Origin of the sequence: Brevibacillus parabrevis (assembly GCF_022701015.1) — a bacterium.
Taxonomy (GTDB): Bacteria; Bacillota; Bacilli; order Brevibacillales; family Brevibacillaceae; genus Brevibacillus; species Brevibacillus parabrevis.
The window spans coordinates 4,625,237-4,739,864 of the sequence record NZ_CP064090.1 but is presented as its reverse complement, the minus strand read 5'-3'; the positions used below and the strand labels follow the sequence as shown (position 1 = coordinate 4,739,864).

The window sequence follows — 114,628 nt, the reverse complement described above, 5'->3', positions numbered from 1 at the left end:
CCGCGCCGCTTCTGTGATGTCGCGGGAATGGGCGACGATCAGCTCCGGATTGCCAGCTTCATCAGGGATGATATGCCCCGTCACGAGAAATTTTCCTCTGCTGTTCACCAGCTGGATTGTCGTCGTCGGTTTGCCGGATTCGAGGACGAGACGTGTCACAGACGGGCTGAAAATGCCCATCTCCTCCAGATCTGCCACGTTTTGTCCGATCAATTCTGCTTTGGGCATGCCGCACAAGTTTTCGCTCGCTTTATTCAACCAGAGAGTCGTGCCTTGCGCATCCGAGATGAAAATGCCGTCCGCCAGCGAGTTCAATATGTCGATGAAGCGATCGACAGACGACAGGGCCAAAATCTCCGCATCTTTTTCCATTGGCGATTCGCTCCCCCCATTTTTGAACTGATTGTACAAGATGAAACCGTCCGTTGTATAGTGAGTCGGATTTGAAAAAATGTGAGTCGATATCAATTCGGCGTAAACAAGCCTGTTTTTCTTGATTTCGATTCAAAAGTGAGTCTGATTCGATTCGTCAGAAAAAACATAGTTTCGGCAATTTTCGCTACGATTCAGCATTTGCGGCATTGGCACGAGACTTGCTACAACGAAGAAGACGAAAGCGACTTTGCCCAATAATCAAGAGAGATAAGGAATGGCCATGCTATGCTATCAAAACTGGTGACGCGCGACCAAGCAATGGAATGTGTGCAAGACGGGGCACGGCTGATGTACGGCGGCTTTGGGACGATCGGTTCTCCGGCCTTGCTGATTGATGCGCTTCTGCAAAAGGGAGTGCGCGACCTGACCTTGATCGGGATTGACGCCGGATACCCCGATGTGGGGATTGGCAAGCTGATCAGCCACGGACGGGTCAAAAAGCTGCTGACGACCCATATCGGCTCCAATCCCGAAGCAGGTCAGCAGATGATGGACGGACGTCTTGCGGTAACATTTTGCCCCCAAGGCATTTTTGCCGAAAAAATTCGCGCCGGGGGCGTGGGCATACCCGGGATTCTCGTCGATGCGCGCATGTGGGGAGAAGCGACAGACGGCAGGGAAGCGGTGCTGTTCGAGGGAAAGCCCTGTTGGATGGAGCCGGCGCTGACGGCGGATGTGGGCATCGTCTACGCGAAACAGGCGGACACGTACGGCAATCTCATCTACGACAAGTCGGCGAGAAATTTGAACCCGCTGGTGGCGATGGCGGCGGAAATCACGATCGCTGAAGTGGAAGAAATCGTTCCGGCAGGCGAGCTGGACCCGGAAAAAATCGTGACGCCAGGCATTTTTGTCGATTACATGGTGAATCGCAGCGGGGGGAACAGCTGATGCGACTGACAATGGATCAACGCAACATGATTGCGCGCCGGGCCGCAAAGGAAATCGTGCCGGGAATGGCCGTGAATCTGGGGATCGGGATTCCCGAGCTGGTCGCTGATTTTATCCCGAACGAGTGGCACGTCATGTTCCATTCTGTGAACGGCATTCTCGGAGTCGGGCCTACGCCGATCCAGGGCGAAGAGGATCAGCATATTTCCAACGCGGGGGGAGCGCCAGTCACAATCGTTCCGGGGGCTTCCTACTTTGACAGCACCGTCGCCTACGGCATGATCCGGCGCCGAAAGCTGGATGTGGCTTTTATCGGGGCGCTGCAAGTAAATCGCCGCGGAGATTTGGCGAACTGGATCGTTCCCGGGACGAGGGTTCACGGGATCGGCGGTGGTGCCGAGCTGGCGTTTTACGCCAAAAAAGTGATTGTGCTGATGAGCCATGTGACGCTTTCCGGGGAGCCGAAAATTCGCAGGGAATGCACGTTTCCGCTGACAGCCAAGGGCTGTGTCGACCTGATTGTCACGGAGCGGGCGGTCATTGAGGTAACGCCAGAAGGGTTGATGCTGACGGAGGTGATGTATCCGTATTCATTGCAGGATGTCATTTACCATACCGGAGCGCCGCTTTTGATTTCCGAACATTTGCAAATGGTGGAGTAATGAAACAGTTTGACAGACATCATAAGGGGGCTAATTACTATGAAAAAATCACTCAAAGCCGTTGCAGGAGTATTGTTTTCCTTGTCACTTCTCGTAGCAGGATGTGGACAAGAAGCGTCGACTGGCAATACCGGAGGACAAGGTAGCGCAGCTGCGGGTTCCTCGATGACAAAAGAAGCGGGCGTGTTCACTTTCGCGGCTTCCGGTGAATACCAGCCGTTCAGCTATTTCAAAGACGGGCAGTTGACCGGATTCGATATCGAGATCGGCAACGAAATCGCCAAGCGGCTGAACCTTACACCGAAAGCGGTTACATCGCCTTTTTCCGGCATCATTGCCGGGGTAAAAGAAGGGCGTTACGACGCAGCGATTGCCAGTCATGCCATTACAGAAGAACGCAAACAGCAAATTGATTTTGCTGATCCATATTATTTGTCCGGTGGTCAACTGTTCACTCGTCCGGACGGCACAACTTCCACACTGGAAGAGCTGAAAGGCAAGGAAGTTGCGGTTGCCCTGGGCACTACGCACGAAAAAATGGCGCGCGAGTACACCGACAACATCAAGACGTACGACAGCGACGTGACTGCGCTGCGTGCCCTGGAGCAAGGAAAGCACGATGTGGTCATTACTGATAGCGTGGTCGGGGAAATCGCGATTGGCCAAGGCTTGAAGATCAAGAAAAGCGGAGCGCCGCTGTCAGAGGTTCAGCATGGAATTGCCGTGCGCAAAGGAAACACAGAACTCTTGAACAAAATCAACGAGGTGCTGAAGCAAATGCATGAAGACGGCACTTACAAACAGTTGAGCGAAAAGTATTTCCAACGCGATATCAGCAAAAACGAGTAGTTTGACGCATCGGTTCGACTGCCTGTCATCTGCGGGCGCAAAGCTGCGGGTGACAGGAACATTTTATCAGCGAGGGGTGGCATCGAGTGCCCAGTATTTCACATTTGACCGAAGAGTTTTTTCGCACACTGCCGTTTTTTTGGAAGCCGCTGCTGCTGACGTTTGAGCTGACGGTTGCTTCCGTCATCGTAGGTTCGATTATCGGGCTGTTCGTCGCCCTGTTGAAAGTGTCCAAGTTCAAGCTTGGTCAAATCATCGCCAACGTGTATATCATGGTCATTCGCGGCACGCCGCTGATTGTGCAAATTTTTGTCCTCTATTTCGGTTTTTACAAGATGATCGATCTCGGTCAATTTTGGTCAGCGGCTTTGGCTCTGGCGATTCACAGCGGGGCGTACATCGCAGAAATTTTCCGCGGCTCCATCCAGTCGATTGACAAGGGCCAGATGGAAGCAGGCTTGTCGCTCGGGATGTCCTCGTCTCAAACGATGCGTAGAATCATTTTGCCACAAGCGATGAAGCGTTCGATTCCGCCGCTCGGCAACCAGTTTATTTTGTCGCTGAAGGAATCGTCGCTGGCGGCATTTATCGCGATGGATGAGCTGTTTTCGCTGGCTCGCCGTCTGTCAGCAGAAACCTTTGACGAGATGACGTACTTTTTGATCGTCGCCTTGTACTATTTGGTGATTGTCATGATTTTCACGTATGTCGTCCATCGGATGGAAAAGCGGTTGGCCAAAGGTGACGTGTAGAGCAAAGGGGCGAAAACAATGGAAGACAAGCAAGTCATGATTCGCGTGCAAAACTTGAAGAAGAGCTTTGGACAGGTAGAAGTGTTGAAAGACGTCACATTAGAGGTGGCAAAAGGCGAGGTCGTCGTCTTGATCGGGGCGAGCGGCTCCGGCAAGAGCACATTGATTCGCTGCATCAACTTTTTGGAAATCAAGAATGGCGGAGATATCTTGATTGAAGGAAAGAGCATCGATCCGAAAAAGGACGATTTGACCAAAGTGCGGCAAAAAGTCGGCATGGTCTTCCAGCACTTCAATCTGTTCCCGCACAAAACCGTGTTGGAAAACGTCATGGAAGCGCCGCTGATCGCGAAAAAAGCGGACAAGGAGCAAACGAAGCAGGAAGCGTTGCAGCTTTTGCAGAAGGTAGGATTGTCAGAAAAAGCAGACGTCTATCCATCCTCGCTGTCAGGCGGTCAGAAGCAGCGGGTGGCGATCGCCCGTTCGCTGGCGATGAAGCCGGAGATCATGCTGTTTGACGAGCCGACATCCGCGCTCGATCCGGAGCTGGTCGGCGAAGTGCTGGAAACGATGAAGCAGCTCGCCCAGGACGGGATGACGATGATTATTGTGACGCATGAAATGGGATTCGCCAAAGAAGTAGCGGACTGGGTCGCTTTTATGAACCAGGGGAAAATCGTGGAGATGGCGCGCCCGGAAGAAATTTTCAACAATCCGAAAGAAGAGCGGACACGCGAGTTTTTGAATCGGGTTTTGTAAGGTAACGAGGCAACAGCGAAAGGGAGCGTAGCGATGAGAGAAGTAGTCATTGTCGCCGGGGCGCGCAGCGCAGTTGGCGCTTTCGGCAAAAGCTTGCGCGACGTGCCGGCAACGGAGCTGGGACGGCAAGTATTGGAAGGCTTGATGGAAAAGTCCGGCTTTTCCAAGCAGGAAGTCAATGAAGTGATTTTTGGCAACGGTTACGTGCACGGCGGCGGTCTGAACGCGGCCAGGATCAGCTCGCAGCTCGCCGGATTTCCGCGCCAGGTGTACGGGCATGTCGTGATCAAGGCGTGCGGATCGGGCTTGAAGGCGATCACAAGCGGCGCACTCGCGATCATGGCCGGGCAGGAAGATGTCGTCGTTGCCGGCGGCGTGGAAAACATGAGCAATGTCCCGTACTTGGTGAAAAACCGTTGGGGCAGCAAATTCGGCAATTTGACGATGGAAGACGCTCTCTTGGCGGACGGCTTGATCTGTTCTCTGGAAGGCGAGCACATGGGGATCACAGCGGAGCGGCTCGCGCTCCAGTACGGGATTTCCCGCGAAGAGCAGGATCAGTTCGCTTTTGACAGCCATAAAAAAGCCGCAGCCGCCATCGCCGCAGGCAAATTTGCCAGCGAGATCGTGCCGATTGCAATCAAGGAGCGCAAAGGGACGCGCGTCTTTGACCAGGATGAGTCGGTGCGTGCGGATATTAATCTGGACGATTTGGCGAAGCTGAAAAGCGTCTTCCAAAAAGACGGCACGGTTACGGCGGGCAACGCATGTCCGATGAACGACGGAGCAGCAGCCGTCTTGATGATGTCGCGGGAAAAAGCGGAGGAAGCGGGTCTTAAGCCGCTGGTCAAAATCAAGACGTTTGCCAGCGCAGGAGTGGAGCCGGGCGTAATGGGAATCGGGCCTGTCCCGGCGACGCAAAAAGCGTTGGAAAAAGCAGGTCTGACACTGGATGACATCGGGCTGATCGAGCTGAACGAGGCGTTCGCCGCACAAGCGCTGTCCGTCATCAAAGGGCTGGAGCTGGACCCGGCGAAGGTCAATGTCAACGGAGGCGCGATCGCACTCGGTCACCCGGTCGGAGCGACAGGCGCCAAGCTGACCGTGACGCTGATGAACGAAATGGTGCGCAGCCGCGTCAAATACGGCATGGTCACGCTCTGCATGGCAGGCGGAATGGGTCTGTCCGTCATCTATGAAAACATGACGCTGTCTTCGTAAGGCCAAGCATGTAAGCGAAACAAGCACAGCACATAAAAAAGCCCCGTCAGAGAGCCGCTTCGATTTAGCGGCATTCTGGCGGGGCTTTTGTGGTGGTCGGGATCAGCGCTTTGCAGTCTACTCATGTGTGCACATGCGACTGACGTAGAGTCAGGTAGATCAAGCATTCAACTGCTCGCTCGGACGCTGTCACTCTGCGAGCATGACAGAAGGCGTCGCCGTCCGCACGAACACCAGCGCATCAAACGCTTTTGCCGGAACCATTTGCAGCGTGCACATTTTCTCGATGCTGCCATACCAACTGGCAAACATGTCGCCGATGGCGCTGATCGGCTGGGCGCGATTCACGTAGGCGGAAAAGGCTGTGTCCTGGCGGGTCTTGGCAAAATCCAAAAAGCCATCCGCCATTCCGGTCTTCGCGAACAGAACGGCTAGTCGCTGCTCCCCGCTGTTTTTGACATGGAACAGCTTGCGTTCATTGGTTGACGCGTCTTTGGCCAGAAACGAGCTTTCGTAAAATTCGCTGCCGATCGCGTAATACTGGTCGCCCCACGTTTTCGCCAGATGGGCGCCCATGGAGGCGATGATGCCTGCCGTTGTCGACGTTTTTTCGATGTGTCCGTTATGTCCGGCGATAAACAGTTGCTGGCGTCCGTAAAATTTCTTTTCAAACGCGAGAATCCAGTTGACCCGGTCGGCCATGAAGCGGTCGCGCGTGCTGCCGTAAGGGACGTTCGTTCCGTGCAAAGTGGCATTTTGCATGATCGATTCGGCATAGGCGACAGCCAGCTCGTAGTCTTTTTCCGAGCTTTTGGCGATGTAGGCGGTTTTGTTTTGCTTGATTCGTTCGAGCATGTGGCGAGTCGAAGCAAGGCTCTCCTTTGCGAGCTTTTCGTCGGACACGGTTTGATCGGTCAGCTTGGCGAGTGCCTTTGCCGATTCAGAAGCAAGCGCAGGGTCGACTTTTTGCAAGTAGGCGAAAAGCCTTGTCTTGTTGTGATCGTAGCGCTGCATGTCAAATCCGTAAAAATGGATTTTTTGGTCGGCAGGCTGCTTTTCATTGTAAGTGCGCATCCAGGACAGCAGATCGGCCATTTCTTGCGTGTTGTAGATGGCGAAGCCGATCGCCTTTGCCGCATCGTTTGCGGTTACATGTCCACCCAAAAGGAAGTCGTTGACCTTCTGGGCGCCGCCAAAATCACCTTCGATGGCAAACACGCGATAGCCTTGCTTCTCGACTACATGCCGGAATACGTCCAGCTTGAGCGTAGTGAACTGCTTGTTTCCGTGCGTAGCTTCGCCAAAGCCGATAATCGTCTTCGCGGGCAGCTCCATTTTCGCTACAGGAACGGCATATTTTTGCAAAGAGCTTTGCAGGGAGCTTGCAGCAGGGGCAGGGGTGTCAAAGCCAGTCAGGACGCTGAGCATGAGCAGCAAGCTTGCGGCGATCAAAACAATTTTTTTCATAACAATCTCACTTTCTGTAGGGCGTTTTTCAAAAAGAATCTGCTTCACAACGGTTGTCTGTCTTCATTCGTGTTGAGCGAGCAGATGTTGTTGCAGCGTAACGGCGATCTCGGTGGGGTTCTCCACCTGTACGACAATTTTCCGGTATTTCGCATGTCCTTCCAAATCGAGCAAAAGCAGATGATTCGTCCGCTCGAAGGAAAGGAAGTACCAATCGTTTCCGTAGAGGAATCTGCCCGCATATGTGCTGGAAAAAGGAATCTCCGTTCCCGGCATGCGCAGCGTTCCCGGCTCGGGAGTAAAAGAATCGACTTGAACATGCTTGATGAATCGATACGGCATGGTAATGCGGTTCTCGAATGCGATCACCGCGCGCCAGCCGCTGAGCGCCAACGTGCACTCCGACGGGCCAAACTGTATCGTTCTGCTCACATCCACTCACCACCAATGACGTTTTTCTTTTTATTATCGCAAAGCATGACAAAAAATGGAACGATTTAGGTGGTGAGATATCGGCAAGCGAGCCGTGGCTGCTGTTTTCCAAAAAGGAAAGCCGGCGTTTCCTGAGAGCAGGAGGCAGCCGGCTTTCGTGATCTTGCGACAGTTACATTTCCTCTGGAGCAGCCAGTCCGAGCAGGCGCAATCCTTCTTTCAGGACAGCGACTACCGCAGCTACGAGCTGGAGGCGGGACGCTTTGACGTCTTCTTCCTCGGCCAAAATGCGCACGTTGGCGTAGAACTTGTTGAACGATTGGGCAAGGTCGATGACGTACTTGCCGATTTGCGACGGATCGAAATTGTCGCTGGCCCGTTCAATCACTTCCGGGAAGCTGTTCAGCAAAGTGATGACTGCCCACGCTTCCTTGCTGTCCAATGCATCTGGTACGAGGCTGGCAGCCGTTTGCGGCTTGTACTCTCCTTTGCGCAGAAGCGAGCAAGCGCGCGCGTGCGTGTATTGCACGTACGGCCCTGTCTCGCCTTCAAAGGTGAGCATTTCTTCCCAGGAGAAGTTGATGTCGTTCAGACGGTAGTTTTTCAGGTCGTGGAAAATGACGGCACCGACCCCGACTTGGCGGGAAACTTCGTCCTTGTTCGCGAGGGAAGGATTTTTCTCCTCAATCACTTTTTGCACATCGGCAATCGCCTGCGCCAAAACTTCTTCGAGCAGGACGACTTTTCCTTTACGCGTGGACATTTTCTTGCCGTCTTTGAGCATCATGCCGAACGGGATGTGATGCATGTCGGCGGACCAGGCGTAGCCCATTTTCTCCAATACTTTGTAGAGCTGCTGGAAGTGGAGGCGCTGCTCGTTTCCTACGACGTAGAGCGCTTTTGCGAAGTCGTACGTCTCATGACGGTACAGGGCGGCTGCCAGATCGCGCGTGGCGTACAAAGTAGCGCCGTCCGACTTTTTGATCAGGCATGGCGGCATGTTGTACTCATCGAGACTGACAACCATGGCGCCGTCCGATTCGGTCAGCAAGCCTTTTTCTTCGAGCAGGGTGACGACGCGATCCATTTTGTCGTTGTAGAAAGCTTCCCCGTGCGTGGAGTCGAAGGAGACGTTCATCAGCTCGTAAATTTTCATGAACTCCTTGAGCGATTCGTCGCGGAACCATTTCCACAGATGCTGCGCCTCGGCGTCGCCATCTTCCAGCTTTTTGAACCATTCGCGGCCCTGGTCTTCCAAGGTAGAGTCGTTTTCAACTTCTTCGTGGAAACGCACGTACAGGCTGAGCAGTTCTTTGATCGGCTCCGCTTTGACTTTCTCCTCGTCACCCCACAGGCGATAGGCGACGATCAGCTTGCCGAACTGTGTGCCCCAGTCACCCAAGTGGTTGATGCGCACAGGCTGGTAGCCGCGTTTTTCCATGATGTTCGCAATCGCGTTTCCGATGACGGTCGAACGCAAGTGCCCCATGGAAAACGGCTTGGCGATGTTAGGGGAGGAGAGGTCGATCGGCACTTTGCGGCCTTGGCCTGCTTCGCTGCTGCCGTAAGCGCTGCCTTGTGCCAGGATGGTGCCAATGACTTGCTCCGCCACGTTTTGCTGATCGAGAAACAAGTTGACGTATGGGCCGACCGCTTGTGCCGAGCGCAGCGGCGCACCTTCTATTTTTTCCGCAAGCTCTGTCGCGATCATCGGCGGAGCTTTGCGTAGTGCTTTTGCCAATTGGAAACATGGGAAAGCGATATCTCCCATAGCCGGGTTTGGCGGTGTTTCCAGCATATTGTACACCGTTTCTTGCGAGAAATCGTTCACACCGAGTCCGGTGAGGGCCGCGGCGATTTTTTCCGCCACTTGATGTTTGTAACTCATGGTAATTCTCCTTTCAGATGGGAAAAGCTTTGGAACGGAACGTTTGAAAAATAAAAAAACCTCTACGTCTCCTGTAAAAAGAGACGAGAGGTTGTGCTCCCGCGGTGCCACTCTTGTTGTTTTTGCCTGCATGATTTGGTTGAGGCAAAAACCGCTTTGCGCTGCTGTAACGGGCAGACCCGGCAAAACCCTACACAATCCAGACGCTTACATCTATAGCGTCAGATGTTCAGGCCGCATCTCCGAGGGGCGCTTCCGCACTTGGTCAGGCATCGGGCTTCCACCATCCCCGATTCGCTACAGCCGTAAGTCCAAGGGTACTGTCCTCATCAACGATTCGCTTGTTTACCTAGCATTATAGCCGTTTTTGGTGCTTTTGTGCAACTTACTCTTCCGGTTTTTTCAAAATCTTGTCGAGTGCCGCGAAATACTCCTGCGTCAGCTTTTCTCTTTCTTCCGCCGTCAAGTTTTCGGCATGCATCCATTGCGCCTTGTACTGCTCCAGTTTTTCCACCATGGCCAGCTCGGCAGCCGCTTCTTCTTCCAGATCGTAATTCTCGGATGGATCAAAAGGGATCAGCCGATTGTCGTTGCCGCTGCGCAGGTAGGAAGAGCGCCAGTTTTCCGGGAAGTGGTAATCCTGATCGCCAAACATCAGACCGAGAACGTCGTCGGAGTCGAGTGGCAAAAAGTGATCGTAATTGTCCCTTCTGCCGCCTTCGGACAGGTTGATATGCGACAAAAAGTAGCGCAAATAGTGTTCACCTGTTTCGGTATGCTTTACGATGGAATATGTTTCAAACTCGGATGTTTCCAGTTCCTTTACCGTCTCTATACAGGACAAAAACTCGTCTTTTTCACAAGCGAGCAAAGTGTTCATCGTCAATCGTTCCTTTCTAGGGGTTAGGTAAGCCTCATGATAGCAAAAGCGTTCCGCTCTGACAACGAACGCAGTGCGCGCAGGTGTCGTCTTTTCCGCTGAAAACAGAGGCCAGGAAAAATAAATCGCGATTTCTGTCACAAAAAGCAGGCTGCTGGATCAAATGGATATCGTTTGCAAGAGGAGGTGAAGCAAAGTGAATGTCAATCTGAATGCCAGTGCAAAGGCTAACGCGGCAGAGCGGTCTTTGCAGCCGACCAAGGATGCGCTGCTGTCGACTTTGATGAATGACTACGGTGACAAAATCGTCCAGCTCGCCTACATGATCGTCAAAGATCGCGGAATCGCGGAAGACATCACACAGGAAGTGTTCCTGAAAGCCTATCGGTCGCTGGATCAGTTTCGCCATGAGAGCAGTTTGAAAACATGGCTGTACCGGATTGCCATCAATGAATCGCGCAAGTATTTGCGATCGTGGTCGTTCCGGCAAATCTTTTCTACGTTTGTCTCCCCGAAAGAAACCGTGCCGGAACAAGTGGCGGAAGGGAACGTGGAATCGTCCGTTTTCAAGCAACTGGACCAGGTACATATCGCCGAGAAAGTCATGATGCTGTCGCCTTTGTATCGAAAGGTCATGGTACTTCATTACTATGAAGATTTGTCAATTAAGGAAGTAGCACAAGTGCTGGATATTTCCGAGGATGCGGTACGGACGCAGCTGCATCGGGCGCGCAAACATTTTCGGGCATTGTGTGAAAAGGAGGGATTGGAATGGAACTAGATCAGGGGCTGCGTGAAGCTGTACGCGAAGCAGGGAAAGCGGCAGCTTCGGAAGTGAAGTTTACCCGGGAAATGGAAGAGAGGATTCGGATGGAGGTCGGGAAGAAAAAGCAGAAAAATCACAAGCAGTTAGTCATGGCGGGATCGCTTGCGGCTTGTCTGGCATTGACCGTGCTAGGGGTGCGAGAGGGCTTTCTGCCGTCCATGTCGCCGCAAAAAAATGGAACGAGCGCAGCGGCGGCGCATCAAACGGACAAAACCGCGGAGCAGGCCGTTTCACCGGAACAAGCGCTGGCTCCGCTGCAAAAGGCAGTCCCTGAGCTTGGCGGTGTCACACTGCGCAAAGGCGAGACGCTGGATGGGATTGCGCTTGTGACCTTGCTGCAAAAGGACAGGGCAATCGGACAAGTCGCGTATGACACCCGGACGGGGCGGATCGAAAGCTACTTGCTGGACGCAAGCAGTGACGGCGAGAAAACAACGATTGCGCCCGCGCAAGCAGAGAAAGTCGCGCAAGCATTTTTGCAGACCGCGCTCGGTGAAGAAGCGAAGGTTTACGCGCATCAGGCGACAGAAGTTTATGCGGATGAGGATTGGCGCAACGGAACGTGGATGAACGTCAGCTATCAGCGGTTGGAAAACGGCAAGCCTGTCCCGTACGATGTCTTGACTGTCCAGGTGGACAAAAAGGAGCGCGTCGCCTTTTTCGGCAGGTTGAACGAGCAGGAGCAGAAGCTGTTTGCCAAATTCGCCGCCTCCGTGACTGAACTGAATCCGTTCCCGGTTGTCTACAACAAACAGCTGACTCGAGATGGCTGGGCGCTGGTTTTGGGCAAAGTGAACGACGAAGGCCAGACAGCGATGGTGAGCGAAATCGGCAACGGGCAAGACATCGATCTGTACCGGATTCAGCGGGACCGCAACGAAGAAGCGCAAAAGCCAAATGAAGCAGAGGCGTTAAAGCAAGCGAAGCAGCTTCTCGGCCGATTGCTTGGAGCTGACAGCGCGAACTATCGCCATGTGGAATCGAATAGCGCGGAAAAATTCATGCGTTATCATAACGGGTTACCTGTCATGGAAGATGTGCTGGATATTGAACTGGGCAGCTCCGGACGTCTTCTGATGTTCAGCAAACCGACGAGAGCGTATTCCCCGTCTTCGTTCCCGGATGCTGCGGAAGCTGTGGCGAAAAGCGCCGCCGAAAACGAGCTGGCCGCAAATATGAAGCTTGTATACGTGCAGCACATGTCCGAAGGGAAGGCGCTGAAACAGCCGACACTGGAATACAGGGCAGCGGTTTCCTTTTTCCAACAAGGAAGGCCGGTTTTCCTTGATTGGTACATTGATGCGCATAGCGGCAAGATCAACTACGGTACGGGAAACAACGGCTTTGCCTACGATCAGCTGCAGCGGGAGCAGCCGCAGGCAGATGCGTTCGAGACACACGAACAGCCTGTCATCGTGCGTACGAAGGAAGAGGCGAAGGCGCTTTTGCAAACGGAATTTGGCGTCAACGTCGAAGGCATGTCCTATCGGGAATCCGTAGATGATCACCAAAAGAACAAATCATTCAACTGGGCAGATAGCAAAGACCGCTGGCATGAAGTGACGATCGACGCGAAGACGAGCCAGGTAGTTGGGTTGCGCGTTCCCCGCACAAATACGCAAGTGACCGTGAAGCGCGAACAGGCCGAGCAGGCAGCCGTGTTCTTTTTGGCCAAATACGCCGATCCGGGCGTAAAAGAAGTGCAGCTTGCACAAGTGATGGAACCTGGCGCAGCCAATCCGGTTTCGTCAGGCAACTGGGTATTCCGCTATGTCATGAGCAAGGATGGGATTCCGGTGTTGGACAAGGGGCCAGATGCCGCTTACGAGGTGTCGGTAGACCCTTCGACCGGGAAGGTAAACAGCTTCCGGAATTGGCGAGAGACTCACAAGTTGATAGAGCTTCCTTCGTCAGCCGAGGTCGTTTCCAAACAAAAGGCTGCCGAGTCGTTTTTGCGCGTCATGCCACTCAGGCTTGTTTACCTGTTAAAAGATCAGGAAAACGATTGGCTGGATCGTCCGAGACTCGCGTACATTCCGTGGAGCGAGGAAGAGCTGGCAAGCAGTTTCATTACCATCGATGCCAAAAGCGGCGAGGCTGTAATCGAGCCGTAAGGACAAGAAAAAGAGGCTATCCCGCAAGCCAGCTGGAAGGCGGGGGGATAGCCTCTTCTTGTCATTTACCTAGCAGTCGTCACACGAACACCCAACAATGACCAGCAGGATAAACAGTACGAGCACCAGTGCGAAGCAGTCTCCAAAGATGCCATTTCCGCAGTAAGATGTACTCACGTTTGTTCCCCCTCCTTTCCGTTATGCTACAGTCTATACACGATCGCACAGATTGGCGTGGGCGGATGCCCGGTAAGCACAAAAATGGGCGCAGTCGGGGAGAAAAGCAGTAAATAATAGACAAATTCTCAATTGACGTAGACAGGACGCGGTGTTAAGATACTGTCAAACATGAAACCTGAAAGTCAAAAATGAATACCATGGTACAACTCTTATCAAGAGAGGCAGAGGGACTGGCCTGATGAAGCCTCGGCAACCGGTTAAAATCCGGTGCCAATTCCAGCAAAGCTACGGCTTTGAAAGATGAGAGGATGGTTCAGGCGCAATTGTATCCGCGGACAAATCCTCTTCTTTCAAAGAAGAGGATTTTTTTGTGCAAAAAAACTGCCGAGAATAAACGCCGCAAGGGAGAAAAGGAGTACGTCAATGAAACCCACTTTTCGCGAACAGCTTTCCCGGAAAATTCTGATTCTGGACGGTGCGATGGGCACGATGCTGCAACAGGCGAACTTGACCGCCGATGATTTTGGCGGCGAAGCCTACGATGGTTGCAACGAGCTTTTGAACTTGACGCGACCAGACGTCATTCGATCCATCCACGAAAAATATTTGGAGGCGGGAGCGGACATCGTCGAGACGAATACATTCGGAGCCACCTCCGTCGTGTTGGCCGAGTACGATGTCGCCGACAAGGATTTGGAGTTAAACATCGCTGCGGCCCGTCTGGCGAAGGAAGCCGTAGATGCCTATAGCACAACCGAGTGGCCGCGATACGTGGCAGGGGCAATGGGACCGACGACGAAAACGCTCGCTTTGACAGGCGGCGTCACCTTCGAGGAGCTGGTGGAGTCCTACTATCGTCAGGCAAAAGGACTGATCATTGGCGGAGCCGACGTGCTGCTGCTGGAAACATCGCAGGATACGCTGAACGTCAAGGCGGGGGGAATCGGCATCCGCAAAGCGTTCGCAGAGCTGGATGTGGAGTTGCCCGTCATGCTGTCCGGGACGATTGAACCGATGGGCACGACTCTTGCCGGTCAAAACATCGAGGCGTTTTATATCTCGCTTGAGCATTTGAAGCCCGTGTCCGTTGGGCTGAACTGTGCGACCGGTCCCGAGTTCATGCGCGACCATCTGCGCACGCTGTCCGGACTGGCTCAATGCGGAGTGAGCTGTTACCCCAATGCGGGCTTGCCGGATGAAAACGGACATTACCATGAGACGCCGCAAGGGCTTGCGACAAAAATGCGCGCTTTTGCGGAACAAGGCTGGCTGAACGTGGCGGGCGGCTGCTGCGGAACGACGCCCGACCATATCAGGGCGATGGCAGAAGCATTGAAAGACTGCAAGCCACGTCAGGCTGTCGATCAGGCTGTCAGCGCGGTATCCGGCATCGAAGTCGTGTACGTGGAAGATGACAGTCGCCCGCTGTTGGTAGGGGAGCGCACAAACGTCATCGGTTCGAAAAAATTCCGCGACTTGATCGCCGCAGGCCAATACGAGGAAGCGTCAGATATCGCCCGGGCACAAGTAAAACGCGGCGCTCACGTCATCGATATTTGTTTGGCTGACCCGGATCGGGATGAATACGCCGATATGGAAAAATTCCTGCAATTCGTCGTGAAAAAGGTCAAGGCTCCGCTGATGATCGACTCGACGGATGCAAAAGTAATGGAGCTGGGCCTGCGCTATTCCCAGGGAAAAGCGATTCTCAACTCGATCAACCTGGAAGACGGCCTGGAGCGCTTTGAAGAAGTAGCGCCGCTGATCAAAAAGTTCGGAGCGGCTGTAGTCGTCGGAACGATCGAGGAAGCGGGCATGGCTGTCACGCGCGAGAAGAAGCTGGAAGTGGCGAAGCGCTCGTACGATATTTTGGTCAACCAGTACGGAATTGCCCCGCAAGACATCATTTTCGACCCGCTGGTGTTCCCGGTCGGTACAGGGGATGAGCAGTACATCGGTTCCGCCAAGGAGACGGTTGAGGGGATTCGCCTCATTAAAGAAGCGATGCCGCTGTGCAAAACGATTCTCGGGGTCAGCAACGTGTCTTTCGGGCTGCCAGCAGCGGGCCGCGAAGTGCTCAACGCCGTGTTTTTGTACCACACGACGGTTGCCGGACTCGATTTTGCCATCGTCAATACAGAAAAGCTGGAGCGCTACGCGTCGATTCCCGAGGATGAGCGCAAGCTGGCGGAAGCGCTGCTGTTCGAGACAAACGACGAAACACTGGCTGCATTCACCGAATTTTACCGCCAGAAGAAAAAAGAAGTGCGGGTGGAAGCTTCCACGCTGACTTTGGAAGAGCGCCTCGCCCGATATGTCGTCGAAGGCTCCAAGGATGGCTTGACTGACGATTTGAAGCTGGCTCTGGAAAAGTATGCGCCGCTTGAAATTATTAACGGCCCGTTGATGTCAGGAATGGAAGAGGTCGGCCGCCTGTTTAACGGAAACCAGCTGATCGTAGCGGAAGTGCTGCAAAGCGCAGAAGTCATGAAAGCGTCTGTCTCGTTTTTGGAGCCGTTTATGGAAAAGAGCGATGCGGCGGCCAAAGGCAAGATTTTGCTGGCGACAGTCAAAGGCGACGTGCACGACATCGGCAAAAATCTGGTGGAAATCATTTTGGCAAACAACGGCTACAACGTAGTGAACCTGGGGATCAAGGTGCCGCCTGAGCAACTGATTGCCGCTTGCCGGGAAGAGAAGCCGGATGCGATCGGGTTGTCCGGTCTTTTGGTCAAATCGGCCCAGCAAATGGTCATTACCGCGCAAGACTTGAAAGCAGCGGGAATCGATGTGCCGATGATGGTCGGAGGTGCGGCTTTGACGCGCAAATTCACTTCCAACCGGATCGCGCCGGAATACCACGGAATCGTGTTGTACGCCAAGGATGCGATGGACGGACTCGACCTCGTCAACCGTTTGCAAAACCCGAACGAGCGGGAGCGTCTGGTCGCTGAGCAGCAAGAACTCGCTGAAGCGGCGGCAACGGCGCAACCCGTGGTGGTACAAGAGAAAAAAGCTCCGCTGCCTGCCCGTTCGGCGATTAGCAGAACCGTTCCGATTCAGTTGCCGCCAGACTGCGAGCGACACGTGCTGCGCCAGTACCCGATCAGCCATTTGCAACCGTACCTGAATTTGCGCATGCTGCTCGGCAAGCATCTCGGTGTGCGTGGAAACGTGGAAAAATTGCTGGAAGCGGGCGACGAAAAGGCGTTGGAACTGTACGGGATAGTCGAGGAGCTGTTGAATGAAGCGAAGCAGCAGGGAACGATCAAGGCGCACGGTGCCTATCAGTTTTTCCCGGCGCAAGCGGACGGCAACGATATTATCGTCTACGATCCAAACGACCACAGCAAAGTGCTGGAACGATTCTCGTTCCCGCGTCAGCCGGAAGAGCCGCATCTGTGCCTGTCCGATTTCTTGCGTCCGGTCGAGAGCAAGGAGATGGATTACGTCGGATTTTTGACGGTGACAGCAGGCGGCGGCATTCGCGAGCGCTCGACTGAACTGAAGGAACGCGGCGACTACTTGCGCTCGCACGTTTTGCAAGCATTGGCTCTGGAGCTGGCGGAAGCTTTTGCGGAGCGGATTCACCACGTAATGCGCGATGTATGGGGGATTCCTGATCCGGCGGAAATGACCATGCTGGAGCGCTTCGGTGCCCGCTATCGAGGCATTCGCGTGTCGTTCGGCTATCCGGCTTGCCCGAACTTGGAAGACCAGGCGCAACTGTTCCGCCTGCTGCGGCCGGAAGACATCGGCATCCAGTTGACAGAAGGCTTCATGATGGAGCCGGAAGCTTCTGTATCCGCGATGGTATTTGCCCACCCGGAAGCGCGTTACTTTAACGCAGGTCCGTCGGTGTTTGAAGTATAGATCGTCTAATGAAAATGGGAGAGAAGGGATTGAGTTGACGACGAGCAAGCAAGACTTACGGGAGTATTTGCAGGAGCACCTGCTGGTCGGAGACGGAGCCATGGCGACCCAGCTGCATGCGCTGGGCGCCCCGGTTGGCGTCAGCTTTGAAGAGTTGTGTTTGTCCAATCCGCGAGTGGTGCACGAAGTTCATGCGTCGTACTATCAGGCAGGAGCGCGCCTTTTGGAGACAAATACATTTTCCGCGAACCGGGATGCGCTCAGCCGCTACGGTTTGGAGCACAAAGTGGCGCGGATCAACCGTCTTGCCGTGGCGATTGCCCGCGAAGCCGCTCAGGACGATGCGTACGTGGCAGGCAGCATCGGCTCGATTTTGGCTGGACGGGTGAAGAAAAAGGTACTGGATGAGTATCGGGACCAGTACGAGGAACAGGCGATCGCGCTGTTGCACGCAGGCGTAGACGCGCTGATTTTGGAAACGTTCCTCGATCTGGAGGAACTGCTGCTCGCCATCGAGGTCATTCGTCCGCTGACAGATGTGCCCGTCATTGCGCAACTGGCGACATTGGAAGTCGGACGCACGCGCGACGGCTACTCGCTGACGGATGCTTTTCCGCAACTGAAACAGGCAGGAGCAGACGTCATCGGTCTGAACTGCCGCTTGGGTCCGGCTGAAATTTTGCGCTCTTTTGAAAGCACGATCTTCCCGGATGATTCGCTTCTGTCAGCGTTCCCCAATGCGGGACGGCTGGGAATGACGGACGGGGAGTACGCCTTCAAGTCGTCTCCCGACTATTTTGCCGAAAGCGCCCTGCGCCTGCGCGACCAGGGAGTGCGCCTGATCGGCGGCTGCTGCGGAACGACCCCTGCACACGTGAAGGCGATAGCAGATGCGCTCGCAGGGCAAAAGCCGCAAGCACGCGTGAATCCAACGATTGCGTTGGCGGAGCGTCCGCACATAACGGTACAAAGCATTCACGAGCGCGAGAAGCCAAGCATCGTGGAACGGGTGAAAACAGCTACAACGATCATCGTCGAATTTGATCCGCCGCGCGATCTCGACGCCGAACAGTTTCTGGACGGCTGCTGCGAGCTGCACAAAGCAGGGGCAGACGCGATCACGCTGGCAGACAATTCGCTTGCGACGGTGCGGATGAGCAACATGGCGCTCGGAGCGCTGATGAAAACGAGACACGGGATCGATCCGCTTTTGCATATTGCCTGCCGTGACCGCAACTTGATCGGGCAGCAATCCCATCTGATGGGGCTGCACGCGCTTGGCATCGACCAAATTCTCGTCATCACGGGCGACCCGTCCCGCTTCGGCGATTTGCCGGGGGCAAGCTCGGTGTTTGATGTCACTTCGTTCGATTTGATCCGCATGGTGAAGCAGTTGAACGAAGGCGTCTCGTTCTCGGGACGACCGCTCAAGCAAAAAGCCCAGTTCATCGTGGGCGCAGCCTTCAACCCGAACGTGCGCAACATGGCAGCGGCTGTCGCCCGGCTGGAAAAGAAAGTCGAGGCAGGGGCTGATTACATCATGACCCAACCTGTGTATGACGTCGAATCGATTCGCCTTGTACACGAGGCGACCAAGCACATCGGCATCCCGGTTTTTATCGGCATCATGCCGCTGACCAGTTCAAGAAATGCCGAGTTCCTGCACAATGAAGTGCCTGGCATCAAGCTTTCGGCGGAAGCCTTGGAACGGATGAAAAAAGTACAGGGACCAGCGGCCAGGCAGGAAGGCATCGCCATCGCCAAAGAACTGCTCGACACGGCTGTCCGCTATTTCAACGGGATTTACCTGATTACGCCTTTCAACTATTACGATATGGCTGCTGACCTGATTGCGTACGTGCGGCAGCAAAGCGCCCTGGTCAAAACGGCGCAACCGTAGAAGACCAGACCAGCCCAAACAGGAAAAAAGCCCAATAGGCCCTCGCGCAAGACAGGCAGCTGCCTTTCGTCTTTACGCGAGGGCTTTTAGTTCATCCAGCATATAGGCGGTCTTGATCGCCTCACGCGTGCAAAACTTCTGAATCTCGGCCACTTCCATCTCCTCATACTGCTTCATGCGCAAAAACCGTTCCATGATATGTGGGAAGGTCAGATCGACAAACAGCAAATGCAGCTGCTCGGCAGACAGCGGATTTTCCTGCAAGTAGGCCCGCAACAAAGACGTAAACAACGGCTCGTTCCAGCTTCCTGCCTTGCGCATGGCGAGCGAGAGGACGCGACTGATGTCTTTGGAAGGAAAATCGTAGCGGACGTCTTCCCAGTCGATAATCGCGATTTGCTGGTTGCGCGTGAGCAAATTGCCGTTGTTGAAATCTCCGTGGCAGAGGAAATGCTTGCGCAGGGCAAGCTTTTTCCAGCTGGAAAAGTAGGCGGATGATTTCAACTGTTCTCGCGCCGCAAGCCCTGCCTGGCGAAAATAAGGCAAGTATTCCACAATCGTCGTCGATTTCGGATTCTTTTTGCTCATGTGGCGCTGCTCCCATTTTTCCAGTGCAGCCAGATCCGTCTTGTATTCCTCCGACCATTTTTTCGCCCCGTTGTACAGCTCGCCATGCTTGGAAGTAAAACCGAGCGATTGCAGATGGAAGCGCCCTAGTGCGGCTCCGACCTGCTCCAGCTTTTTCGGTGAGCTGTAGGCGATTTTCGGCCAGGAAAACCATTGGTGCAGCACAAACAAGTTGTCTTTGTACACAATCGAGCGCTGGTTGCTTTTCGTGCGCTGGATGCCGGGGATGAGAATGCCTTTTTTGCGCAAATGCGCTTCGGCGTTCAAAATGAAGTGCTGGCGTTCTTTCGGTAAGTACGAAATTTTGCCGATAAACTTGCCGATCGAGGTATCGAGAAAGACGACGAGCGACTTGGGCGTCTCGCGAAGTGTTTCCTGCTGCAATACTTTCAGCGCGTACTTTTGCTCGATTTTGCCGATGAGGTCGTCCATCCGTTTTGCGCCTCCCTTGCAAAAGAAACGTACGATTATCATACGCGGCGGCCCAAGCGGATGACACTCACGGCGCTTCAGTTGGGCGGCAAGGGAAGCGGATGCCAGTCTTTTTGGCGCAAAAAGTCGCTCAGCTCGGCGAATTTGGCGATGCGTTCCGCCCGTGTGAATGAGGCGTTGGCTCCACTCGTGGACGGGATGACGAACAAGTAGCTGCCTGCCCAATCGTCGGTAGCGAATGCCTTCTCTGGTTGCAGACCCAGCGCGACAGCGGCTTTTTTCTGGCCTGTTGCATGGCGAAAAGCTGTAATTCCGTTAAAGCAGATGACGCGCGGGCGGTACGTTTGGATCATGTGCACGAACTGCTCTGCGCCTGTGTCAAAATCTTCGCGCGTGAGATCAGAAGAGGAGCGGGTAGGGCGCGTGACGAGATCGGTAATGCCGTAGTTGTAATCCAACAGCAGCGAGGTTTCTTCCGGCAGCAGTTGTCTTGCGGTAAGCCCGCCCTCGAACAAGCCGCGCCAAAACAAATTCGCCGGGTTCGCGTAGTGGAATCCGGCTGTGGCCGATACGCGCCCGGGATTGATGCCGCAAAACAACACTGTCAAATCGCGGCGGATGTAAGTAGGCAGCCATTTTTCCGTAAATTCCACCAAGATGATCCCTCCGATTGTTTTCCTTGATTTGATTGTAGCACAGAGGAGAGCGCTTACAGAAACAGGCAAAAAAAGCTGCCAAACGCTGGCAGCTTATCGGTAAAAGTGTGATTAGGTTCGATCTTACAGCTGAGCGTACGGCAGCATGTGCTCCGGCTCATTCGTGATGAATTGTTCCATTTCATTGCGGACGTATTTTTTTGTCTCGAAAGGAACGGCTTCGTGTTCTTCTTTGCCCCACAACCAGCGCGACAATTGTTGAATCATAAGGATTACCCCTCACTTGGTGGAAATGTTTTACACGCTTATCATACTCCTCTTTTGTGAGTTTGTGGCTGGGCAGGTGTGAATAAGGCGTGAAGAAATCGTGGATAGAAGGTGAACAAAAAGGAAGCGATTTCAAGCGATCCGTGAAAAAAGCGCTCCCGGATTGGGAACGCTGTGGGTACAACCATCTACACATTACAGCTTGTAGATGTCGGTATATTTTTTCTCCAAGTATTCCATCAGGTAGGTCGCGTTGGTGCCTTCGCCCGTGATCGCTTGCACGAGTTCACGCGGGCTTTTCATTTTTCCGTACTGGTGAATTTTTTCTTTCAACCAAGCGCGGATCGGAGCGAAGTCGCCGTTTGCCAGCAAGTCTTCGAAGCCGCTGATTTCCTGCTTCATGACGTGGGCAAATTGGGCCGCGTACACGTTGCCGAGCGAGTAAGTCGGGAAGTAGCCGAAGCTGCCGCCGGACCAGTGCACGTCCTGCAGAACGCCGAGTGTGTCGGTAGGCGGTTCCACGCCCAAGTATTCCTGCATTTTTTCGTTCCAGATTTTCGGCAGATCGGCAACCTGGATCGTTTGGTTGATCAAGCCTTTTTCGATCTCGTAGCGAATCATGACGTGCAAGTTGTACGTCAGCTCGTCAGCCTCTGTACGGATGAAGGACGGAGTGACAGAGTTGATCGCCCGGTACAAGTCTTCCACGGATACGCCTTCGAATTGGGCCGGGAATGCTTTTTGCAAATCAGCGAAAAAGTGGTTCCAGAACGGCAGGCTGCGTCCGATCATGTTTTCCCAGAAGCGGGACTGGGACTCGTGAATGCCCATCGAAGTACCGTCGCAGAGCGGCGTGAACAAAAGCTCAGGATTGATGTTTTGTTCGTACATGGCGTGACCCGCTTCGTGGATGCAGCTGAACAGCGCCGAGTTGAAGTCGTTTTCGTCGTAGCGAGTCGTAATGCGCACGTCGCCCGGATTGAAGGTGGTGCAGAATGGATGGGCGCTCTTGTCCATGCGGCCCGCCTTGAAGTCGTAGCCGATTTTTTCCAAAATGAAGCGGCTGAACGCCTCCTGCTCGGCAATCGGGAAGTTTTTGTTCAAGAAAGCGGTGTCCGGCTTGTTCGGCGATTCCGCGATTGCTTTGACCAGCTTGACGGTTTTCTCGCGCAGGGTAGCGAAGATCGGATCGAGCTGATCGACTGTCATGCCCGGCTCGTACAGGTCGAGCAAGGTGTTGTACTTGTTTTTGCCGTCGTGTCCCCAATATTCGATAAACTCCAGCTGGAAGTTCACGATTTTTTCCAGGTACGGCTGGAACATCGAGAAGTCGTTGTTGGCGCGGGCTTCTTCCCATACCGTTTCCGCCTGGGAGGTCAAAACGACAAATTCCTGGTATTTCTCAGCCGGAATCTGCTTGTTGCGGTCAAATTCTTTTTTGCATTCGAGCACGCTGTGACGCGTGATCTCATCGAGCGCTTCCAGTGCGGAAGGTTCGCCGAGCTCGGTTAAAAACGCTTCCATTTCTTTGGATGTCGCCAGCTTGAACTGTTCGCCAGCGAGCACGCCGATAATCTCGGAGCGGGCATCCATCCCTTTGCGTGGCGCTTGCGTTGCTTTGTCCCATTGCAGAACTGCGAGTGCCTGGTTGTAGCTGGTCATTTTTTTCACATAGGCGCGAAAATCAGCCGCGCGTGTTTCCAGATTGGTCGTCATGGAGTCCCTCCTGTGTAAGTATGAAAACGTTAATTGGTCAAGTATGTACATCATGCAGTCAAAAAATTTTTACTACTAAATATTATAACGGTTTGAAGAAAAATTACTAGGTGGATGCAGCACGCATTTGTCGGTATAATCGTATAGGAAAACAATCTGGCTACTTATTCGCGATGACAGGAGAATGATTGATGAGTCAAACCAATCCCCAATGGGAAAATGAGATAGCAAAACGACGCACCTTTGCCATCATCTCCCACCCGGATGCGGGTAAAACGACGATGACGGAAAAGCTGCTTTACTACGGCGGAGCCATTCGCGAAGCAGGGGTGGTCAAAGGCCGGAAAAACTCCAAGCACGCTACCTCCGACTGGATGGAGATCGAGAAAAAGCGCGGAATCTCCGTTACGTCCAGTGCGATGGACTTTGAATACAACGGGCACCACATCAATATTTTGGACACTCCTGGTCACCAGGACTTCAGTGAAGACACGTACCGCACCCTGACTGCTGCCGACGCTGCCGTCATGATCATCGACGTGGCAAAAGGGGTGGAGGCGCAGACGATCAAGCTGTTCAAGGTCTGTCGGATGCGCGGCATTCCGATTTTTACATTCGTCAACAAGCTGGACCGTCACGGGAAAGACCCGTTTGAGCTGTTGGAAGAAATCGAGCGCGTACTGGGCATCCGTTCGTACCCGATGAACTGGCCGATCGGCATGGGAAGCTACTTCAGCGGAGTGTACGACCGCATGAAATCCCGCGTCGAGCTGTATCAGACCAACACGCAGCATGAAGATATCTCGTTTTTCCCGGTAGAGGGAGCCGAAGACCCGCTGATCGGCGACCGCGTCGGTCAGGAGCTGTGGCAGCAACTGCAGGACGAAATTTCTCTGCTCGACGTAGCAGGGGATGAGTTCGATCCGGAACTGATTGCCCAAGGACAGCTGACACCTGTGTTCTTCGGAAGCGCGATCAACAACTTCGGCGTGCAGACTTTCCTGGACAACTTCCTGCAAATGGCGCCAGCGCCTTCCGCGAAAAAGAGCAATGCCGGCATGATCGATCCGTACACCAATCCGTTCTCCGGCTTTATTTTCAAAATCCAGGCCAACATGAACCCGGCTCACCGCGACCGTATCGCTTTCTTGCGCATTTGCTCCGGAAAGTTCGAGCGCGGCATGGCCGTGAAGCACGTGCGTCTGGGCAAAGACATCAAGCTGGCGCAGCCTGTGCAGTTCATGGCGCAAGACCGCGAGATCGTCGAGGAGTCGTTCGCAGGCGATGTCATCGGCTTGTTCGATCCGGGCATTTTCCAGATCGGAGACACGCTCTGTGTCGGCCAGTCGTTCGAGTACGAGGAAATGCCGCACTTCTCGCCTGAGTTTTTCTCCAAAGTCATGGTGAAAGACGCGATGAAGCACAAGCAGTTCCAAAAAGGCATCATGCAGCTGACAGAGGAAGGGACGGTACAATTATTCCGCACCTATCCAATGGAAGAACTGATTCTCGGCGTAGTCGGCGTCTTGCAGTTTGAGGTGCTGGAATACCGACTCAAAGCAGAGTATGGCGTCGATATTATGCTGACGAGAATGCCGTATCAGATTGCCCGCTGGCTCGAAGGCGACAAAGCGGCGCTCGATGCCGTGAAGAACAAAACCGTGACAGACCGCTACGGACGTCCGGTCATGCTGTTCGAAAGCGAGTACCAGCTTCGGGTAGCGATGGATAAGCATTCGTCCATCAAATTCCATGAAAGCTCGCTCGGGTTGAAAGCTGTTCAATCGTAAGTGGCAGGAGAGTAGAACAGGACTTCGCAGGAATTGCGGGGTCCTGTTTTTCGTGTTCCGGCGCGCTTGACTGAAAGATTTGCTCGCTTAAAGACGGGCTTGCTAACGGCTTTTTTGCCTAAAGTCTTAGGAGGGGAAATCAATGGAGAAGAACTTCAGCTCTTCCTGATCGGGCTGCTTGCGAACGTAGCCTTCCCAGCGCAAGCCCAGCTTCTCCAGCAATTTGCCGGATGCATCATTCGCCTTGTCCGTGATCGCGACGATCCGTTTCAGCCCGAACGCCTCGCGCCCGTAGTCCAAAACAGCGGAGGCCGCTTCGAAGGCGTACCCTTTTCCCCAATAGGGAGGACAGAGAGCATAGCCGATATCGACATCCTCCAGAAAATCTCTTTTTATGAGGCCACACAAGCCTACCGGAGTGCCTGTTGCTTTTTCTGCGACGACAAACAAGCCAAAGCCGTAGCTTTCGTAGCTTGCCTGCAAGCTGTTGACGATGTACTGCTGCGCATCTGCCAACGTGCGGACGCCGCGATCACCGATGTACTGCAACCAGGATGGCTCGTTCAAAAGCCCGAAAATAAAGGCCGCATCATCTTCCGCGTGCGCGCGCCGCAGAACAAGACGCTCTGTTTGCAAAACGATCATAGCTTGACTCACCAGCCTTTTCATTTTTTTCCATCATACAGGATGCAAGCGAGAAAAGCTGCTTGTTTTTGGCAATTCAGAAAGCTTTTCCTATCCTACTTGGACGACTCCCCTCATATACTGGGACAAAGACTGGCGGGATGAGAGGATGGGAATGCTTTGAGGGTTCTGCTGTTGGTCGTGTTGTTTCTCGTTGCCTTTGACATGCACGCGCAAACGCCGCTGCTGGCGCCGTACTTGAATATATTGGGCGTATCCGCTGCGATGATCGGCTTCGTGCTGGGTGGTTATGCCATCAGCAATCTGAGCGGCAATCTCATCGCAGGCCCTTTTCTCGACCGTTTTCCGAAGAAATGGTTTATTGCCGGAGGCCTGATCCTGGCTGGGGTAATGCTGATTGGACAAGGACTCGTGACGCATGCCGGGGCATTTTTTTCGTTTCGCCTGATGCTTGGCTTCGTCATGGCGTTCGTCTCGCCCGCCTGTTCCGCCATGTTGGGGGAGACAGGCAAAACCGCGCTGGAACAGGGCGAAATCATGGGCAAAAAAGGACTTGTGCTCACGACAGCCGGGATCGTCTCGCCAGCGGTCGGGAGCTTTTTTGCGGTACAGTTCGGCTACGGCCAGTCGTTCGTCATTTTGGGTTACATCATGATCGTGGCAGGCGTTTTTTCCTGGCTCGTCCTTCCTTCCAGAGTAGTGGACAGCGGCAGCGACCAGGCAGCGCCCTCCAAGCCGAACATATCGGGCAAACAGAGTCTGCTCGCGATCATGGAAAATCGGATGCTGTATCCGGCTTTTCTCGGCGGGTTTGCCATCATCTACGCGCAAGGGACGATCATTTACGAAGTGCCGCTGCTCGTGCAAAAGCAAGGGATGTCGCCAGCCGTTACGGGAATTTTGTTCAGCCTGAAAGGATTGGGAGCGCTCGCGATCCTCAGCCAGTTTTGGCTGCACAAGGTAGCGATCGAAACGCGGTCATTTGCGGGGCTTGGCATCCTCAGCCTCTTGATGTACATGCTGGCGATGGGTCTGGCGATTCCGATTCAGGTGATGATGTTCTGCCTCGGCGCATGCTTCGGAATGCTGTTCCCGGCTTTTGCCACGACCTTGACGATCCACACTCCGCGCGAAATGTACGGCAGCGTGTTCAGCATTTACTCTGCCGTGTTGTCGGTCGGGGCTGTCCTCAGTCCCGTGGTGGCAGGTCTTTTGGGCAACTGGCATCACTCGTACTTCATCGCCTTTTTTGTCACGGCGGGGGTGTGCCTGATCAGCGGGTTGCATCGGCTGTTGTTGAGCGGGGTGACAAGGTAGGGAGCGGAGAGTTTTCCTGGAGGGGGTCAGGGAGACTCTTTTTTTGTGCAGGGGGAAGTGGGGTGGAAAACCGTGAGAAGGTTAAGATTGCCAAGCATGTGCTCTTGTACAAAGGCTTCATGAAAATATATCTAGAAAAGTGTGAAGGTGATTTGATATGAAAATTGTTCTAAACATCATTATTTTAATTAAATTTAGGAAAAAATACCGAATAGAGAATGAATTTATAGGTCAAAAGTCTTCATGAATGTAAGATTGAATGGTAAACTGAAAATAGCTATATTTTCCAACAATTAAGGAGTGAGGTGAGATTGGCCCGAAAATATGAGATGGCAATGAGAGTGAGTGGTAAGAGGCAAACACATTATTATTAATTAGGAGGGACCGTGTGTCAGACCATCAACAAAAAATCGAAGATATGATGCAGGAGTTGATACTTGCTCGAGGGAATGCTGCTGTCCAAGTGAAAAAAATACATTCTCAACTGGAATCTGGCGAGATACTGTCAGAGGGAGTGCATGAAGCTGTAAATAAATCGTTAGCTTCAGTGTTTCAACTGCAGAATGATATTTTCAGCGTTATCCCATCAAAATATGGTAAGCCATCTACCCTGAATGAATTAAGAGATATCGCGGACGATATCGAACGTACCTCCCATCTTTTGGAGAGGGTAGAGCGGGTGCGTCAGTCTATTGAGGCATTTATTCGTCTGCAATGTTCGGATGACGGGGTTGCCTATGAATTTGTGCAGCAGCAATCCAAAGCGGAGAGTCTGCTTCAACAGCTGTCGGGTGAAGAACTGGCGGAAGCTGGGCAAATCTATGAGAGAGTTGTTCAATTTATATGTAATCCAGCCGATTCTGATAATCATGTAGAGATGTACAATCAGATTACAAAATCAATCGGGGTAGCCACTAGGTATGCACTGGAACAGGGATGGCTCTTTTGGCCAGATGTTACAAGCGCTGCTCTGGTAGAGCGTACTGTTGAAGTGGGGGAAGAAATTAAAGTTTTGGAGGAAGGTCCAGTCATAACCGGCCATTCTACTGAGACAATGATTGATGAGGAAAACTTGGAGGTTTCCCCAGAGGGGATGATCGATCACAAGGATTGTCCAACATCAGATAGCATAGGAGTATATGGAGAGAGTTCTAAAAGTGAAAGCGAATTGTCAGTAACCGACCTTAGGAACTCTCTTGCCTATTGTGAACAAGCGACAACAGCTCCCCCGATCGTTGATGAATTTGCCGGAATTCCGGACAGTTTGCTTGATTTTTCGATAGTCAAGTATGACTGCACTAGTAAGAAGAAAAATATCGACAGTTTTTCCTCAAATAAATTTGAAGGAGAATTGAAACAAGCATCAGTAATACCGCACTTGGCAGCTTTTATTATGTCCTATTTGTATAATAATGGGGCTATAGCCGACAGCCAGCTTGAAAAATTAATGGCAAATCCTATGCGGGGAAATGCCCGTACATCTGGTGATCCAGAAGAAATTATGCGAAACACCATTCGGAAGCTGGGGCAGAAAGGCTATGTGGTTGAGCATGTCATAGAGTTGGCGGAACGATCCGATGTTTTCTATACGCTCAGCGCGTATGGAGCAGTGGCATTCCAAAAAGACTCCAGCAGACGGCTTTTGCAGACACGTTCACAAATGAAGCTCTTGAGCGAAACGGAAGAAGCCCAAACAGAGTTGTATAGCGACAAGATGGCTACAGATCTTTTCCGGCTTAAACATATCAATCAAGCGTTGCAAGTGCTGAATAATCATGTGCCCAAGCGTTTGTCGATGTCACGGGTAACCATAAAGCCTTTTCCACATCGGGAAGTTTCCGATAAAAAGACCGGAAACCGTTATTTGATCATTCCTGGTATTCTTGATGCAAGGGATCCGCAGGCAGATCTTGGCCTTGTGATGGAGTTGGCAAATAACAAGGATAATTGCATTCCTCTCGTCGCAGTTGGTTCGATGGACGAAGGGTGTTACTGGGTTAAATGGCTGTCTTCCACAGGACGGCAAGCATACTTTTTGTTTGTAGAAGACCAGCTTCCTATTATCGGAGACGGGGAAGGTTCGGATCATTTGTCTGTATTGTTCGATCTGTCGGAAACGAATGCCAATAACAGTGTGGCAGAGGAGCCAACGGTAGCAGGAACCGTGATTCATGAAGCTTTGCACGCAAATAGTCAAACGCCGGCAATGGATCAGGAACGCTCGGGCTCGCAGGCAGATGCGTCAGTTTTAGCCGGAAATAAAAAAGAAAATTCGTACGCAGTAGTTGAAATAGGGCAAACTCAACAGTCCGATCAGCAAAAATCAGAATCATTCGTTTCGATAAGCGCAGAAGATCTTAAGCATGTTGTAGAAAGTTCTCTGAATATGCTTGCGGAAGGAAATCGGGCGGAAGGGATGTTGCTGTTGCACGCAGCGGCCGGGCTATCCAAAGACGTCCAGATTTTGCGTGACAAAATTTCATTCATTCTCAATGATCCGCTCTGCCGTGATGAGGACTGGCATACGCTTGCCGATATGCCAATCACGCTTCCGTTCAACAATTTCGAGATGCTTGATGACTGCGTCAAAGCAGCTATGTGGTTGAAAATTTTTTTTGATCCCAAAGATCCAAACGACTATCGCTTGAATAATCGGTGGAAGCAAATTAACAGTGACTTGTCGAGTGACGTCCTGGAAACTTTTCCGGGCATCAAGCAACTCATTAGTTACTTCTGGATGTTTATTGAACGGCATAATATCGGCATCAAGTATTGCGTGTCATCTGATGTTCGCGACCAACTCGATGTTCACTTGGCATTGAAACAGGTAGAAGAGCGCATTAAAGAGACAATCGAAACGGTTTTCCCCCGCAATACTATGACTTCAATTAACCATCCGAAGATTAAGGAGATGGCCGTTGAACTGTATGGTAACAGTGGCGTCATTACTCACTTTTTGCAACGTGCGTTCGAAATGCAGCTGGAGCAGCTGCGCGACGTATGCCAATTGTTTACCGAGACAGATCTGTCTACCGATCCGGGAGGCCTTAATCTTCAGCCGACTCACGTAAAACTGGAGCAATACCTTGACAAATATTGGGCTGGAATGGTCAATTGGTCCAGCAATGATAAGAGTGACAGGCTCATTGGGACTTATCGAAAAAAGATGATAAATTGGTTGCATGAAGCGACAGAGCCACTTTTGCGGTGCTATGCTTGCCGCTATGCCCTGTCTTCGATGAGTGGGTCAACCTATATTCCTCCAGAGACGGCAAGCAAAGCGCGTAAAAAATCGCAAGAACTGGTTCTTGAAGCGATGCGGCAGTTGGATGAACAAGCGATTTTATTGGATAAGGTAGGCCATAACCTGCTTCTTGACTCAATTCACAATTTGCAATCTGTCTTTGGAGACACAGGTGATGATCGTAAACACCCCTTTTATGAGTCATTGTTGCTCTCAGGAGAAATTGAGCTGGATTCTGACTATCTTCCTATCAAAGATGAGCAATGGCTCCAGTCGCACCAACCAGTTGCCGGGTATACCCTTTGGGAACGTGTGCTACGTCATTGCAGCAAGAAGTTCGAATCCTGGGAAGAAGCGGCTGACCAGGCGTTGCGCAACTACGACATGGGAATGTACGATTTGATTGCCAAGCGCTCTGGGGAATGGCTGGCTGATACGACGGTTAGCGAGATACGCCGCAAGGCACCTCAGCAGCTCGTGAAATATAATGATGATTTCAGAGCTGAGGTGGAACTCGCTCAAAATTATGGTCAAATGGCAAGCAATGACGAAATGTATGGCTATATCAAGTTGGCAGAAGCTGCAAAAAAACATGCGGAGAAAACGCTCAATGTCGGGTTTTTCAAACGTCTGCTTGAACACTGCCGCGCACAAATTGTGAGAGGTTCTGACACTCGCATGGAAGCAACCCGCAGCCGTTTGGATGCGTTGAAAGAGGATACACTTCTGAATGCGGATCGAGATGATCAGGCAGGCGACGAGGATGTGCTCCGGCAGTGGCCAATTCTCGATAAAATTGAACAAGCTCTCGAAAGACGCAATATGACAGTTGCCGAAGACTACATCCAGTTAGCTGCTAGCGGCCAAAAAGATACGCCGTCGCTTCAAATGCTTGACAGTGACTTGTACATGTTATTTCTTGAGCGATATCAGGTACTTTTTCAAGGATGCAACACTAATAAAAGTGCGGATCTGTATCGCGTATACAACCAATTTGTTCGTAATATGCTGTATCCGAATCAGCAAAATCGCAACACGCATAGTGCAGAGAGTTTTATCCGACAATGGTACAAGTTTCAACCACATCAAATAAGCGAGTTCATGGAACAACTGTTGTTTCACAAGGTGGAGAAAGTTGTGAAACAACGAGAGAATGAATTTTATGTTTTCCCGGCTGCCCGTGATGCTCTACTAGGTCAGTATCCTCATCCGTTCAAGGAGTTTGGCACCGAGGCTGTGCAAAAAGGAGTTCGCGTGCTGGCAATGGCCGGAGTTCGGACGGCTGACAACTTGCTGGATGAAGTGACACAGCGTGGCGCGGGCAATGGAGCGGCAACTATCGTTGTACTTGACTATGCGCTCTCGTTGGCTGACAGAAAGCTGTTAGCCAAGTCAATCAAATTGCGATCAATTCCAGAAATAATTGTTGTCATTGACAGGGTTATGGCACTGTTTTTGGCAGGATACAGTCAAATCGCTCGGGGCGATGCATTTCTTACGATTGCCTTGCCATCAAGCAAGATTCAGCCATATATCCCAGTTGGCGGGATTCCGCCAGAAATGTTTATTGGTCGAACTGATGAGATGGAAAAAATCAGAAGCATGAATGGTCCGGTATTTGTCTATGGTGGACGGCAACTTGGTAAAACGGCATTGCTTAGAGAATCAAAAAATCGGGAACACGATCCTGAAAAAGCTCGGTATGCAGTCTTCGTCGATTTACGGGAGAAGAATACAGATGCATCACTTCGTGCCATATGTGAAGAGTTGGTAATGGAAAAGGTATTGGCTCAGCCATGCTACACCTGGGATGAGTTGCGAATAGCACTGCGTGAAAGGCTTTTTGCCAAGGAGCGTCCCATTCAGAAATTAATGCTGTTGCTTGACGAAGCAGATGCGTTTCTTGCAAGCTGCGAGAGTTGCCAAAATCGGCCGCTCGAAATACTGAAGGAACTGAAAGATACATTCAATGGACAATTCAAATTTGTTCTTGCGGGACTCCGGGATGTTGTCCGATTCAACAAGCGACGGCTTGGCGGCAACAGCGTACTTGCGCATTTGGGCCACATCACAATCCGACCATTGGAATATCTGGATGCTCGTGACTTGCTGCTTCGTCCGTTGCAATACCTCGGATTTCGGATTGAAGAAAATGGCGAGGACATCATCAGCCTTATTCTTGCGAAGACAAACTACTATCCGGGTCTGATTCATCTTTATTGCCAAAAACTGATCGAAGCAATAACTGACAGCTATCGCAACGGCAATTATAATGAAAACTCCAATCCGCCCTATTTGCTTGATGAGAAGCATATCAAGACATTGCTCGGACAAAGAGAACTTCTCACAGAGATTGAAAATAAGTTTCGGATTACATTGCAGCTTGATACTGATAATTTGTATGACATTTTGGCGAAGGCGATGGCCTACCGTTATTATGAGGCTGGAATTGGCCAGAGTTCATCCGCGCAGGACATCATCAAAATTTGCAGAGAGTTCAATATCAACAAGATAGCGAGCTTGTCGGAAGATAGTGTCAAGGCACTGCTGGAGGAAATGGATGAACTGAACATCATCCGCAGGGAGACGCGTGGTTCAGATAGTTATGTTTTTAATCGTTACAGCTTCTTCCAGATGCTCGGCAGCAGTGAAGACGAGCTGTTTTATCAGCTTTACGAATTGGGAGAGTATTAACATGGAAAAACCATCGCTTTGGTGGAATTATATGTCTGGTGCTGCACGGTATCTTCAGGATACCGTGGCGGCCACCAGTAACTATCGCGTTATAGTGCTTGAAGAGCCACCTTACAAGGAGGACTTTTTTCATCTGCTCAAGGAAAGGCTGCTGCAATGTGACAGCAGTCTCCAAATCGGACAAATTCGGGCGGACGAATGGGCGCAAGATATGGATGTCGGAGAGGCACTAATGAATGATTACGCACATCAGGTTGAATATCATCCTATGGATGGAACTCGATCTGAATATATTGCAAAAAATGATTTGCTTTCAGGTCGCGTACTGATGGTGCGAGAGATGAATTGCCGAACAAAATGGATTGATTTTGCAATTGAATATGCAAAGTTTAGCTCACAGCGGAATGGTCTGCTTGTCTTGACATACAGTGTCACCTCTCCATTGCCAACCGCCCGCAAAGGGATGAAATTGTTGCAATGGAGCGACTACGTGGCACATTATGATATGCAACTGTTCGCTTCCTATTGCATTGCTGAAAGACCCGGACTTACTGTAGGGCTACGCAACTATATTACGCAGATCGCCTCAAGAATGGCCGGAACTGATCCAGAGCTGTGCAGCAAATTAACTGTTGAAGGGGTGGTGAATAATGCTTTTGAGTTACTGCGCGAGCTGGCTTCTGATTATGAGACGGCGAGAGATCTTGTAGATAATCCAGAGAAGGTGTCCTCTATAATTTGGGAGGCGCAGATTCATGTTGTCTTTCCAATTATTGAGGAAATGCGTCGCTACTTTATTAAACGTTACAGTGATGAGTTGCAAGGCGAGTTGCCGCAACGAGACAATTTTGAGAAATTACTTGAACTCCCGCAAGATATGGAGCTGCGTCATATGTGGTACTATTACTTTAAAACTAATGGCTTCCACAATTCAAATGATGAGCGCTCCTTTCGATTGCTATATGAGGCACGCAATCAATTAGCACATTTGGATCTACTAAATAGCAAAATGATAGTAGATATCCTTTCACTGCAATATGATTAATGTGCATTAATTTCTAGCCCCCTTTTTACCGAGAACAATTGCTTGCCAGGCATTTTCGTAAAAAGGGGGATTTTATGTTTTGATTTGCTTTGCAGCTATCGACTTTTGAAATGATCGCATCATGTATTTCCCTGATTTTCCTTTTTTATTTTTTGATCTTTAACACTATGCATTTCTTTGTGAATTATTAGGAATGTTTACTGTGTCTAAAGAAAGTGAGTCTTTGGTTTTGGTGCAGTAGAGGACTTATATCTTCATAATTTGCTAAAGAGTAAAGAGGCTACTGGCATTGACCACTTGAAAACTTGATGAAGGCCTGAGCTAGTAAGTGGAAGGAGCGGCAAGCTGTTTGGCAAATTGGCACGCGAGCGAAGTCTGTTCATGTTGTCAAAATATGTCCATAATTTTCATAATGTGATATGATGAGCGGGCGATCATTTTTATGATAATGCCAAAAATGAAAAAGGAGATAAACACCAAGTGAAAGACAAACGAATTACGACAGACAGACTTTTGTTAACACCGTTTACCAAAAGCAGTGCGGAGTAGATCTTGCTAGGAAACTTCGATGAGCTTCTAGCAGACGGCTATCGTCTGGGAGATGGCTGGCCGGATGAAGATGCAATCGAAACCTTGCCAAAGATCATTAAAAATCTGGAGCTTGTCGGCGAACCAACAGGTTTTGAATCATGGATGATCGTAAAACAAGACGGCAACACCATTATCGGAGATGCTGGTTTTAAGGGAAGACCAAATGATCAGGGCGAAGTCGATATCGGCTATGGGATTATTGGAAATGAACGCAAGAAAGGCTTTGCGGTGGAAGCTGCCAGAGGGTTGGTTCATTGGGCATTTTCCTAACCAGAGGTAAAGGCGATCGCGGCCAGATGCCGCATAGATAATGCTGACTCTGCGAAAATTTTGGGGAAACTGAATTTTCAAGAGAAGTTGAGAGACGAAGAAATGATTGGTTGGTCGTTGACGAGAGAGGATGTGGAGATTGTTTCGGAGTAGAGGATTCCTTCTATTAACGCTGCATGCGCCCTTTTGTCTGCCAGAGGCATCTTTCAGCAAGACAATTCAGGCGGCCCCCTGCGAGGCGAAATATTGACGATCCCAGTTGCTACGCTCTATCAATGAAGCTATTTCCCCAAAAAACAGCACATCCACGCCATTAAAACCAAGTAATTCTATGTGAAATATTGGTTCTGATAGATGCATCAGATGGAGGCTGGCTCTGTGATCGGTATTGGTTGAAGTCTGTTCAGCAAAAAAGCTCTGAAAGGATGAGATTTGGGATGAATATGACAACCCCATTGGTGCTAACTGGTGTCAATGTAACGCTGGCTCCTCTGGAACTGAGGCATGCCGAGGATTTGTATGAGGCAGGTCGGTTCCCGGATATATGGGGGCTGACACAAGGGCGAATCCAGTCACTGGAAGACGCAAAAGAGTATGTCTCGAAAGCTTTGGAACAAAAGAATGCCTTTCCGTTTGTTATCGTCGAACAAAAGACGCAAAAGGCAGTAGGCAGCACCAGATTTTACGATATCTCTATTCCAAACAAAAGCCTGGAGATTGGCTCGACCTGGCTGACTCCTGCGATGTGGAGGACTTCCATCAATACGGAAGCCAAATACTTGCTGTTAAAATATTGCTTTGAAACGGCGGGAGCCATTCGAGTTCAACTGAAAACGGACAGTCGGAATGTCAGGTCCCAAAAAGCAATTGAGCGGCTTGGCGCAGTCAAAGAGGGCGTTTTGCGAAACCATATGATTTTGCCTGACGGGTATGTAAGAGACACGATTTACTACAGCATACTCGACAGGGAGTGGCCAGCCGTCAAGGCGCGGCTTGAGGGATTTTTAAAGTCATACATTGATTAGTACATGCAGTTGCTTTTCGCTTTTCGTGTAACGAACAGACTTGGTTTGTTTAGGAAAAGCGATGTCAGTGTAAGGACAATCGAGCATTCATGCTGGCGACCTGCAATAGGAAAAGCCCAGCGATATAAAGGCGTAGAGAGAGTTTTCCTGGTGCAAACGGGGGGACTCTTTTTTGTATGGGATGTGGAATATGGCCTAGCCTGGTAAATGAGTCGGCAACGCCTATTGATGATGTCGAAGTTTCTGACCGGGTGGGTTGCACGAAACAAGTATGAACAACAAACCTTTGCCAAATTCATTTCCAACATTCAGGTGAAGGTAGACTCAGCACGAATGTTCCTTAATAATGGAAATATCAGACAACCGAGAGTCTGCTTTTAGGCGATGAGCATGTAGCAGCAATGTACTGCAATGGCAAAAAAGTGCGAGGAGGCAAACCCGTGGGCAGATCGTTCGCAAATTTGCATATCAAGTCGGGAAGTTTTGAGAAGGCTGTCGAGACGCTAAAAAAGCTAAGCGAAGAGCGCGCCGAGGTATTAGGTTATTCATCTACGCAAAATGAAGCGGCTGCGGATGTTTCAGAGCGGTCTGTTGGCGAATGGAAAAGTAATCAGCCAGACACGGAGGCGCAAAAGCCCAAAGTTGTCATGCACATAAGCAAAAGCAACGACAACTGGATCAGCGTGCTCCACGATTATTTTGTCTGGGGCACGGTGAAGAAGATCGGCAAAGCGCTGTCCCAGCTGATCGAGGAACCAGTAATGACCGCCGGATACATCAATGAGGAAATATTCGAGTTGTCGTTTTACGAGAACGGAGAGATTCAAGCGGAAAAAATCTTTTGTGAACCGTGGACGCGGGACGAGTACGGGCTGAAAGAAGAGCGTCTTCATGATGACTACATGCGAGAAGCGTTGGGGATGCGTGTGGAGGATTTTGATTCGTTCATCAAGCTGACAAGTCCGGAACAGGCCGCAGACAAGCTGTCGCAACTCACAGGGATACCGATCTGGAGTGATTCGGAGTGGCTGCCGTACGAAGAGAAGCTCAGAGATCAGTTTGGGCAATATGAATTTCGGATCGAAAATGCATGAGTGGTATATGGAAAATGAAGAAGTTAAAACAAATGTTGAAAGATATAAAAATAATAGATTTTCTAAGGTAATTCATGAAATACGCGTAACACCGTTTTTACATTGCAACGTAGGCTATACAGATCAAGCGTTAGATGAAAAAGAGGGGCATTCTCCCTCTTTTTCGTTGCCCAAGCTCTCAATGACCTGAACCATTTTAATTAAAGAAATAGATATATCCCACCTGGAATTTTCCACATGTTGCTCCCCCCAACAAATTCCCTTATAATACCGATGTGTTTTCCCGATAATCATTCTCATAAAAATTAAACAAATCAACGCTGTTCATTTCACGCAAAACAGGCAGGGGTGCTCGGATGAAGGAAGAGGAAAAGAAGAAAATCCATGGTTGGTTCGCGCATTGGACGCATGCGGCTGTTCAGGTGATCGACGTTCGGCATTTTGTGTTGCAGGCGCAAGAGTCGTGGAACAGCTACCGGCTTCCGGCCTCCAGTTATTTATACGCTTGCAAAGGACAGGCCACGGTGCGGCTGGATGGACGCGAATATGCGGCGGATCGCTTTTTGTTGCTTCACGGCGGCAAAGGAATGGTGCTCGACGTGAAGCTGACGGATGAGCTGTTCGTTTTTTATTTGATCTTGTACAAAGCCAAAATGATGCTGCCGCGCTCCGCCAACCATGCTCTGTTGAGCGATGGGGGCGGCGAGCCGTTTCATCTGCCGTATGCGCTCGTGCCGCATGAGCCGACCAAATTGTATCATCTCGTCGCGACGATGGCCCGCGAATGGGCAGCACAGGAGCGGCTTCGGGCAAAAGGCACGTTTTTGCAATTCGTCCATGAGGTCATGCAGCAACTGCTGCGGCACGGGTTTCAACAAGAACAAGAGCCGCTCGCCAAACAGGTCGTCCGCTATTTGGAGGAGCATTATACCGAGAGAATTTCGCTGGAGAGCCTCGCGGAGCATTTTTGCTACAGTGCCAGATATTTGACTCGACTCGTCAAGGAAGAGACGGGCCACAGCCCGATCGACTATGTGATCTCGCTACGGATGGAAAAGGCGAAGGAGCTGCTTTCCCAAACAGATGCGACGATGCAAGAGGTGGCGGCTTCTGTCGGGTACCACGACGTGCTCTATTTCAGTCGGCTGTTCAAAAAGCATACGGGCATGACACCCACCAGCTTTTCCGGACATGCCCCAGGTCCAGATCGTCTATATGGAAAGCCCGGATTGTGTATTGTGGACGCGCATAGGGAAAGCTATAGTGTTAACGATAATCGTTATCAGCGAAGCTTTGGGGGGATCATCCACATGAACAAAAAATCGACGCGCCACATGGCAACTCTTTTCATGGTCAGTCTAGCACTGTTCGTGAGCGCGTGCTCCGGTACAGCCAGCCCGACACCACAGACAGGGAGCGTGCAGGAGCAAACTGGCGCGACACAGCGCGAGTTGACCGATGGCATGGGCAACAAGGTTACGGTGCCGTCACATCCACAGCGCATTATTGCGACCTACCTGGAAGATCATCTGGTGGCACTCGGAGTCAAGCCGGTTGCCCAATGGTCGGTAGGGAAGGGCGATGTTCAAGGATATTTGCAAAAAGACTTGGCCGGTATTCCGGCAATCCCGCATGATTTGCCGCCAGAAGTGGTCATGAGCTACAACCCGGATCTGATCATCATGGACAATGAAGACCTCGTAGCGGGAGACAAGTACAGCCAGTACGCCAAAATATCGCCGACATATACGATCGGAAAAGAGAAAAACAGCGATTGGCGCAAAGAGCTGCTGGTTGTGGGGGAAGTCCTGAACAAGAGCGAAGAGGCGAAAAAAGTGCTCGCGGACTACGATGCCTACGTTGCGGAATCGAAACAAAAGCTCAAGCAGGCGATCGGCGACAAAACGGCTGCGGCCTTGTGGGTGACAGCCAAAAACATTTATGTAGCGCGCCAAGATTTGTCCAGTGGCGATGTGCTGTATAAAGACCTCGGGTTTACGGTGCCAGCCGTCGTCCAGGAGATTTCCAAATCCGGCGACGCGAACTGGAACGCTCTGTCTCAAGAGAAGCTGGCTCAGATGGATGCGGACTACTTGTTCATCGTAAACAGCAAAGGCGCTTCCAAGGATGAATTTTTGAAGGAGCCGGTTTGGGCGAACATCCCTGCCGTTCAAAAAGGGCAGGTCTACGATTTCTCCACAGAGTCCAGCTGGCTGTACACGGGAGTTATCGCCAATCGGCAAATGATCGAGAACGTGCTGGAAAATGTGGTGAAGTAAGCCAGTTCAAAACCCAAACCTTTTGCACGCGGCAGGCGAGCGGGGGTTTGGGTTTTTTTGTTGTAAGGTGGACGCAGGTCAAAAATGGACGAGGCTTCATCAACTGTCAACTGGGGCGGGGAACGCTCATGGCTTGGAACCTGATCGACGTTTTGCCGCAAGCGGAGCTTTTTGACGGATGGACCGCCGAACAGACAAAGCAGCAGGAAAAGTTTCATGCCTTTCATGACAAAAGACAACGAGGTTGTCGTTGTCTTTTTCTGAGCATACATTTCGCCATTTTCATAAAAAAACAGGTGAGCAGTTGCGGTCGCCCAAATGAACATGGGCTTGTTACTGCCATTTACGCTTATGAGCTTCCCGTTTTAGCGATCGGGCTTCCCGCCACCCCGCCTAGCCTTCACATGCTTCAACTCCGCTACGATGATGAAGCTGACGATCACGAGCAAAAACCACGAGCTGATTTTGCTCAGATGGACCAGCTCCCAGCCGGAGCGCTGGTTCGGGTACGCCCAGGCGCCGAAAAACGTGGCGATGTTTTCTGCGATCCAGATGAAAAAGCCGATCAGAAAGTAGCCGAGCGGGACGGGCATGGAAAAACGCTCATGGGTGACGCGGAAGTAGACCTTCGAGCGCCAGAACACGACGAACATGAGCACCATCAGCACCCAGCGAAGATCCCAGATGTAATGATGGGTGAAAAAATTCAAGTAGATCGCCGCACCGAGCGAAGTGACCAAAAACGGCCGCGGCCAGTTTGTCAGACTGACGTCCAGCCGTCGCCACGCCTGGCACAAATAGCTCGCCACGCTCGCGTACATGAATCCGCTGTAGAGCGGGACGCCAAACACTTTGCTGTACCCTTCTTCCGGATAGCTCCACGAGCCCATGTGCACTTTGTAAATTTCCAGGCACAGTCCGATCAGGTGAAAAACCGTGATGACCTTCAACTCGTCCCGCGACTCCAGTCTGCTTTTGACCATGAACACCTGGAAGGCCAGACAGAGCAGCAAAAGCAGGTCGTATCTGGGCAGGCCAGGGATGGCGACGAACTTGGAGATCGCGAGCGAGGCGAAGATGAACACGGGAAACAGACAAGACATGGCCTCCTGGTATCCGAAGTGGAGCAGGAGGCGGATAAATCGGATCATGATGTGACTCCTTCGGCAGTTGTAGCGTCTTTGGCGACAGGCAGATCGTTGGAACGCCCGTCGCTCCAGCTTCTTATTCTCCCATGAAACCAAATGCTTGAATAGTACCTAAACAAACATGCGGGGATGATCGTGCGGGCGCAATGCGAATTGCGAATGTCAGAGGAACGATAGAAGCGAACCCCCCACTCTTTTTGACGCGCGGGCTGAAGGCCAATGTGCGCTTTGTTGATTAATCACAGAACCTCAAGCTTATCCCCTTGTATGATGCGCGGCATCCCTTCGCGAACAAAATGCGATCCCTAACCCGGGAATCAGCACGCGTATAGCCCACCTCCTTTAAACCTTCAATCAATGTTTAAACTTCGCGACGGATGTTGCTTGTAGCGCAAGGCTGACTTCCGCAAAACCTTACCATTTGCATAAATATAGTACGATTAAGGAGGTCAATTGATTTCACTTAGCACAGTATTTCTTTGGGCGTGGAGGGTGGTAGCGTGTCAGCCAATCGGGAGAGCGTAACAATTCCTATTTTCCCTTGCAGATCGATAGACGAACAGTTGGAGTTTTATCAGGCGCTAGGTTTTGAACTGACTTACAGGCAAGCCAAGCCAAACTTATACGCTTGCGTCCGTCACCGGATTGTGGAATTGCATTTTTTTGTCTGGAAGCAATTGGACCCATCCAACTCGTACAGCATGTGCTATGTACACGTCCGCGATGTGGATGCCGTGCACAAAGAGTTTTGTGAAAACTTGAAAAATGCGTATGGCAAGGTTCCTTCCAGAGGTTTTCCGAGAATTACCAAACCGAATAATCTCGTGGAAGACCGCCGATTTAACCTCATCGACCCTGCCGGAAACCGCTTGTTAATCGGTCAGAAGCATGCATCTGCCGCGCCAGTCCAAACTGAGCAAACCGTGATGGTGCAACCGTCCAGGTTTGCCAATGCGTTCGAAACGGCATATCGATTGGCGTATGCCAAAGACGAACCCGCAGAGGCGGCCAAGGTACTGGATCTTGTATTTTCAAAAGCAGAAGAAGCTTCGGCAAGCCTGCGCTACAAAGCTTATGTGCTGCGAGCCGATATCGCGGCCTCAATGGACGAGATAAATCACGCGCTGGTTTTGATGCAGGAGGCAGAGCAATTATCGTTGTCTGGCCAAGAGCGGGAAGAGGTGGTGGAGGCAACCAAAAGGTTGGTTGAACTGAAAGGGGCTTTCGGGCGCGGTCATTCTTGACGGGGATAGGACCAGTGCAATTGTAGCTCCCGCGGACTTCATTTTCCAGAGAAAAAACCAGCGTGCTACGGTCGAACACCGTCTCACGCTGGTTGCTCAGGCAATCCATATTAACAGGAGTTACGGTTACTGCTTTGCATTTTCTACTCAGAATCGCCGTCTTCATCTAAAACTTCTGGGTAATAGCGCTTGATGACATCACTAGCTGAAGTCTCTTGACCAACATGGATAAATCTTGAATAAATTTCAGTTCCAATCGTGATTTTATCATCATTTAGCTCAAATGCATACAGCTGTCTTACAAACTGATGCTTAACTGTTTCACCAAAGCTATTCAAAGACTCATGTTCAGCCTTTTTGGCAAACTTTTCCGCAATTTCAATGGCCTTTTCCATATTCGTATCTTTTGCGAGAATAATACTTTCTTCAAAAAGTTTCATGTTGTTCTCAGCATTGACTTCATTTTTTGGCTGATCGGAACCTCCAGAGTGAACCGATTCAAATAAGACTTTGACTGCATACCATTTTGTTTGGGGCGGTTTAGAATTTGTCTCCATAATTTCACCCTTACACCTTTAATTTTTGCTGAATCTCCTGTTTTAGCATCTGCCTCCAAAACGCCAAAAAAAGCCGTAACAGGTCGCATACCGCTAACCTGTTACAGCCCTACTATCGCGTCTAACTGTCTTCCTAGTAAAACTCTTACTCTTCCCCCGTAGCAACCGGATTATCGCTGTACGAAACCCAGTCGCTCCAGCTTCCTGCGTACAGTTTCGCATCTGTGCGGCCAGCATGGTGCAGGGCGAGCAGGTTGGAGCAAGCGGTCACGCCTGAGCCGCAGTAGACGATGATTTCTTGTTCGGCGAAGCCGGCGATGCGGTTGCGAAGCTGCTCGGCTGGCAGCATGGTCATGTCTGCTTGGAGGTTGTCCTTGTAAAAAAAGTGGCGGGCGCCAGGGATATGTCCTGCTTTCGGATCGAGCGGCTCTTGCTCGCCGCGATAGCGTTCGCCTGCGCGGGAGTCGAGCAGCACCGCTCCCGGCTTGCGATTTTTTACGCCTTCGACGCTGACCAGCATGTCCGGGCGCAATTGCGGGACGAAAGTACGTGCTTGCGGCGTCGGCACTTCCGCTGTCACTTCGTAGCCAGCTTTTTTCCAGGCTGCGTATCCGCCATCGAGCACAGCGACACGATCGTGACCGAGGTAGCGCAATAGCCACCAAAGGCGTCCCGCCATCGCCATTTCTTGGTCGTCGTAAGCAATGACGGTTGTGTGCTCATCGATTCCAGCCTGGGAAAAGAGCGCGGCGAGGGCAGCCGGATCAGGAAGAGGATGGCGTCCGCCGTGTTCCTGTTTCGGGCCGGACAAGTCGCGATTCAGATGAAAATAGAGCGCTCCCGGGATGTGGTCTGTTGCGTACTCTTCGGCTCCTTGTTCGGAAGCGGAAAGGGCAAAGCGGCAATCGGCGATAACAATTCGTTCGTCGTTCCTATGATCGCGGAGCCATTGTGGCGTGACAAGTGCTTGCATCGTTCACCCTGCTTTCTGATTTTTCTTCATCATAGCAGATGGCTATCCGATGGGGTACAATATTTCTAAAAAGTGTTGGCAGAGAGGGGCAACGGAATGAAGCGTGTTATCCGCTACTTTTTGGAAGGATTGCTGTACGTCATCCCACTGGCTGTGACGATCTATATTTTGTACTACATTTTTGCGACGGTCGACAGCTGGTTTTACAACCTGGCCCGCAACAATTTCCCTCTGCACTTCCCGGGCATAGGCGTGCTGATCACGATTGTGGGGATTACGGTTGTCGGATTTCTCGCGTCGAATGTGCTGACTCGCGGGGTGCTGTCCATCGTGGACAGACTGTTTGAAAAAGTGCCATTCATCAAGCTGATCTACACCTCGATCAAAGATTTGATCGGCGCCTTTGTCGGGGATAAAAAAAGCTTCGACAAACCTGTCTTGGTCACATTGTCCAAAGACACTGGGGCGAAAGTCATCGGCTTCATCACCAAAGAAAGCATGGATACATACGGGCTTGCCGATCACGTCGCCGTCTACCTTCCGCAGTCGTACAACTTTGCTGGCAATCTGCTGCTTTTTCCAAGCGAGCAAGTACAACCGCTGGACATGGACAGCGCGGACGTCATGGCTTTTCTCGTGTCCGGTGGAGTATCGGGAAAGAAGACGGCTGCCAAGGCGGAAAACGAAGCAGCCGGGCAGGGATAAGGCAGTTTTTCAGCCAAGCATGCGCCGCCTCTATCCAAACAAACATCCGCAGACGCTATGCAGAACGTACAAAGGGCAGCCAGACTTTAGACAAGTCGGGCTGCCCTGATTTTTGGCGAGAGGATCAACTGCTGAAAAAACCGCTGTGGCTGGAGTGTTTGCGACGACGATAGTAGTGATGTCCGTACGACTTGTGACCGAACTTCCACAACGGCCCGCGATGTCGGTAATCGCTGCTGCTGTACTTGCGATAGCCGTGTCCGCCCATTTTCCAGATGAATTTGGCCCCTTTTTTCAGCAGGACGACCACAATAATGATCGCGGCGAGAAACAGCACGAAACCGATCGCCAAAATGGTAAGTATGACTGACATCAACATCGTCTCCTTTTGTCCAACCTGGTTTTCGCGAAAAGTGCGGTAAGCAAGCTTCACGCGTTTTCGCGGGCCGGTTATCCGTATAAGTTATGTTACGGACGGGAAGACAAGAAGTTTCAAGCGAAGAGAACGAGCCTTCGGGCATGAGCGTGCAAGCTGTTTAGCCCTCCGCGTTCAAATATTTTTCGTACGGCGTGTAGTCAATCTGCTTGGATTGCAAATGGGCGATGAGCCATTTGTGGTCGCGTTTGGGGGTAGCCACGATATAGCCTTTGACGATCAGGTCGGTGGTGATTACAGTCGCCTTCTCTTCAAGGGCGATCTGCCCGATTTTGGCTGCGATCGAACGTCTGGCTACATCACGGAACAACTGCGGAACCGGGTCGACCAGTTCGTTGAGAAGCACCAGGCCGTCTTCCGTCCACATTGCGCGCGTTTTGTCGATGTAATAGTCCTGCCAGTCGAGATCGGACTTGCCGTCCTTTTTGGGCATGGACTTGAGGAACTTGCGAAACATGAAGTAGCCGCCAATCCCCATCAGTCCTACAAGCACAATCGTCCAGCCAACAATGAACAGGGAAAACCCTGTAGACATTTCATTCATTTGCGAACACCTCGTAACCGTAATCCATAAAAAAGCCTATATAGGTAAAGTGTACCTTATTTTCATGTACGCAACAAACTTTTTGTGCTTTTGCCCATCGCGAGGGTTTTCTCTTCCCAAGTACACATACAATTTAGTATGATTAGAATTAATCTTTATTGGGAGTGGACGCTCATGTTCAAGCTTGGACAACGCGTCGTCATTGTTGCCGACTCCTTCGAGCAAGGTTTGCCGATTGGCGAATACGGGTATTTGATCGCGCGCGACCGCAACCCGGACAGTGCGTTTGCATGGGTCATTCGCATACCCAAAATAGATAAGCACATTCCTGTGGTGGAAGAGGACATCGCCCTGGAAGAACAATTGCTGGAGGAGGAAGCGCAGCGCGTCTCGCAGGAAGCCTTGCTTGATTACGCTTTGGCTACCCGCAACGAGGCTCTCTTCAGGCAACTGATGGGCATGTCGGATGCAGATGAGGCAAATGACGAACCAGCGAAGGAATCAATGGAGGATTTTATCCGTAAAGTAAACCTGAAAGCCTGGATATAACCAATCGCGGTTTTCCTTTTGGGGAAAATCGTTCTTCTTTGCAAGACAGGGCTTGTCCCTTGATACTATTGTGAAGGAAATGAAAGCGAGGCTGTTTCATGTCTGAATTTGTGACGTTTACCAATGAATTTGGCCATACGATCGAGATGTCCAGAGAGGACTATCAGAAAAAAGTGATTCCGCACAATCTGGATATGTATTGGGACCAAAAGGAAAAGCTTCGTGACTTCGCGATGGAGTTGGTGAAGGAGCAATTTCACGAGCAAGCGGCGATTGCGGCGGACAGGCTGCTCGAATTGTACGGGCCGATCGAGTCCGCGCTCATTTTCCGTGCAGTCGTTCACATGCAGGCGAGAGAATTTGAGAGAGCGAAAACGATTTTGAACGATTGCCTGGAACGATTCCCGGCGTCGGGAACGGCTTGTACCAACCTGGCGAAAATTTACGCGTATGAAGGGGAAGAGGACAAAGCGTTCGAAATCCTGAATACCGGACTGCACAAAGATCCGAACCAGGAAAACGGACTGAACATGTACGTGGAAAGCTTTTTGCAAAATGGCAAGCGCGAGGAGCTGAGAACCCGATTGGAAGCGCTCTCCGTCAAGGAGGGAGCGTGGAGACCGCAGCTGCACTTGGCGCGTCTTGCTCTGACCGAGACCGACCTCCTGAACGCGATGAAGTGGTACACGATTGCCATCGAGGGGGCGAAAGACCGCTTTGAAGTGGTCATGACGGTAACGGGCGAGCTGGGCCAGGCAGGCTATGTCTATCAGCTGATCCAGATTTGCGAAAAGTTTTGGACGCCGCAGTTCCCGTATCCGTATGCGGGCTTCAACTACGCCAACGCTTTGCTGGCTACCGACCAAAAGGAGCGGGCGATTGCGATGCTGCGCAACATGCAGGATCATTTGCCGGACAACTACAAGCCGATGGTCGATCATTTCCTCGCACGGGTGCCTGGCGCGCTGGAAGCAGAAGAAGCAGCGAAGCAAAAAGTGGAAGCAGGCAACCACGCTGGCGATCAGACGGAGAAAAAGAGCTGGTGGAAGTTCTGGAAGTAAGATGAGACGCGTACATAACGCCCGGCATGCGATTGGTCGGGCGTTTTTTCTATGCGTATGCGGATAAAAAGGCTATGCCGGACCGGAAAGCGATTAGAATTGTGCTTAGGCTTGAAGCAAGGAAGCGGCTTTCACGTGTTTTCACGATAAAAGACAGGTAGCTGGGGCAAAGGAGGCTGGGCGATGCTGCATCATGTCGAGTTGTACGTCACAGATTTGAAGCGGTCCGCGGAATTTTGGGGCTGGCTGTTGGAGCAGCAGCTAGGCTATGAACGCTACCAGCAATGGGCGAGCGGGGTCAGTTGGAAGCATGGCAACACGTATCTGGTGTTCGTGCAGGCGGAGGAGCGGTTTCGCGATGTGCCGTATCACCGCTGTCGCGTCGGATTGAATCATCTCGCTTTTCACGCGCGCAGCCGGGAGCAGGTGGAGTCGATTCGCGAGGAACTGCGGCGGCGAGGCGTGCCGCTGCTCTACGAGGATCGCCATCCACATGCGGGCGGCCCGGAACATTACGCGCTGTTTTGCGAAGACCCGGATCGGATCAAGGTGGAGATCGTAGCGCCGGAGTAAGTAAACAGGCGGCACGTCCCGGACGGCTTACCCGAGCTGCTTGATTTTCTCGGCAATCGGTTCTTGTTTTTCTTCATCCCAGACGATGGAGATTTCAAATGTTCCCGGCTCGAAAAAGAGCGGGAAACGACGACGAAACCACGGTTGCATCGGCACCTGGTCAATCTCGTCGAGCGAAATCCAATGCAGCTCTCCCTCGGGAGGATGTGTCAACAGCTCGCCTTCAAAGCGGGTTGCCAAATAGTTGAAAACGATGTAGCGAAAGCCTGTCGCCGGGACGACATACTCATCCACGCCCTTGAAGGCAAGGTCTGTGACGCGAAGCCCTGTTTCTTCATACACTTCGCGAATGGCCGCTTCCGTCAGGCTCTCGGGAAAATCCACCTTGCCACCGGGGGCGATGTAGCCGGGGAAGCCTTTGGAACTGGGGCGATTGAGCAAAAGTACCCTGTCGCCGTCGCGGATCATGCACATAGTCATCAACTGATAAGTAAGAGCGGGAGCTTGTACATCTGATGTACCCATAAATGATTTTCCTGCTTTCTGGACTTTTTTGACCATAAGTATAGCACAGCTTTTGCACCGCAAAACGTCTGTCAGTCAAAACACAGCGCGACCATCCCCGGACGATGGTCGCGCTGTGTTGCGAAAAGGCATCTATTTAAACTGGCTGGTGAGCCGCCGTTCCAAAAACGCCACGCCTTGGTACATCAAGGTGGCGACGACCGCGATGATGGCGAGACTCATCATGACCAGGGTAAAATTGAACACTTGGAATCCATAGATGATCAGATAGCCCAAGCCTTGTTGGGAAACGAGAAACTCCCCGACGATGACTCCGACCCAGGAGAGGCCGACGTTTACTTTCAGCGTGGCGAGCAAGGTCGGGAAGGTGGCGGGGAGGATGACCAGGCGGAAAACGTGCCGTTTGTTGCCGCCGAGCGTCTGCACGACTTTGACGTAGTTTTGGTTGACTTCGCGAAAGCCGGAGTAGACGTTGATCGTGGTAATGATGATGGAGATCGCGCAGCCCATGGCGATGACGGACATGAGTCCGGGGCCGAAGCCGACGATGAAAACAGGGCCGAGCGCGACTTTTGGCATGCTGTTGGCGATGACCAGGTACGGATCGAGGACGCGGGAGAGAAAGGGCGACCACCAGATGAGCGTTGCGATCACAGCCCCGAGCAGCGTTCCGAGCAAAAAGCCGATAATCGTCTCCCAGACGGTCATGCCGACGTGCGGCAGCAGGCTTCCGTCGAACAGCTGCGACCAGAATTGCGCCCAAATTTTCGACGGGTAGCTGAAAATAAGCGCATTGATCGTGTTGGTGCGCGCAAGCACTTCCCACAGGGCGAGAAACAGCAGAAACAGCATGCATTGGGTGAAAAACACCCAGTAGCGGTTTTTTGCTTCCTGCTTCAAATAGTGGCGATGGATGCTTTCAATTTCCTTTTGCTGCATCAGATACTACCTCCATCTCCTTCCAGACGCGATGGAACAGGTCCTGGAAGCCATCCTGATTTCTGGCGTCGAAGGGCAGGGAGTCGCGAATGGCAGGCGGGATTGCGATTTCGCTGCTGACGCGGCCAGGGTTGCGCGAAAAGATGTAGATGCGGTCTCCCATGGCGATCGACTCCGACAAATCGTGCGTGACCAGGATGGCGGTTTTTTTGTGTCTGCGCAGCGTCGAGAAGATCAAGTCTTCCAGTTTCAGCTTCGTCTGGTAGTCCAGTGCGGAAAAAGGTTCGTCTAAAAGCAGCACGTCAGGCTGGCAAGCCAGGGTGCGAACGAGCGCGACACGCTGCCTCATGCCGCCGGACAGCTGCATGGGCGAAGCTTTGCGCACGTCAGACAGCTCCATTTCATCGAGCAGATGCAAGGCGTATTGCTCTGTCTCCCTGGAGCGGATTCCTTGGATGTCCAGGCCGAGAAAGACGTTGTCTTCGATCGAGCGCCAGTTGAACAAGTAATCTTGCTGAAGCATGTAGCCGACCTGGCGGGAAGTTCCGCGAACGGGTGTCCCATCAATGGACACTTTTCCCGCAGTCGGCAATTCCAGTCCCGCCATGAGCGAGAGCAATGTCGTCTTGCCACAACCACTAGGGCCAACCATACAGATGAACTCGCCTTCCTCCACGCGCAGGTTGATGTCCTGGACCGCCATGAACGCCCTGGTTGTGGATAAATAGAGGTGGGTCACGTGGGAAAGTTCAATCTTGGCTGGCGCAGAAGGAGTCTGGTTCATGACGGATTAATTCCCTTCCTTGGATTGTTTGGCGAAGGTGGTGTTGACCAGCTTGCTGTAATCGGCCCGTTGTTTCAGTTCGCCAGCGGCATCCATGATGTCTTGCAGCTGATTCCATTCCGCTTCGTCCAGGATCGGATCGGTGGCGTAAGAGCCTTGCTCCAGATAGCGTTGCACGGCTTTTTCCAGGATGGTCGGATCGATCTGTTCAAAATATTTGCCGATGACCGCAGCCGTCTCCTTGGCGCTGTGGCTTGCAACCCACTGTTGCCCTTTGTAGATCGCATTGGTAAACTTTTGGATAGTTGCCGCATTGCTGTCGATATTGCTTTGCTTCGTCATGTAGACGGTGTAGGGAACGGTGCCGCTTTCCTTGCCGAAGGAGGCGACGACATGCCCGATCCCTTCCTGCTCAAACCGCGACGCTTCCGGTTCGAACAGTTGAACGTACTCGCCTGTGCCTGAAGCGAAAGAAGAAGCGATATTTTTAAATTCGATATTCTGAATCAGCTCCAGGTCGGACTGCGGATTGATTTGATGTTTTTTCAGGACATACTCTCCGACCATTTGCGGCATTCCTCCTTTGCGCTGACCGAGGAAGACGCTGCCTTTCAGCTGGTCAAACGAAAACTGGTCGGGTTTGTTGCGGGCGACGAGGAAGGTGCCGTCCGTCTGGGTCAACTGGGCGAAGTTGACGACGACGTCTGCTGCTCCTTGCTGGGAGACGTAAATACTCGTCTCCGAGCCGACGAGCGCTACGTCGATCCCGCCAGACAAGAGCGCCGACATGACCTTGTCGCCGCCGGGAATAGTGGAAAGCTCCACATCGAGCCCCTCTTCCTTGAAAAAGCCTTTTTCCAGCGCGACGTATTGGGGGGCGTAAAAAAGCGAGCGGGTTACTTCGCCAATTCTTATTTTTTCAGGAGTGCTGGAGCAGCCGGCCAAAACGGCGATCAGAGCCAGACAGGCAGCCAGCCCCAGCGCGAAAAATCGTTTCATTATCAGGAGTACCTCCTTGCTAGGCTGTTGTTTGTTGTAAGGTATGCGCCCAGACAAAAAAGGGTGAATGCCTACAGCTGGTGACAGGCACGCTTGCGGGAAGCTCTGCACAAAGAGAGGGGCAATCATTGTGATTGTGACATTTTTAGGTACGGGATCAGGAGCGCCCACCACGCGCCGCAACGTGAGCGGAATCGGGCTTCGCTTTTTGCAGGCAGGAAAATGGTGGCTGTTTGACTGTGGGGAAGGCACGCAGCATCAGCTTTTGCGCTCTCCCATGAAAATCAGTCAGCTGGACAAAATTTTCATCACGCATTTGCATGGCGACCACTTGTACGGCTTGATCGGGTTGCTCGCTTCCCGCTCGCTGCGCAATGGCGAAGCATCGCCGCTCACGCTTTACGGACCGCCGGGGATTGACCGCTATTTTCGGGCGATCATGGATGTAAGTCCGGTGCATTTGCAATATCCGCTGGAGCTGAAAGTGGTCAGCGAAGGGGTCATTTACGAGGATGAGGAAGTCGTCGTTTCGTGCCGGAAAGCGAACCATCGGGTGACGTCTTTTGCCTACGGCGTCCTGGAAAAAGACAAACCGGGAGCTTTTCTCGTCGAGCGAGCGAAAGAGGCGGGAGTTCCGTCCGGGCCGCTCTTCGGAGCCTTGAAGCGCGGCGAGCAGGTGACGCTTGCCGACGGTCGCGTGCTGGATGGCAAAGATTTTGTCGGAGCGCCGCAGCAAGGCCGCAAAATCGTCTTCAGCGGCGACACGGAGCCGTGCCAAAGCGTCGAGGAGCTTGCGGCGAATGCCGATTTGCTCGTGCACGAAGCCACGTATGCCGATCACGACAAGGAGCTGGCGGTGCGCAGCGGACACTCCACGGCGAAAGAAGCGGCTGAGCTGGCGAAGCGTGCAGGTGTAAAAGCGCTTTGCCTGACCCATTTCAGTCCGCGCTACGAGGATGAGGACGGCGACTTTTCCATGGATGATCTGTTAAAAGAGGCGCAGGCGATCTTTCCCATGACGACGCTCGCCGAAGACTTGGGCAGCGTCGAAGTGAAGCGAGTGCGAAAAACGGTGGGAGAAACCGATCTTCCTTGTTATAATGAATAAATTATGAACGCATGGATGTGAGACTTCACCATTCAGTGAGAGAAAAATGGCAACGGGAGAGGAAAGGTGAACGACGGTGTCCGGTACACGGGTCAGCAAGTCGATTGCCGTGCGCTACGCCATGTTTGTGCTCGGATTGTTCATCGGGGCATTCGGCTGCGTGCTCGCGATCAAGGCGAATCTCGGGGTGGCGCCCTGGGATACGTTTCACATCGGCTTGCAAAAAACATTTGGTTTAACCATTGGCATCTGGTCGCAGATCGTCGGCGTAGTGGTCATTTTGTCGTCCTATCTGGTAGCCAAAATCAAGCCGACCTTTGGCATGTTTCTGAACATGATCTGCTTCGGAAGCTTCCTGGACTTGATTTTATGGCTCAACATCGTGCCGGAGTTCGAGTCATTCTGGCTGCGCTTGCTGGTGTTTTTGCTCGGCGTAGTCGTCATGACCATCGGCATCGGCATGTACTTGTCTCCGCGCCTGGGGGCAGGGCCGCGCGACAGCTTCATGCTTGCCATGAACGAGCGGTTGGGCTGGAGCATTCAAAAGGTTCGGCTGATTATCGAAGTAACAGTGTTGATTGCCGGGGCGGCGCTGGGTGGCCCGGTGTCGATCGGAACGGTGCTCATTGCCGTTTTGACGGGGCCGATGATTCAGCGGACGATTCCTTTTTGGCAGTCGGTTATGAAAAAACAGTATGGCCTGATGGAGCCAATCGAGCGTCGCGCGAGTTGATCTGACGCGGTTTTCCCTCACAGCAGCTACACTCTTATCCTGAAAAATGGGCAATGTCTGGGCGAGCGTCCAATCAAGATTGGCTATTCGCACATACATTATGATTAGTTGCTGACAAAGGAGGGAAAGCGAATGAGTCTGTTCAACGGAGGATTCGACGATTTTGCTTTGATTCTGGTGTTGTTCGTATTGCTGACAATCGTTGCTTGCGCTTGCGACTAACGAGGTAACACACCGACCGCAAAAAGGTTGGCAATAGCAAAAGGGAGAGCGTAACTGCTCTCCCTTTTTGCTGTTTCGCTCGCCTTAGTCGAGCTTTTCATGAACCTGTTTTTTGACACTGGAGATTTGTTTGTCGGACAGTTTGACGCCTACGGCTTTGCTGACTTTTTTAATCAGATCGCTGAGCTTCTTGTCGTCCTTCAAATCTTTTTTCGTGATTCCTTTCGCCAACGACTTGATGTCGCTCATTTTCCATTTTTTCTTGCTTTTCTTGTTGATTTTTTTCAAGAGATCGCCTGTGCCTTTGCCCTTCTTTTTACCCATACAGCACTCTCTCCTCTCAAGATTGGCTTTGAGCCTGCCCTAAGCAGTTATATGGGAGAAGGCATCTGTTTGCTTGGACAGATGGACTGGGGGAATCGCCTATTTTGGCGGGCGGTGTGCAGATGCCCAAGCAGACAGAGGCAGATACGACATAGGATGTGGCAACGCTGTGCATGACAGGAGGCTAGTGGGTTGAAAATCATCAGCTTTCAGCGGGAGACGTCCTTTCACGACATCCTGAGCGATTTGCAGAAAAAAGTGATGACCAAAACAGAGAGACTTCCTTGGCGATGCTTCGATGACTGGGCTTGCCTGTGCATCAAGGACAACATATACGAGCAGCACTGCGAGCATTTTCGCAGGTATCAAGCCATGGTGGAAGAGAATGTGACCGTAAGCGTCCATGCCCAAGCACAAACAGTAACACAAACAGAAACAGAGGGCGAAGACGAAATCCCGTGGGGCGTCCGCTATGTTGGCGCGCAAAAGCTGTGGCGAAAAGGCCGGGGCGAAGGGGTGAAGGTGGCGGTCATTGATACGGGAATCTCCCGCGACCATTTTGACTTGAAGGATCGGATCAAAGGGGGCGTCCATTTTGTGCGCGGCAAGCAAAACGGACATGGGACGCATGTAGCCGGAATCATTGTGGCCGAGATGAACCAGCGCGGAATCGTCGGTGTCTCTCCCGAGGCGCATCTGTACGACGTACGCGCCTTCGACCACGAGGGCAAAGCGTCGCTGTCGACGATTTTGCAGGCATTGCACTGGTCGATTGCCAACAAAATGGACGTGATCAACATGAGCTTCGGCATGCCGCAATACAGCGAGGCGTTGGCGCGAGCTGTGGAAAAGGCGAAAGAGCACGGCATCGTCATGGTAGCCTCGGCGGGAAACAGCGGGGGAGAGGTCGAGTACCCTGCCAAGTACAAAGGCGTTCTCGGAGTGAGCGCAATCGATCAGTCGGGCAGGCTGGCTTCGTTCAGCTCGCGCGGAAGGGGAGCGAATACGAAAGCGCCTGGTGTGGAAATTTTATCGACGTGGCCGGGCAACCAGTTTAAAAAGCTGAACGGCACCTCGATGGCAGCTCCACACGTCTCCGGGCTGATGGCGCTGGAAATCGGCCGCAAGCGGAACAAGGCAAAGTAGATGAAAGACAGCGAAATGGAAAAAAGCTCCATGGCTTTCTTGCAGCCACAGAGCTTTTTTTGTGGGAAAAACGTCTCGAATGTGTTCCTCGCCGTGTTGTTTCGAGGATTATTGATGAATTTTGGTGTCATGATCTTGCTGGACGCGAAACCATATATTAAGATCATTAATGACGCTCGCCAATTCATGAATTTCGCTGTTCAGCTCACAAGAGCGCGCGAAATTTTCCTCCTCGGACATCTGCTTGGTTTTCTCGATGATCACAGCTTCCACCCGGTGAATCCGATCGGGGATGGTTGCGCGAATTTCTTCCCACTCCATCAAAATGTCCGCACGTTCCGTATGTGAATACTCCTCCCATTGCATATCCAATGCAGGAAGGCGAATGCCTAAACGTTCATCGAAAGTAAAGTAATTGCGCAAAGGTAAGTTCACTCCTCTCCAGTTCCATCATACCAAAAATGAGCGGAATCGGGGAGAGAAAAGCGCTTGAAAGGAATGGTTGGATGCAAAAAGGACGCGTCCTGATCGATGCCGATGCTTGTCCGCGCCAGGCGCTGGTGATCGCGCAACAGTTGTGCAAGGAGTTCGGGTGGCAGTGCCTCACGTTTGCCAGCTACAATCATCAGATCGGTTCCGAGCATCACGTGACAGTCGATGCCGGCCCGCAGGCGGTCGACATGAAGCTCGCCAATGAAACCCGCCCGAATGATGTCGTCGTGACGCAAGATATTGGACTGGCGGCTCTGATTCTTGGCAAGCGTGCGCAGCCGCTGACGCCGCATGGCCTGATTTTTGAACCGGAACGGATGGCTTTTCATTTGGAGGAGCGAAACGAGAAAGCCCGCTTTCGTCGCGGGGGAGGAAGAACGCGCGGCCCTGCGGCCCGTACGCGTGAAGATGACCAGCGCTTTTTGACGGCACTGCGTTCATTGCTAGAGAGAGGAGAACAACAGGATGGGAACGAGTAAAGAAAGAGGATTGATTTTTTGCGGCATCGTGTTCGCGGTGCTGGGGGCATGGATGTTTCGCCAATACATAACCGGTCAGGTAGCGGGGATGGATCAGGCAGCCTTTTCGTTGGCAGCCGCTGTTCGCTCCGCTGGCTTGACGAGCTTTTTCCAGCTGCTTACCCACTTTGGGAACGCGACTTTCCTTGCGCCGTTTGGCGTCGTGCTGATCGTCGCCCTTTTCCTCAAAAAACGCAGGCTTGAGTCTGTCGTCATCCTGCTGTCGCTCGGGGTCAGTGAAGTCGTCAACGAGATTTTGAAGCTGATTTTTGCCCGTCCTCGACCAGTTGGATTCAATCTGATCGATCTGCCGGATTCGTTTTCTTTCCCAAGCGGCCACGCCATGATCGCGCCCGGCTTTTACTTGATGCTCGCCTTGCTGATCGCCCGCTGGTACGAGGAAAAAAGTTGGTCGGCATACGTACAGCCTGTCGTGTTTGTCTTCGTTGTGCTGCTTGCCGCGAGCCGCGTGTACTTGGGCGTGCACTTTTTGAGCGATGTGCTGACCGGGTTTTGCCTGTCGATGTGCTGGTATTTCTGCGTTCGCTGGGGTTATGAAAAAAGGCTGGGGAGACGAGATGTCGTCGTCGGCCCCATACCGCAATCGCGCTAGTTGCGCTACGTTGTTGAGTATCCCAACTCACTCATCAGACTCAGCCATTTTTCTACGCTGGGTTTATTTTTTTTGTCTTTCGGCAGGACGATATAGGCTGAGCGCTTGGGCGGCTTGTTGCCAGTGATCGGCAGTTCCTTCAGCGTCCCGGCAGCAAGCTCGGCTTTGACCGCAGAGCGGGTGAGCAAGCTGACGCCAAGCCCTTCCTTGATCAAATCGATGGCAAGCTCCGCCTTGTCGACAGTCAGCTTGGGCACGTAGTTGCGCGGCAATGTTTGCCTGATCCATTCGTTAAAAGGCGGTCCCCAGTTCATGTAGAGCAGCGGCAGGTTGCGAAGCTCGCGCGAATCCACGTGAGTCGCTTGGGCGACGCTGCTCTCTGGACAGCAGACCAGGACGATTTCATCATCCCAGGTAGGAATGACTTCAAAGTTCGGCAAGGAGGGCGGCACGTACACGATCCCGATCTGGATCACGTTGTCGAGCAAATACTGGATGACGTCCGAGGAATGCCCGGTTCTGGTGCTGATGGCAATTTGCGGATAGCGGCAATGGTACTCTTTCAAGATCGGTTCGAGGGTAGAGGTCCAGATGGCGTTCAGGCTGCCAATCGACAAGTAGTCCTCGTAGGGCTGGAGAGAAGCGACTTCGTTGAGCGCTTCGTGGGACAGTTTGAGTATGCGCTCGGCATAAGGCAAAAGCGTCAAGCCTGCCTGGGTAATTTCAACACTTCGCTTGTCACGGATGAAGAGAGGCTTTCCGACTTTTTCTTCCAGTTGCTTGATTCGCATCGTCACCGTAGACTGGACAAGATGGAGCATCTCCGCAGCCTTGGTGAAGTTTTTGGTCTGTGCCAATGTGTAGAAAGCGCGCAGTTGTTCGAAGTCCATAGCGTGTGTTTCCCTCTTATCTAAATATTTGATAACCATATACAAAAACGTTCGTTTCCCAAATTATACCCTGTTCTTTAAGCTGGGGATATCCCTAAATCATGAGAGCAAACGGGAGAGCGAGGGTATCGAATGAAGCGGGAAATGTGGAGAGAAACACCGTTTTCGGTCAAACTGCTGTTGGCGACATCCTTTATGATGAATCTCGGCTTTTACGCCCTGATTCCTTATTTGACCTTGTATTTGACAGGCAGTATCGGATGGACGCTGGCGATGGCCGGTCTGGTACTTAGTGTGCGACAATTTTCCCAGCAAGGCTTTGCGTTTATGGGCGGAGTCATTGCGGATGCCTTCGGCTACAAGGGCGCGATGGTTTTGGGTATGGCAGTGCGGGCTGTCGGCTTTGCCCTGTTTGCTTTTTGCACCGAGACTTGGCATTTTTTTATCGCAGCGATTTTGTCAGGCTTGGGTGGGGCGTTGTTTGACCCGGCTGGCTCGGCGGCGTTTGCGATTTTAACCCCTGATTCTATCCGCAAAGAAGTGTTCGCCTTTCGCAATGTGCTCGGAAATATTGCGGTGGTCGGTTCGCAAATCGTCGGTACAGCGCTGTCGGCTGTCGATTTTACCTACCTGTCCCTGTTTGCCGGAGCGGTTTTTGCCTTGAACGCGGTCGTCTCGTTCTTTTTTCTGGCCCCGATCAGCGCTACCAACACGCGGCACAGTATTTGGGAGAGCATGTTCACGGTGATTCGGGACAAGCGCTTTGTGCGCTTTACCTTGATTTTGATGGGTTACTACTATTTGAACATGCAAGTATTTTTGACGATACCACTGCTCGTGGAGCATGTGACACATAGCAAGACTTCGGTCGGAATTGTTTTGTCTGCCATGTCTTTGTTCGTCATCCTTTTTCAAATGAAAGTGACGCAATGGCTGGAAGGCTACCCGCACAGGCTCACCTTGATCGGGATCGGCACCCTCGTCATGGGGGCAGGACTGTTCCTGTTTACGTTTGCCGATTCTCTGTGGATGTTGCTCATCGATGTATTCCTGTTCGCACTGGGGACGATGATCGCCGTGCCCAATCTGGTAGACGTCGTTCCGCGTTTTGCGCCAAAAGATTTGGTAGGGGCTTACTACGGCTTCAACGGCTACTCGATCGCCATCGGAGGCTCGCTCGGCCAGATCGCAGGCGGCTGGGTGTACGATGTGGGGCTTAGGCTGGAAGCGACGTGGCTCCCCTGGACGATCTGCATCGTTGTCGGGCTGCTCGTTGCCTGGATGCTTCACCTGATGGAGCGCGATACGTACAAACTCGGCAACGATTTGACAAAAATCGCGCAGCCGTAAACTTTTTGACGAGAAAACACGAAAAAATGTTGGGCGCAAATTGAAACATTTACCATTCCTTGTGCGTATATATCGGTAGGAAACGAAATGCTGGGCGTTAACGAAAGTGAGGGAATTTTATATGGAAGATATGAAAAAATTGAAGCGGATGTTGCTGGTGACGAGTTCCCTTGGATTTGCCGTTTTTGCCATGGTAGTCATAACGGAAATCGTGCGAATCTCTCTGTAGCATGGCCAAACAAGTTTGCGTATAAAGCGAAAAGCTTGCTTCCCGTAAATGGGAGTGCAAGCTTTTCTTTTTGCTTTCTTATAGGTTGTCCGCTTTGCGATAAGAGCCAAGATCGTTTTTCGGTTGTGGCTCCAGTCGGTTTTTGAAGCGGTATTGGTAAATGAGGATCGCGATAATCATGAACGGCACCCCGCAGTAAAGGGCAATTCGCTGCTCCGGATCGAAGGCCAGGCTCACGAGAACGGTCAAGTTCAAGATCAACGAAACCAACGGAAGGACCGGATACCAAGGCGTGCGGAATTTCAGGTCTTCCAGTTTGCCGCCGTTTTTCAGATAATGGCGACGGAAAGCGAGCTGCGAAGCCGAAATGGAGATCCAGCCCACTTGTGCCCCCAGACCAGCGATAGACAAAAGCACCATAAACACGGTATCTTCCGCGAAAAAGCCAGACAACAGCGAGAGCAAGGAGATCGCGAAGGTAATCATGAGCGCATTCATCGGAATACCTTTGCGGTTTACAATCGCCAGTTTGCGGGAAGCCATTTTCTCGTTGGACAAGGAGTAGAGCATCCGGGTTGCGGCGTACAAGCCGGAGTTTGCTACGGACAGCAGGGCAGTCAATACGACGAAGTTCATGATGTCTGCCGCATAAGGGATTCCGATACTGTCGAATACGACGACAAACGGGCTTTCGATAACGCCGGCTTGCTGGTGAGGGATCATCCCTGCCACAATCGCAATCGCCAAAATGAAGAAGACGAGCGTGCGCCAAACTGTAGCGCGAATCGATTTCGGAATCGTTTTTTCCGGTTCTTTGCTCTCGCCTGCCGCGATACCGATCAATTCGGTACCCTGGAAGGAGAAGTTCACCGTGATCATCGTCATCAGCAACCCGGTAATTCCGTGGGGAAGCAGTGAGGTGCTGGTGAAGTTGGAGAACATCGGAGCAGGTTGTCCATTTTTCATGTCGATCAAGCCGAACATGGCCGCGCCACCCAAAATGATAAACAGGATGATAGCGCTTACTTTAATGCTGGAAAACCAAAACTCGGACTCACCGAACGCACGAGCAGAAAGCGCATTCAACAGGAACAAAAGGACACCGAAGATGGCGCACCACATCCAGACAGGCGAGTCTGGAAACCAACGTTGCATCAACAGACCGGACGACAAAAGCTCCAGGGCAACCGTTACCGCCCAACCGAGCCAGTACAGCCAACCTACTCCAAAACCGAGGGACGGACTTACGAACCGGGTCATGTAGGTCTGGAACGAACCGGCAACAGGCATGGCGACGGTCAATTCGCCGAGGCAGAGCATGGTGAGGTACATGATGAATCCGCCCACCAGAAAAGAAAGGATCGTACCAATAGGGCCAGCCTGGCTGAGAGTATAGCCTGAACCGAGAAACAGTCCGGTTCCGATTACGCCTCCAAGAGAAATCATGAAGAGGTGCCTACTGTTCATACTGCGTTTTAGTTCATTGTTCTGTTCGTTGCTGCTTGGTGTCATATAACCCTCTCCTTCACGCGAGAAATATTGATTCGATGAATGCGTTTTCAGGCGCGATATATGCTCTGCAAGAATGATACCAAATGAAACGGCCCAAGCAAATCGACTTTTGCAGGTAGTTTATGGAGAAAAGTGCAAAACAAATCGGCACACTTGTGCAAAAAAAATGAAAAAACGCCAAGAAATTTGGCGTCATGAAAAATGAAGCTGTTTTTTTATCCTTTGATTCCCAATTTGCGCAAGCGATATTGCAAGCTTTGCCGACTGATTTGCAGCTCCTTGGCCGCCCGGGAAATATTGCCGTGGTAACGATCGACGACGTGGTGAATATAGGCGGTTTCGAACTCCTGCATCGTTTCTTTCAATGATTTTCCTTCTTCGATAAAAGGAAGCGAACGGGGCGGCGCTTGTTCGATCACGACGGCGCTTGCAGGGGAGCGGCGCAAAAAATGCAGCGGCAGATGCTCGTAGCGGATCATCGTCTCGTCCACCATCAAATTCATCGCGCCTTCGATGAGATGCTGCAACTCGCGGACATTACCCGGCCAGTCATGCTCCTGGAAAAATTGCAGGACATCCGCCGAGACACCCGCGACTTCCATTTGAAACAGCTCGTTGTACTTTTCGATAAAATGCGAGACGAGCATGGGAATATCTTCTTTGCGTTCCCGCAGCGGGGGCAAAAACAGCGTGACGACGCCGAGACGGTAGTACAAATCTTTTCGCAGGTGCGAATTGGCGATGGCCTCGACAGGGTCTTCGTTGATGGCGGCGATGATCCGCACGTCAATGGCCCGGTCTTTCGTGTCGCCGATGCGCCGGATCGACTTCTCCTGGAGGGCGCGCAACAATTTTGCTTGCAGAGGCATACTAAGCGAGTTGATTTCGTCCAGAAACAAAGTGCCGCCCTCTGCCTGTTCGAACAAACCGGGTCTTTCCACGGCTCCGGTAAAAGCGCCGCGTGCCGTGCCGAACAGCAAGCCTTCAATGAGGCTGTCGGGAAGCGCTGCGCAGTTTTGCGAAATAAGCGGGCCGGATGAGCGCAGACTGGCGTTGTGAATGCTTTGCACGAACAGTTCTTTTCCGGCTCCGGTTTCGCCGACGACGAGGACGGAGGAGGAGGTGCGCGCCGCGCGTTTGGCGTTTTCAATCACATCGAGAATCGGGCCGCTTTTGCCGATAATCTGCTCAAAGGTGTAGCGGGAGCCGTTTTTGGCAAGCAGGTTTTCCCTGATCAGCCGTTCCATCTTCGTCACATCGTTGGCAATCTCCATCGCGCCGATGATTTGCCCGTTTTCGATGATCGGGTACGTGTTGTTGATCGTCGTAATTTCTTTTTGCTTGTCATTGAAATACGTTTGCCGCGTATTGCGTATGCTATTTCCTGTTCGCAAGCAGGTGAGCAGCGTGCTCTCCTGACCGCTGTGGAATTGGAACACTTCCGACAGAGGCTTGTGCAGAACGTCTTGGCGGGCCATCGACTCCAGCTCGGTCATTTTCTGGTTGTACACAATCGTCGTGCCAGTGGCGTCAATCACGTGGACGCCCTCGTTCATTCTGTCCAGGATATGTTCGTAAATGCGCAAAAACGTGTCGAGGGAAGATTCTTGCCTTGAAGTCGACACAATGGGTCACCAGCCTTTCTTCGTGACAGTATCATATCATAGAACAGGCGATGTGCAAAATGTCTATGCACCTGCAAAATTATAAGGAAAACGCATGCAAAAAAATTTTGCTGAAAACGGATTCCATTGCGCCGTTTCGCACGTTTTTTATATTGGCATCATTCTTGCTTGATTAAGATTGGCAAGTGAAACCGAAGGAGGCTACCACCATGACGAAAACAAAAGTTGTCATTGATCAAACCGAAAAATACGGCGCACACAACTACCATCCGCTGCCGATCGTCATTTCCAAAGCAGAAGGTGTTTGGGTAGAAGATCCAGAAGGTAACAAATACTTGGATATGCTGAGTGCTTACTCCGCTTTGAACCAAGGCCATCGCCATCCACGCATCATTCAGGCGTTGAAAGATCAGGCAGACAAAGTGACATTGACTTCCCGCGCTTTTTACAATGACCAGCTGGGCGAGTTTTACGAAAAGCTGTCCGCATTGACTGGCAAAGACATGATCCTCCCGATGAACACGGGTGCGGAAGCAGTAGAAACCGCTCTCAAAGCTGTTCGCCGCTGGGCTTACGATGTGAAAAAAGTACCGGAAAACCAGGCAGAAATCATCGTCTGTGAAGGAAACTTCCACGGCCGTACCGTAACGATTACTTCTTTCTCTTCTGCGGAAGAGTACAGACGCGGCTTCGGACCGTTCACTCCAGGCTTCAAAATCATCCCTTACGGCGATATTGAAGCACTCAAGCAAGCGATTACACCAAACACCGCAGCATTCATGCTGGAGCCGATTCAGGGCGAAGCGGGCATTATCATTCCGACAGAAGGCTTCTTGAAGGAAGCACAAGCCGTATGTAAAGCAAACAACGTGCTGCTCGTGAGCGACGAAATCCAAACAGGCTTTGGCCGTACCGGAAAACTGTTCGCAAGCGATTGGGAAGGCGTCAAGCCAGACATGTACATCATGGGGAAAGCGCTCGGCGGCGGGGTATTCCCGATCTCTGCTGTAGCTGCTGACAAAGAAATCCTCAGCGTGTTCGAGCCAGGTTCCCACGGCTCCACTTTTGGCGGAAACCCGCTTGGTTGCGCAGTAGCGATTGCCGCTATGGACGTACTTGCCGATGAAGGTCTCGTGCAACGCTCCCTGGAAATGGGAACGTACTTCATGGAAAAACTGCGTGAAATCAACAACCCGATCATCAAAGAAATTCGCGGTCGCGGTCTGTTCATCGGACTGGAACTGACTACAGCGGCTCGTCCATATTGCGAGAAGCTGAAAGAACTGGGCCTCTTGTGCAAAGAGACTCACGAAACAACGATCCGCTTTGCTCCGCCGCTCGTGATCAGCAAAGAAGATCTCGATTGGGCAATCGATCGCATCAAGCAAGTGCTGCACGTATCGGAAACTGCAAACGCGTAAAAACAGAGCAAACAGCCATCCGGCGTCAAGGATGGCTGTTTTTTTATCGTTGGCAGCGCTGAAATCTATCCTTCAATCGTTCGACAAAATTCGACTACCTGTGGATAAAAGTGGAAGAAAAATCCACATAGGGAATCCCGCGTTTTTGTTTGTTACACACAGGCTGCCCACAAGTTACTCACAACATTTCCACATGCTTTGTGGATATCAGAACGGTTGTTCGATACTCTATCATCTGGTACAATGAACTCATACGACAGGATGGAGGTGAGCAAGGGTGAAATACTTGAGTGACCAAATGCTGATAGAAGTATATCATCGTGCTGTCGACCTTCAGCTAGATTCTGCTTTTATTGAACTGCTTCGCGAAGAGATGCAGACACGAAACATTCGCATCACACAGGTCAGCGCCTGAGTGCACAGTGCAACCACAACACATAAGACCTAAACGACAAAGCCATCCTTGGCCATGAGCAGTCCTCCTGATTGATGGGAGCGACTGTTCAGTTAGAGGATGGCTTTTTCTTTCTTTTTTCAAAAACAGTGCCGTGCGGGATCAGGCAGAAAAAAACTCCAGTGCCGTGATTCCGGTAATCGGCGCTTCCTTGTTGAGCAGAACTTCCGGCAAGTAAAAGTAAACCGGCCCGTCTTCTTTAATCGGTTTTCCGGCCTTGGCAAACTGCAAAATCGCCCGTCTTGCTTCGGAAATCGGCAGGACGATCGGCTCCTGGTTTTCGCGATGAAGCCGGACATGGGTGGCTTCAGGCAGCGGAGCGGCGTTAGTGATGAACGGATCGAGCCGAATCCCGTAGTCGCCTTCCAGCACTTTGCGCTCCTCGGCCAAGCTTTTGCGCTCGGACGGCAGCTGGGCGCCTTCGCGCAATTCCTTGTCCCACTGTGTTCCTGTTCCTTGCAAATATTGCATTTGTTTGGACAAAGCAGGGTCGTCTTCACCCGTGTACGCGTTCAAATCAAACTTGCGATCGTCGAACACCCAAACAGTCGGGTCCAAAGTGATGGGGTAAGTTACGGCCCCTTTAAACACGATAACATCAGACATGATGCATACCTCCGTCATCTTTCTCAATCATCTAGCATTTTACTATACCTTTTTGAAAAAGGGCAAACGATGCTTTCGCCTCACGCTTGGACAATCTTGCCAAGAGGGGGTATGCTGGACATAGTTGTAAAAATAAAGGACAAAATGGCCGGAAGCTTTCGGATATGCGGGAGGGGACAACGTGTACGACTTTGATGCGAGAATCGAGCGAAGAGGGACAGACAGTGTAAAATGGGACATTGACAATCCAAAAGTCAACGGAGAAGGCGTGCTGCCGATGTGGGTGGCCGACATGGACTTCGCATGTCCCAAGGAAGTGACGGAAGCGATCACGCAGCGGGCGATGCACCCGATCTACGGGTATCCGCTGAAAAGCGCGGCTTTTTATGAAAGCTTGCAGGAGTGGATACAGAGACGGTATGGAGTAGAGGTGCAGACGAGCTGGATGACGGGCATTCCCGGTGTGATTCCTGGCATTCATGTGGCGATAGAGGCATATACATCACCAGGGGAGCGCGTCCTGATCCAGACTCCCGTGTACCATCCGTTTTTTCATGCGGTGGAAAATCGCGGCAGGCAAGTCGTGCGCAGCTCCTTGGTGGAGCAAAATGGGCATTATGAGATGGACTGGGATGATTTGGCGAACAAGCTGAGCGATCCACGGGTAAAGCTGATGCTTCTGTGCAGTCCGCACAATCCGGTTGGACGGGTCTGGACGAGGCAGGAGCTTGTGCGATTGGGCACGCTCTGCGTGGAGCACGGGGTCGTCGTCGTGGCGGATGAGATTCACGCCGATCTGGTCTATGAAAAAGGCAGCCACGTTCCGTACTACTCGCTGCCAACGGAGCTGGCGAGGCAGAGCGTCACGTTTTTGGCGGCATCGAAAACATTCAATCTGGCAGGATTGTTTACTTCCTACCTGTTGACGGAAAATCGCCAATTGCTGCGTGACTTTGCCGTGACGGCTTCGCGAATGGGCTGTGAAAATGTGAACCTGTTCGGGATGGAGGCGACGATTGCTGCCTATCGCTACGGGGAGCCGTGGCTCGAAGCCTTGCTTTCCTACTTGCACAAAAACGCGACTTATATGAGCCGCTTTTTGGCCGAGCACGTGCCAGCGGTTCGCATGCCGGTTCCGCAAGCGACGTATTTGGGCTGGATGGACTTTCGCAGCCTGGGACTGAAACAGGCCGAGTTGAGCAGCCTGCTTCGGGAGAAAGGCAAGCTCGGCTTTCAGGACGGCCTTGTGTTCGGCCAGGAAGGGGAAGGCTTCCAGCGCGTCAACTTTGCTTGCCCTCACTCTGTCGTAGTGGAAGCGATGGAGCGGCTGAAGCGGGCGATCGTGGAATAGCGTCCCACAATTTGACAGCCGACGCATTCAAATCTACAATCTATTCATATGCATCACGAGTATGGATAGAGGGGATAACAGATGGACATCGAGAGTGCATCCAATCAATTGGCCGAGAAAGTACAAGCGGCCAGCGAATATACAGGACAAGGCAAGGTAGCAGCATATATACCCGAATTGGCAAAAGTAGACGCGCGCATGCTGGGCGCGGCCGTCTGTATGCCGGACGGGACGATTGTATCAGCGGGAGACGCGGATGTTCCCTTCACCCTACAGAGCATTTCGAAAATTTTCTCGCTGGTCGTCGCCCTGTGCCAAAACGGACACAAGCATGTATTTGAGCGGGTGGGCAAGGAGCCTACAGGCGACCCGTTCAATTCGATTATCAAGCTGGAGACGATCAAGCCGCACAAGCCGCTCAACCCGATGATCAACGCCGGGGCGATCGCGGTTGCGGGAATGATCCAGGGCAATGGCGTAGAAGAGCGTCTGGACGCGATTCTGGGCCTGCTGCGCAGCGTTACGGGGAATCGTGGGCTGTCTGTCAATGAAGCGGTTTACCGCTCGGAAAAGCGGACGGCTGACCGCAATCGCGCGCTCGCCTGGTTTTTGAAGGACAGCGGAGTGCTGACCACGGATGTGGAAGAGACGCTTGATCTGTACTTCCGTCATTGCGCCATCGAGGTAACGGCAAAAGATGTGGCGAGATTGGGCATGGTGCTCGCCGCCGATGGCATTATCCCTCATACAGGCGAAAGAATCATTCCACGAGAAGTTGCCCGCATCTGCAAGACTTTCATGGTGACTTGCGGGATGTACAACGCATCCGGGGAGTTTGCCATCGATGTCGGGATTCCGGCGAAAAGCGGAGTGGCTGGCGGCATTATGGCAGCTGTGCCGCAACGGATGGGGATCGGCGTGTTCGGCCCTGCTCTGGATGAAAAAGGAAATTCGGTTGCCGGAGTCAAGTTGCTTGAGCTTCTCTCACAAGAATGGAATCTTGGTATCTTTTAGCTTCTTGCAGTTGATCTAGCTTCTCCCCTTTTCAAATGGCCCAGAATCGCGTACTATGTATGATAAGGATGGAGGCAAACGGAGGGATAGGTTTTGACAGAAATTAAAGTTCCTGACTTGGAACAGAAAGCGCTAGCACTGCTTAAAGCGGACGCAGACAAGATTTACAAGCTAATCGACGTGCAGATGGAAAACCTGACCATGCCGCAGTGCCCACTGTATGAAGAAGTGCTTGATACACAAATGTTCGGGCTTTCCCGTGAAGTAGAGTATGCAGTGCGACTTGGACTGATTGGTGAAGAAATCGGCCGTGATATCATGGGTTCACTGGAGCGCAAGCTGGCGACTCTCCATGAACTGTTCAACCAAAAGTAAGGCGAGGAGAGCGGTGATCATCCTCGCTTTTCGTTTTTTTTTGAAAAAAGTCTTGCCTATTTGTGTTGTATATATTAAATTTAACACTAGCATTTCAATAACAACTAAAATGCAATGACGGAGACCAGTACACGAATGACATCGCTTGACAGGGAGAAGCTGCCGAAGACTGCAAGCAGCTTTGAAGTGAGCCTCGTGAAATTCCCTCCAGAGCAGCCCTTTGAACGGCGCAGGCCAAGTAGGAGGAAACGGGTCATTCCGTTAACGATGAGCAAGTGAAGTGCCGGGAACGTCCTATGTTCTTGGTGCTTAATCAGGGTGGTACCGCGAACAGACTCGTCCCTTTTTTGGACGGGTTTTTTTATATTTAGCCGACCCCCTGCATAGGAAAATAGCGACGAAAGAGAGTAGTATACGAAAGTGCTGCCTGACAGGGAAGCGCCGCCACAGACTGAGAGCGGCCGCAGGAATAGTCTTCGTAGAATTCACTCTGGAGCTGACCTCTGAACGCATGGCGCCGCTAGTAGGAGAGTCCGGGTCATACCCGTTATCAATGACGAGGAGAGGCATGTCTTTTGGAAAAAAGGCGATGCCTAACTAGGGTGGTACCGCGAGAACGAACAACTCGTCCCTTTTTGGGGCGGGTTTTTTTTATTCCATTGGAACAAGATGTATGTATAGTTGAGGAGTGATTGATCATGAAAAATCAAACAGAGCAATGGACGAGCCGCCTCGGTTTTATTTTGGCCGCGGCTGGCTCGGCGATTGGGCTGGGGGCGATCTGGAAATTCCCGTACATGGTAGGGACGAGCGGGGGAGGAGCATTTTTTTGTCTGTTTCTGATTTTTACGCTCGTCATCGGTTTGCCGTTGTTGCTCGGTGAATTTGTCATCGGCCGCAGTACGCAAAAAGAAGCGATCAGCGCCTATCGCGCGATTGCGCCGGGTACTTTGTGGCATTGGATCGGTCGGCTTGGAGTCGTGACGTGCTTTTTGCTGCTGTCGTTTTACAGTGTCGTCGGGGGCTGGATTCTTACTTACTTGCTGCGCGGGGTGACGGGGCAACTGATGGGTGCTTCGTACGAGCAACTTTTCGGAGAAGTCATTTCCGCTCCATTCGGTTCTGTTGCCGCCCAGTTCGTGTTCATGCTGATCACGGCCTGGGTCGTGGCGCGCGGCGTGCAGAGCGGGATCGAATCCGCGAACAAATACATGATGCCGGCCTTGTTTATTCTTTTTCTCGTCCTGATGTTCCGTTCTCTGACATTGCCGGGAGCGATGGAGGGCGTGTCGTTCTTCCTCCGTCCGGACTTTTCCAAGCTGAGTGCGGAATCGATCTTGTACGCGCTGGGCCAATCGTTTTTCTCGCTCAGCGTCGGGGTATCCGTGATGGTGACGTACAGCTCGTATTTGGCGAAAAACGAAAGCCTTGTCCGTTCCGCAGGCTCGATCGTCGGCCTGAACCTTTTCGTCTCCCTGTTTGCCGGACTGGCGATTTTCCCTGCGGTTTTCTCGCTCGGCATGGAGCCGACGGCTGGGCCAGGTCTGCTGTTTATCGTTTTGCCATCCGTGTTTGAAAAGATTACGTTCGGCGGCTTTTTCCTGTTGATCTTCCTCGCCTTGTTCCTGTTTGCTACGCTGACCTCGGCTTTTTCCATGCTGGAGATCATCGTCGCGTCTCTGACAAAAGGGAACGAAGCAAAAAGAAAGCGGCTGTCCTGGATCATCGGGCTGCTCATTTTCATCGTCGGAGCGCCTTCCGCCTTGTCGTTTGGCGTGTGGAGCGACATCAAGCTGTTTGACAAATCGATTTTCGACGCGTTCGATTTTCTCGTCAGCAACATTTTGATGCCGCTCGGGGCTTTGCTGATCGCGATTTTCGTCCCGCTGAAAATGAAGCGGGAAGTGCTGATCGAGGAGCTGCGGGCTGACCATTCCCCGCTCAGCAAACGATTGTTTGTCATCTGGCTGCTGCTGTTGAAATACGTTTCCCCGCTGGCGATTGTGCTGGTGTTCATGCAAATGCTCGGGATCTGGTAACATCCATTCACGAAAAAGGAGTGCAACGGCGTCAACTGCCGCATGCACTCCTTTTTTAGTGAAGCTGACTTTTCCTAGATTCCCGTTACGGGGAACGACGAAAGTTATGCGCGATCTCTCGTCAAGCGAAGAAAAAGGCTGTACCCAAAATAATGTACACCGTAAGCAAAAGCACCCCTTCGAACCAGTTGGTCGCTCCGTCTTTCGTGATCGAGATCGTAATGAACGTGGCGACTCCGATGGCGGCCAGTTCAAATGGCGTAAACACGATGTCCATCGGATTGCCGAGCAACAGGCTGACCAAAACGAGTGTGGGCGCCACGAACAGCGCGATTTGCAGGCTGGAGCCGATGGCGATTTCCACGGCAGCGCCGATCCGTCCTTTCATGGCGAGCAACAGGGCAGCACTGTGCTCGGCGGCGTTTCCGATGATGGCGATGACGAACGCACCGACGAACAGCTCGGACCAGCCAAGCGAATGGGAGACGTGCTGGACGCCGTGCACAAGCCACTCGGAGACGACGGCGACAAACACGGTCGAGATGGCGAGCATCAGGATGGAGACGCCTTTTGACCAGACCGCGTCGCTTTCGTGCGGCTCGATATCGGACAAAAAGTCGCTGTGCGTAATCATCGAGAAAATCAGCCAGAGAACGTAGGCGATGATCAGCAAAATCGCGATGACGATGCTGAGCGTCTCAATTTTCACAGGCGGCAGCTCTCTCATGAAGACGGCAGGGATAAACAGCGCGACGATCGCCAGCGTCATCAGCGAAGCGTTGTGACCAGCGAGTCTGCTGTTGAAGTTTTGCTCCTTGTACTTGAGTCCGCCAAGCAACACGCTGAGTCCGAGCACGAGGAGCATGTTGCCGATAATCGCCCCGGTAATCGATGCCTTGACCATGTCGAACAAGCCTTCCTTGACGAGGAAAAAAGCAATGATAAGTTCTGCGGCGTTGCCAAAAGTAGCGTTCAAAAACCCGCCGATCCGGTCACCGGCGTAATGCGCGACGCTTTCCGTCGATTTGCCGAGCCAGGCCGCGAGAAAAATAATCGCCAGGGCGGAGGTAGCAAATTGGAAAAACTCGTTTTCTGTGAAGTAGTGCGCGAAGGCAGCCAGCAGCACAGATGCTCCGACGAGCGAAAAGAAAAGTCGTAAATTCATGTGATCACCTCAGATGCAGAATCAAATTACTTACCTACCTATTGAATCATACCAGCATTGTCTTCCTTTTTGTACCAAAAAGTTGGTGCCTGCGCGGAATTAGGAAGATAGGTATAGAGTTCCTCTTCTGACAGAAACTAAACGATGAAACAAGACAGGGAGGTGCTTTTATGACCAAGCCGATGCTTTGTCCTACATGCAAGTCAAACCGGATGCGCTTTACGATCATCGAGCAAGTACCGCGCTACATGCGTCTCGACCCGCAAACAGGCGAGGTGGTTCAGCAACTGTCGAGCGAGGAGCTGGACATTTTTCATCAGCCGTATAAAGGCGACTCATACATGATCCAGTGTGGAGTGTGCGGCACGACGGAATCAGAAGAGCGCTTTGTCAAAATGGCAGAGCATATGCAGACCCAGCGTTCGCAATGAACGCAGTTTCTGCGGACAAAAGGGAACAGGCACGCAGTCTTGTTGACTGTAGTGCCTGTTTTCGTGTTTCGGGCTTATCGGCAGAAGATGTGCCGGCCGATTTTTTTGATTTGCGGGCGGCTCCAAATCCAGCCGGATGTGGCTGTGTCCGGGTTGAAGTAGTAGATGGCTCCTCCGGTTGGGTCCCAGCCTTTCAGCGCATCGTTGACCGCTTTTTTGGACTGTTCGTTTGGGGTCAGCCAAATTTGTCCGTCCGCTACGGCAGTGAATGCGCGAGGCTCGAAGATTACTCCGGCTGGCGTGTTCGGGAAGGCGGGGTTTTTCGTCCGGTTCAAGATGACCGCCGCAACGGCTACCTGACCGATGTACGGCTCGCCGCGAGATTCGCCGTATACCGCATTTGCCATCAGCCGCAAGTCGTTGGCTGATATGTTGGCGGCGTGGTACGTCTCTTTTTTCGGATTGCTTGGCGCGGGTGCGCTTGGAGCCGCCTGCGACGCGCCCAAATCCGCAGCGGTTGGCTTGTAGTTTTTGGTGGCATTGTACAGCTTCACTTTCGTTTTCGGCCCCAAAACGCCATCTACGGGCAAACCAAACTCATACTGAAAGTTGCGGAGTGCCCAGTAAGAGCGCCAGCCGAAAATACCGTCAACCGTTCCGGTGTAAAACCCTAAATGCTTGAGACGGTATTGCATTTCGCGAACATCGCTTCCTTCTGTGCCGACTTTGACGACTTGTTGGCTGAATGCGTCAGAACGCAGCGGGGAAGCCATGACGGCGGTGGTGACGACGATTGCTACTGCTGCCAGTGCGATCAGCCATTTCACAGGCTGCTTCATTTTTGATCCTCCTTTGGGAATGTGCTTATCAGCTGATGATAATTGTTAGGTTCTCCAACTTTCGACAAGAGGCCCTAGTAAAATATTGGAGAATGCGTACACTACCATTGACTTTTCGCTAACGAAGAATGGAGGAGTAACGATGCTTGTGGCGCAATATCTTTCCAGGCAGCTCGCCGAATGGGGAGTCAAACGCATTTACGGAGTGGCCGGGGATGGCATTTTTGCCTGGCTGGATTCACTGGGGAAGCAGTCAGAGCTGCAATATATCGCATGCAAACACGAGTCTGCCGCCGCGATGATGGCGAGTGCGGAAGCGAAGCTGACTGGCAAGCCGGCGGTATGTACCGCGACGATGGGGCCGGGATTTGTCAATCTGCTCAATGGATTGGCGGACGCGCATACAGACCGCGTTCCTGTCATCTCCATTACCGGACAAGTCGAGACAGCCAAGCTCGGGGGAGGCTACAAGCAGTATGTGGCGCAGGAAGACATGATTCGCCCGATCAGCTGCTATCAGGCGACGGTGACTGAACCAGATGCCGTGGGCGAGGTGCTCCATCGCGCTTTTGTTTCCGCCGCGCAGCAAAAAGACGTCGCGCATCTGTCCATTTGCAAAAATGTGTTTGCCGAAAAAACGCAAGCGACAATCCTTCCGTCATTGCCACGCATCCCGCGCGTGCTGGGTGATCGCGTAGAGATCGAATCGGCGGCTGACCAGATCATGCAGGCCAAAGCGCCGCTCGTTTTGCTCGGGATTGGCGCGCGGCAGTCGGCGGCACTTTGCTTGCGGTTCGCTGAACAGCTTGGGGCCGGGATTGTTTTGTCTTTGGGGGCAAAAGGGGCCATCGACGAGTCGCATCGACTTGTGTTGGGCGGCTTGGGTGAAGGGGGAAGCGAGGGGGTGCTGCAAGCGCTTGACGAAGCGGATTTGCTCGTCATTTTGGGGGCGAGCTGGTTTCCGAAAGAGTTTATTCCGAAGCATCTGCCGATTATTCAGGTCGATCATGCTGCTACGTCTATGCATGCACAGCCGAAGCTGCTTTCCGTCACTGCCGATCTGCTGGACGTATTGCCGCTGTGGCTTGCCCGTTTAAAAAATCGTCAGCGTGGCGAAGCTTGGGAACAGAGAGTAGAGAGCTGGCATGAGCAGCTTTGGGCGGAAAATGAGCAAATCAGCAAGGCGTCATCGCCCGACGAAGCGGTGAAGCCGGAGTTGTTATTGCATACAGTAGGGCGAATGGTGGCGGAGGACGCGATTGTGGCGCTCGATACCGGAGAGCATACGATCTGGTTTAATCGCGCATTTCGCGCAGTCAGGCAGTACCCGCTGTTTTCCGGGAAGTGGCGCACGATGGGCTTCGGCCTGCCAGCCGCGATTGCGGCCAAGCTCGCTTTTCCCGACAGACAAGTCGTGTGTGTGACAGGCGACGGCGGACTGCAAATGAACCTCGCGGAGCTGATGACGGCGGTGGAGCAGCAGCTTGCGATCACGCTGATCGTCGTCAACAACCAGACGCTCGGCTTGGAGGAGTTGAAAATGAAGCAGGAAGGCTACGGCTCCTTCGGCGTGAGGCTGACAAATCCAGACTTTTGCCTGTGGGCCAAGGCGTGCGGGGCTGACTCCGTGTCGGTGCGCAGCGCTGCGGAGCTGGAGCCGGCTTTGCAGCAAGCGCTCGCCAGCAATCGTTTGACACTGCTTGACATTCATTGCACCGCTCCGACATTAACCGAGAGAAAAAAACAAATCCCCTTCCAAGCCCAAGCATGATTTGTTTATAATGAAAGAAAAATCAGATAACACGGGAACAGCCGTTATCATTCGGTCAAAAGAGGAGGGCATCCTGATGGCTGAAAGACTGGGCGAGATCAGAGTGGCCGATCAAGTGATCGCGATCATTGCCGCTGTGGCAGTAGAGGATGTATTGGAGATTTCGGTGAGATCCGGCGGTTTGTATCAAGATTTGGCGAAAAAGCTGAATGGCGGTGCAAAAGGAATCACGGTAGCGGTAACGGAGGACAGGGTCATCATTGACATGCGGGTATCGGTCCGTTACGGATCGCAAATTCATCACGTTTGCCACACGCTGCAAGAAAAGGTGAAAGAAGCGGTGGAGAGCTTGACCGGACTGTTTGTGGATGCGGTCAACGTGCATGTGGAGACCGTCGATATTAGCAAATAAAAACGACCTGCGCAACAGCAGGCCGTTTTTTCTTTGGAGACGAATAGGCGCCCTACATCGAGTACGGCTGTTTTTTCATCTGTTCTTCCAGCTTTTGGCGGCTGACCTCACGTGATACGCTCAGCAAGAAGCCTGTCGAGATCAGACAAACGAGCAGGGATGACCCCCCGTAGCTGATAAAAGGCAGCGGCACGCCTGTCAGCGGGATCAGTCCGGTTACGCCACCGATATTCAAGATCGCCTGCAAGGCAATCATCGTGACGACACCGATTCCGGCCAAGCTGGCAAACGTGTCTTTGACGCGCAGGCAAATATGGATGCCGCGCAACAAAAACAGCAAATAAACCAGCAAAAACAAGGAAGCGCCGATGAAGCCAAGCTCCTCAGTAATGATCGAGAAAATAAAGTCGGTATGCATCTCGGGCAAGTACAAATACTTTTGGATGCTCTTCCCGAAGCCAGTCCCGGACAATCCTCCGTGAGCGATGGCGATCCACGACTGAATGATGTTGTACCCGGTTCCGCTTGGATCGTTCCAAGGATTGAGGTAAGAGTTGATCCGGTTCAAGGCGTGAGACTTCGTCGTGATGTAGGCAAGCAAGGCGACGGTGACAACCGGACCGCCGAGGCCGATCAGATGACGAAGTCTGGCCCCGCCGCAGATCATCACAACGAGAGCACTCCCGAGCAAAATGGCGGCGGACCCGAGATCGGGCTGCACGACAATCAGGAGAAAAAACAAACCTGTGACCATGAGCGGCGGCAGCAAACCTGACTTGAGTTTGCGTACACCTTCTCCTTTTTTCGAGAGAATGGCCGCCAGGTACAAGATCAGGCCAAGCTTGGCAAACTCTGCTGGTTGCAGGTTGGATGAGCCGATTTGGAACCAGGACCGCGCTCCCTTGATATTGACACCGATTCCCGGAATCAGTACGAGCACGAGCATGAAGAAGCTCACCATCGCAATCAGCAGGAAATTGCGTTTGTAAAAGGAGAAGGGAATATTCATGGCGACCAGCATGCCGACGACACCGATCAGGAGGAAGCGAATTTGCCGCTTCACGAAATACAGCTCGTCCCCGTTGCAATAGGAGCAGCCATTGGCTGTGAAGCTGGTCAGGGCGAAAATGGAGCTTGAGCTAAGCACCATGGTAATACCAAACCCGACAATCAGGGCAGTTAAAAACAGGAGCAGGAAGTCAGGTACGCCCCTCGTCTTCACGGTAATACCCCCTTCTACGTGAAACAGAGAGGGGATACCTCTCTGTATCGCAAGACATTTTCATTTTGAAATTAGTGCGAGGAAAGCTTTTCGCCGAGCATTTGCAGTTTCAGCTTGGCAGTTTTTACAACGGAATCAGGCATTGGATAGTCGTAGTCCAATCCGTGTGGGAAAAGGTGTTTGCCCATGTACGGCTCATCCAATTTCAGGACAGCGTGGGAATCTTCCAGCTTGCCTTCGGTCACGTTTGCTTCGATGCGCAGGTAGTAAACGTTTCCTTTATCTTGGATTTTATAATCGTATGTAGCGTGCTTGTAATCCCAGGCGCCACGATCAAAGCCGAGTTCGCTCATGTAATGTTCCAGATCAGCGAAAAAAACTTCTTTCGTGCCAATCCCCGTGTCCTTGATAACCATTCTTTTTCCTCCTACAAATGGTGAGATTTTCACTTATTAATGATAGTCTGTTTTTGGAAGAAGCGCAATGCATAACTCTGTTCCGCCACGATCTTATCATACCCTTTTGCAGCGCATGAAATGAGAGCAGAGAGGACACACTACAACCGTTCATTAGCAAACAGCAAAAGGAGGAGAACAAGATGGCGAAAGTGGAAAACCGCACACTGCGCGAAATTATGACCAAAGATGTCGCAACGGTGACGCTTAAGGATAATGTGTACGAAGTAGCTTGCAAAATGCGCGACTGGAACGTCGGTGTCATTCCGGTTGTCGATGAAAAGAACGATGTGATCGGGGTAATTACGGATCGCGATATCGTCATTCGCGGCCTGGCCGAGAAGCATGAAGGCTCGACGGCGACAGAGGTCGTCATGACCAAGGACATCGTTCTCGGCCAGCCGGGCATGACGGTCGATGAAGCAGCAAAAATCATGGCTGAGCACCAAATTCGTCGCCTGCCTGTCGTAGAAAACGGCAAGCTGGTCGGGATTGTCGCGATTGCGGACATGGCGATCCGCCAAGTTCACCACGATGAGGCGAGCGATGCGCTTCAGGAAATTTCCGAGCCTGCCCGCCACTAACAGGCGGATACAAGAGAAGCAACCTGAGAAAAAGCTGCCGCACAGGCAGTTTTTTTCGTTTTTTCCCTGTACATTGACGCAACGGTAAGGTATATGATACCGATAAGAAGCTGACAGGGAGAGAAATGCATGCTGATCAATGATATGGCGCGCAGGCTGCAAATTACGCCAAGAGCGATTCGTTATTATGAAGAAAAAGAGCTGATCAAGCCAGCCAAAGCAGATGAGTCCGGGTATCGTCATTTTACCGAAGAAGATGTATGGCGATTACAAACGATCATCACGCTGCGCGAGGTCGGCATGTCGATTGACGATATACGCGAGCTGCTCTCGCAAATGAAGGAGCAGGAAGGCAGTCTGCTGCATTATCTGGACCTCCAGCGCTCTTTCATGTACACGCGATGGGTGGAAATGGCCAAAGTCATCCAGACGACAGAAGCGATGATCGAGCGGATCGGACACAGTCAAACGATCGATCCAGCCGAGCTGTTCGAGCTGGCTGAGGCGAACAAACGGTTGCGGCAGTCCCGCGACAACTGGGTGGATCGCTGGAATTTCAACCAGATCGCCAACTATTACGACGACTGGGTCACCAGCGAATCGCAAAGCTTTAACGCCCACCAATCATACGAGACAGTGCTGGACGAGGTCGTCGCCGCACTTGGCCCGATTCACGGGGAGATCGGACTGGACGCAGGCACGGGTACAGGCAATCTCGCCAAACGGCTGGTCAGCCAGGGAGCGATCATGAGTGGCTTTGACCAGTCGCCGCAAATGCTGAACCGTTGCCGCAGCAAACTGCCTGCCATGGAAACGAAGCTCGGCACCTTTTTCGCCTTCCCGTTTCTGGAAAATCGCTTTGATTTTGTGGCGACGAGCTACGCGCTGCACCATCTCGACGATGAGCAAAAGCTGCTCGCCTTGGCGGAGTGCCGCCGTGTACTGAAGCCGACAGGGCGCCTGGTGATCGCGGATTTCATGTTTGTGGATGAAGGGCACAGGCAGGCGCACATCGCTGAGCTGACCAGAGAAGGCAAAGACGAAGCGATCATGCAAATCCACGATCGGTTTTACGCCGATCGCTCCCGGTTGCTTGCAGAGCTTGACGCTCTCGGCTTTCAAATCGAGGCGAAGCAACTGACCGTCTACACGCATTTGCTCATCGCCAGACTGCGCTAAAACATTCCTTTACTTTTGGGCTCTTCCAATCGCTGACACGTGCCTAGCCTTCTGCATAGGCTGTAACGAGAAGGAAAGGAGGACTCCACTATGGGTCTGTTCGATGGCTTTTTTGATCGCGATAACGATGAGTTTCTGTGGATTATCATTGTCGTGGTTGTTCTGCTGTTTTTGTTTAGCGCCGATCGTGACTAAGTCTGTACGTATAGACAAAACGACCTTGTGGAAGGTCGTTTTTTTCGGTTTGGCATCTGCCGGGCACAGACGCTGGGAAGCGCGCAGAGAATTTGCCTGGGACAAGCTTTTGCGAGCAAGCTGCGAAAATTTGTAACCTTTTCCAAACTCATGCGAATAACCCAGTGAGCAACAAAAAACAACATTCACCATTCAGGAGGCAAGGAAAATGAAAAAATGGAACAGTGCCGTCATGTCAATTGTCGCTGCAACCCTTTTGGCAGCAAGCCCTGCATGGGCAGTTCAAGCGAGCGCGAAGTCAGCCGACAGCTCGGCAGCACAAGCCCAGGGAGCCGCGCAGCAAACGATCGCGAAACTGGAAAAGCTTCTGCCGTACATGGAGCAGTTGCCCGTTGAAAAAGTGAGTCTGGATGAGGACAGTGCCGTCATCGTCGTCGAGCGCAGAAAGCTGGAAGAAGATAAAGAGGCGGCGATGACCATTTATTTGAACAAGCAAACAGGCAGCATTCAGAGCTTCGAATATGCAGCGGATGATGCAGGCGACGAAGAGCTGTCGCCCGACGAGCAGAAGAAAAAAGCGGACGTGTTTTTGCGCGAGCTGCTCGGTGATGTTGCGGAAGGCTACCAGTTCGACGCCAAACGGTCCGAAGAACTAGGAACACCAAGTTATCAGCTCGTAGTAAACGGCATTCCGTTTTTTGAGCGCAACTTGCTCGTCAGCGTGAACGGAAACGGCGAAGTGTCAGGGCTGATGGCGAATGCCGCAAGCAATCCGCTGTCTTCCGCAAACTTGCCGAAGAAAGAAGAGGCCATCTCTGTAGCGCAAGCCGAGAAAGCAATTGCCGAGCGGATGACACCTGCGTATCGTTTGCAAAAAGACGGCAAGAGCATGATGCTGACCTATCATGTGTCCTGGTCGGGCATGCTCGATGCCAAAACCGGACAGTCGGTAGAGACGCAGCACTCGCAGTTTTACTATGAACCCGATCTTTCTGGTGCCCTCCTTCCCGTATCGTCGCAGGGCAAGACTTTGACGGCAAAAGACAAAGCGGAAGCAGCGGCATTGCTGAAAACGATCATCGGCTTCAACACAGAGGACGCTACTTACGTGGAGCGGGCTGCGGAAGATACGCCAGAGGGCAAGGTGCAAAACTATGTCTGGAAAAAGGGAACATTCGTTGCGAACGTATCTGTTAAAGCAGCAACCGGACAAGTCATCGATGTGAGTCTGGAACCGAGCCAATATGTGGAGCCAAAGCAGAAAGTAACCGTGGAAGCAGCGAGGAAAGCAGCCGTGCAGGTGCTGCAAGTCTACTTGGACAAAGAGACGAAAGCGGTAGCGTTAGATGCAAGCTCCTATCTGAAAGACCCGAACGCTTACCGCTTCACTTTTTATCGCACGCAAAACGGTTTGCCCGTCTTAAACCATGCTTATCAGGTGACGATCGACAAAGAAACGGGCAAAGTGATCGGACTGTTCGGTGAATTTTCCAAACCGGCAAATGTGGCCTATCCCGATCCGGCCAACATCGTTCCGCGCGAGCAAGCAGCCAAGGAGTATTTGAAACATCATCCGCTGAGCCTGGTCTATCTGGAGCCAGTATTGGATGGCAAGCGTCAGCCGAATCCGCTGCTCGTGTACAAGTCTGCGAAGAGTGAAAGTGTACAGGAATATGTGGATGCCGTGACAGGAAGCAGTATCCCTCGGAAATAGTTTACAGATAGAGCATGTGCCTGCCCTTTCGCGGAAGCGGGCAGGCGCACCTTTTAGGGATGGGGAGACGGAGGAAACCCAATGAACGAAACGTACGAAGCGCGGATTGCGAACCTGGTCGACACGTACTACCAGGATGTCTTCTATTTCCTCTATCATTTTATCGGGAATCGGAGCGACGCCGAGGACATCACCCAGGAAGTCTTTATACGAGTGTTGCAAGCATTGCCGCGGTATGACGGAAGAGTCCGGATGAAAACATGGATTTTTTCCATAGCGAAACATGCGGCAATCGACCTGTATCGCCGCCGGAAATTTCAACGTTTTTTTGCGGATTGGTGGTTCAGCGAGTTGCCAGCCAAGGATGGCTTGCCGGAAGAGCTGTTTGTAGAAAAAGAACGGGACCAAGAGCTGAAACAGGCGATTCTCGCGCTTCCGCCCAAATATCGTCTGGCTATTATTTTACGTTCCATCAAAGGGTGCAGCATAAAAGAAACAGCGGAAATTCTCGGCATATCCGAATCAAAAGTAAAAGTGGACTATCATCGCGCGATCAAGCTGATTCAAAAACAGTTGAACGTGCGAACAGCAGGTGAGGGGGGAAAGCATGTATTGGGAAGATGACGAGTTCCTGCATGAACGCATGAAAAGACTTGGCGGGAATGTACCTGCACCGCGAACAGAAGAAATCAAGCGGCTGCATGGGGTGTTGTCCAAACAGGCACGAGAGATGGACAGGCGCAGCAAAATGAGCAGGACGGCAAGCTGGACGCTGCAGACGGCTGCTTTTTTTGCCCTGGTTGTATGGGGCACTTCTCTGGCGTTTCCTTCCGTGAAACAGGAGCTGCCTGGCAATTCGGAGCAGGCGAAGCCCTCCTACGAAACCGTGAATCCGCCGTCTGCACAGAAAACTTCTCCGCTGGAACGAGAAAAGGACGGGAAAGCTGCTCAGGAAAAGGAACAGCAGGCGAAGCCAACTAAGCAAAAGGCGACAGAGACACGAACAGAAACGAGAAAGCAGACTGTCCCGCCGACGAGTCAAACCGTCGCGCCAGCCGAGCCGTATGCAGCAACAGCCGATGGCAGCGCAACCAAAAAGGCGGCGGCCTATTTGGAACAGTTGATCGGAGCCGAGCAGCGTCAGTACAAGCTGGTCGAATCGCTTGCCGATCCGAAGCAAAACCAGCACGTCTTTGTGCGTCAAGTAAACGGGCTTCCGTTTCTCAACGAGCATTACACGGTCGGGTTGGATGAGCGCAACAACGGGAAGGCAATTGCGGCCAAGCAGATTCAAGGAGGCAAATGGAGCGAGCAGCTTTTCCCTGATCCGGCTGCTGCCATCGGAAAAGCGGAGGCCGAAACGATTCTCGTCCAAGCATTGACGCCTTATTTTGCCGGGACGCAAACGAGTGGCTACGATCCGGCTCTGATGGGCTTCCTCGATGCGCAAAGCGGGCAGTTGATCGGCATTGACAAGGCACACGACTCGTTGCGCGGCAAAACGTACAAGCTGGATGCCGAGCGGACAAGCTGGAAGGTGACGACGGAAGACGAGGCTGTGCAGTTGGTGGCGAGCGAGTTTGGCTTGACGGTGGAAAAAACGTTCTGGCGGGCGGAGAACGACTTTTTGGACACGCGCAACTATCGGTGGCGCTTGGAGAACGGCGGCAGCATCGCGCTAAAAACCGTTTCCTCCACGGGAGAGGTCGTGGAACTGGAGTACAAAAGTCTGCCTGCTGCTTCTGACAGGACAACCGCTCCCAAAGATGCTGCGGCAGCGACACAGACAGCGGCTTCGTTCCTGCAACATTACCTCGCTGCGGAAGTGACGGGCTTGCAAGTCATGGAAGTCGAACAGGACAAACTGGCTTACCGCATTTATTTTCAAGCGTTGCCCAAAGCAAATGACGCTGCTGCCTTGCCTGTCTACACCGTTACGGTCCAAGCAGCGACTGGTCAAGTTGTCGGGTTTCAGAAGACGCCGCCGAAACAGGAGCAGGCTGCGCACAAACCAAACCAGCAAGCAAGCGCTGTCGAAGCCGCCAAACAGTACGTAGAGCGCCATCCCCTGCAATTGGCTTACGTCTGGATCAAGGGCGAGACGGCCCCTTCCCTGGTTTACGTTCCGCTGGAGCGAGATATGCTGTCTGATTATATCGAAGAGTAGAACAGGCAGGGCTTTGCTTGAAAATTGTGGGGGAGAATTATAAAATCATAAAAATCGCAATCGCGTAAAACTGACACGTTCTGGGTCAGTTTTTTCGCGTGTCAGACGGTTTTTACGAAAGCAGTCATAACGAGAAGCAATGCGGAAGAGGAGAAGACAAAATGAAACAAAAGCTAGTGATGTACCTGTTCGCGGTAGCGCTTTTGCTTGCGGCTTGTTCCGCAACAGAAGGACCAAAGGCAAACGGGGAAATGACGGCGACCGTCAAACGCGTGGTCGATGGAGATACGTTTGAGCTGGCGAGCGGGGAAAAGGTGAGGATGATCGGAGTCGATACACCGGAAACGGTCAAGCCTAACCATCCCGTCGAACCGTACGGCAAGGAAGCGAGCAATTACACGAAAGAGCTGCTGACGGGCAAAAAGGTCACGCTCAAGTTCGATGTAGAGCCGTACGACAAATACCAGCGGCTGCTCGCTTACGTGTACATGGAAGACGGGACGTTCGTCAACGAAAAGCTGGTGCGGGAAGGGTATGCGCGGATTATGACCATCCCGCCGAATGTGGCCCAGGCCGATTTGTTTTTGACCGCAGAGCGGGAAGCGCGGGAAGGCAACCGCGGGCTGTGGGGGCTGGATGTAGGCGAGCAGGGTGCAGACGCCAAGGACGCAGACAAAAAAGCGGCAGGCAAAAAGGACAAAGCCAAGGATGAGTCCAAAGCGCAGCCGAGCAAGTCCGCGGACAGCGACACCCCGCCAGAGGGCAAGGCGATCAAAGGCAACATCAACGCCAAAGGCGAGAAAATTTACCATGTTCCCGGCTCTGCCAGCTACGAGCAAACGAAGGCGGAAATGTGGTTTGCCACAGAAGAAGAGGCGCAAGCAGCAGGGTTTCGCGCTCCGAAACGATAGTCTTTGTCTGGGCAAGCCGTAAAGCGCTAGGGGGCAGGGCATGAACATAAAGCGGATTGCGATTTTGAGTGCCGTTGTAATAGCAGTGATCTGCGTCAATATGCTGTCGTTATTTGACTGGGATCACGATCCGGTAGCCAAACAAGGAGTCATGGATTTGCGCGGGTGGACGGAAGGCGCAACAAAGCCGCTCAAGCTCAAGGGAGAGTGGGAGTTTTATCCGGGCCAGCTCCTTTCGAGGCTACCGGAAAATCAGCCTGCCAGCTTCCCATACATTCAGGCCCCTGGAAATTGGGGGCCAAGCTTGAATGCTGACGATGCCCGCAGCGCCATAGGCTACGGGACGTATCGGTTAACCGTGGTGATGGATGCCGAGCAAGCCGGGCAGATCGCTTTTCGCGTACCGCTGATTCGCTCTGCCCATCGGTTAATCGTTGATGGCCAGGAGATTGGCGCGAAAGGAATTGTGGTCACAGACCCGGCGCAATATTTTGGACAAGCTGTTCCGTATGTCGCGTGGAAAAAATCGAGAAAGAGCGCTTCGATATTTTCGTTCAAGTCGTTAACTTTGACCATGCCGTAAGCGGAGGCATCATTCAGCCGATCAGCATGGGGCCTGTTGCTGCAATCGTAGGGGAACACCAGCGAATCGCTGCACTTGATTTTGCCATTCTCGTAGTATATTTGCTGTTTACCTTGTATTTCGGACTTCTCCATTTTTTTTTGATCGGAAAAATAGCTGGGAGTGGCTCTCCCTGTTTTTCTTTTTTCTAGCGGTTGTTGTATCGGTGAATAGCACCAAATGGCTTTCCTACTTGCTGCCGTTTCTTTCTTTTCACGCAACTGTGACGATATACTGGATTGCCAGGATCGGACTGAATTACTGTGTGTTCATATTCGTCTATCGTCGCTGCCAGCGGCGAGTAGACAAGTGGCTCAAAAAGTTGGTACTGCTTATAAGCTGCGCATTTATTGGCATGATCCTCGCGTTTCCGCCTGACCAGGCGACGCAGTACATAGCAGCGTGGAATCTTGTCTCTACCTTGATGTATATTTTCATACTCGTTCTGCTCATTTGGAGCTTGCGAAGCAAAGAGGAGGGGGCCTGGTATGAGTTTCTGGCTTTTTGTCTGTTTGCAATCGGAAGCTTTGTTGAACGCGCTAATCATTTTTGGAATCACGGAACAAGGCGGCTGGTACTTCTTTCAAAACTTCAGCTTCCTCGTAGTCATTTCTTTTTTGTTCCTGCAACAAGTCATTCTCGCCTACCGCAAGACCGAGAAGATCACACAGGAAATGCTGCTTGTCGACAAGTTCAAAAATGAATTTATGGCGAGCATTTCCGAGCAAATGGTAACGCCGCTCAATGCGACGATCAGCATTGCAGATGCGAGATTGCATGAGGACGACAAACTGACGCCTGACCAGAGGCATGACCTGCGGATTATCACTTCTGTAGGCTGGACGATCAGAAGCATGGTCAATGACTTGCTCGACTTTTCCCGCTTGCGCAACAAAACTATGCTACTGCAAGTTTGACCGATTGACTTTCGCTCAGTGGTCAACGAAGGAATCGAGAGGCTGTACTACCTTGGCTTTGATCACAGCGTCTTGTTCGAGAACAAGATTCCTTTGGGGTTTCCGCCCATTTTAGCGGATGAGGAGAGAATGGATCAGCTGCTCATGAGCATTTTGATCCACGCTCAAAAGAAAGTGATTCGCGGGAAAATCATCATTGAGGCGAGCGTAAAGGAGCCGTTTGCCGACATCTCCATCCGGTTGCAGGGCGAGGGAATGACGGAGTGATAACGGTTCACGCTGATTCTCCTGAAGATGTCGTATACCGCCTGGCTATTCCATTGGCGAATACAGGACAGCAAGAGGTTTCGCGAAAGCTTGTTGAAGCTGCGCTGCCGAAGCCAACGATGCGAGCCGATCGTGTCAGCGCTGCGCCGAGCAGCGAGGAAGCATTGGCGGAAGCGGAAATTTTAGTCGTGGATGACGACGCCCTGAATTTGAAAGTGCTGTTGAAACAACTCTCCCTCGATCAGTACCGGGTGACGACAGCGCGGGATGGACGGGAGGCTATGCAAATTCTGGGAAACAGGATGAAAATACGCTTAATTCCATTGCGTCGCTGAGTCGGAGTGAACCTGACCGGATGGCTTCCTTGTTAAATGAATTTGGGCAATATTTGCGGGAGAGCTTCGGTTTGAGAACTCGGAGCCGCTCATTCCGTTCGAACGGGAATTGGCGCTGGTTCGTTCTTACTTGCACATCGAGAAGGTCAGATTTGAAGATTGGCTCTCCTATCAGATTGAAATCTCCACGACGACTGATTTTTTGATCCCGCCCCTGACCTTGCAAACGCTGGTGGAAAATGCGATTCGCCATGGCATCATGCAGCAGGCTGAAGGGGGACATGTGCTCATTCGTGTCTACCGAACAGACGAGCATGTGTGCGTCGCGGTAGAGGATGACGGCGTTGGCATCGCTGCGGATGTCCTCGAACATTTATTTACAGATTCATTGTCTGGTGGAATCGGCTTGAAAAATATCGAGCGGCGATTAAGGCAACTGTTCGGCCAAGGATTGCGGATCAACAGTGCACAAGGGACAGGAACCGAGATTTTGATTCGTCTGCCGCTGGAAAAGGTAGGGATTTCGTATGAAAGTAATCATCGTGGATGACGAGCCGCTTGCCCTTCGCCATCTCGCACAGGAGCTTGAACGCATCGGCGGGCTGAACATTTTGGGACAATACCGCAACCCGCAGCTGGCTCTCGAACGAATCACCCAGGAACCAATGGATGCGGTGTTTCTGGACATTCAGATGCCAGGTGTCAACGGAATCGAGTTAGCCGAGCGAATTTTGCAACTGTATCCGCACATGGCGATCGTTTTTGTGACGGCATACGACGAATACGCAATCAAGGCTTTTGAGCTGAATGCGCTGGATTACATTTTGAAGCCGATTCAACATGAGCGCTTGCAAAAAACGATTCAGCGACTCGGCAAACAAGCGCCGCTTGAGGCTGTTGCAGCTCGTAATGCTGATCCGGAAAACGGATTGATCCACAGCCTTCGCTCTTTGCAACTAGAGCTGGCTGGCCAAAAGCCGCTGACGTTGCGCTGGAAAACCGTAAAAGCACAAGAAATTTTCGCCTTTTTGCTACACCACCGGGGAACGGTTGTCAAAAAACAAGTTCTTCTCGACCAGTTTTGGCCGGGAATCGATTGGAAAAAAGGGATTACGCAGCTTTATACGACCGTTTATCAGATCAGAAAAGTCATCAATGAAGAAAAAATGAGCGTTCAGATCGTCAACTGTGACGAAGGCTACTTGCTGGAGATGAATGGCACGAGACTGGACGTGCAGGAGTGGGAAGCCAACCTGAACACCGCGCCACCGCTTGATCCAGAAACATTGGACGTGCATCTGTCCGTATTACAGCAGTACCGCGGAGATTACTTGTCTGACCATCATTACTTGTGGGCTGAAACCGAACGAATCCGACTGCGCGGAAAATTTCTTCAGCATGCGCACGACATTTTTCGCTTTTTCGTAGAGCGCAACCAGTTGACACAGGCCGTTTCGCATTATTTGCACGTCCAAAAAATCTTGCCTTCCGAAGAAGCACTCTATTATGAACTGATGCGTCTTTACGCCAAGCTTGGCGATCGTTTTTCCGTGGAAAAGCAATACGACTTGCTCGTGTCTATGCTACGAACTGAGTTTGACGCCCAGGCTCATCCGGCGGTTCAAGCGTGGTTTGCGCAGTGGAAACAAAAATCATAACGAAGAGCCGACTTTTTACAGGTCGGCTTTTTTGGTGAAAAAAACCTATTTCTATTTTTGTTTTTAGTATTTTTCACCTATAAATATTGCGTTTCCATGAAAAAATAGGTTTTTTCCAAAAAAAGTGCGACGGTTTCAAAAATCTTTCAGGTGAATGTTGTATCATAAAGAGGGTCTATTTGCCTAAAGAATAGGTTGCAGTTGGGGGACTGCATCTGAAGCAATGTTTGTAGCTGGTTTGAATTGGGAATAGGGGATGAAGAAGAGCATGAGCAAATGTCCATTTTCGTTTTTTCACAGTTTGTGGGGAAGCCGGAAAAAGCCGATGGAGCATTCCAGGTGGCTTGATCAGCAAGATCGCGCAAAAGCAAAGATTGACGTGACCGATCCGACGATCTTGAAGCAGTTGGAAATGATCGATTTGACCATAGAGGAAATCCGGCTGGCAAGCTCGATCCAGAAACTGATCCAGGCACATATTCGCGAGATTGTGTCCGCTTTCTACCAGACGATTACCAATGTCGAAGAACTGAAACAAATCATCCTGGACAACAGCACGCTGGAACGGCTGCAAAAGACGTTGGAGCGGCATCTGATCGAGATGTTCAGCGGGCAAATCGACGGCGAGTTTTTGCAAAAGCGGATTCGTGTAGCAGAAGTGCACTATCGAATCGGCCTGGAGCCGAAGTGGTACATGGGGGCCTTTCAAAACTTGCAAAGTACACTGCTCGATATCGTCCACGAAAATATTGAGAATCGAGTGGAAAGCGTCCGAATTGGCAAAGTGATTTCGAAGATCCTCAATTTTGAACAGCAAATCGTCCTGGAAGCTTACGAAAAAGAAAATTTGCGCCAAAGACAGAAGCAGTATGAACAGGTCAAGGAAGAGCTGAAGGCGAAAATTTTTACGGTTTGCGAGCAGATGACGTCGATTGCCGAGCAGACGAGTGCTTCGATGCAAGAACTGATCTCCAGCAGCAATGAAGTAAACCGCAGTGTTCGCTCGGGAGCGCAGACATCGAGAGAGACGCAGCATCTGGCTTCGCAGGGCAAAGTGAAGCTGGGCGAGCTGGAAGGGCGGATCGAAGCGATTTTCAACCGGACGAATACGATGGAAAAAAGCGTGGAGCTGTTGAACCAATCCGTACGCGAGATTGGCACGGTCATCAAAATCGTCCAGGACATCGCAGGGCAAACCAATTTGCTGGCGCTTAATTCGGCGATTGAAGCGGCACGGGCGCAAGAGCATGGCAAAGGATTTGCTGTGGTGGCCCAGGAAGTTCGCAAGCTGTCCGAGCAAACGAAGCTGTCAGTGGAACAGATCAATTCCTACATCGTCCAAACCCGTACATATACCGAAGAGGTCGTGGGCGCGATTCAGGAGGTTCATCAACTCGTGCAGGCGAGCAAGGCGGAATCCGAAGCGACAGAAGAATCGTTTGCGCACATCGTCCAGTCGATGGCACGCAGTCTTGGCGAGGTTGAAAACGTCGAGGCAGGCATGCGCGTTCTGGTACAAAGCATGGAGGAAATTGGGGTTGCCACACAACAGGTGGTCATCTCGGCTGAAACGCTTCAAGAGGCTGCGGGCATAGCGTAACGCTGTGCAAGTCATCAGAGGAAAGCGGGGGGAAGAGAGTGCAACACCAACTTCACGGAACTTATGATAGCTTTCTTGTTGTTTTATCTTATTTAATCGCCGTCACCGCTTCCTACTCTGCTCTCGATCTGGCAGGCAGAGTGACAATCAGTCGGGGAAAACATCGCGTGCTGTGGCTGATTTTCGGAGCAACATCCATGGGGCTGGGCATCTGGTCCATGCACTTTGTCGGCATGCTGGCCCTGACTTTGCCGATCCATGTTATGTACGATATGGCCTACGTCATCTTGTCTGTCGTACTCGCTATTTTTGTTTCCAGCATCGCTTTGTACACCGTGACCAAAGACGAGCTGACGCCAAAGGAACTCGTCATCTCGGGAGCTTTCATGGCTGCGGGGATATCCGGCATGCACTACACCGGAATGGCAGCGATGATCATCGGGATTACGTATGACAGCTGGTGGGTCGTCCTGTCCGTCATCATTGCGGGTACGGCTTCGGTAGCAGCGCTCTGGCTGCTGTTTTACTTCCGCAAAGATCAGACGCGCTACGCGTCCTTGTACAAGCTGGGCAGCGCCCTGATCATGGGAGCGGCCATCGCGGGCATGCATTACACGGGCATGGTCGCCGCCAGCTTCCACACAGACTCGCTTGTGCGGGAGCACGTGCAAATGCAGATGCAGCCGGAGACGCTTGCGTACGTCATTGTGTTTGCTACGTTTTTGCTATTGGGCGTCACGCTTATAGGCGTGTTCATCAACAAGCGCTTTTCGCAAAAAGATTCCGAGATCGAGGAAAACGAGAGCTGGTATCGATCTTTGTATAAAAACAATGAGTACGGGATTATTTCTCTGGATAAGACAGGCATGGTCATCGACATGAATCCGGCGGTGCAAAAAATAACCGGGTTGATCACCGAGCAATATATCAATCGCCACGTCGCCCAGATCGGATTGCACATTCCGAGAGCAGAGAGAGAGCAGACCAGAAGTTTGTTCTACGAGACGACGGCGCAGCATCTGAACAGCTTTGAAACAGCGTGGAGCTACCCCGGTGGCGATGTCATCAAGCTGAGCGTGATGAAAGTACCTGTGGAAATCGCGGGAGAAATCGTCGGTACACACATCATCGTCAAGGATATTACAGAAGAAAACGCAGCCAAGCAAAAAATCGAATACTTGGCGTACCATGATGAACTGACGGGCTTGCCGAATCGCAGAAGGTTCAACCAACTGCTGGAGGAGGCAATCGAGCGCAGCGCTTCCGAGCAAAAGACGTTTGCCGTCATGGTGCTCGATGTGGATCGCTTCAAGATGATCAACGATTCTTTGGGGCACACCTACGGAGACTTGTTTTTGCAGGGCGTGAGCAAGCGGATTTTGCAGAGTGCAGCTGGATGCGAGGTCACGATCGCCAGGATGGGTGGCGACGAGTTTACGATTCTTTGCAAATGCGAGCCAGACGGCCGGGAAGCATCGGAACTTGCCCAAAAAATCATCGACACATTGAAGCAGCCATTTCATCTGAAGGACAGCGACTTCTACATTTCGGCGAGCATCGGGACAGCCCTTTTTCCAGAGCACGGGTTAGATGCCGTCTCCTTGCTGAAAAAAGCGGATGCGGCGATGTACAAGGTCAAGCGACAAGGGAAAAACGGCCATCTGTTCTACACGGATGACCTCGACGCCCAACTGCTGGATCACATCGAGCTGGAGAGCGATTTGCGCAAAGCGATCGAACGAGACGAACTGGTCGTCTACTACCAGCCGCAGTTTCATTCCGAATACAACCGGATGATTGGCGTGGAAGCGCTCGTCAGGTGGAATCACCCGACAAGAGGACTGCTCTCGCCTGGCCTGTTTATTCCACTAGCCGAAGAAACCGGCTTGATCTACGACTTGGGAACATGGGTTTTGCGCGAGGCGTGCCGCCAGATGAAACGTTGGCATGACGAAGGCGGACCGCTCATTCCTGTGTCGGTCAACCTGTCTTCCCACCAGTTTCATCAGTCCAACCTCGTGACGTATATCCGAAATATCCTGCAAGAAACGGGGCTTGCCCCGGAGTATTTGGAGCTGGAGATCACGGAGAGCATGATGATGGACCCGGCTGTCTCCATTCACATTTTGGAGGAGCTGAACAAGCTTGGCACACGCATCAGCCTGGACGACTTCGGGACAGGCTACAGCTCGCTCAGCTACCTGAAAAAATTTCCGATTCACAAGCTGAAAATCGACCGCTCCTTCATCACCGATATCTCCCAAAACCGCAACGATCGGGCCATCGTGTCCACAATCATTGCGATGGCGCAAAACCTCAAGCTGGATGTCATTGCCGAAGGCATCGAGACAAAAGACCAGCTGGACATTTTGACGGAAAACGATTGCAAAAAAATTCAGGGCTATTACTTCGCCAGCCCGTTGTCGGCGGCAGATGTTGAGACGATGTTCATCATGCCTTCCCGCGAGGCGCAGCACCTTGAATAGAGGCACAGCAGGTCAACCCGCGCTCACCGGGTTGGCCTTTTTTACGGGGAAAAGATTTATCTGAAAAAACGGAATTTCCGGTGAGGAGCAGTTGACAAACGATTCGTTCTGTTATTAAATAAATGGCGAAAGCGCTTTAATTACCAACAAGATGTCAAATGAGGGTCTCAAGATGGCGACTGATTTTTTTCCTAACCACGTCACGATTCCTTCTGTCAGGGACTTGCGCCATTTTCAGATCGCGCTGCAAAGCGACGCTCCGGTGATTCTTTTGTCGGATGTCCATATCGGAAATTTGAAAAGCTTGACGCAAAAATGCCACGAAGCCAAGAAAAAAGTGATTGTGCACGTGGACCTGATCGGCGGCTTGAACAAGGATCAAATGGGAATCAAGCTGCTCAAGGACTTGTTTCAGGTAGATGGACTCATTTCCCCGAGTGCCAAAATTGTCAACCGTGCGAAGAACGTAGGATTGATCGGGATTCACCGATTTTTTCTCCTCGATTCACGCTCGCTGGAAAATGGTTTGAAAGGACTGGAAATGAGCGATCTCGATGCGATTGAGATTCTCCCGGGTCCTTTTGCCAAGCAGTTTGTGAACCAGTTCCGCGCCGTGAAAAATGTCCCGATTCTCGCAGGTGGCTTTATCGATTCGGCAGAAGTCGTTCACGAGCTGTTCGCAGCCGGAATCAACGGTGTGACAACAAGCAAGCGTGAACTTTGGAACATACGCGACAACAAAATACGTTAACGGGTTATGTGTAGATGCGAAACCCTACAGAGAGTTAGTGCGAAAAGGCGCTAACTCTGTGTAGGGTTTTTTGTTTTGGAAAGGGGGTGGTGCAGCGAACGAGCGTGCAAGGGCAAAGCGAAAAACAAATCAAAGGAGGCAACCGAATGGCGGTCATTCAGTTTTTGATCCAGTTGGGCCCATCTGTTATGATGCCGATTATTTTCTTTATTTTGGCGATGATCTTTCGGGTGAAGGTCGGGCAAGGCTTCAAGGCAGCGATGCTGGTAGGGATCGGGTTTGTCGGCATCAACCTCGTAATCGGCCTGTTATTGGGAACGCTGGGCCCGGCAGCAGAAGCGATGGTAAGTCGCTTTGGCCTGTCGCTGACGGTCGTTGACCCGGGCTGGCCTGTCGGTGCGACAATTGGCTGGGGGACGCCGATTGTCCCGATCGTTGTTTTCAGTGCTGTTCTCTTGAATATTTTGTTGCTAATGTTGAAATGGACAAAGACAGTCAACATCGACATTTTCAACTACTGGCATTTCATGCTGACAGGCGGTGTCGTGTATGCGGCAACTAACAGCATCGCAGTTGGTACGATCGCTGCACTCATTCACTTCCTGATCGCGATTGTGATTGCGGACATTACGGCGCCGAAAATCCAGAAAGAGTTCGACTTGAAAGGCGTCTCCTTTGCTCATGCCACATCGGCGATTTACGTGCCCATCGGCATCGCGGTGAACTGGATCATCGAAAAAATTCCCGGTTTGCGGGACATCAAGGCCGATCCGGAGGAAATCACCAAAAAATACGGCGTGATGGGCGAACCGCTCACACTTGGTACGATTCTCGGGGTGTTGCTCGGCATCCTCGCCGGGTTCGGAATTGCGGAAATTTTGACACTCGGCATTCAAGTAGCGGCGGTGATGGTTCTCTTGCCTGCGATGATCAACGTGCTGGTCGAAGGGCTGGAGATCGTGCGGCAGGCGGCGGAACAGTTTTTGAAACAGCGTTTCCCGGACCGCGAGTTTTACATCGGCTTGGATACGGCTCTCTTGATCGGCAACCCGGCTGTGTTGGCTACTGGGCTGCTGCTCATTCCCGGGGCGCTGGTCCTCGCGATTTTGTTGCCTGGCAACAAAGTGCTGCCTTTTGTCGATCTGGCTTCGCTCGTGTTCTTGATCCCGATGGCGGCACCGTATTTGAAAAAGAATCTCGTTCGTCTGTTCGTCTCAGGGCTGGTCATGGTCGCGTTCGTGCTGTACGCGGGAACAAGCATTGCGCCGCTGTACACAACCGCTGCGAATCTCGTCCATGTTTCGCTGCCTGAGGGTGTCAGCGCCACAACCGAGTTGGCCAACCTGGTCGGGGGAGCAACGACTCCGCTCGGCTGGATTCTCATCAAACTAGCTTCAATTTTTGCATGAAACCAGTAAGGGGGAGAGAACGTGGCACCATTTTTGATTGGGATTGACAACGGAGGAACAGTCACGAAAGCAGCTGTCTACACGGTGGACGGACGGGAGCTGGCGGTTTCCAGCAGAAAGACCGTCATGATCATGCCACAGCCTGGCCATACCGAGAGAGACATGGAAGAACTGTGGAAAGCGAATGTGTCCGTCATAAAAGAGGTGCTGGCAAAGTCGGGCATCGATCCTAAAGAAGTGGCGGGCGTGGCTGTCACGGGACACGGCAACGGACTGTACCTCGTCGACGCAGCAGGAAAGCCGGTTGGCAACGGCATCGTCTCGACGGATACCCGCGCCAAGCACCTTGTCGAGCAGTGGTATCAGGACGGAACGGCGGAACGCGTCCTGCCGAAGACGATGCAATCGATCTGGGCAGGCCAGCCTGTGGCGCTCTTGGGCTGGCTGCAAGCGAACAGACGCGAAGCGCTGGAAAAGGCACGCTGGGTTTTGATGTGCAAAGACTTTATCCGCTATCGGCTGACAGGCGAAGCGTATGCAGAGGTGACGGACATCTCCGGCACCAACCTGTTCAACATCAAGGACGTATCCTACGACGATGAACTGCTCGCCGAATTTGGCTTGCAAGGCATCGCGGACAAGCTGCCGCCCGTCAAATACTCTGCTGACATTTGCGGCTATGTGACGGAGCAGGCGGCGAAAGAAACCGGGCTGGCGGTAGGGACACCTGTAGCGGGGGGATTGTTCGACATCGATGCGTCAGCGATTGCCTCTGGCGTCACTGATGAGGACAAATTGTGCGTCGTAGCTGGCACATGGAGCATCAACGAATACATCACGAAAGAGCCAGTCGTCGACAAAGCGTTGTTCATGACGTCCATCTATTGCATCCCCGGCTATTGGCTGACGCTGGAGGGCAGTCCGACTTCGGCGAGCAATCTGGAGTGGTTCACCAACGAATTTTTCAGCCAGGAACACGACGCGGCGCTCAAGCAGGGCATTACCGTGTATGAGCTGTGCAACCAGATGGTAGCCAGCACGAAGCCGGAAGATTCCCACATCGTCTTCTTTCCGTTTTTGTTCGGCTCCAACGTGGACGCCAACGCCAAAGCGTGCTTTATCGGCCTGAATGGCTGGCACACCAAAGCGCATATGGTCAGAGCCTTGTACGAAGGAGTCGTGTTCGGTCACCGCCAGCATATCGACAAGCTGCTCGTCCACCGCTCCCGGCCAAAGGCGGTGCGCCTGGCGGGAGGGGCCACGAGGTCGGAAGAGTGGATGCAAATGTTCGCTGACGTTTTGCAGCTGCCTGTCGAGGTGGTCGAAGGCACAGAGCAGGGAACGCTTGGCGCTTCCATCTGCGCCGGGGTGGCAACGAAGCACTTCGATTCGTTCTCGCAAGCGGCAGAGTCGATGGTGAAAGTCAGCAAAATGTACACGCCACAAGAACAACATAGAGACATCTACGAGCAAAAGTACCAGGCGTATTTGGAAGTGCTGGAAGCATTGCAGCCGTTGTGGAAAAAACTTTCGTGAAGGATGGAGCAGACATGGATTTTGGCATCAAAGGAAAAAGCGCGATTATTACCGGAGCCTCAAGGGGCGTAGGCCGGGCGATTGCCTTGGCGTTGGCGGAAGAGGGCGCAAAAGTCATCATCAATTACAACCGCAGCGCAGACAGTGCAAATGAAGTAGTCGAACTGATCCGGGAACAAGGCGGCGAGTGCATCGCCATCCAGGCCGATCTCGGCCAAAAGGCAGACTGCGACCGACTGATGACTGAAGCGACCGCCGTATTTGGCAGCGTGGATATTTTGATCAACAATGCAGGCGTATGGCCGAAAAACTGGGTGACCGACATTTCCCTGGAAGAATGGAATCACACGATGGATGTCAATTTGACGTCGGTGTTTCTCACCTGCCAAAGCTTCGTCAATCATTTGCTTGCTGAAAACCGCCGAGGAAAAATTTTGAATGTGACTTCGCAGGCTGCTTTCCACGGCTCGACGACAGGTCATGCGCACTACGCCGCCAGCAAAGCAGGAGTGGTTGCGTTCACGATTTCGCTTGCCCGCGAGGTGGCGAAGCAAGGAATCAATGTCAATGCGCTCGCGCTCGGCATTGTGGAGACGGATATGATCAAGGCCGATCTGGAACAGAAAAAAGACTACTACGTCAACCGGATTCCGCTGGGGCGGGTGGCCAAACCGGAAGAAATCGCGGATATCGCCGCTTTCCTCGTCTCCGAGAAAGCGAACTACATCACCGGAGCTACGATGGACGCCACTGGCGGCATGTTGATGAGATAGAAGCACGAGAGAGGATAGGAGGAAGCAAGATGTTGACCACACTGCGTGAAGTAGCAAACGATGCACGAAAAAATCAATACGCCGTTCCGGCTTTTGACTGCGTAGGCGATATTATGGTGCGTACCATTCTCGATACGGCGGAGCGGCTGCAATCGCCCGTCATCCTGATGTGCCTGGAGCACAACCTGCGAGAGCCGAAAGGGTTCGTCTACCTGGCGGAATACATCAAGGCAGTCGCCCCTTTTTACAACATCCCGATCGTTTTGCACCTGGATCACGCGATGGACGTCGATCTCGTCCAGGAAGCGATCCGCTACGGCTTTACTTCGGTGATGATCGATGGGTCGAGTCTGCCGTTTGCCGACAATGTCGCGCTGACCAGGCAAGTGACAGACTTGGCTCGCCCGCACGGAATCAGTGTAGAGGCTGAGCTGGGACATGTGGGCGGAAACGAGCTGGGCGGCGCGTACGGCACAGAGTCGAAACTGACAGAGCCGCATCAGGTTACCGAGTTTGTCGAGCGAACAGGCGTCGATGCCTTGGCTGTCTCCATCGGGACGGCGCACGGTGTCTACACGGCAGAGCCGAACCTGAACGTGGAAAGAATGCAGGAAATCAACCAAGCAAGCCCGGTTCCGCTCGTCCTGCACGGCGGTTCGGGAACGCCGGATGCCCAAGTGCAAGCAGTGGTCAAACACGGAATCAGCAAAGTAAACTTGTACGCCGATTGCCGGATTGCGATGGCAAAAGGCGTGAAGCGGGCTGCCGCTGAAATGACCAGAATCGACCCGTTGCCGGAAGAGATGTTCCTTCCGATCAAGCAGGAGCTGGAGCAAACGGTAGAACACAAAATTCGCATGCTAGGTTCGCTGGGCAGAGCGTAAGAGATATAGGAGTGAGAGAGATGAAAGTTTTGGCGATTGCCGATCGGTTTATTCCTTCCCGCGAGATGGGAGAAGGACTGCAAGAGTTGGAAAAGCTCGGTTTTCAGGTAGAGGTGCGGGAATGGCAGCACAACTCGCTGGAAGAATTGCAAAAAGACAATCTGGCGGTGGAGCTGCACGGGCCGGAAGCGGTGACCATGCCAGACAGCGTCTTTGCCGAAATCGAGCAATATGACGTGCTTGTCGTTCAATTTGCCCCCGTCTCTGCGAAAGTGATCGCGGCGGCAAGCAAGCTGAAAGTCATCGGAATTTTGCGCGGCGGCACCGAGAACGTCGCGATTGAGGCTGCCAAAGAGCGCGGCGTTAGCGTCCTGAATACGCCAGGCCGAAATGCCCGCGCCGTAGCGGAGTTTACGCTTGGCCTGATTCTTTCCGAGGTGCGCAACATCGCCCGTTCCCACGCTGCGCTCAAGCAAGCGGAATGGCGAAAATCTTTTCCGAACAGCGAGGCGATTCCCGAGCTGTTTGCAAAAAAAGTCGGCCTGATCGGATACGGCAATGTCGGTCAGTTGATCGCCGGATTTCTCACCGCCATGGGCTGCGAGATTCTCGTGTACGATGAGTACATCGAGCAAGTGCCGGCTCCGTATCGCAAAGTGGCGCTCGACGAACTGTTGCAGCAAGCCGATATCGTTTCCTTGCATTTGCGGCTGACAGAAAAGACTCAGCATTTTATCGGGGAGCACGAGCTTGCGCAAATGAAGCCGAACGCAGTTCTGATCAATACGGCGCGCTCCGGGCTGATTGATGAAAAAGCATTGGTGGCATACCTGCAAGCAGGCCGGATTGCCGGAGCCGCTTTGGACGTGTTTGACAATGAGCCGCTGGCAGCGGATGATCCGTTGTTGCATCTCGACAATGTGACCATTACACCGCACATGGCGGGCAGTACGCGCGATGCCTTCACGAACAGTCCGAAACAGATGGCGGGCTACTTGGCCAACATCGTCCGCAAAGAGGGGAACGTCCCTGTTGTAAACGAAGTATTACCTCAACTGTAACAAGCTTCCAAAAGCCTTTGCTCATCGGTTTCGCCGCGAGCAAAGGCGTTGTTTTTTCACCGAGAAAAAGGATTGACTTGTCAGACGATTCGCTATAAGATTCACTTAATTAACGATCATTAAGTAAAAGTGTCACACAAACAAAAGGGGGGTATCCATGACGACGAGAGACAAAATCAAGGCAGTTGCCCTGACCCAGTTTGCCAAGGGCGGGTATGAAGGGACGCCGCTGTCGGCGATTACAAAAGAAGTCGGGGTGACAACTCCGGCCGTGTACGCGTTTTTTGGCAGCAAGGAAGACTTGTTTTTATCGATTTTCGAAGATGTTTTGTCCAACCATTATCACTCGGTCAAAAGCGCGATTGAACAAGCGCAGGACGGTACCGTGGAAGAGCGGCTGTACCAGATTTTGCGAGGCGCCTTTACGTATCACGTCAGCCAGGAAGAAGAGACGATTTTTTACAAACGCGCGATGATGTTTCCGCCTGCGTCGCTTGAGGACAAGCTGAAAGAACGCTTCGGCGCGACAGAGGAGATGCTGACGCAGGAAATCCGCGCTTTGCTTGCGGAAGGAATCGCGGCGGGCGCAATCGCAGACCGTCCGCTTGACGATCTGTTGGACGGCTTTTTGTGCCTGATGGATGGACTGTTTTTGCAATTGCTCTACTATGACGAGTCGAAGTTTGAGCACAAGCTGCAAAACATCTGGAAGCTGTTCTGGAGTGGAATCGCCGGATCATAAAAAGACAGATACCGAACCTGGGGGTTAGATGACATGGAAGAGGCGAACAACAAGAAAAACGACTACGAACGCGAGCCGGTCCCACTCGCCTTGCGAAAAGGGTGGGTTCCGCTCAGCCTCGTCTGGATCGCCATCGGCATTGATATCTCATCAATGCTGCTCGGCGCGCAGCTTGGCTCTGGAATGAATTTTTGGGACGCCATCTGGGCGGTTATGCTCGGCTCCTTGCTTTTGGGGATCATGGGGGCCGTATGTGCTTACATGGGCGCAGCCACTGGCTTGTCGACTGCGATGATTACCCGCTACGCCTTCGGGGAGTACGGGGCGCGCCTGATTTCCGCCATCATCGGCATTTCCTTGCTGGGCTGGTTTGGCGTACAGGCCGGATTTTTTGCCCAAAATGCCCAGACAGCGCTTTCTTCCGTTTTGGGCATTGAAATGGACCAGGCAGTTCTCTCGGTCATTGGCGGACTGCTCATGATGTCTACCGCCATATACGGCTATCGAGCATTGGAAAAGCTCAGCTCCTGGGCTGTTCCGCTAATGGTCATCTTAATTGTTACTTCTATTGTTTTGACTATTCAAAATCATCCGTTTTCGCAAATGGCGCAGACTGGGTTGTCCGGAGAGCCGCTGTCCTTCGGGATGGCTGTCTCGCTCGTAATCGGCATCTTCGTCGTCGGGACGATTATCACGCCTGACGTTGCCAGATGGGCGCGGACGCGAAAAGATGCGATGCTCGCCTCGTTCGTCGGTTTTTTTGTCGGCAACAGCTTCATGATCGTCGTGGCGATCATTTTGTCGAAAGCGATGGGCACGAGCGATCTGACGACGATCTTTTTGGCGCTCGGCCTGGGCATCCCCGCGATTTTGGTCATCACGCTCGCGCAGTGGACGACGAATACGAGCAACCTGTATTCCTCATCGCTCGGCTTTTCCGTCGTCTTCAGCAAAACGCCCAAGGTATGGATTACGCTGATTGCCGGCCTGTTTGCCACGGCTCTTGCCTACATGGGCATTTACGATCGGTTTATTACGTTCCTGTCGTTCATCACGATGCTGATTGCGCCCGTCGGGGGAATTTGCATCGCTGAATATTACTTCGTCAACCGTGCGGCTTTTGCTTTTGACAAAGCGCATCGCATGTTGATTGCCCGCTCGCTGGTGTCGTGGCTGCTCGCTTCGTTCATCGCTTACTGCACAACGGCGGCTCCCGATGGCTTGGGGTTGTTTCATTTGACGACGGTTCCGGCGCTCGACGGCTTTTTGTGCGGCGTGTTGTTCCAGGTTGCTTTTGGAGTAGCCAGCCGCAGGAAGCAACAAGCCGAGGAAGCAGCCACAAAAGGATAATGCACACGTACACGCAGAAAGGAAGATACGCATGAGATACATTGACGCACAAGCGATCGAGGACATTGCAGCAGGCGCAGCCGTTTTGGGAACAGGAGGGGGCGGCGATCCGTACATCGGCAAAATGATGGCGTTGCAGGCGATTGAAAAGTACGGCCCGATTCCGCTCATGACGGTAGATGAGCTGGACGACGACGCGCTCGTCGTGCCTTCCAGCATGATCGGGGCACCTACGGTCATGGTGGAGAAAATTCCGGCGGAAGGCATGGTGACGCAAGCCCTCGAATTTATCGAGCAAGCGTTGGGGAAAAAGGTGGCGGTAACGATGCCGATTGAGGTCGGCGGGGTCAACTCGATCATTCCGCTGGTCGTTGCGGCGGAAAAAGGCATCCCCGTCCTCGATGCAGATGCGATGGGCAGAGCTTTTCCGGAGGCGCAAATGGTCACCTTTTACCTGGACGGACTGGCTCCGGCTCCAACCGCGATGACAGATGAGCGCGGCAACGGGATCGTGATGTATCCGGTAGACGGCGTCATGTCGGAGAGGTTCGCGCGCAGCGTGACCATCCAGATGGGCGGCTCTGCGGCGATGTGCGACTATCCGCTGTCGGGCAAACAGGTGAAACAAAGCGCCATTCCAGGCACGCTGACCTTGGCGCAGGAGATCGGCGCCCTGTTGCGCACCGCGCGCAGCCAGGAGACGAGCCCGGTGCGTATGCTTCTGGACAAGCTTGGCGGATTTGAATTGTTCACGGGCAAAACCGTCGACATTAGCCGCCGGACAGACAGCGGCTTTACAAAAGGCCAGGCGACTTTTGACGGGATCGACCACGATCGCGGACGCCAAATGATCCTCGGCTTTCAAAACGAGCACCTCGTTGCGCTGGAAAACGGTCAACCGCTTGCGACCACGCCTGACTTGCTCGCTGTCCTGGACAAAGAGACAGGCATGCCGATCACGACAGAAGGCTTGAAATACGGCGCGCGCGTCTCGATTGTGGCATTCCCGTGCCATGCCAAATGGCGGACGGCCAAAGGCATCGAGACAGTGGGGCCGCGCTACTTCGGGTACGATTTTGACTATGTGCCTGTGGAACAGCTGGTTGCAAAGAGAGGGGAAAAGGCATGAGCTACCGGATTGGAATTGACGTAGGCGGGACGAATACAGACGCGGTGCTGCTGGATGAACAACTGCAAGTCGTCCACGAGGTGAAATCGCCGACCACAGCAGATGTCAGCTCGGGTATTTACGAAGCGCTTCGCCGCGTTGTGACCGAAAGCGGAGTCAATCCGCAGCACGTTCGGTACGCCATGCTCGGAACGACGCATTGCACCAATGCGATTGTAGAACGCAAGCGCTTAAACCGCGTGGGCACCATCCGCATCGGAAAGCCAGCCACGACAGCCGTTCGGCCGATGATGGGCTGGCCGGAAGACTTGCGGGCCGCCGTAGGCGAGAACTGGCATATGGTGTCTGGCGGATACGAATACGACGGTCGGACAATCGTTCCTTTGGACGAGGAAGAAATCCGCAGCGCCTGCCGCTCGATGAAAGGCGACGTGGAGACGATTGCGATTTCCGGCGTCTTTTCTCCGGCCAATGCGGATCAGGAAAAGCGGGTGGCGCACATCGTCCGCGAAGAGCTGGGCGAATCCATCTCGATCTCCGTGTCGCATGAGATCGGCAGCATCGGCCTGTTGGAACGGGAAAATGCGACGATCTTGAACGCAGCCCTCATCCAGACGGCAAAAATGGTGGCAGAAGGTTTCCGCGAGGCGCTCGGCAAAAACGGGATTGAACATGCGGGAATCTTTTTCGGACAAAATGACGGGACATTGATGTCGCTCGTGTATGCGATTCGCTACCCGATTTTGACGATCGCTTGCGGTCCGACGAACTCGATCCGCGGCGCGGCTCATCTGTCCGGGCGAAAAGACGGGCTGGTCGTCGATGTCGGCGGAACTACGACGGATATCGGCGTTCTGATCAACGGTTTCCCACGTCAGTCTTCGCTTGCCGTCGACATCGGGGGGATTCGTACCAATTTCCGCATGCCGGACATTCTCTCCGTCGCAATCGGAGGCGGCACGATTGTTCGCCGATCCGGCGAGGAAATCAAGCTTGGTCCGGACAGCGTAGGCTACCAGTTGCGCAATCGGGCATTGATCGTCGGCGGGGATACGATGACCGCGACAGATGTAGCAGTCGTCATGGGCCGCTTGGACTGGCCGGGGGCGAAAGTAGCAGGCATCGACCGGGCTTTTTGCCAGCAGGTAGACGCTCAATTGGTCGCAGCCGTGGAGGATGCGATTGATCGGATGAAGACGAGCCCGACTCCGGTCCCTGTCATTCTCGTCGGCGGCGGCAGCGTCTTGCTGCCTGATCAGATGAAAGGCGTCTCGGAAGTGATCAGGCCGAAACATTTTGGCGCAGCGAATGCGATCGGAGCGGCGCTCGGTCAAGTCAGCGGGCAAATCGAAAAAATATACGCGCTGGACGAGCAGACGAGAGAAGCAGCACTGGCGGATGCAAAAGCCGGAGCGATTCGCGAGGCAATTGCCGCAGGAGCTGATCCGCAGTCATTGGAAATCGTTCATATGGAAGACATCCCGTTGGCGTATTTGCCGGGGAATGCCTTGTTGATTCGCGTAAAAGCGGCAGGGCTTTTGCAGGCATGACCACAAAGCTGATCGCATGACGAGCAAAAACAGGAGCTGACAACAGGCTCCTGTTTTTTTGCATTCCGGGACATTTATCACGCCTTCTGGGTAGGGAGCATATCGTATTCATGACAAACCGGAAAAATCACATGGAGGAGGGCATCCTGCTTGTACCCGCAAACACGTAACTGGTTTCCCTACGTAAGTCCATACGATCCTTGCCCGCCGATTCGGGTGAAAACATACTCGGTGCCGCCACAATTGTTTATCACATTCCAGCCCCCTGATTTGCCCCAAAATTCTCCAGCCGAAGCTTTGCGCACGGGTGTATTGTGGCCGTCTCTGTACAGCCCGTACGACCCGAGGATGGATCACTTAGGAAGAGGGGGAGGGGGTTCCCATGGCACCTGAACAACGAGGAAAAGAATACTACGCTCTGTTGCAAAGGCTGCAAGAGATCGATTTCGTCCTGGTCGAGCTGAATCTGTATCTCGATACGCATCCTACCGATATGAACGCGATAGAGCAGTTCAACCAGCTCACGGAAAAGCGCTGGGCGCTGGCGAATGAGTATGAAAAGTTGTACGGCCCCTTGCAAGGGTTCGGACGCAGCTATTCCGGATATCCGTGGCAGTGGAATGACGAGCCTTGGCCATGGCAAGTGTAGAAATGAGGGGAAAATAACCGATGTGGATTTATGAGAAAAAGCTGCAATATCCGGTTCGCGTCAGCAAGTGCGACGTGAAAATGGCGAAATATTTGACCGAGCAGTACGGCGGAGCAGACGGAGAGCTGGCAGCAGCGCTGCGCTACATGAACCAGCGCTACACGATCCCGAACAAAGTAATCGGTCTCTTGACAGACATTGCCACGGAAGAGTTTGCCCACCTGGAAATGATTGCGACGATGGTGTATAAGCTGACCAAAGACGCGACCGTCGAGCAGTTGGAAGAAGCCGGGCTTGGCGCTCATTACGCCAACCACGACAGAGCGCTGTTTTACAACAATGCGGCAGGCGTGCCGTGGACGGCAACCTACATCGCGGCCAAGGGCGATCCGATCGCCGACCTGTACGAAGATATCGCCGCAGAGGAAAAAGCGCGGGCCACGTACCAATGGCTGATCGACATGACAGACGATGTGGATTTGCAGGACAGTCTGAAATTTTTGCGCGAAAGAGAAATCGTCCACTCCTTGCGCTTCCGTGAAGCCGTGGAGATTTTGAAGGAAGAACAAGGCCGCAAGACGATTTTTTAAGCAAATAGCCAGCGGGAAGACGACCAAGAACGCAAAGGAGAGCGAAATGCTCTCTTTTTTTTGTTAAACATCCACGATAACGGGCAAGATCAACATCGCATCTTTCCTTTTCACGAAGGGGAAAGTGATTATGTACCGGATCAAACCAATTTTGGAGAATAAACATCGACCAGGGAAAACATGATAAGTTTGTCCATAAACAAAAGCAGTGGAACGGAGGCTTCCAATGAATCCCTTTGCAAACAATAATCAAATCGCACAACAATTGGCCAAATGCGAGCAGCTCATTGCGCAACTGATCCAGCAGACACAACAAGCATCAGCCCAGTATCAACAGCTTTTGCAGCAAGAACAAAAAAATGCAATGGCGCTCGAACAAATTGCGCAAAGAGAGCATCAAGCGGCACATATGATTCAGACAGCACTTCAAGGACATGACATCGCCATTCAACAAATGCAGCAAATCGCCAACATTTGCAGGCAGGCGGGTCTGTCTGTCCATCAACCCGTCTCAAATGTCCCGCTGTCTTTGCAGCAACAAACACAAGGATACGGAAGCCAGCCGCAACATTAATCGCTGCGGGCAATCCCCTAAAGAGCACCGGGTTCCGAGCGCGGCGAATAAATGGCCTGTTTCAGGGCACAATGTGGGATGACTGAATTTGGAAAGGAGCCGTTTTCGGTGAAAACCAAACGATTGATTTTCCGCTTGTTCCTGCTGATTGCCATCGCGGCGCTCGTTGAGTGGTTCGTCTATGCGAAAAACGATGCACAGACGAATGTCATGGTAGAACAGCCGCAGGCTCACCAGGCTGCGCCTACGCTCCAGGTTACGCATACGCTCACGCAAGATGACCTGGAACTCAAGCTGGCTGTCACCAACTTTACCTTTTCTCTGGAGAACATGGGAAAAGAAAACAAGCAGGGAGAAGGCCATGTCCATCTGTACCTGGATGGGAAAAAAATCGCAAAAGTGTTTGAAGCCAGCTATGTCTTGAAAGACATCCCGAGCGGAAAGCACGAGATTACGGTCGAATTGGCCCACAACAACCACGAGTCGTATGGAGTATCCGAGCGCTTCAACATCGAGGTCAAGCCTTGATTCGCGTCCAAGCCTAAGTGGTCAGACTCCATAGAAAAAAGCCGACAGAAAAGCGCCAATGGCACTCGATTTGTCGGCTTTTTTCATTAGCGCATTTGCACTTTGACTTGCGCCTGTTGGTCAGGCAAGGCAATGACGAGCGTCGGATACGAGATCGCTTGCGTTTTCAGAGCGCCAGGTGCTGGCGGCTGAACGCGAACGTGGACGGTGAAGCCGTGCGGGCCTGTCCGCTTGACCTGATCCGCTACAAGTCGGTACCCTCCCGTTGGCCGTTGTCCTGCGCTGATGACGACATACGCCTTGCCGTTCGCGCGCACGACCGTATGACCGCCATTTTTTCGCACGGTTTTCAATGCTTCCGTTACAGCAGGCGGGTACGGAGCGGCTACAGCTTCATACTCGACTGCGAAAGGCGCAACCTCTTTTACTGCGGGCGCAGATGCGGTAGGATGGGATAGGGAAACCGATTGGGCACCTGTGACACAAAGCGAAGCTGCGAGCAACAAACTAGGGAATATATTCATCATCATTCTCCTTCCAATTGGTAAAAGTAATCGTGATGAGATCATGAAAACTGAGGTGACAGGAGTGCGTGTGAACGATTCGCTGGAATACCTGTCCGAAGCAACGAGACAAGCGATTCTAAACGAACAGACGAGGCGTTTTCGCCTTGACCAGGAACAGCAGGACTTGTCGTCCAGACTGTTGGATAGCGCGTTTATCAGCCGTGTCTGGCAAGAGGCTGATGAACTGGAAAGAACCGTCATCAAGCTGTTTCTTACCAAAGCGCCACGCGGCTTTTTCAGCAAACGGGCCTGGGAACGGGAAACGGCAAAAGAGCACAGACACTTGTCCATCGGTCTGACGAGGCTTCGACGACTGGGACTGATTTTGACTGTACGCAAAATGTGGAGTGAGATCGGTTATGTGATGCCGCAAGAAATTCGTGAGCAGCTGACCATGCAGTTGTTGCCACAATTGACTTCGGCCTATGTTTCTTTGTCAAAAACGCTCCCTTATTATATATCAGCCGGCAGAGGGATACATCTGGATCTTTTTGGGCTTCTGCTGTTCGTCCGCGATCAGCAAGTGCCTGTGACGCAAAAAGGGAGCATTCACCGCAGGGCAATGCAAAAAATGCTTCCGCTCCTGTCCATTGCGGACGAGCACGTACAAGGCATCGCCCTCGCTCCGCTGGACAAAGAGCAGAGAGATGGCCTGGCGCTCACGATTGTCCTCGATCTGGCTTTCCGGCTGGGGCTAGTGATGCGCAAAGAGAAACAGCTTGTCCCAGACGCATACCAAATCCGCCAGTGGCTCAACCATTCTTCTCCCGAGCGATTTGAACAGCTGTATCAGCTGGTTGCGGATCAGCTGCTGCCGCATGGCGATTGGTGGGATGCTTTTGCCCAGATGATGAGGCATGTTCCGCTTGATCAGTGGTGTTGTGTCGACGCGCAATTGCGCATGCTAGAGACAGCGGGTTTTGTCTTGCCAGAGGAGGCCGAAAAAGCGATTGTGGAGCAATGGCTGCACATTTTGCTCGGCATGGGCTGGATTCAGCTCGGAGCCGATGACGAGGAGCGCCTTTTCTGGCGGTGGAACAGTTTGCCGCATTTGACGGCCGAAGAAGGCTGGTTTGTCGATCCGACCGGAGCACTGACGATTCCGCCGCTCGTGCCGCTACGTGACGTGTGGGAGATCAGCGCATTTTGTCAGCTGACGTTTGAAGGCCAGTTGATCAGGGGCGAATTGCAAGCGGGAAAGCTCCAGTCGTATCTTGCTTCGGGGGGAACTAAGGAGCAGGTGATTGAAAAGCTGCGGAGCGGTTGTGCCCATCCATTGCCGGATAGCCTGGTCGAAGTGATCGGGCATTGGGCGAAGGCGGCTACGCAAATCCAGCTGGAGCCGTTTTACCGCGTCCGTACCGCACATGGCGGATTTGTGGAGGAATGGCGGCAAATTCCTGACTTTCAGCCGTTTTTGCAGCACGTTTTGTCTCCGGCGGAATTTTTCATCCCGCTCTCGCAAAAAAGGCAGCTGATCGACCTGCTCAAGCATTATGGCTACGAGCCGCATGTCGTCATGCAAACAGACGCTGCCGATGGGGAAGAAGACACGTCACCGGATGTGGCTGCGAGGGGGCTGCTTCTGATCGAACGGCCCTGGGATGGATACGCGATCGAAAATACGTTTCCTGCCCAAGATGAAGTCATGCCGCAGCTGGCGACATTGCCGAAAATGTGGACGCAGCATTTCCAGTCGTATCATCCGCAATCGCTGCGGGATTTGCTCAAGCGGGCGGCCGAGCTGCAACTGGAAGTAGAAATCCAGTTGACTGATCAGGAGCGGCTGCATGGACTGCCTGTGGAAGTCAAACTGGACATGGGCTATTGGGTCGTCTCCATCAGCGGTCCGCACGGCAAGCGCTCCTACAGGCTTGATGATCTGGGCCGAGTGCGCATTGTCGTGCCTGATTATCTGTACTAAGGGTGTAGATCGTGGTACAATCAGAAGGGACTAAAAGCTTTACGCCTTTAGTGTGAAAGGAGGTCTCGCCCTATGGAAGCAGTAGAGACTGTGGATATGGCCCAGTTGATTATGGAGTCGCATGAACTGTCCACCATGATCAATCAATCGCGCGAGGTCGTGCAATATTTGGAGGCCAAGCGTTGGATGGAGGCAGACGAAGAAGTACAGCGCCTTCTGGAGTTGTTTGAAAAGAAGAAGGAGCAGTATGAAGATGTACAACGGTTCGGGAAGTACCATCCCGATTACAACCATATATCAAAAGAAGTGCGCGAGCTGAAGCGGACGATTGAGCTTCGCGATTCCGTGCAGGCTTTCAAGCGGGCTGAGGACGCGCTGGATGAGTTGTTGTATCAGGTGAGCAGAACGATTGCCCACTCGGTATCTGACACCATCAAGGTGCCGAGCAACAATCCGTTTCTGGAAGCGCAGGGCATTGGCTGCGGGACCGGGGGAAGCTGCGGTTGCAGCACGAAAAAGCTTTCCTGACAGGCAGTCACGCTTCGGCCTGTGGCGAGGACTTTTCACGCAACAGAAAACAGTCCTCGCACAGGTTGCCGCAGCAAAACTGCTTTTCGCTGGGCACCAGAAAGCGAAAACGGTAGACGTGCTGGTCGTCGCCTGAGCGCACATAAATGCACTCGGGCTTTAATTTGGTATGGGTGGTCAGTCGCTCCCCCGTTTCCATCAGCCGTTCAGTCAGGCGAGAAGCGGGGAGTGTGCTGCTTACATAAAAGAAGCGTTGGCCCGCATGCGTGCGCCAGCCGCTTTTTGTCACGATGCCTTCCTGGTGAAGCGCTTCCTCGAAGCTTCGATAAAAGCTAGTCAGCATAATGACCACAAATCCTTTCTGTATCGGGCGTTTACAGGTGATTATACCATGAAGGGAAAGGAGACCAACGGTTACATGAGAGAACGACGTCTTGGTGTTGCCGTGTGGGTAAAAAACACACGAGCGGCCAAAAATTTACGCAAATTTGGCACCATTCATTACATCTCCAAACGGCTGAACTACGTCTCCATGTACGTAGATGCGAATCTGCTGGACGAAACGATCCGCATCATGGAGAAACTGCATTTCGTGACCAAAATCGAGCGGTCCCATCGTCACGAGATTCCGGTGGAGTACAACAATGCAAGGCCGGACAAAGCGAAGGAATACGATTACAAACAGGAAAAAAACCAGGTGATGGCGCTGGCCGAGACAATGACGGCAGAAGAGGGAAGTCCAGCGACGGTCGGTTCGACATAAGTTGTTCACAAGCTGCCAGTTTTCGGCAGCTTTTTTCCTTTTGCCAAGGCAGTGTACATGGTATGCTAGATAAATAGGAAGACTCCAGGAGTAACGCTGATGAATGCGCTTTCAATACGCGTACATAGATCATGAGAGGAAAGGTGGGGGCGTACATACATGATTCATCTAGACATTAACTGCGACATGGCCGAATGCTTCAGCCGAGGACGACAATCAGAGGATTTGGGAATTATGAAATGGATCACCTCCGTCAACATTGCTTGCGGTTTGCACGCAGGTGATCCGCATCTCATATGCAGAACGATCGAGGCAGCGATCAAGCACGATGTAAAAATCGGAGCGCACCCTGGATACCCGGACATACAAGGCTTTGGACGACGCTCCATGAACCTGTCTGTGAACGAAGTATATGAGCTTGTTTTGTACCAGGTAGCGGCTTTGTCCGGCATGACACGCGCTTTGGGGGGAGAACTGCACCATGTCAAGCTGCACGGAGCGCTTTACAACGAAGCAGCAGAGCGTCCCGAGCTTGCCGAGGCGGTCGTCCAGGCGATTGCCGACATCGACGAGGAGCTGATCCTGTACGCGTTGTCCGGCAGCAAGCTGGTGGAAGCAGGGCTGGAGCATGGACTGCAAGTAGCCGAGGAAGTTTTCGCGGAACGGGCGTACATGCCGAATGGCCGTCTGGCTCCGCGCGAGTTGGAAGGCAGCGTGCTCATCAGCAAGGAAGAGCGGATGGAGCAGACGCGCCAGCTCGTGCTCAAGCAAAAAGTAACGACGGTCAATGGCGAGGTCATCGAGCTTGCAGCCGATACGCTTTGCGTCCATCATGAGAGTCACGACGTGCTGCAATTTTTGGTGGAAGTGCATAAATGGGCAAAGCAGAACGATGTGAAAATCGAGCCGATCACTGCCCGGTAAAAGTCATACTGGCAGCCATCCCGTAATAAAAGAAAGCCATACAGCAACGCCAACTCCTGCGATTCAGGAAGACGACGTTGCTGTATGGCTTTTTTGCGCGCTTGCTTCCACGATTCTCCCGTTTTCCATCAAAAGGATCGTATCTCCGAGCTTTTCCGCTTCGTCCCGGTCGTGGGTGACGAGCAGAAACGGAATGCCCCACATTTCGTGAAGCCGGAGCAATTCGTCCTGACATTGCTTGCGCGTGGCTGTATCCAGCGCGGAAAGCGGTTCATCCAGCAGCAAGATGTCCGGCTCCGTAGCGAGTGCCCGCACAAGCGCGACACGCTGCTTTTGCCCACCCGAAAGCTGGTGCGGGTACTTGTCCAGAAGATGATCGATTCCGACTGTCGTCAAAAGCGGTTCCAGATGCAGTTCGTGCCCTTTTCGCAGACCGTAGCGAATGTTTTGGGAAACGGTCATGTGCGGGAACAAGGCGTAATCCTGAAACAAGTAGCCAACGTTGCGCTTCTGCACGGCGAGCGGTTTTTGCCCCGCGCTGTAAAACGTGCGGCCGTTCAAGGAAATGTGCCCTCCATCGGGATGGACAAGCCCGGCTATGCTGTTCAAAATGGTCGTCTTGCCCGAACCGGATGGGCCGAAGAGGACGACAATCTCCTGTTCGGTTGAAAAGGAGACATCCAACACAAAATCTGGCAAGCGCTTCTGAATGTCTACTTCCAGCATGACGCTCTCCCTCCTGCCTTACTTTTGATTGGCGTACCTGCGCACGTTGCGTCGGCTCCACCAGTTGAGCCATAGGGTGGTGCCCATGCCGAGCGATACGATGATGACGACCCAAAACAGCGCTTTTTCCATTTGTCCGGCTTCCACGGCAAAATAGATGGCGACCGGAATCGTGTCCGTTTTTCCCGGGATGTAGCCTGCGAGCATCAGCGTGGCCCCAAATTCTCCCAAGCCGCGGGCAAACGACAGCACAAGTCCTGCCAAAAGCCCTGGCCAAGCCAGCGGGAAAGCGACGGTCCAAAAAACGCGCCACTCGGATGCGCCCATCGTGCGTGCGGCATTTTCCAGGCGTTGGTCGACTCCGGTAAAAGCTGCGGCGGCGCTCTGGTACATTAGCGGAAACGAGACGACGATCGAGGCGATCACCGCTCCCGACAGCGTAAAGACGACCTGGATACCGAACCACTGCTCAAGCAGTTGGCCCAAAAATCCGTTTTTTCCGAACAGCAACAGCAGACCGAAGCCGACAACAGTAGGGGGCAAGACGAGCGGGAGCAGGAAAAAAGACTCCAGCACGTTTTTGCCCCAAAATTCTTTTTGCGTCATCCAGCGCGCGCCAAGCATGCCAAGCACAAAAACAAAGGAGGTGGATAGCGCAGCCACTTTTAACGACAGCATCAAAGGTGTCAGATTCGTTTCCATATCGCTAACCCACCTTTTTTCTGCGAGAACGTCTCGACGTTTTTCATGAAATAGAATGTGACCGCTTGTGTGAATCACAAACGGTCATAAACTTTTGCTGCTTATTGGAATCCGTACTTCTGTAAGATCGCTTTTCCTTTGTCACTTGTCAAGTAGGCGAGGAAAGCTTTTGCTGCATCTGTATGTTTGGAAGCGCTGATGACCGCACCTGGATAGACGATTGGCTTGTGCCATTCCGGCTTCGCTGTAGCGAGTACCTTCACGTCTTTGGAGATCGCGGCATCGCTGGAATAGACGATTCCGACTTCGGCATTTTTCGATTCCACGAAGGTCAGTACCTGACGAACGTCACTGCCGAATACCATGCGGCCGTTCAACGACTCCCACATTTTCAGCGTGTCCAGCGTTTCTTTGGCGTAACGTCCCGCTGGAACCGACTCAGGCTCACCGACAGCGATGTGCTTGATGTCTGGATTGTTCAGTTCTTCAAAAGAAGTAATCGCGATCGAGCTGTCTTTTCCCGCGATCAGGACGAGCGAGTTTTTCGTAAAGTCTTGGCGCGTGTCTTTGACAATCAGTTGTTTTTCGTCCAGTCCGTCCATGTCTTTTTTGCTGGCGGACAGGAAGACGTCGGAAGGAGCGCCTTGGGCAATTTGTGTCGCCAGTTTGCCAGAGCTGCCGAAGTTGAAAGTAAGGGTTGTTCCCGGATTTTCTGCTTCAAAGCCCGTTTTCAGTTCGTTCAGGGCATCTGTCAAGCTTGCCGCTGCGGAAATCATCAGCTCTGCCTGTGGAGCCTGTTGTTGTTGGCTGTTCTCTGTTTTGGCAGGCTCATTTGCCTGCGGAGCTGTTTGGGAAGTCGAACACGCGCCGAGCATCAGGGTAAATGCTGCGCATAAAGCGAGCCATTGCTTTTTCATCAAAACTAACCTCCAATGTGATGTTTCGTTATATTTAATTATAACTGGATATAAATAGATTATAGTTCCTATATGTGAATAATCAATTGCGATTTTACGAGAATTGAAAGAAAATGAAAGGAAAGAACCGAGCGGAGGCATGACATGAGCCATGAAAAGTCGTACACAACAGAAGAAATTGCCAAGCTTTTGCGCATCTCCAAACTGACCGTTTACGATCTGATTAAAAAAGGAGAACTGCCGGCTTATCGGGTCGGGAGACAGATGCGCGTGGACGAAAGCGACCTGGAGGCGTACAAAACGCGCGCCAAAGGGGGATACCGTGCGGCTGCGCAGCCGGTGGCGTACACGTTACCTGTGCCGGGGCAAGCGCAGCAGGCGCCGGGACAAGCCCAGCCGACAACCGGACGCAATGTCATCATCAGCGGTCAGGATGTCAGCCTCGACTTGCTTTCCAGCCATCTGGAAAAAAGCGATGCAGCGCTTCGTCCGCTGCGCTCCTACCAAGGCTCGCTGAACAGTCTGGTCGCCATGTATACAGGCAAAGCCGATATCGTCAGCACCCATTTGTTTGATGGCGAGACGATGGATTACAACGTTCCTTACGTCCGCCGTCTTTTATCCGGCCATCGCTTTGTCGTCGTTAACATGTTGGCTCGTTGGGCCGGCTTTTATGTGCAGCCTGGCAATCCGAAACAGCTTTTGTCCTGGACCGATCTGACCAAGTCCGGGGTGCGGATGGTCAACCGGGAAAAAGGATCGGGGGCACGCACGCTGATCGAGGAGCAGTTTCGGCTGGCGTCCATCACAGGGCGGGACGTGAATGGCTACGAGCGGGAGGAGAACAGCCATCTGGCTGTAGCGGGAGTGGTCGCACGCAAGGAAGCGGATGTGGGAGTGGGCATTGAAAAAGCGGCTCGCATGGTCGGCGTTGAGTTTGTTCCGCTGATCAAGGAACGATACGACCTCGTCATTCTCAAAACGGGGGAAAACGAGGCGCTGCTGAAAACGGTCATGGATATTCTCCACTCCGCTGCCTTTTCCAAGGAGCTTGAGGCAGTTGGCGGCTACGACCTGTCCCAAACGGGAAAAATCATGTACGAGACGTGGTAGCACACGGAGCCGTTCACCCTTGCTGTTGCGAGGGCGGACGGCTTTTTCTCGACAGAATCTCCTGAATTTCTACTCACCCTGCCCGTTATTTGCTACAATGGAACAAAACGGTACGACTGTTTTGTCGACCCGCAAGCGGTCTATCCTATCCATTACGATAAAAAACGCACGCTTGCAGCCGAGCGATTTTTGGGGGCTGTCATGAAGACTTTGCAAAAAACAAGCTTATTAGTATGCATCACCATTCTCGTCATGTTTGGCTCCATCGGGATCATCAGCTACTGGCCGCAGATCTCGGGCTTTTTTCAAACGAGCCAGGCGACCGTGGCAGAGCAGCCGGGGGTCGATCCGTTTTCCTACGATCCGCCGTTGCCTTCCCTTGTGAAAGACTTGCATCCCGTGTATAACATTCAAGCCGAGTTGCATACGTCGGAAGCAAAAATTACCGGAAAAATGACGATCGAATTTGACAATCCGGGAACAGCGGATGTACGCCTCTTCGTCTACGATTATTTGTGGAACAAGCTGGCAGTCAAATCGATTCGCTATAAAGACAAACCGCTTGCCTTTGAGCGGGGGCTGTCGACCGTCAAGCTGGCAAACCCGCTAGGCTCGGAATTGCGTGGAGCTATTGCCATTGAGTTCGAAAATCCGGTTCCGCGGAGAGGAACCAGGTTTGGTGTCAAGGATGACATTTGGACGTTGACGACGTGGTACCCGATGCTCGGTGCCCAAAATCAGCAAGGAAAGTGGTACGATCCGCCGCAACGCGTTGATTTTGGCGATCCGTTTGTCTACCATTACGCCGATTACAACGTGTCCTTTGTCTCGCCAAAAGGCTACAACTGGGTCAGTTCCTGGGGCAGAGGAAATGCGAAAGCGATTGATGGCAGCAAGCAGCAAATTCATTACGAGGGCAAAAAGCTGTTGAATTTCGCCTTGATCGGCAGTCCGCTGTACCAGGTGGAAACCGTTCAGATTACTCCAAACCTGTCTGTTGATATCGCGTCTGTAGACAAAGGAAACATCGAGCGGATCAAGGCGATCGCCGGATCGGTCTTTCCGACGTACACCGACTGGTACGGGCCGCTTCCTTATCCGCATGTTGCCATCGCGGAGACGAGCACGGGGACAACTTATGCGATGGAATACGCCAATCTCGCCGTGTTCAAGCGCGACATGTACCAGCGCAATCTGATTGACCACTGGCTTCCGCATGAGATTGCCCATCTGTGGTGGTATAACAGCGTAGCGACATTGGAAGCGTCTCACGGCTGGCTGGACGAGGGGCTTGTGGAGCTGAGCGTGTACCACTATTTGCAAAATCGGTACGGGGCGCAATCGGCAACGACCTTGCTGGAAGAGTACAGTCATGACGCCCGCCGTTTGCAGGAGCGCTATCCGGACGGCAAGCTGGACAAGCCGTTGCAGAAGTTCGCCACGGAAGAAGAATTTCATTGGACGTGGTACTCCCGGGGCGCCCTTTTGTTCGACCATTTGCGCAAGCAGATCGGGGATGACGCCTACAAGCGTTTTCTCCACCGTGTCCAGCAAAATTACCACGGCAGCGTGATCGGGGCAGAGCATCTGGATCAGGCGCTGGGCCAGACGTTGCAAGGCGAGGCTTCATACTTCGTCACGGCAACGAAAAAATCGAACCGCGAGGGCATGGGAACGGTTCAGCTGGAGCCGTATATTACGACTGTCATCAACAATATGAGCTACTATCCGTCCATTTCGGCGCGGGCAACGGGCGGCACGGTGTATTTCCCGTTGCGCGAGCTGGGGGAAAAGATGGGGCTTGCCATTAGCTGGGACAAGGAAAAACAAATGATCCGCATCACGGGCAACGGCTACGAGGTGTACGTAAAAGAACGCGAGCGTTTTGCCATTCGCGACGGCAAGAAGCTTGATCTCGGCCATCCGCTGATGGAGATCAAGGAGCGGACGATGGTGCCGCTGTCGTTTTTCGCGACGATTCTGGAATTTGATACCCAGTACAATCCCGATGAGAGAACAGTCAAAATACAAACGCGCAGATCGAGTGGAAAGGTGTCGGAAACAAAATGAAAAACCTGATTTTGGTCGGTTTTATGGGAACAGGAAAGACGACCGTTGGCGCTGCGCTGGCCGCTTCTTTGGGGCTTGCGCATACAGACCTGGACACCGCCATCGTGGATAAGGAAGGCCGCTCGATCCCAAAGCTCTTCGAAGAGCGAGGAGAAACTTATTTTCGCGATGTGGAGTCGGCTGAGCTGTCCAGGCTGCTGAATGAAGGGCCGCAAGTGCTGACAACGGGCGGAGGGGTCGTCCTGCGCGAGCAAAATGTAAAAGTCATGCTGGAACGAGGAATCGTCATCGCCCTGCATGCAACCGTAGAAGAACTGATACGACGGCTGAAAAACGACACAGCTCGTCCTTTGCTTGCCACAGGGGTGGCAGAACGGGTGACGGCGCTCATGGCAGAACGCGCAGGAGCGTACGATTTTGCCCCGATTCAGGTGGATACGACCGGAAAAAGCCTGGAAGCAATCGTGGAGGAAATTAAGCAGCGCGTGGTTGAAAGCACAGAAGACGGGAAACAATAAAAAGGACAGCGCTTTTGCCGGTGAACGACGGCGTGCATCTGCGAGTATGAAGGAGGTCACGTGCGATGTCCTTTCAAGAATATTTGAAGTACCTGACAAAATTGTTTGTGCAGTACATGGATACTCCAAAAGACGAACGGCGTCAGCGAAAGGCTCCACGTGAGCCTTGGTCTGCACGCTGGTTTGGGGCAATTCCCATGGCGATCCGGCTGTTGTGGCGCAAATAATCCTACACCATGGTAAGCGGACGGAGGGTGCGTATGGCGAGAGTAGCGGTAGAAAACTCCCTTTCTCAAATTCGCAAAATGCTGTGCGATAACGGCTACGATGTGGTTGATTTGGGAAACTGGCAGCAAGTGGTCGATGCGATCGTGATCACTGGCCAGGATGTGAACGTTCTTGGCGATCAAAACAAGACGATTACGGGTGCGCCGATAATCAATGCGGAGGGCATGACAGCCGCGGAAGTTTTCCACGCCGTGCATGAACGCCTTTCTCCAACAGATCATCACTGATCGAAAAAATGGCGTCCGACGGCGCAAACAACGAAAAAACAAGCTCTTCTGCACGCTGGCAGGGGAGCTTGTTTTTTTATACATACGAAGCGATATGTCAGCTTTGAGGCGGCCGCACCTGCGGACTGGATACGTAAAATTTGCCGATCTTGTCAGCGTAGACGTAAGGGACAAAGCGCAGTCCTTCATCCCAGACCCCCACATAGGCAGATTGGTCGTTCCACAAATGGAGCGAGCCGACAGCGTAAGGAGCCAGCACCTGGGCGTGGTACAAGGAAACAGTGAGGGTAACCGACGCGTTGTTTTGCTGTTGCCACAGCTCTGACCACGTAACGGCGCTGCCGCGTTGCATTTGGTTGAACCAGCCGATCTGGTCGAACGGGTCTGTCTGCGCCGATTGCAAAGTGCGGGTCTGGGTCAGTTTTTGTCCTGTCTGCACCAGATTTTGCAGCACGGTTGGTTCGTTGGCTGCAAACGAAGCGGGATAAGCTTCGCCTGTTTTGGCGTTCACCATTTGCGCCGAAGACTGGCGGGCAATCAGCCAGTGGGAAGCGAATCCGTCGTAGACTGGCTCAGCGGCAATTTCCCGGGGAGCGAAGGCATCGTCGAACAAAATGTATTCCCCGACGCCGTATTCGAGCAAGACGAATTTTTCCGGGACATTCGATTCGACTGTTTCTCCGACGACCAGATAGCCTACTTGTTTGTCGGCTTTTTTGATGCTGACCAGCCATTGATGCTGGTTCGGGCCGAGCGTCTGTACTTCTGTATCAGCTTTTTGCCACTCTTTGAATTGCGGATCACGGCTTGCGAGCTCTTTCATCCAGGTCTGGATTTGAGCCTGAAACGCTTTTTCCCAGCCGCCTTGCTCCTCGGCATGAACGGGCCAGGAGATCAATACGAAAGACAAGAGGACCCCGAGAAAGGGCAGAAATCGTCTGGTCACAAACATGCACCACCTTTTGCGCTGGCTATCCTATTCCTATTGTAACCAGCTATGACAAAAAGATTTGTTGCAACTTGTCA

The 114,628-nt window shown here is 52.3% G+C and carries 113 protein-coding genes, 2 pseudogenes, 1 riboswitch and 3 other annotated features (1 of these 119 only partly in view); of the genes and pseudogenes, 79 read left to right on the top strand and 36 right to left on the bottom strand.

The features are described 5' to 3' along the window. Nucleotides 1-372, bottom strand: the beginning of a protein-coding gene (locus tag IRJ17_RS21710; RefSeq protein WP_122965726.1) for a sigma-54 interaction domain-containing protein. 1,053 nt of this gene lie to the left of the window's left edge; the window shows 372 of its 1,425 coding nt (coding positions 1-372); it begins with the start codon at nt 370-372; the stop codon falls past the left edge of the window. A 288-nt stretch (nt 373-660) separates the two neighbouring features. Between IRJ17_RS21710 and IRJ17_RS21705 the strand changes: the two genes are divergently transcribed. From IRJ17_RS21705 to IRJ17_RS21680, 6 genes are all read left to right on the top strand, one after another. Next, entirely contained in the window at nt 661-1,326 is a 666-nt protein-coding gene (locus IRJ17_RS21705; protein WP_122965728.1) for a CoA transferase subunit A, read from the top strand. Next, complete coding sequence (locus IRJ17_RS21700; RefSeq protein ID WP_122965729.1) at nt 1,326-1,988, top strand: 3-oxoacid CoA-transferase subunit B; 663 nt, start codon at nt 1,326-1,328, stop codon at nt 1,986-1,988. The genes IRJ17_RS21705 and IRJ17_RS21700 overlap by 1 nt, the downstream gene beginning before the upstream one ends. A gap of 39 nt (nt 1,989-2,027) precedes the next feature. Continuing rightward, on the top strand, nt 2,028-2,837 hold the full coding sequence (locus IRJ17_RS21695) for a transporter substrate-binding domain-containing protein (protein ID WP_173599195.1): 810 nt from the start codon (nt 2,028-2,030) through the stop codon (nt 2,835-2,837). 86 nt (nt 2,838-2,923) lie between these two features. Further along, nucleotides 2,924-3,589, top strand: a complete 666-nt coding sequence (locus IRJ17_RS21690) for an amino acid ABC transporter permease (RefSeq protein ID WP_063227804.1) — start codon at nt 2,924-2,926, stop codon at nt 3,587-3,589. A gap of 18 nt (nt 3,590-3,607) precedes the next feature. Continuing rightward, complete coding sequence (locus IRJ17_RS21685) at nt 3,608-4,348, top strand: amino acid ABC transporter ATP-binding protein (protein WP_122965731.1); 741 nt, start codon at nt 3,608-3,610, stop codon at nt 4,346-4,348. Nucleotides 4,349-4,381: 33 nt separating this feature from the next. Further along, nucleotides 4,382-5,569: a thiolase family protein gene (locus IRJ17_RS21680; RefSeq protein WP_217021722.1), complete on the top strand. Its 1,188-nt coding sequence runs from the start codon at nt 4,382-4,384 to the stop codon at nt 5,567-5,569. Nucleotides 5,570-5,758: 189 nt separating this feature from the next. Here IRJ17_RS21680 and IRJ17_RS21675 read toward each other — a convergent pair whose 3' ends face one another. The 4 genes from IRJ17_RS21675 to IRJ17_RS21660 form a co-directional block, all read right to left on the bottom strand. Then, on the bottom strand, nt 5,759-7,036 hold the full coding sequence (locus tag IRJ17_RS21675; RefSeq protein WP_242771882.1) for an erythromycin esterase family protein: 1,278 nt from the start codon (nt 7,034-7,036) through the stop codon (nt 5,759-5,761). Nucleotides 7,037-7,099: 63 nt separating this feature from the next. Further along, the gene (locus tag IRJ17_RS21670) at nt 7,100-7,468 is read right to left on the bottom strand and encodes a hypothetical protein (protein ID WP_122965734.1); all 369 of its coding nucleotides are present in this window, start codon (nt 7,466-7,468) and stop codon (nt 7,100-7,102) included. Between the two features lie 172 nt (nt 7,469-7,640). Next, nucleotides 7,641-9,356: an arginine--tRNA ligase gene (gene argS, locus IRJ17_RS21665; protein WP_122965735.1), complete on the bottom strand. Its 1,716-nt coding sequence runs from the start codon at nt 9,354-9,356 to the stop codon at nt 7,641-7,643. 76 nt (nt 9,357-9,432) lie between these two features. After that, nucleotides 9,433-9,698: a binding site (T-box leader), on the bottom strand. 43 nt (nt 9,699-9,741) lie between these two features. Then, entirely contained in the window at nt 9,742-10,236 is a 495-nt protein-coding gene (locus tag IRJ17_RS21660) for a hypothetical protein (RefSeq protein ID WP_122965890.1), read from the bottom strand. A gap of 208 nt (nt 10,237-10,444) precedes the next feature. Between IRJ17_RS21660 and IRJ17_RS21655 the strand changes: the two genes are divergently transcribed. Together IRJ17_RS21655 and IRJ17_RS21650 are read left to right on the top strand one after the other, a co-directional pair. Continuing rightward, the gene (locus IRJ17_RS21655; RefSeq protein WP_122965891.1) at nt 10,445-11,017 is read left to right on the top strand and encodes a sigma-70 family RNA polymerase sigma factor; all 573 of its coding nucleotides are present in this window, start codon (nt 10,445-10,447) and stop codon (nt 11,015-11,017) included. Then, nucleotides 11,008-13,176: a YcdB/YcdC domain-containing protein gene (locus tag IRJ17_RS21650; RefSeq protein WP_173599192.1), complete on the top strand. Its 2,169-nt coding sequence runs from the start codon at nt 11,008-11,010 to the stop codon at nt 13,174-13,176. Before IRJ17_RS21655 ends, IRJ17_RS21650 begins: the two co-directional genes overlap by 10 nt. A 69-nt stretch (nt 13,177-13,245) precedes the next feature. On the opposite strand, the gene IRJ17_RS21645 is transcribed toward IRJ17_RS21650, so the two are convergent. Then, complete coding sequence (locus tag IRJ17_RS21645) at nt 13,246-13,353, bottom strand: YjcZ family sporulation protein (RefSeq protein WP_083955646.1); 108 nt, start codon at nt 13,351-13,353, stop codon at nt 13,246-13,248. Between the two features lie 209 nt (nt 13,354-13,562). Further along, nucleotides 13,563-13,663: riboswitch (SAM riboswitch) on the top strand. Nucleotides 13,664-13,779: 116 nt separating this feature from the next. Here IRJ17_RS21645 and metH point away from each other — a divergent pair. Beyond that, nucleotides 13,780-17,229: a methionine synthase gene (gene metH, locus IRJ17_RS21640; RefSeq protein WP_242771879.1), complete on the top strand. Its 3,450-nt coding sequence runs from the start codon at nt 13,780-13,782 to the stop codon at nt 17,227-17,229. Between the two features lie 34 nt (nt 17,230-17,263). Continuing rightward, a complete protein-coding gene (locus IRJ17_RS21635) occupies nt 17,264-19,129 on the top strand; it encodes a bifunctional homocysteine S-methyltransferase/methylenetetrahydrofolate reductase (protein WP_173595636.1) in 1,866 nt (621 codons plus the stop codon). A gap of 72 nt (nt 19,130-19,201) precedes the next feature. Here the strand turns inward: IRJ17_RS21635 and IRJ17_RS21630 are convergent, their stop codons facing one another. The 4 genes from IRJ17_RS21630 to IRJ17_RS21615 form a co-directional block, all read right to left on the bottom strand. After that, a complete protein-coding gene (locus IRJ17_RS21630; RefSeq protein ID WP_173595637.1) occupies nt 19,202-20,188 on the bottom strand; it encodes a phosphotransferase in 987 nt (328 codons plus the stop codon). Nucleotides 20,189-20,265: 77 nt separating this feature from the next. Continuing rightward, entirely contained in the window at nt 20,266-20,844 is a 579-nt protein-coding gene (locus tag IRJ17_RS21625; RefSeq protein WP_217021727.1) for a mismatch-specific DNA-glycosylase, read from the bottom strand. Nucleotides 20,845-20,967: 123 nt separating this feature from the next. Continuing rightward, the gene (locus IRJ17_RS21620) at nt 20,968-21,111 is read right to left on the bottom strand and encodes a hypothetical protein (RefSeq protein ID WP_167470357.1); all 144 of its coding nucleotides are present in this window, start codon (nt 21,109-21,111) and stop codon (nt 20,968-20,970) included. A 195-nt stretch (nt 21,112-21,306) separates the two neighbouring features. Next, nucleotides 21,307-22,827, bottom strand: coding sequence for a carboxypeptidase M32 (locus tag IRJ17_RS21615; RefSeq protein WP_173599189.1), 1,521 nt, complete (start codon nt 22,825-22,827; stop codon nt 21,307-21,309). A gap of 191 nt (nt 22,828-23,018) precedes the next feature. Here IRJ17_RS21615 and IRJ17_RS21610 point away from each other — a divergent pair, with 191 nt between their 5' ends. Further along, complete coding sequence (locus IRJ17_RS21610) at nt 23,019-24,617, top strand: peptide chain release factor 3 (RefSeq protein ID WP_122965742.1); 1,599 nt, start codon at nt 23,019-23,021, stop codon at nt 24,615-24,617. Nucleotides 24,618-24,743: 126 nt separating this feature from the next. Here IRJ17_RS21610 and IRJ17_RS21605 read toward each other — a convergent pair whose 3' ends face one another. Next, on the bottom strand, nt 24,744-25,262 hold the full coding sequence (locus IRJ17_RS21605) for a GNAT family N-acetyltransferase (RefSeq protein WP_173595639.1): 519 nt from the start codon (nt 25,260-25,262) through the stop codon (nt 24,744-24,746). A gap of 159 nt (nt 25,263-25,421) precedes the next feature. Here IRJ17_RS21605 and IRJ17_RS21600 point away from each other — a divergent pair, with 159 nt between their 5' ends. From IRJ17_RS21600 to IRJ17_RS21565, 8 genes are all read left to right on the top strand, one after another. Further along, nucleotides 25,422-26,579 (top strand): MFS transporter, encoded by a 1,158-nt coding sequence (locus tag IRJ17_RS21600; RefSeq protein WP_173595640.1) that lies wholly within the window; start codon nt 25,422-25,424, stop codon nt 26,577-26,579. Between the two features lie 388 nt (nt 26,580-26,967). Further along, nucleotides 26,968-32,517 carry an AAA family ATPase gene (locus IRJ17_RS21595; protein WP_242771876.1) on the top strand — a complete coding sequence of 1,850 codons (5,550 nt, stop codon included), beginning with the start codon at nt 26,968-26,970 and terminating at the stop codon, nt 32,515-32,517. A 1-nt stretch (nt 32,518) separates the two neighbouring features. After that, nucleotides 32,519-33,562 carry a hypothetical protein gene (locus IRJ17_RS21590; RefSeq protein WP_242771873.1) on the top strand — a complete coding sequence of 348 codons (1,044 nt, stop codon included), beginning with the start codon at nt 32,519-32,521 and terminating at the stop codon, nt 33,560-33,562. Between the two features lie 552 nt (nt 33,563-34,114). Then, nucleotides 34,115-34,423, top strand: coding sequence for a GNAT family N-acetyltransferase (locus IRJ17_RS21585; protein ID WP_242771870.1), 309 nt, complete (start codon nt 34,115-34,117; stop codon nt 34,421-34,423). A 437-nt stretch (nt 34,424-34,860) separates the two neighbouring features. Then, nucleotides 34,861-35,448: a GNAT family N-acetyltransferase gene (locus IRJ17_RS21580; RefSeq protein WP_173595645.1), complete on the top strand. Its 588-nt coding sequence runs from the start codon at nt 34,861-34,863 to the stop codon at nt 35,446-35,448. Between the two features lie 440 nt (nt 35,449-35,888). Then, a complete protein-coding gene (locus IRJ17_RS21575) occupies nt 35,889-36,542 on the top strand; it encodes a hypothetical protein (RefSeq protein WP_242771867.1) in 654 nt (217 codons plus the stop codon). Nucleotides 36,543-36,549: 7 nt separating this feature from the next. Then, nucleotides 36,550-36,732, top strand: a complete 183-nt coding sequence (locus IRJ17_RS21570) for a hypothetical protein (protein WP_173595647.1) — start codon at nt 36,550-36,552, stop codon at nt 36,730-36,732. Between the two features lie 166 nt (nt 36,733-36,898). Then, nucleotides 36,899-38,821, top strand: coding sequence for an AraC family transcriptional regulator (locus IRJ17_RS21565; protein ID WP_242771864.1), 1,923 nt, complete (start codon nt 36,899-36,901; stop codon nt 38,819-38,821). 365 nt (nt 38,822-39,186) lie between these two features. On the opposite strand, the gene IRJ17_RS21560 is transcribed toward IRJ17_RS21565, so the two are convergent. After that, the gene (locus IRJ17_RS21560; RefSeq protein WP_173595649.1) at nt 39,187-39,972 is read right to left on the bottom strand and encodes a DUF817 domain-containing protein; all 786 of its coding nucleotides are present in this window, start codon (nt 39,970-39,972) and stop codon (nt 39,187-39,189) included. Between the two features lie 497 nt (nt 39,973-40,469). Between IRJ17_RS21560 and IRJ17_RS21555 the strand changes: the two genes are divergently transcribed. Further along, complete coding sequence (locus IRJ17_RS21555; RefSeq protein WP_242771861.1) at nt 40,470-41,213, top strand: bleomycin resistance protein; 744 nt, start codon at nt 40,470-40,472, stop codon at nt 41,211-41,213. Between the two features lie 143 nt (nt 41,214-41,356). Here the strand turns inward: IRJ17_RS21555 and IRJ17_RS21550 are convergent, their stop codons facing one another. After that, on the bottom strand, nt 41,357-41,770 hold the full coding sequence (locus IRJ17_RS21550; protein ID WP_242771857.1) for a DUF4288 domain-containing protein: 414 nt from the start codon (nt 41,768-41,770) through the stop codon (nt 41,357-41,359). A 145-nt stretch (nt 41,771-41,915) separates the two neighbouring features. Next, nucleotides 41,916-42,743, bottom strand: coding sequence for a sulfurtransferase (locus IRJ17_RS21545; protein ID WP_242771854.1), 828 nt, complete (start codon nt 42,741-42,743; stop codon nt 41,916-41,918). 96 nt (nt 42,744-42,839) lie between these two features. On the opposite strand from IRJ17_RS21545, the gene IRJ17_RS21540 reads away from it, so the two are divergent. Then, on the top strand, nt 42,840-43,448 hold the full coding sequence (locus IRJ17_RS21540) for a DUF502 domain-containing protein (protein WP_122965754.1): 609 nt from the start codon (nt 42,840-42,842) through the stop codon (nt 43,446-43,448). Between the two features lie 124 nt (nt 43,449-43,572). Here the strand turns inward: IRJ17_RS21540 and IRJ17_RS21535 are convergent, their stop codons facing one another. Then, nucleotides 43,573-43,821, bottom strand: a complete 249-nt coding sequence (locus tag IRJ17_RS21535; RefSeq protein ID WP_173595653.1) for a hypothetical protein — start codon at nt 43,819-43,821, stop codon at nt 43,573-43,575. Nucleotides 43,822-43,984: 163 nt separating this feature from the next. After that, nucleotides 43,985-44,428 (bottom strand): DUF2621 domain-containing protein, encoded by a 444-nt coding sequence (locus IRJ17_RS21530; RefSeq protein ID WP_122965756.1) that lies wholly within the window; start codon nt 44,426-44,428, stop codon nt 43,985-43,987. 174 nt (nt 44,429-44,602) lie between these two features. Between IRJ17_RS21530 and IRJ17_RS21525 the strand changes: the two genes are divergently transcribed. The 3 genes from IRJ17_RS21525 (at nt 44,603) to IRJ17_RS21515 (ending at nt 46,611) form a co-directional block, all read left to right on the top strand. Beyond that, the gene (locus IRJ17_RS21525) at nt 44,603-44,977 is read left to right on the top strand and encodes an ATPase (RefSeq protein WP_122965757.1); all 375 of its coding nucleotides are present in this window, start codon (nt 44,603-44,605) and stop codon (nt 44,975-44,977) included. A gap of 98 nt (nt 44,978-45,075) precedes the next feature. Beyond that, a complete protein-coding gene (locus IRJ17_RS21520; protein ID WP_122965758.1) occupies nt 45,076-46,038 on the top strand; it encodes a tetratricopeptide repeat protein in 963 nt (320 codons plus the stop codon). A 183-nt stretch (nt 46,039-46,221) separates the two neighbouring features. Continuing rightward, nucleotides 46,222-46,611: a VOC family protein gene (locus IRJ17_RS21515; RefSeq protein ID WP_122965759.1), complete on the top strand. Its 390-nt coding sequence runs from the start codon at nt 46,222-46,224 to the stop codon at nt 46,609-46,611. A 27-nt stretch (nt 46,612-46,638) separates the two neighbouring features. Here IRJ17_RS21515 and IRJ17_RS21510 read toward each other — a convergent pair whose 3' ends face one another. From IRJ17_RS21510 to IRJ17_RS21495, 4 genes are all read right to left on the bottom strand, one after another. Continuing rightward, a complete protein-coding gene (locus IRJ17_RS21510) occupies nt 46,639-47,136 on the bottom strand; it encodes an 8-oxo-dGTP diphosphatase (RefSeq protein WP_122965760.1) in 498 nt (165 codons plus the stop codon). A gap of 132 nt (nt 47,137-47,268) precedes the next feature. Beyond that, nucleotides 47,269-48,075, bottom strand: coding sequence for an ABC transporter permease (locus tag IRJ17_RS21505; protein WP_242771851.1), 807 nt, complete (start codon nt 48,073-48,075; stop codon nt 47,269-47,271). After that, nucleotides 48,056-48,859 (bottom strand): ABC transporter ATP-binding protein, encoded by an 804-nt coding sequence (locus tag IRJ17_RS21500; protein WP_122965762.1) that lies wholly within the window; start codon nt 48,857-48,859, stop codon nt 48,056-48,058. Before IRJ17_RS21500 ends, IRJ17_RS21505 begins: the two co-directional genes overlap by 20 nt. Before the next feature lie 6 nt (nt 48,860-48,865). Next, nucleotides 48,866-49,858, bottom strand: coding sequence for an ABC transporter substrate-binding protein (locus IRJ17_RS21495; RefSeq protein WP_242771848.1), 993 nt, complete (start codon nt 49,856-49,858; stop codon nt 48,866-48,868). Nucleotides 49,859-49,988: 130 nt separating this feature from the next. Here IRJ17_RS21495 and rnz point away from each other — a divergent pair, with 130 nt between their 5' ends. From rnz to IRJ17_RS21480, 3 genes are all read left to right on the top strand, one after another. Next, nucleotides 49,989-50,966 (top strand): ribonuclease Z, encoded by a 978-nt coding sequence (gene rnz, locus IRJ17_RS21490; protein ID WP_242771845.1) that lies wholly within the window; start codon nt 49,989-49,991, stop codon nt 50,964-50,966. A 121-nt stretch (nt 50,967-51,087) separates the two neighbouring features. After that, a complete protein-coding gene (locus IRJ17_RS21485; RefSeq protein WP_217364905.1) occupies nt 51,088-51,699 on the top strand; it encodes a YczE/YyaS/YitT family protein in 612 nt (203 codons plus the stop codon). A gap of 132 nt (nt 51,700-51,831) precedes the next feature. Then, nucleotides 51,832-51,921, top strand: coding sequence for a YjcZ family sporulation protein (locus IRJ17_RS21480; RefSeq protein ID WP_122965765.1), 90 nt, complete (start codon nt 51,832-51,834; stop codon nt 51,919-51,921). Between the two features lie 84 nt (nt 51,922-52,005). On the opposite strand, the gene IRJ17_RS21475 is transcribed toward IRJ17_RS21480, so the two are convergent. After that, entirely contained in the window at nt 52,006-52,245 is a 240-nt protein-coding gene (locus IRJ17_RS21475) for a stage VI sporulation protein F (RefSeq protein WP_242771842.1), read from the bottom strand. Nucleotides 52,246-52,437: 192 nt separating this feature from the next. Here IRJ17_RS21475 and IRJ17_RS21470 point away from each other — a divergent pair, with 192 nt between their 5' ends. Then, the gene (locus IRJ17_RS21470; protein WP_173595727.1) at nt 52,438-53,391 is read left to right on the top strand and encodes a S8 family peptidase; all 954 of its coding nucleotides are present in this window, start codon (nt 52,438-52,440) and stop codon (nt 53,389-53,391) included. 108 nt (nt 53,392-53,499) lie between these two features. Here IRJ17_RS21470 and IRJ17_RS21465 read toward each other — a convergent pair whose 3' ends face one another. Next, entirely contained in the window at nt 53,500-53,814 is a 315-nt protein-coding gene (locus tag IRJ17_RS21465; RefSeq protein ID WP_063230752.1) for a hypothetical protein, read from the bottom strand. 83 nt (nt 53,815-53,897) lie between these two features. Between IRJ17_RS21465 and IRJ17_RS21460 the strand changes: the two genes are divergently transcribed. Together IRJ17_RS21460 and IRJ17_RS21455 are read left to right on the top strand one after the other, a co-directional pair. Beyond that, a complete protein-coding gene (locus tag IRJ17_RS21460) occupies nt 53,898-54,362 on the top strand; it encodes a YaiI/YqxD family protein (RefSeq protein ID WP_122965767.1) in 465 nt (154 codons plus the stop codon). After that, a complete protein-coding gene (locus IRJ17_RS21455; protein ID WP_122965768.1) occupies nt 54,349-55,014 on the top strand; it encodes a phosphatase PAP2 family protein in 666 nt (221 codons plus the stop codon). Before IRJ17_RS21460 ends, IRJ17_RS21455 begins: the two co-directional genes overlap by 14 nt. A gap of 5 nt (nt 55,015-55,019) precedes the next feature. Here IRJ17_RS21455 and IRJ17_RS21450 read toward each other — a convergent pair whose 3' ends face one another. Beyond that, nucleotides 55,020-55,904, bottom strand: a complete 885-nt coding sequence (locus tag IRJ17_RS21450) for a LysR family transcriptional regulator (RefSeq protein WP_122965769.1) — start codon at nt 55,902-55,904, stop codon at nt 55,020-55,022. A gap of 132 nt (nt 55,905-56,036) precedes the next feature. Between IRJ17_RS21450 and IRJ17_RS21445 the strand changes: the two genes are divergently transcribed. Further along, nucleotides 56,037-57,254 (top strand): MDR family MFS transporter, encoded by a 1,218-nt coding sequence (locus tag IRJ17_RS21445; RefSeq protein WP_173595728.1) that lies wholly within the window; start codon nt 56,037-56,039, stop codon nt 57,252-57,254. Nucleotides 57,255-57,561: 307 nt separating this feature from the next. Here the strand turns inward: IRJ17_RS21445 and IRJ17_RS21440 are convergent, their stop codons facing one another. Further along, entirely contained in the window at nt 57,562-58,995 is a 1,434-nt protein-coding gene (locus IRJ17_RS21440; protein ID WP_122965771.1) for an amino acid permease, read from the bottom strand. Between the two features lie 215 nt (nt 58,996-59,210). Beyond that, nucleotides 59,211-60,551, bottom strand: coding sequence for a sigma-54 interaction domain-containing protein (locus IRJ17_RS21435; protein ID WP_229049948.1), 1,341 nt, complete (start codon nt 60,549-60,551; stop codon nt 59,211-59,213). 278 nt (nt 60,552-60,829) lie between these two features. Between IRJ17_RS21435 and IRJ17_RS21430 the strand changes: the two genes are divergently transcribed. Both IRJ17_RS21430 and sda read left to right on the top strand, forming a co-directional pair. Next, on the top strand, nt 60,830-62,041 hold the full coding sequence (locus tag IRJ17_RS21430; RefSeq protein WP_122965773.1) for an ornithine--oxo-acid transaminase: 1,212 nt from the start codon (nt 60,830-60,832) through the stop codon (nt 62,039-62,041). Between the two features lie 277 nt (nt 62,042-62,318). Further along, the gene (sda, locus tag IRJ17_RS21425; protein WP_063230759.1) at nt 62,319-62,456 is read left to right on the top strand and encodes a sporulation histidine kinase inhibitor Sda; all 138 of its coding nucleotides are present in this window, start codon (nt 62,319-62,321) and stop codon (nt 62,454-62,456) included. Nucleotides 62,457-62,597: 141 nt separating this feature from the next. Here sda and IRJ17_RS21420 read toward each other — a convergent pair whose 3' ends face one another. Next, complete coding sequence (locus tag IRJ17_RS21420) at nt 62,598-63,101, bottom strand: hypothetical protein (protein ID WP_122965774.1); 504 nt, start codon at nt 63,099-63,101, stop codon at nt 62,598-62,600. 181 nt (nt 63,102-63,282) lie between these two features. On the opposite strand from IRJ17_RS21420, the gene IRJ17_RS21415 reads away from it, so the two are divergent. From IRJ17_RS21415 to IRJ17_RS21400, 4 genes are all read left to right on the top strand, one after another. Further along, entirely contained in the window at nt 63,283-64,452 is a 1,170-nt protein-coding gene (locus IRJ17_RS21415; protein ID WP_122965775.1) for a MalY/PatB family protein, read from the top strand. Between the two features lie 81 nt (nt 64,453-64,533). Next, nucleotides 64,534-65,466 carry a glutaminase A gene (gene glsA, locus IRJ17_RS21410; RefSeq protein ID WP_122965776.1) on the top strand — a complete coding sequence of 311 codons (933 nt, stop codon included), beginning with the start codon at nt 64,534-64,536 and terminating at the stop codon, nt 65,464-65,466. 93 nt (nt 65,467-65,559) lie between these two features. Beyond that, nucleotides 65,560-65,841 (top strand): Fpa/YlaN family protein, encoded by a 282-nt coding sequence (locus tag IRJ17_RS21405; protein WP_063230762.1) that lies wholly within the window; start codon nt 65,560-65,562, stop codon nt 65,839-65,841. Nucleotides 65,842-65,946: 105 nt separating this feature from the next. Beyond that, nucleotides 65,947-66,188: a binding site (T-box leader), on the top strand. 41 nt (nt 66,189-66,229) lie between these two features. After that, nucleotides 66,230-66,477: a binding site (T-box leader), on the top strand. A gap of 62 nt (nt 66,478-66,539) precedes the next feature. Next, on the top strand, nt 66,540-67,880 hold the full coding sequence (locus IRJ17_RS21400) for a sodium-dependent transporter (RefSeq protein ID WP_122965777.1): 1,341 nt from the start codon (nt 66,540-66,542) through the stop codon (nt 67,878-67,880). A gap of 121 nt (nt 67,881-68,001) precedes the next feature. Here IRJ17_RS21400 and cax read toward each other — a convergent pair whose 3' ends face one another. Then, entirely contained in the window at nt 68,002-69,045 is a 1,044-nt protein-coding gene (gene cax, locus IRJ17_RS21395; protein ID WP_063230764.1) for a calcium/proton exchanger, read from the bottom strand. Between the two features lie 170 nt (nt 69,046-69,215). Here cax and IRJ17_RS21390 point away from each other — a divergent pair, with 170 nt between their 5' ends. Next, complete coding sequence (locus IRJ17_RS21390) at nt 69,216-69,476, top strand: hypothetical protein (RefSeq protein ID WP_122965778.1); 261 nt, start codon at nt 69,216-69,218, stop codon at nt 69,474-69,476. A gap of 74 nt (nt 69,477-69,550) precedes the next feature. On the opposite strand, the pseudogene sleB reads toward IRJ17_RS21390, so the two are convergent. Continuing rightward, nucleotides 69,551-70,201: pseudogene (sleB, locus tag IRJ17_RS21385) on the bottom strand (spore cortex-lytic enzyme); the annotation flags it as partial. A gap of 256 nt (nt 70,202-70,457) precedes the next feature. Between sleB and IRJ17_RS21380 the strand changes: the two are divergent. Further along, complete coding sequence (locus IRJ17_RS21380; RefSeq protein ID WP_242771838.1) at nt 70,458-72,086, top strand: thiamine pyrophosphate-binding protein; 1,629 nt, start codon at nt 70,458-70,460, stop codon at nt 72,084-72,086. A gap of 76 nt (nt 72,087-72,162) precedes the next feature. Further along, nucleotides 72,163-72,498, top strand: coding sequence for an Asp23/Gls24 family envelope stress response protein (locus IRJ17_RS21375; RefSeq protein WP_173595731.1), 336 nt, complete (start codon nt 72,163-72,165; stop codon nt 72,496-72,498). Between the two features lie 52 nt (nt 72,499-72,550). Here IRJ17_RS21375 and ftsW read toward each other — a convergent pair whose 3' ends face one another. Both ftsW and IRJ17_RS21365 read right to left on the bottom strand, forming a co-directional pair. Beyond that, a complete protein-coding gene (gene ftsW / locus IRJ17_RS21370) occupies nt 72,551-73,720 on the bottom strand; it encodes a putative lipid II flippase FtsW (RefSeq protein ID WP_122965782.1) in 1,170 nt (389 codons plus the stop codon). Nucleotides 73,721-73,791: 71 nt separating this feature from the next. Further along, nucleotides 73,792-74,136, bottom strand: a complete 345-nt coding sequence (locus tag IRJ17_RS21365; RefSeq protein WP_063230770.1) for a YugN family protein — start codon at nt 74,134-74,136, stop codon at nt 73,792-73,794. Nucleotides 74,137-74,318: 182 nt separating this feature from the next. On the opposite strand from IRJ17_RS21365, the gene IRJ17_RS21360 reads away from it, so the two are divergent. The 30 genes and pseudogenes from IRJ17_RS21360 to IRJ17_RS21220 all read left to right on the top strand — a co-directional run bounded on the left by IRJ17_RS21360 (nt 74,319) and on the right by IRJ17_RS21220 (nt 102,336). Then, nucleotides 74,319-74,759 (top strand): CBS domain-containing protein, encoded by a 441-nt coding sequence (locus tag IRJ17_RS21360; RefSeq protein WP_063230771.1) that lies wholly within the window; start codon nt 74,319-74,321, stop codon nt 74,757-74,759. 129 nt (nt 74,760-74,888) lie between these two features. Beyond that, on the top strand, nt 74,889-75,938 hold the full coding sequence (locus tag IRJ17_RS21355; RefSeq protein ID WP_122965783.1) for a MerR family transcriptional regulator: 1,050 nt from the start codon (nt 74,889-74,891) through the stop codon (nt 75,936-75,938). A 403-nt stretch (nt 75,939-76,341) separates the two neighbouring features. After that, a complete protein-coding gene (locus tag IRJ17_RS21350; protein ID WP_242771836.1) occupies nt 76,342-77,847 on the top strand; it encodes a YcdB/YcdC domain-containing protein in 1,506 nt (501 codons plus the stop codon). An 81-nt stretch (nt 77,848-77,928) separates the two neighbouring features. Then, nucleotides 77,929-78,471: an RNA polymerase sigma factor gene (locus IRJ17_RS21345; protein WP_173595734.1), complete on the top strand. Its 543-nt coding sequence runs from the start codon at nt 77,929-77,931 to the stop codon at nt 78,469-78,471. Continuing rightward, on the top strand, nt 78,455-80,014 hold the full coding sequence (locus tag IRJ17_RS21340) for a hypothetical protein (protein ID WP_242771834.1): 1,560 nt from the start codon (nt 78,455-78,457) through the stop codon (nt 80,012-80,014). The genes IRJ17_RS21345 and IRJ17_RS21340 overlap by 17 nt, the downstream gene beginning before the upstream one ends. A 161-nt stretch (nt 80,015-80,175) precedes the next feature. Next, a complete protein-coding gene (locus IRJ17_RS21335; RefSeq protein ID WP_173599173.1) occupies nt 80,176-80,925 on the top strand; it encodes a thermonuclease family protein in 750 nt (249 codons plus the stop codon). 40 nt (nt 80,926-80,965) lie between these two features. Then, nucleotides 80,966-81,508, top strand: coding sequence for a hypothetical protein (locus IRJ17_RS21330; protein ID WP_242771832.1), 543 nt, complete (start codon nt 80,966-80,968; stop codon nt 81,506-81,508). Between the two features lie 97 nt (nt 81,509-81,605). After that, nucleotides 81,606-82,019: pseudogene (locus IRJ17_RS28360) on the top strand (hypothetical protein); the annotation flags it as partial. A gap of 16 nt (nt 82,020-82,035) precedes the next feature. Further along, the gene (locus IRJ17_RS21325; RefSeq protein WP_242771830.1) at nt 82,036-82,464 is read left to right on the top strand and encodes a histidine kinase dimerization/phospho-acceptor domain-containing protein; all 429 of its coding nucleotides are present in this window, start codon (nt 82,036-82,038) and stop codon (nt 82,462-82,464) included. 129 nt (nt 82,465-82,593) lie between these two features. Then, on the top strand, nt 82,594-82,731 hold the full coding sequence (locus IRJ17_RS21320) for a hypothetical protein (RefSeq protein ID WP_173595738.1): 138 nt from the start codon (nt 82,594-82,596) through the stop codon (nt 82,729-82,731). Beyond that, nucleotides 82,728-83,066 (top strand): response regulator, encoded by a 339-nt coding sequence (locus IRJ17_RS21315; RefSeq protein WP_173595739.1) that lies wholly within the window; start codon nt 82,728-82,730, stop codon nt 83,064-83,066. The genes IRJ17_RS21320 and IRJ17_RS21315 overlap by 4 nt, the downstream gene beginning before the upstream one ends. A gap of 130 nt (nt 83,067-83,196) precedes the next feature. Continuing rightward, nucleotides 83,197-83,616 carry a sensor histidine kinase gene (locus tag IRJ17_RS21310; RefSeq protein ID WP_173595740.1) on the top strand — a complete coding sequence of 140 codons (420 nt, stop codon included), beginning with the start codon at nt 83,197-83,199 and terminating at the stop codon, nt 83,614-83,616. Beyond that, nucleotides 83,594-84,724, top strand: coding sequence for a response regulator (locus IRJ17_RS21305; RefSeq protein ID WP_173595741.1), 1,131 nt, complete (start codon nt 83,594-83,596; stop codon nt 84,722-84,724). Before IRJ17_RS21310 ends, IRJ17_RS21305 begins: the two co-directional genes overlap by 23 nt. Before the next feature lie 268 nt (nt 84,725-84,992). Beyond that, nucleotides 84,993-86,324, top strand: coding sequence for a globin-coupled sensor protein (locus IRJ17_RS21300; RefSeq protein ID WP_242771828.1), 1,332 nt, complete (start codon nt 84,993-84,995; stop codon nt 86,322-86,324). Nucleotides 86,325-86,362: 38 nt separating this feature from the next. After that, nucleotides 86,363-88,810 (top strand): bifunctional diguanylate cyclase/phosphodiesterase, encoded by a 2,448-nt coding sequence (locus IRJ17_RS21295; protein ID WP_173595743.1) that lies wholly within the window; start codon nt 86,363-86,365, stop codon nt 88,808-88,810. Nucleotides 88,811-88,982: 172 nt separating this feature from the next. Beyond that, on the top strand, nt 88,983-89,561 hold the full coding sequence (locus tag IRJ17_RS21290; RefSeq protein ID WP_122965794.1) for a glycerol-3-phosphate responsive antiterminator: 579 nt from the start codon (nt 88,983-88,985) through the stop codon (nt 89,559-89,561). A gap of 146 nt (nt 89,562-89,707) precedes the next feature. After that, the gene (locus IRJ17_RS21285) at nt 89,708-90,970 is read left to right on the top strand and encodes a PTS galactitol transporter subunit IIC (RefSeq protein ID WP_007785236.1); all 1,263 of its coding nucleotides are present in this window, start codon (nt 89,708-89,710) and stop codon (nt 90,968-90,970) included. A gap of 21 nt (nt 90,971-90,991) precedes the next feature. Then, nucleotides 90,992-92,506: an FGGY-family carbohydrate kinase gene (locus IRJ17_RS21280; protein WP_217021741.1), complete on the top strand. Its 1,515-nt coding sequence runs from the start codon at nt 90,992-90,994 to the stop codon at nt 92,504-92,506. Between the two features lie 14 nt (nt 92,507-92,520). After that, nucleotides 92,521-93,279: an SDR family NAD(P)-dependent oxidoreductase gene (locus IRJ17_RS21275; protein WP_173595745.1), complete on the top strand. Its 759-nt coding sequence runs from the start codon at nt 92,521-92,523 to the stop codon at nt 93,277-93,279. Between the two features lie 29 nt (nt 93,280-93,308). Further along, the gene (locus tag IRJ17_RS21270) at nt 93,309-94,163 is read left to right on the top strand and encodes a class II fructose-bisphosphate aldolase (RefSeq protein ID WP_173595746.1); all 855 of its coding nucleotides are present in this window, start codon (nt 93,309-93,311) and stop codon (nt 94,161-94,163) included. 20 nt (nt 94,164-94,183) lie between these two features. Continuing rightward, the gene (locus tag IRJ17_RS21265; RefSeq protein ID WP_242771826.1) at nt 94,184-95,224 is read left to right on the top strand and encodes a 2-hydroxyacid dehydrogenase; all 1,041 of its coding nucleotides are present in this window, start codon (nt 94,184-94,186) and stop codon (nt 95,222-95,224) included. A 157-nt stretch (nt 95,225-95,381) separates the two neighbouring features. Further along, complete coding sequence (locus IRJ17_RS21260) at nt 95,382-95,966, top strand: TetR/AcrR family transcriptional regulator (RefSeq protein ID WP_173595748.1); 585 nt, start codon at nt 95,382-95,384, stop codon at nt 95,964-95,966. Between the two features lie 33 nt (nt 95,967-95,999). After that, nucleotides 96,000-97,316 (top strand): cytosine permease, encoded by a 1,317-nt coding sequence (locus IRJ17_RS21255; protein WP_007785252.1) that lies wholly within the window; start codon nt 96,000-96,002, stop codon nt 97,314-97,316. A gap of 31 nt (nt 97,317-97,347) precedes the next feature. Further along, a complete protein-coding gene (locus tag IRJ17_RS21250; protein ID WP_122965801.1) occupies nt 97,348-98,445 on the top strand; it encodes an S-methyl thiohydantoin desulfurase family protein in 1,098 nt (365 codons plus the stop codon). Beyond that, complete coding sequence (locus tag IRJ17_RS21245) at nt 98,442-99,995, top strand: hydantoinase/oxoprolinase family protein (RefSeq protein ID WP_242771823.1); 1,554 nt, start codon at nt 98,442-98,444, stop codon at nt 99,993-99,995. Before IRJ17_RS21250 ends, IRJ17_RS21245 begins: the two co-directional genes overlap by 4 nt. A gap of 150 nt (nt 99,996-100,145) precedes the next feature. Then, entirely contained in the window at nt 100,146-100,388 is a 243-nt protein-coding gene (locus tag IRJ17_RS21240) for a spore coat associated protein CotJA (RefSeq protein ID WP_007785259.1), read from the top strand. Then, complete coding sequence (locus IRJ17_RS21235; protein WP_007785261.1) at nt 100,378-100,644, top strand: spore coat protein CotJB; 267 nt, start codon at nt 100,378-100,380, stop codon at nt 100,642-100,644. Before IRJ17_RS21240 ends, IRJ17_RS21235 begins: the two co-directional genes overlap by 11 nt. A 20-nt stretch (nt 100,645-100,664) precedes the next feature. After that, nucleotides 100,665-101,234, top strand: a complete 570-nt coding sequence (locus IRJ17_RS21230; RefSeq protein ID WP_005827166.1) for a manganese catalase family protein — start codon at nt 100,665-100,667, stop codon at nt 101,232-101,234. Between the two features lie 226 nt (nt 101,235-101,460). Further along, nucleotides 101,461-101,808, top strand: coding sequence for an AMP-dependent synthetase and ligase (locus IRJ17_RS21225; RefSeq protein WP_122965803.1), 348 nt, complete (start codon nt 101,461-101,463; stop codon nt 101,806-101,808). A gap of 108 nt (nt 101,809-101,916) precedes the next feature. Further along, nucleotides 101,917-102,336: a hypothetical protein gene (locus IRJ17_RS21220; protein WP_007785265.1), complete on the top strand. Its 420-nt coding sequence runs from the start codon at nt 101,917-101,919 to the stop codon at nt 102,334-102,336. An 86-nt stretch (nt 102,337-102,422) separates the two neighbouring features. Here IRJ17_RS21220 and IRJ17_RS21215 read toward each other — a convergent pair whose 3' ends face one another. Then, nucleotides 102,423-102,863, bottom strand: coding sequence for a protease complex subunit PrcB family protein (locus tag IRJ17_RS21215; RefSeq protein ID WP_338076129.1), 441 nt, complete (start codon nt 102,861-102,863; stop codon nt 102,423-102,425). Between the two features lie 40 nt (nt 102,864-102,903). Here IRJ17_RS21215 and IRJ17_RS21210 point away from each other — a divergent pair, with 40 nt between their 5' ends. Both IRJ17_RS21210 and IRJ17_RS21205 read left to right on the top strand, forming a co-directional pair. Beyond that, nucleotides 102,904-104,826 carry a hypothetical protein gene (locus IRJ17_RS21210; RefSeq protein ID WP_242771817.1) on the top strand — a complete coding sequence of 641 codons (1,923 nt, stop codon included), beginning with the start codon at nt 102,904-102,906 and terminating at the stop codon, nt 104,824-104,826. A gap of 72 nt (nt 104,827-104,898) precedes the next feature. Then, the gene (locus IRJ17_RS21205) at nt 104,899-105,354 is read left to right on the top strand and encodes a YlbF/YmcA family competence regulator (protein WP_242771814.1); all 456 of its coding nucleotides are present in this window, start codon (nt 104,899-104,901) and stop codon (nt 105,352-105,354) included. A 7-nt stretch (nt 105,355-105,361) separates the two neighbouring features. Here IRJ17_RS21205 and IRJ17_RS21200 read toward each other — a convergent pair whose 3' ends face one another. Beyond that, a complete protein-coding gene (locus IRJ17_RS21200) occupies nt 105,362-105,697 on the bottom strand; it encodes a hypothetical protein (protein WP_007785273.1) in 336 nt (111 codons plus the stop codon). 75 nt (nt 105,698-105,772) lie between these two features. Here IRJ17_RS21200 and IRJ17_RS21195 point away from each other — a divergent pair, with 75 nt between their 5' ends. Both IRJ17_RS21195 and IRJ17_RS21190 read left to right on the top strand, forming a co-directional pair. Then, nucleotides 105,773-106,117: a YlbG family protein gene (locus IRJ17_RS21195; RefSeq protein WP_007785275.1), complete on the top strand. Its 345-nt coding sequence runs from the start codon at nt 105,773-105,775 to the stop codon at nt 106,115-106,117. Nucleotides 106,118-106,276: 159 nt separating this feature from the next. After that, nucleotides 106,277-107,041 carry a 5-oxoprolinase subunit PxpA gene (locus IRJ17_RS21190; protein ID WP_007785277.1) on the top strand — a complete coding sequence of 255 codons (765 nt, stop codon included), beginning with the start codon at nt 106,277-106,279 and terminating at the stop codon, nt 107,039-107,041. Between the two features lie 63 nt (nt 107,042-107,104). Here IRJ17_RS21190 and IRJ17_RS21185 read toward each other — a convergent pair whose 3' ends face one another. From IRJ17_RS21185 to modA, 3 genes are all read right to left on the bottom strand, one after another. Continuing rightward, nucleotides 107,105-107,767 carry a sulfate/molybdate ABC transporter ATP-binding protein gene (locus tag IRJ17_RS21185; RefSeq protein WP_007785279.1) on the bottom strand — a complete coding sequence of 221 codons (663 nt, stop codon included), beginning with the start codon at nt 107,765-107,767 and terminating at the stop codon, nt 107,105-107,107. Between the two features lie 18 nt (nt 107,768-107,785). Then, nucleotides 107,786-108,469 (bottom strand): molybdate ABC transporter permease subunit, encoded by a 684-nt coding sequence (gene modB, locus IRJ17_RS21180; RefSeq protein WP_007785281.1) that lies wholly within the window; start codon nt 108,467-108,469, stop codon nt 107,786-107,788. Between the two features lie 101 nt (nt 108,470-108,570). Next, entirely contained in the window at nt 108,571-109,386 is an 816-nt protein-coding gene (modA, locus tag IRJ17_RS21175) for a molybdate ABC transporter substrate-binding protein (protein ID WP_007785283.1), read from the bottom strand. A gap of 144 nt (nt 109,387-109,530) precedes the next feature. Here modA and IRJ17_RS21170 point away from each other — a divergent pair, with 144 nt between their 5' ends. The 5 genes from IRJ17_RS21170 (at nt 109,531) to IRJ17_RS21150 (ending at nt 113,602) form a co-directional block, all read left to right on the top strand. Beyond that, a complete protein-coding gene (locus IRJ17_RS21170) occupies nt 109,531-110,499 on the top strand; it encodes a substrate-binding domain-containing protein (protein WP_173595751.1) in 969 nt (322 codons plus the stop codon). A 201-nt stretch (nt 110,500-110,700) separates the two neighbouring features. Next, nucleotides 110,701-112,569 carry a stalk domain-containing protein gene (locus tag IRJ17_RS21165; RefSeq protein WP_173595752.1) on the top strand — a complete coding sequence of 623 codons (1,869 nt, stop codon included), beginning with the start codon at nt 110,701-110,703 and terminating at the stop codon, nt 112,567-112,569. Next, complete coding sequence (locus tag IRJ17_RS21160; RefSeq protein ID WP_173595753.1) at nt 112,566-113,087, top strand: shikimate kinase; 522 nt, start codon at nt 112,566-112,568, stop codon at nt 113,085-113,087. The genes IRJ17_RS21165 and IRJ17_RS21160 overlap by 4 nt, the downstream gene beginning before the upstream one ends. A 65-nt stretch (nt 113,088-113,152) precedes the next feature. Further along, nucleotides 113,153-113,314, top strand: coding sequence for a YqzE family protein (locus tag IRJ17_RS21155; protein WP_083955784.1), 162 nt, complete (start codon nt 113,153-113,155; stop codon nt 113,312-113,314). 33 nt (nt 113,315-113,347) lie between these two features. Next, nucleotides 113,348-113,602 (top strand): YkuS family protein, encoded by a 255-nt coding sequence (locus IRJ17_RS21150; protein WP_063230799.1) that lies wholly within the window; start codon nt 113,348-113,350, stop codon nt 113,600-113,602. Between the two features lie 97 nt (nt 113,603-113,699). Here IRJ17_RS21150 and IRJ17_RS21145 read toward each other — a convergent pair whose 3' ends face one another. Next, nucleotides 113,700-114,548: a hypothetical protein gene (locus IRJ17_RS21145; protein WP_122965895.1), complete on the bottom strand. Its 849-nt coding sequence runs from the start codon at nt 114,546-114,548 to the stop codon at nt 113,700-113,702. Nucleotides 114,549-114,628: the final 80 nt, after the last annotated feature.

Bases quoted from the DNA above. Each gene is read 5' to 3' on its own strand.
- IRJ17_RS21705 (WP_122965728.1), top strand. From the start codon at position 661: ATGCTATCAAAACTGGTGACGCGCGACCAAGCAATGGAATGTGTGCAA.
- IRJ17_RS21700 (WP_122965729.1), top strand. From the start codon at position 1,326: ATGCGACTGACAATGGATCAACGCAACATGATTGCGCGCCGGGCCGCA.
- IRJ17_RS21695 (WP_173599195.1), top strand. From the start codon at position 2,028: ATGAAAAAATCACTCAAAGCCGTTGCAGGAGTATTGTTTTCCTTGTCA.
- IRJ17_RS21685 (WP_122965731.1), top strand. From the start codon at position 3,608: ATGGAAGACAAGCAAGTCATGATTCGCGTGCAAAACTTGAAGAAGAGC.
- IRJ17_RS21680 (WP_217021722.1), top strand. From the start codon at position 4,382: ATGAGAGAAGTAGTCATTGTCGCCGGGGCGCGCAGCGCAGTTGGCGCT.
- IRJ17_RS21675 (WP_242771882.1), bottom strand. From the start codon at position 7,036: ATGAAAAAAATTGTTTTGATCGCCGCAAGCTTGCTGCTCATGCTCAGC.
- argS (WP_122965735.1), bottom strand. From the start codon at position 9,356: ATGAGTTACAAACATCAAGTGGCGGAAAAAATCGCCGCGGCCCTCACC.
- IRJ17_RS21660 (WP_122965890.1), bottom strand. From the start codon at position 10,236: ATGAACACTTTGCTCGCTTGTGAAAAAGACGAGTTTTTGTCCTGTATA.
- IRJ17_RS21650 (WP_173599192.1), top strand. From the start codon at position 11,008: ATGGAACTAGATCAGGGGCTGCGTGAAGCTGTACGCGAAGCAGGGAAA.
- metH (WP_242771879.1), top strand. From the start codon at position 13,780: ATGAAACCCACTTTTCGCGAACAGCTTTCCCGGAAAATTCTGATTCTG.
- IRJ17_RS21630 (WP_173595637.1), bottom strand. From the start codon at position 20,188: ATGGACGACCTCATCGGCAAAATCGAGCAAAAGTACGCGCTGAAAGTA.
- IRJ17_RS21620 (WP_167470357.1), bottom strand. From the start codon at position 21,111: ATGATTCAACAATTGTCGCGCTGGTTGTGGGGCAAAGAAGAACACGAA.
- IRJ17_RS21615 (WP_173599189.1), bottom strand. From the start codon at position 22,827: ATGACGACCAATCTGGAAACACGCGCGGCTGATTTTCGCGCCTATGTG.
- IRJ17_RS21610 (WP_122965742.1), top strand. From the start codon at position 23,019: ATGAGTCAAACCAATCCCCAATGGGAAAATGAGATAGCAAAACGACGC.
- IRJ17_RS21605 (WP_173595639.1), bottom strand. From the start codon at position 25,262: ATGATCGTTTTGCAAACAGAGCGTCTTGTTCTGCGGCGCGCGCACGCG.
- IRJ17_RS21590 (WP_242771873.1), top strand. From the start codon at position 32,519: ATGGAAAAACCATCGCTTTGGTGGAATTATATGTCTGGTGCTGCACGG.
- IRJ17_RS21580 (WP_173595645.1), top strand. From the start codon at position 34,861: ATGAATATGACAACCCCATTGGTGCTAACTGGTGTCAATGTAACGCTG.
- IRJ17_RS21570 (WP_173595647.1), top strand. From the start codon at position 36,550: ATGGAAAATGAAGAAGTTAAAACAAATGTTGAAAGATATAAAAATAAT.
- IRJ17_RS21565 (WP_242771864.1), top strand. From the start codon at position 36,899: ATGAAGGAAGAGGAAAAGAAGAAAATCCATGGTTGGTTCGCGCATTGG.
- IRJ17_RS21560 (WP_173595649.1), bottom strand. From the start codon at position 39,972: ATGATCCGATTTATCCGCCTCCTGCTCCACTTCGGATACCAGGAGGCC.
- IRJ17_RS21550 (WP_242771857.1), bottom strand. From the start codon at position 41,770: ATGGAGACAAATTCTAAACCGCCCCAAACAAAATGGTATGCAGTCAAA.
- IRJ17_RS21545 (WP_242771854.1), bottom strand. From the start codon at position 42,743: ATGCAAGCACTTGTCACGCCACAATGGCTCCGCGATCATAGGAACGAC.
- IRJ17_RS21540 (WP_122965754.1), top strand. From the start codon at position 42,840: ATGAAGCGTGTTATCCGCTACTTTTTGGAAGGATTGCTGTACGTCATC.
- IRJ17_RS21535 (WP_173595653.1), bottom strand. From the start codon at position 43,821: ATGTCAGTCATACTTACCATTTTGGCGATCGGTTTCGTGCTGTTTCTC.
- IRJ17_RS21530 (WP_122965756.1), bottom strand. From the start codon at position 44,428: ATGAATGAAATGTCTACAGGGTTTTCCCTGTTCATTGTTGGCTGGACG.
- IRJ17_RS21525 (WP_122965757.1), top strand. From the start codon at position 44,603: ATGTTCAAGCTTGGACAACGCGTCGTCATTGTTGCCGACTCCTTCGAG.
- IRJ17_RS21520 (WP_122965758.1), top strand. From the start codon at position 45,076: ATGTCTGAATTTGTGACGTTTACCAATGAATTTGGCCATACGATCGAG.
- IRJ17_RS21515 (WP_122965759.1), top strand. From the start codon at position 46,222: ATGCTGCATCATGTCGAGTTGTACGTCACAGATTTGAAGCGGTCCGCG.
- IRJ17_RS21510 (WP_122965760.1), bottom strand. From the start codon at position 47,136: ATGGGTACATCAGATGTACAAGCTCCCGCTCTTACTTATCAGTTGATG.
- IRJ17_RS21505 (WP_242771851.1), bottom strand. From the start codon at position 48,075: ATGCAGCAAAAGGAAATTGAAAGCATCCATCGCCACTATTTGAAGCAG.
- IRJ17_RS21500 (WP_122965762.1), bottom strand. From the start codon at position 48,859: ATGAACCAGACTCCTTCTGCGCCAGCCAAGATTGAACTTTCCCACGTG.
- IRJ17_RS21495 (WP_242771848.1), bottom strand. From the start codon at position 49,858: ATGAAACGATTTTTCGCGCTGGGGCTGGCTGCCTGTCTGGCTCTGATC.
- IRJ17_RS21485 (WP_217364905.1), top strand. From the start codon at position 51,088: ATGTTTGTGCTCGGATTGTTCATCGGGGCATTCGGCTGCGTGCTCGCG.
- IRJ17_RS21480 (WP_122965765.1), top strand. From the start codon at position 51,832: ATGAGTCTGTTCAACGGAGGATTCGACGATTTTGCTTTGATTCTGGTG.
- IRJ17_RS21475 (WP_242771842.1), bottom strand. From the start codon at position 52,245: ATGGGTAAAAAGAAGGGCAAAGGCACAGGCGATCTCTTGAAAAAAATC.
- IRJ17_RS21460 (WP_122965767.1), top strand. From the start codon at position 53,898: ATGCAAAAAGGACGCGTCCTGATCGATGCCGATGCTTGTCCGCGCCAG.
- IRJ17_RS21455 (WP_122965768.1), top strand. From the start codon at position 54,349: ATGGGAACGAGTAAAGAAAGAGGATTGATTTTTTGCGGCATCGTGTTC.
- IRJ17_RS21450 (WP_122965769.1), bottom strand. From the start codon at position 55,904: ATGGACTTCGAACAACTGCGCGCTTTCTACACATTGGCACAGACCAAA.
- IRJ17_RS21445 (WP_173595728.1), top strand. From the start codon at position 56,037: ATGAAGCGGGAAATGTGGAGAGAAACACCGTTTTCGGTCAAACTGCTG.
- IRJ17_RS21440 (WP_122965771.1), bottom strand. From the start codon at position 58,995: ATGACACCAAGCAGCAACGAACAGAACAATGAACTAAAACGCAGTATG.
- IRJ17_RS21435 (WP_229049948.1), bottom strand. From the start codon at position 60,551: ATGAACGAGGGCGTCCACGTGATTGACGCCACTGGCACGACGATTGTG.
- IRJ17_RS21430 (WP_122965773.1), top strand. From the start codon at position 60,830: ATGACGAAAACAAAAGTTGTCATTGATCAAACCGAAAAATACGGCGCA.
- IRJ17_RS21420 (WP_122965774.1), bottom strand. From the start codon at position 63,101: ATGTCTGATGTTATCGTGTTTAAAGGGGCCGTAACTTACCCCATCACT.
- glsA (WP_122965776.1), top strand. From the start codon at position 64,534: ATGGACATCGAGAGTGCATCCAATCAATTGGCCGAGAAAGTACAAGCG.
- IRJ17_RS21400 (WP_122965777.1), top strand. From the start codon at position 66,540: ATGAAAAATCAAACAGAGCAATGGACGAGCCGCCTCGGTTTTATTTTG.
- cax (WP_063230764.1), bottom strand. From the start codon at position 69,045: ATGAATTTACGACTTTTCTTTTCGCTCGTCGGAGCATCTGTGCTGCTG.
- IRJ17_RS21390 (WP_122965778.1), top strand. From the start codon at position 69,216: ATGACCAAGCCGATGCTTTGTCCTACATGCAAGTCAAACCGGATGCGC.
- IRJ17_RS21380 (WP_242771838.1), top strand. From the start codon at position 70,458: ATGCTTGTGGCGCAATATCTTTCCAGGCAGCTCGCCGAATGGGGAGTC.
- IRJ17_RS21375 (WP_173595731.1), top strand. From the start codon at position 72,163: ATGGCTGAAAGACTGGGCGAGATCAGAGTGGCCGATCAAGTGATCGCG.
- IRJ17_RS21365 (WP_063230770.1), bottom strand. From the start codon at position 74,136: ATGGTTATCAAGGACACGGGGATTGGCACGAAAGAAGTTTTTTTCGCT.
- IRJ17_RS21360 (WP_063230771.1), top strand. From the start codon at position 74,319: ATGGCGAAAGTGGAAAACCGCACACTGCGCGAAATTATGACCAAAGAT.
- IRJ17_RS21355 (WP_122965783.1), top strand. From the start codon at position 74,889: ATGCTGATCAATGATATGGCGCGCAGGCTGCAAATTACGCCAAGAGCG.
- IRJ17_RS21350 (WP_242771836.1), top strand. From the start codon at position 76,342: ATGAAAAAATGGAACAGTGCCGTCATGTCAATTGTCGCTGCAACCCTT.
- IRJ17_RS21345 (WP_173595734.1), top strand. From the start codon at position 77,929: ATGAACGAAACGTACGAAGCGCGGATTGCGAACCTGGTCGACACGTAC.
- IRJ17_RS21340 (WP_242771834.1), top strand. From the start codon at position 78,455: ATGTATTGGGAAGATGACGAGTTCCTGCATGAACGCATGAAAAGACTT.
- IRJ17_RS21335 (WP_173599173.1), top strand. From the start codon at position 80,176: ATGAAACAAAAGCTAGTGATGTACCTGTTCGCGGTAGCGCTTTTGCTT.
- IRJ17_RS21330 (WP_242771832.1), top strand. From the start codon at position 80,966: ATGAACATAAAGCGGATTGCGATTTTGAGTGCCGTTGTAATAGCAGTG.
- IRJ17_RS21325 (WP_242771830.1), top strand. From the start codon at position 82,036: ATGAGTTTCTGGCTTTTTGTCTGTTTGCAATCGGAAGCTTTGTTGAAC.
- IRJ17_RS21320 (WP_173595738.1), top strand. From the start codon at position 82,594: ATGGATCAGCTGCTCATGAGCATTTTGATCCACGCTCAAAAGAAAGTG.
- IRJ17_RS21305 (WP_173595741.1), top strand. From the start codon at position 83,594: ATGAAAGTAATCATCGTGGATGACGAGCCGCTTGCCCTTCGCCATCTC.
- IRJ17_RS21300 (WP_242771828.1), top strand. From the start codon at position 84,993: ATGAGCAAATGTCCATTTTCGTTTTTTCACAGTTTGTGGGGAAGCCGG.
- IRJ17_RS21290 (WP_122965794.1), top strand. From the start codon at position 88,983: ATGGCGACTGATTTTTTTCCTAACCACGTCACGATTCCTTCTGTCAGG.
- IRJ17_RS21285 (WP_007785236.1), top strand. From the start codon at position 89,708: ATGGCGGTCATTCAGTTTTTGATCCAGTTGGGCCCATCTGTTATGATG.
- IRJ17_RS21275 (WP_173595745.1), top strand. From the start codon at position 92,521: ATGGATTTTGGCATCAAAGGAAAAAGCGCGATTATTACCGGAGCCTCA.
- IRJ17_RS21270 (WP_173595746.1), top strand. From the start codon at position 93,309: ATGTTGACCACACTGCGTGAAGTAGCAAACGATGCACGAAAAAATCAA.
- IRJ17_RS21265 (WP_242771826.1), top strand. From the start codon at position 94,184: ATGAAAGTTTTGGCGATTGCCGATCGGTTTATTCCTTCCCGCGAGATG.
- IRJ17_RS21260 (WP_173595748.1), top strand. From the start codon at position 95,382: ATGACGACGAGAGACAAAATCAAGGCAGTTGCCCTGACCCAGTTTGCC.
- IRJ17_RS21255 (WP_007785252.1), top strand. From the start codon at position 96,000: ATGGAAGAGGCGAACAACAAGAAAAACGACTACGAACGCGAGCCGGTC.
- IRJ17_RS21250 (WP_122965801.1), top strand. From the start codon at position 97,348: ATGAGATACATTGACGCACAAGCGATCGAGGACATTGCAGCAGGCGCA.
- IRJ17_RS21245 (WP_242771823.1), top strand. From the start codon at position 98,442: ATGAGCTACCGGATTGGAATTGACGTAGGCGGGACGAATACAGACGCG.
- IRJ17_RS21235 (WP_007785261.1), top strand. From the start codon at position 100,378: ATGGCACCTGAACAACGAGGAAAAGAATACTACGCTCTGTTGCAAAGG.
- IRJ17_RS21230 (WP_005827166.1), top strand. From the start codon at position 100,665: ATGTGGATTTATGAGAAAAAGCTGCAATATCCGGTTCGCGTCAGCAAG.
- IRJ17_RS21225 (WP_122965803.1), top strand. From the start codon at position 101,461: ATGAATCCCTTTGCAAACAATAATCAAATCGCACAACAATTGGCCAAA.
- IRJ17_RS21215 (WP_338076129.1), bottom strand. From the start codon at position 102,863: ATGATGAATATATTCCCTAGTTTGTTGCTCGCAGCTTCGCTTTGTGTC.
- IRJ17_RS21210 (WP_242771817.1), top strand. From the start codon at position 102,904: ATGAAAACTGAGGTGACAGGAGTGCGTGTGAACGATTCGCTGGAATAC.
- IRJ17_RS21205 (WP_242771814.1), top strand. From the start codon at position 104,899: ATGGAAGCAGTAGAGACTGTGGATATGGCCCAGTTGATTATGGAGTCG.
- IRJ17_RS21200 (WP_007785273.1), bottom strand. From the start codon at position 105,697: ATGCTGACTAGCTTTTATCGAAGCTTCGAGGAAGCGCTTCACCAGGAA.
- IRJ17_RS21195 (WP_007785275.1), top strand. From the start codon at position 105,773: ATGAGAGAACGACGTCTTGGTGTTGCCGTGTGGGTAAAAAACACACGA.
- IRJ17_RS21190 (WP_007785277.1), top strand. From the start codon at position 106,277: ATGATTCATCTAGACATTAACTGCGACATGGCCGAATGCTTCAGCCGA.
- IRJ17_RS21185 (WP_007785279.1), bottom strand. From the start codon at position 107,767: ATGCTGGAAGTAGACATTCAGAAGCGCTTGCCAGATTTTGTGTTGGAT.
- modB (WP_007785281.1), bottom strand. From the start codon at position 108,469: ATGGAAACGAATCTGACACCTTTGATGCTGTCGTTAAAAGTGGCTGCG.
- modA (WP_007785283.1), bottom strand. From the start codon at position 109,386: ATGAAAAAGCAATGGCTCGCTTTATGCGCAGCATTTACCCTGATGCTC.
- IRJ17_RS21170 (WP_173595751.1), top strand. From the start codon at position 109,531: ATGAGCCATGAAAAGTCGTACACAACAGAAGAAATTGCCAAGCTTTTG.
- IRJ17_RS21165 (WP_173595752.1), top strand. From the start codon at position 110,701: ATGAAGACTTTGCAAAAAACAAGCTTATTAGTATGCATCACCATTCTC.
- IRJ17_RS21160 (WP_173595753.1), top strand. From the start codon at position 112,566: ATGAAAAACCTGATTTTGGTCGGTTTTATGGGAACAGGAAAGACGACC.
- IRJ17_RS21155 (WP_083955784.1), top strand. From the start codon at position 113,153: ATGTCCTTTCAAGAATATTTGAAGTACCTGACAAAATTGTTTGTGCAG.
- IRJ17_RS21150 (WP_063230799.1), top strand. From the start codon at position 113,348: ATGGCGAGAGTAGCGGTAGAAAACTCCCTTTCTCAAATTCGCAAAATG.